This is a genomic window from Streptomyces sp. NWU339 (assembly GCF_003143855.1).
Taxonomy (GTDB): Bacteria; Actinomycetota; Actinomycetes; order Streptomycetales; family Streptomycetaceae; genus Streptomyces.
In genome coordinates, this window is record NZ_QFRK01000004.1 from 173015 (window position 1) to 288357 (window position 115343).

Annotated in this window: 107 protein-coding genes, 2 pseudogenes and 1 riboswitch (2 of these 110 running past the window's edge); of the genes and pseudogenes, 31 read left to right on the top strand and 78 right to left on the bottom strand. The window is 70.2% G+C overall.

All coding sequences use genetic code 11. From position 1 onward, the window contains the following. Positions 1-248, bottom strand: partial view of a polyprenyl synthetase family protein gene (locus DIZ27_RS07240; RefSeq protein WP_109377468.1) — the start only. Its footprint begins 763 nt before the window's first position; the window shows 248 of its 1011 coding nt (coding positions 1-248); the start codon lies at positions 246-248; its stop codon lies beyond the left edge, outside the window. A 641-nt stretch (positions 249-889) separates the two neighbouring features. After that, positions 890-1053: riboswitch (cyclic di-AMP (ydaO/yuaA leader) on the top strand. A 12-nt stretch (positions 1054-1065) separates the two neighbouring features. Between DIZ27_RS07240 and DIZ27_RS07245 the strand changes: the two genes are divergently transcribed. After that, positions 1066-1557: a transglycosylase SLT domain-containing protein gene (locus DIZ27_RS07245; RefSeq protein ID WP_109377639.1), complete on the top strand. Its 492-nt coding sequence runs from the start codon at positions 1066-1068 to the stop codon at positions 1555-1557. 38 nt (positions 1558-1595) lie between these two features. On the opposite strand, the gene DIZ27_RS07250 is transcribed toward DIZ27_RS07245, so the two are convergent. Further along, positions 1596-2471: an HAD family hydrolase gene (locus tag DIZ27_RS07250; protein ID WP_109377469.1), complete on the bottom strand. Its 876-nt coding sequence runs from the start codon at positions 2469-2471 to the stop codon at positions 1596-1598. 299 nt (positions 2472-2770) lie between these two features. Here DIZ27_RS07250 and DIZ27_RS07255 point away from each other — a divergent pair, with 299 nt between their 5' ends. Genes DIZ27_RS07255 through DIZ27_RS07265 form a run of 3 tightly spaced genes read left to right on the top strand, consistent with a single transcriptional unit; the run spans position 2771 to position 6079 of the window. Further along, a complete protein-coding gene (locus tag DIZ27_RS07255; RefSeq protein WP_258308279.1) occupies positions 2771-3844 on the top strand; it encodes a GNAT family N-acetyltransferase in 1074 nt (357 codons plus the stop codon). Positions 3845-3893: 49 nt separating this feature from the next. Next, complete coding sequence (locus DIZ27_RS07260; protein ID WP_181383416.1) at positions 3894-5270, top strand: glycosyltransferase; 1377 nt, start codon at positions 3894-3896, stop codon at positions 5268-5270. Beyond that, positions 5267-6079: a polysaccharide deacetylase family protein gene (locus DIZ27_RS07265; protein WP_258308281.1), complete on the top strand. Its 813-nt coding sequence runs from the start codon at positions 5267-5269 to the stop codon at positions 6077-6079. Before DIZ27_RS07260 ends, DIZ27_RS07265 begins: the two co-directional genes overlap by 4 nt. A gap of 49 nt (positions 6080-6128) precedes the next feature. On the opposite strand, the gene DIZ27_RS07270 is transcribed toward DIZ27_RS07265, so the two are convergent. From DIZ27_RS07270 to DIZ27_RS07290, 5 genes are all read right to left on the bottom strand, one after another. Further along, complete coding sequence (locus DIZ27_RS07270; protein ID WP_258308282.1) at positions 6129-7322, bottom strand: glycoside hydrolase family 26 protein; 1194 nt, start codon at positions 7320-7322, stop codon at positions 6129-6131. Next, complete coding sequence (locus tag DIZ27_RS07275; protein WP_109377471.1) at positions 7319-7744, bottom strand: hypothetical protein; 426 nt, start codon at positions 7742-7744, stop codon at positions 7319-7321. Before DIZ27_RS07275 ends, DIZ27_RS07270 begins: the two co-directional genes overlap by 4 nt. After that, positions 7741-9612, bottom strand: coding sequence for a glycosyltransferase (locus DIZ27_RS07280; RefSeq protein WP_109377472.1), 1872 nt, complete (start codon positions 9610-9612; stop codon positions 7741-7743). Before DIZ27_RS07280 ends, DIZ27_RS07275 begins: the two co-directional genes overlap by 4 nt. 223 nt (positions 9613-9835) lie before the next feature. Then, positions 9836-12340 (bottom strand): lipopolysaccharide biosynthesis protein, encoded by a 2505-nt coding sequence (locus tag DIZ27_RS07285; protein WP_109377473.1) that lies wholly within the window; start codon positions 12338-12340, stop codon positions 9836-9838. After that, complete coding sequence (locus tag DIZ27_RS07290; protein WP_109377474.1) at positions 12333-13652, bottom strand: DegT/DnrJ/EryC1/StrS family aminotransferase; 1320 nt, start codon at positions 13650-13652, stop codon at positions 12333-12335. Before DIZ27_RS07290 ends, DIZ27_RS07285 begins: the two co-directional genes overlap by 8 nt. A 283-nt stretch (positions 13653-13935) precedes the next feature. Between DIZ27_RS07290 and fahA the strand changes: the two genes are divergently transcribed. Next, positions 13936-15150, top strand: coding sequence for a fumarylacetoacetase (gene fahA, locus DIZ27_RS07295; RefSeq protein ID WP_109377475.1), 1215 nt, complete (start codon positions 13936-13938; stop codon positions 15148-15150). A gap of 219 nt (positions 15151-15369) precedes the next feature. After that, positions 15370-16308 (top strand): M56 family metallopeptidase, encoded by a 939-nt coding sequence (locus DIZ27_RS07300; RefSeq protein WP_109377476.1) that lies wholly within the window; start codon positions 15370-15372, stop codon positions 16306-16308. A gap of 29 nt (positions 16309-16337) precedes the next feature. On the opposite strand, the gene recQ is transcribed toward DIZ27_RS07300, so the two are convergent. The 15 genes from recQ to DIZ27_RS07375 all read right to left on the bottom strand — a co-directional run bounded on the left by recQ (position 16338) and on the right by DIZ27_RS07375 (position 34787). After that, the gene (gene recQ, locus DIZ27_RS07305) at positions 16338-18314 is read right to left on the bottom strand and encodes a DNA helicase RecQ (protein WP_109377477.1); all 1977 of its coding nucleotides are present in this window, start codon (positions 18312-18314) and stop codon (positions 16338-16340) included. A 279-nt stretch (positions 18315-18593) separates the two neighbouring features. Then, positions 18594-20243, bottom strand: a complete 1650-nt coding sequence (gene nuoN / locus DIZ27_RS07310; RefSeq protein WP_109377478.1) for an NADH-quinone oxidoreductase subunit NuoN — start codon at positions 20241-20243, stop codon at positions 18594-18596. Next, a complete protein-coding gene (locus tag DIZ27_RS07315; RefSeq protein ID WP_109377479.1) occupies positions 20240-21811 on the bottom strand; it encodes an NADH-quinone oxidoreductase subunit M in 1572 nt (523 codons plus the stop codon). Before DIZ27_RS07315 ends, nuoN begins: the two co-directional genes overlap by 4 nt. A 5-nt stretch (positions 21812-21816) precedes the next feature. Beyond that, positions 21817-23790 (bottom strand): NADH-quinone oxidoreductase subunit L, encoded by a 1974-nt coding sequence (gene nuoL, locus DIZ27_RS07320; protein WP_109377480.1) that lies wholly within the window; start codon positions 23788-23790, stop codon positions 21817-21819. Between the two features lie 14 nt (positions 23791-23804). After that, positions 23805-24104, bottom strand: a complete 300-nt coding sequence (gene nuoK / locus DIZ27_RS07325; protein ID WP_003974374.1) for an NADH-quinone oxidoreductase subunit NuoK — start codon at positions 24102-24104, stop codon at positions 23805-23807. Continuing rightward, positions 24101-24979 carry an NADH-quinone oxidoreductase subunit J gene (locus tag DIZ27_RS07330; RefSeq protein ID WP_109377481.1) on the bottom strand — a complete coding sequence of 293 codons (879 nt, stop codon included), beginning with the start codon at positions 24977-24979 and terminating at the stop codon, positions 24101-24103. The genes nuoK and DIZ27_RS07330 overlap by 4 nt, the downstream gene beginning before the upstream one ends. After that, entirely contained in the window at positions 24976-25626 is a 651-nt protein-coding gene (gene nuoI / locus DIZ27_RS07335) for an NADH-quinone oxidoreductase subunit NuoI (RefSeq protein ID WP_109377482.1), read from the bottom strand. Before nuoI ends, DIZ27_RS07330 begins: the two co-directional genes overlap by 4 nt. After that, positions 25619-26992, bottom strand: a complete 1374-nt coding sequence (gene nuoH, locus DIZ27_RS07340) for an NADH-quinone oxidoreductase subunit NuoH (protein WP_109377483.1) — start codon at positions 26990-26992, stop codon at positions 25619-25621. The genes nuoI and nuoH overlap by 8 nt, the downstream gene beginning before the upstream one ends. Beyond that, on the bottom strand, positions 26989-29514 hold the full coding sequence (locus tag DIZ27_RS07345) for an NADH-quinone oxidoreductase subunit G (RefSeq protein ID WP_109377484.1): 2526 nt from the start codon (positions 29512-29514) through the stop codon (positions 26989-26991). Before DIZ27_RS07345 ends, nuoH begins: the two co-directional genes overlap by 4 nt. Next, positions 29511-30863: an NADH-quinone oxidoreductase subunit NuoF gene (gene nuoF, locus DIZ27_RS07350; RefSeq protein WP_181383417.1), complete on the bottom strand. Its 1353-nt coding sequence runs from the start codon at positions 30861-30863 to the stop codon at positions 29511-29513. Before nuoF ends, DIZ27_RS07345 begins: the two co-directional genes overlap by 4 nt. Continuing rightward, complete coding sequence (nuoE, locus tag DIZ27_RS07355) at positions 30860-31720, bottom strand: NADH-quinone oxidoreductase subunit NuoE (RefSeq protein WP_109377486.1); 861 nt, start codon at positions 31718-31720, stop codon at positions 30860-30862. The genes nuoF and nuoE overlap by 4 nt, the downstream gene beginning before the upstream one ends. Then, positions 31717-33111, bottom strand: coding sequence for an NADH-quinone oxidoreductase subunit D (locus tag DIZ27_RS07360; RefSeq protein ID WP_109377487.1), 1395 nt, complete (start codon positions 33109-33111; stop codon positions 31717-31719). The genes nuoE and DIZ27_RS07360 overlap by 4 nt, the downstream gene beginning before the upstream one ends. Then, positions 33108-33863, bottom strand: coding sequence for an NADH-quinone oxidoreductase subunit C (locus DIZ27_RS07365; RefSeq protein ID WP_109377488.1), 756 nt, complete (start codon positions 33861-33863; stop codon positions 33108-33110). The genes DIZ27_RS07360 and DIZ27_RS07365 overlap by 4 nt, the downstream gene beginning before the upstream one ends. Continuing rightward, positions 33860-34414, bottom strand: coding sequence for an NADH-quinone oxidoreductase subunit B family protein (locus tag DIZ27_RS07370; protein WP_109377489.1), 555 nt, complete (start codon positions 34412-34414; stop codon positions 33860-33862). Before DIZ27_RS07370 ends, DIZ27_RS07365 begins: the two co-directional genes overlap by 4 nt. 13 nt (positions 34415-34427) lie before the next feature. Then, a complete protein-coding gene (locus tag DIZ27_RS07375; protein WP_055570452.1) occupies positions 34428-34787 on the bottom strand; it encodes an NADH-quinone oxidoreductase subunit A in 360 nt (119 codons plus the stop codon). Between the two features lie 784 nt (positions 34788-35571). Here DIZ27_RS07375 and DIZ27_RS07380 point away from each other — a divergent pair. Next, complete coding sequence (locus tag DIZ27_RS07380; protein WP_109377490.1) at positions 35572-36423, top strand: C40 family peptidase; 852 nt, start codon at positions 35572-35574, stop codon at positions 36421-36423. 315 nt (positions 36424-36738) lie between these two features. Here the strand turns inward: DIZ27_RS07380 and DIZ27_RS07385 are convergent, their stop codons facing one another. After that, on the bottom strand, positions 36739-38022 hold the full coding sequence (locus DIZ27_RS07385; protein WP_109377491.1) for a geranylgeranyl reductase family protein: 1284 nt from the start codon (positions 38020-38022) through the stop codon (positions 36739-36741). Positions 38023-38121: 99 nt separating this feature from the next. On the opposite strand from DIZ27_RS07385, the gene DIZ27_RS07390 reads away from it, so the two are divergent. Beyond that, on the top strand, positions 38122-38628 hold the full coding sequence (locus DIZ27_RS07390; protein WP_109377492.1) for a GNAT family N-acetyltransferase: 507 nt from the start codon (positions 38122-38124) through the stop codon (positions 38626-38628). Positions 38629-38836: 208 nt separating this feature from the next. Beyond that, on the top strand, positions 38837-39133 hold the full coding sequence (locus DIZ27_RS07395; protein ID WP_375231940.1) for a PASTA domain protein: 297 nt from the start codon (positions 38837-38839) through the stop codon (positions 39131-39133). Here the strand turns inward: DIZ27_RS07395 and DIZ27_RS07400 are convergent. The 5 genes from DIZ27_RS07400 to DIZ27_RS07420 form a co-directional block, all read right to left on the bottom strand. Then, positions 39120-39815: a demethylmenaquinone methyltransferase gene (locus DIZ27_RS07400; RefSeq protein WP_109377493.1), complete on the bottom strand. Its 696-nt coding sequence runs from the start codon at positions 39813-39815 to the stop codon at positions 39120-39122. The two genes, DIZ27_RS07395 and DIZ27_RS07400, sit on opposite strands and share 14 nt — an antisense overlap. 127 nt (positions 39816-39942) lie before the next feature. Continuing rightward, complete coding sequence (locus DIZ27_RS07405) at positions 39943-40542, bottom strand: hypothetical protein (RefSeq protein WP_109377494.1); 600 nt, start codon at positions 40540-40542, stop codon at positions 39943-39945. 7 nt (positions 40543-40549) lie between these two features. After that, entirely contained in the window at positions 40550-41749 is a 1200-nt protein-coding gene (gene mqnC, locus DIZ27_RS07410) for a cyclic dehypoxanthinyl futalosine synthase (protein WP_109377495.1), read from the bottom strand. A gap of 97 nt (positions 41750-41846) precedes the next feature. Continuing rightward, on the bottom strand, positions 41847-42575 hold the full coding sequence (locus DIZ27_RS07415; protein ID WP_109377496.1) for an A24 family peptidase: 729 nt from the start codon (positions 42573-42575) through the stop codon (positions 41847-41849). A 63-nt stretch (positions 42576-42638) separates the two neighbouring features. Beyond that, entirely contained in the window at positions 42639-45626 is a 2988-nt protein-coding gene (locus tag DIZ27_RS07420; protein WP_109377497.1) for a BTAD domain-containing putative transcriptional regulator, read from the bottom strand. A gap of 263 nt (positions 45627-45889) precedes the next feature. Between DIZ27_RS07420 and DIZ27_RS07425 the strand changes: the two genes are divergently transcribed. Further along, on the top strand, positions 45890-46540 hold the full coding sequence (locus DIZ27_RS07425; RefSeq protein WP_109377498.1) for a hypothetical protein: 651 nt from the start codon (positions 45890-45892) through the stop codon (positions 46538-46540). Positions 46541-46570: 30 nt separating this feature from the next. On the opposite strand, the pseudogene DIZ27_RS07430 reads toward DIZ27_RS07425, so the two are convergent. Next, positions 46571-47470: pseudogene (locus DIZ27_RS07430) on the bottom strand (IS3 family transposase); the annotation flags it as partial. Between the two features lie 14 nt (positions 47471-47484). Next, complete coding sequence (locus tag DIZ27_RS07435) at positions 47485-47790, bottom strand: transposase (protein ID WP_109377500.1); 306 nt, start codon at positions 47788-47790, stop codon at positions 47485-47487. Positions 47791-47793: 3 nt separating this feature from the next. On the opposite strand from DIZ27_RS07435, the gene DIZ27_RS07440 reads away from it, so the two are divergent. The 5 genes from DIZ27_RS07440 (at position 47794) to DIZ27_RS07460 (ending at position 51640) form a co-directional block, all read left to right on the top strand. Next, positions 47794-48048 carry a DUF397 domain-containing protein gene (locus DIZ27_RS07440; protein ID WP_109377644.1) on the top strand — a complete coding sequence of 85 codons (255 nt, stop codon included), beginning with the start codon at positions 47794-47796 and terminating at the stop codon, positions 48046-48048. Positions 48049-48142: 94 nt separating this feature from the next. After that, positions 48143-49732 (top strand): putative adhesin, encoded by a 1590-nt coding sequence (locus DIZ27_RS46895; protein ID WP_258308283.1) that lies wholly within the window; start codon positions 48143-48145, stop codon positions 49730-49732. Positions 49733-49745: 13 nt separating this feature from the next. After that, the gene (locus tag DIZ27_RS07450) at positions 49746-50162 is read left to right on the top strand and encodes a DUF4279 domain-containing protein (protein WP_109377501.1); all 417 of its coding nucleotides are present in this window, start codon (positions 49746-49748) and stop codon (positions 50160-50162) included. A 662-nt stretch (positions 50163-50824) separates the two neighbouring features. After that, entirely contained in the window at positions 50825-51283 is a 459-nt protein-coding gene (locus tag DIZ27_RS46905; protein WP_258308296.1) for a hypothetical protein, read from the top strand. 27 nt (positions 51284-51310) lie between these two features. Further along, a complete protein-coding gene (locus DIZ27_RS07460; protein ID WP_109377503.1) occupies positions 51311-51640 on the top strand; it encodes a hypothetical protein in 330 nt (109 codons plus the stop codon). 101 nt (positions 51641-51741) lie between these two features. On the opposite strand, the gene DIZ27_RS07465 is transcribed toward DIZ27_RS07460, so the two are convergent. The 15 genes from DIZ27_RS07465 to DIZ27_RS07535 form a co-directional block, all read right to left on the bottom strand. Further along, entirely contained in the window at positions 51742-51981 is a 240-nt protein-coding gene (locus DIZ27_RS07465) for a hypothetical protein (protein ID WP_109377504.1), read from the bottom strand. Positions 51982-52337: 356 nt separating this feature from the next. After that, entirely contained in the window at positions 52338-52928 is a 591-nt protein-coding gene (locus tag DIZ27_RS07470; RefSeq protein WP_181383420.1) for a hypothetical protein, read from the bottom strand. Positions 52929-52936: 8 nt separating this feature from the next. Beyond that, positions 52937-53569 (bottom strand): hypothetical protein, encoded by a 633-nt coding sequence (locus tag DIZ27_RS07475; protein ID WP_109377506.1) that lies wholly within the window; start codon positions 53567-53569, stop codon positions 52937-52939. Further along, positions 53566-54924, bottom strand: a complete 1359-nt coding sequence (locus DIZ27_RS07480) for a hypothetical protein (protein ID WP_258308284.1) — start codon at positions 54922-54924, stop codon at positions 53566-53568. The genes DIZ27_RS07475 and DIZ27_RS07480 overlap by 4 nt, the downstream gene beginning before the upstream one ends. Next, complete coding sequence (locus DIZ27_RS07485) at positions 54921-56348, bottom strand: putative T7SS-secreted protein (RefSeq protein ID WP_109377507.1); 1428 nt, start codon at positions 56346-56348, stop codon at positions 54921-54923. Before DIZ27_RS07485 ends, DIZ27_RS07480 begins: the two co-directional genes overlap by 4 nt. Further along, positions 56345-56662, bottom strand: coding sequence for a hypothetical protein (locus DIZ27_RS07490; protein ID WP_109377508.1), 318 nt, complete (start codon positions 56660-56662; stop codon positions 56345-56347). Before DIZ27_RS07490 ends, DIZ27_RS07485 begins: the two co-directional genes overlap by 4 nt. 78 nt (positions 56663-56740) lie before the next feature. Further along, on the bottom strand, positions 56741-57202 hold the full coding sequence (locus tag DIZ27_RS07495) for a pilus assembly protein TadG-related protein (protein ID WP_109377509.1): 462 nt from the start codon (positions 57200-57202) through the stop codon (positions 56741-56743). Continuing rightward, a complete protein-coding gene (locus DIZ27_RS07500) occupies positions 57199-57627 on the bottom strand; it encodes a TadE/TadG family type IV pilus assembly protein (RefSeq protein ID WP_109377510.1) in 429 nt (142 codons plus the stop codon). Before DIZ27_RS07500 ends, DIZ27_RS07495 begins: the two co-directional genes overlap by 4 nt. Next, positions 57628-58077 carry a TadE family protein gene (locus tag DIZ27_RS07505; protein ID WP_109377511.1) on the bottom strand — a complete coding sequence of 150 codons (450 nt, stop codon included), beginning with the start codon at positions 58075-58077 and terminating at the stop codon, positions 57628-57630. 52 nt (positions 58078-58129) lie between these two features. Then, a complete protein-coding gene (locus DIZ27_RS07510) occupies positions 58130-58381 on the bottom strand; it encodes a hypothetical protein (RefSeq protein WP_109377512.1) in 252 nt (83 codons plus the stop codon). A 139-nt stretch (positions 58382-58520) separates the two neighbouring features. Beyond that, positions 58521-59429, bottom strand: coding sequence for a type II secretion system F family protein (locus DIZ27_RS07515; RefSeq protein ID WP_109377646.1), 909 nt, complete (start codon positions 59427-59429; stop codon positions 58521-58523). 14 nt (positions 59430-59443) lie between these two features. Continuing rightward, a complete protein-coding gene (locus DIZ27_RS07520; protein WP_109377647.1) occupies positions 59444-60403 on the bottom strand; it encodes a type II secretion system F family protein in 960 nt (319 codons plus the stop codon). A gap of 79 nt (positions 60404-60482) precedes the next feature. After that, positions 60483-61790: a CpaF family protein gene (locus tag DIZ27_RS07525; protein WP_109377513.1), complete on the bottom strand. Its 1308-nt coding sequence runs from the start codon at positions 61788-61790 to the stop codon at positions 60483-60485. Further along, positions 61787-62740, bottom strand: coding sequence for a hypothetical protein (locus DIZ27_RS07530; protein ID WP_258308285.1), 954 nt, complete (start codon positions 62738-62740; stop codon positions 61787-61789). Before DIZ27_RS07530 ends, DIZ27_RS07525 begins: the two co-directional genes overlap by 4 nt. Before the next feature lie 17 nt (positions 62741-62757). Next, positions 62758-63489 (bottom strand): hypothetical protein, encoded by a 732-nt coding sequence (locus DIZ27_RS07535; protein WP_109377514.1) that lies wholly within the window; start codon positions 63487-63489, stop codon positions 62758-62760. A gap of 500 nt (positions 63490-63989) precedes the next feature. On the opposite strand from DIZ27_RS07535, the gene DIZ27_RS07540 reads away from it, so the two are divergent. From DIZ27_RS07540 to DIZ27_RS07560, 5 genes are all read left to right on the top strand, one after another. Next, positions 63990-64733, top strand: coding sequence for a hypothetical protein (locus DIZ27_RS07540; RefSeq protein WP_258308286.1), 744 nt, complete (start codon positions 63990-63992; stop codon positions 64731-64733). 192 nt (positions 64734-64925) lie between these two features. Beyond that, a complete protein-coding gene (locus DIZ27_RS07545) occupies positions 64926-65597 on the top strand; it encodes a hypothetical protein (protein ID WP_109377515.1) in 672 nt (223 codons plus the stop codon). Then, positions 65594-66673, top strand: a complete 1080-nt coding sequence (locus DIZ27_RS07550; protein ID WP_109377516.1) for a hypothetical protein — start codon at positions 65594-65596, stop codon at positions 66671-66673. The genes DIZ27_RS07545 and DIZ27_RS07550 overlap by 4 nt, the downstream gene beginning before the upstream one ends. Before the next feature lie 292 nt (positions 66674-66965). Next, positions 66966-67274: a hypothetical protein gene (locus DIZ27_RS07555; protein WP_258308287.1), complete on the top strand. Its 309-nt coding sequence runs from the start codon at positions 66966-66968 to the stop codon at positions 67272-67274. Continuing rightward, entirely contained in the window at positions 67267-68040 is a 774-nt protein-coding gene (locus DIZ27_RS07560; protein ID WP_109377518.1) for a hypothetical protein, read from the top strand. The genes DIZ27_RS07555 and DIZ27_RS07560 overlap by 8 nt, the downstream gene beginning before the upstream one ends. Positions 68041-68304: 264 nt before the next feature. On the opposite strand, the gene DIZ27_RS46910 is transcribed toward DIZ27_RS07560, so the two are convergent. The 8 genes from DIZ27_RS46910 to DIZ27_RS07600 all read right to left on the bottom strand — a co-directional run bounded on the left by DIZ27_RS46910 (position 68305) and on the right by DIZ27_RS07600 (position 74145). Further along, entirely contained in the window at positions 68305-68886 is a 582-nt protein-coding gene (locus DIZ27_RS46910) for a DUF3592 domain-containing protein (RefSeq protein WP_258308288.1), read from the bottom strand. Positions 68887-69299: 413 nt separating this feature from the next. Continuing rightward, positions 69300-70205 carry a hypothetical protein gene (locus DIZ27_RS07570; protein ID WP_181383439.1) on the bottom strand — a complete coding sequence of 302 codons (906 nt, stop codon included), beginning with the start codon at positions 70203-70205 and terminating at the stop codon, positions 69300-69302. A gap of 105 nt (positions 70206-70310) precedes the next feature. Then, entirely contained in the window at positions 70311-70889 is a 579-nt protein-coding gene (locus tag DIZ27_RS07575) for a hypothetical protein (protein ID WP_109377519.1), read from the bottom strand. Beyond that, positions 70886-71584, bottom strand: coding sequence for a hypothetical protein (locus tag DIZ27_RS07580; RefSeq protein WP_109377520.1), 699 nt, complete (start codon positions 71582-71584; stop codon positions 70886-70888). The genes DIZ27_RS07575 and DIZ27_RS07580 overlap by 4 nt, the downstream gene beginning before the upstream one ends. Then, positions 71581-72153, bottom strand: coding sequence for a hypothetical protein (locus tag DIZ27_RS07585; protein WP_109377521.1), 573 nt, complete (start codon positions 72151-72153; stop codon positions 71581-71583). Before DIZ27_RS07585 ends, DIZ27_RS07580 begins: the two co-directional genes overlap by 4 nt. A 12-nt stretch (positions 72154-72165) precedes the next feature. Further along, positions 72166-73422, bottom strand: a complete 1257-nt coding sequence (locus DIZ27_RS07590; protein WP_109377522.1) for a putative T7SS-secreted protein — start codon at positions 73420-73422, stop codon at positions 72166-72168. Positions 73423-73424: 2 nt separating this feature from the next. Continuing rightward, positions 73425-73736 carry a hypothetical protein gene (locus DIZ27_RS07595; RefSeq protein WP_109377523.1) on the bottom strand — a complete coding sequence of 104 codons (312 nt, stop codon included), beginning with the start codon at positions 73734-73736 and terminating at the stop codon, positions 73425-73427. 100 nt (positions 73737-73836) lie between these two features. Beyond that, positions 73837-74145: a WXG100 family type VII secretion target gene (locus DIZ27_RS07600; RefSeq protein WP_109377524.1), complete on the bottom strand. Its 309-nt coding sequence runs from the start codon at positions 74143-74145 to the stop codon at positions 73837-73839. A 262-nt stretch (positions 74146-74407) separates the two neighbouring features. Between DIZ27_RS07600 and DIZ27_RS07605 the strand changes: the two genes are divergently transcribed. Next, a complete protein-coding gene (locus DIZ27_RS07605; RefSeq protein WP_109377525.1) occupies positions 74408-79072 on the top strand; it encodes an FtsK/SpoIIIE domain-containing protein in 4665 nt (1554 codons plus the stop codon). A gap of 63 nt (positions 79073-79135) precedes the next feature. Here DIZ27_RS07605 and DIZ27_RS07610 read toward each other — a convergent pair whose 3' ends face one another. The 3 genes from DIZ27_RS07610 to DIZ27_RS07620 all read right to left on the bottom strand — a co-directional run bounded on the left by DIZ27_RS07610 (position 79136) and on the right by DIZ27_RS07620 (position 84270). Further along, positions 79136-81448, bottom strand: coding sequence for a serine/threonine-protein kinase (locus DIZ27_RS07610; protein ID WP_109377526.1), 2313 nt, complete (start codon positions 81446-81448; stop codon positions 79136-79138). Positions 81449-81576: 128 nt separating this feature from the next. Then, positions 81577-83331: a serine/threonine-protein kinase gene (locus tag DIZ27_RS07615; RefSeq protein WP_109377650.1), complete on the bottom strand. Its 1755-nt coding sequence runs from the start codon at positions 83329-83331 to the stop codon at positions 81577-81579. Between the two features lie 90 nt (positions 83332-83421). After that, positions 83422-84270 carry a menaquinone biosynthetic enzyme MqnA/MqnD family protein gene (locus DIZ27_RS07620; RefSeq protein WP_109377527.1) on the bottom strand — a complete coding sequence of 283 codons (849 nt, stop codon included), beginning with the start codon at positions 84268-84270 and terminating at the stop codon, positions 83422-83424. 422 nt (positions 84271-84692) lie between these two features. Here DIZ27_RS07620 and DIZ27_RS07625 point away from each other — a divergent pair, with 422 nt between their 5' ends. Then, entirely contained in the window at positions 84693-84896 is a 204-nt protein-coding gene (locus DIZ27_RS07625; protein ID WP_003992177.1) for a cold-shock protein, read from the top strand. Positions 84897-85038: 142 nt separating this feature from the next. Next, positions 85039-85683: a class I SAM-dependent methyltransferase gene (locus DIZ27_RS07630; RefSeq protein WP_258308289.1), complete on the top strand. Its 645-nt coding sequence runs from the start codon at positions 85039-85041 to the stop codon at positions 85681-85683. A 30-nt stretch (positions 85684-85713) separates the two neighbouring features. On the opposite strand, the gene DIZ27_RS07635 is transcribed toward DIZ27_RS07630, so the two are convergent. Next, positions 85714-87693 (bottom strand): long-chain fatty acid--CoA ligase, encoded by a 1980-nt coding sequence (locus tag DIZ27_RS07635; RefSeq protein WP_109377529.1) that lies wholly within the window; start codon positions 87691-87693, stop codon positions 85714-85716. A gap of 362 nt (positions 87694-88055) precedes the next feature. On the opposite strand from DIZ27_RS07635, the gene DIZ27_RS07640 reads away from it, so the two are divergent. Continuing rightward, entirely contained in the window at positions 88056-88913 is an 858-nt protein-coding gene (locus tag DIZ27_RS07640; RefSeq protein ID WP_109377530.1) for a MaoC family dehydratase, read from the top strand. Here DIZ27_RS07640 and DIZ27_RS07645 read toward each other — a convergent pair. The 8 genes from DIZ27_RS07645 to DIZ27_RS07675 all read right to left on the bottom strand — a co-directional run bounded on the left by DIZ27_RS07645 (position 88883) and on the right by DIZ27_RS07675 (position 95111). Beyond that, complete coding sequence (locus DIZ27_RS07645; RefSeq protein WP_258308290.1) at positions 88883-89734, bottom strand: TetR/AcrR family transcriptional regulator; 852 nt, start codon at positions 89732-89734, stop codon at positions 88883-88885. The genes DIZ27_RS07640 and DIZ27_RS07645 overlap by 31 nt on opposite strands. 117 nt (positions 89735-89851) lie before the next feature. Further along, complete coding sequence (locus tag DIZ27_RS07650) at positions 89852-91174, bottom strand: dicarboxylate/amino acid:cation symporter (RefSeq protein ID WP_109377531.1); 1323 nt, start codon at positions 91172-91174, stop codon at positions 89852-89854. Positions 91175-91312: 138 nt separating this feature from the next. Beyond that, positions 91313-91414, bottom strand: a complete 102-nt coding sequence (locus tag DIZ27_RS48700; protein WP_375231937.1) for a putative leader peptide — start codon at positions 91412-91414, stop codon at positions 91313-91315. 171 nt (positions 91415-91585) lie between these two features. Further along, entirely contained in the window at positions 91586-91948 is a 363-nt protein-coding gene (locus tag DIZ27_RS07655; protein WP_109377532.1) for a DUF4229 domain-containing protein, read from the bottom strand. A 93-nt stretch (positions 91949-92041) separates the two neighbouring features. Next, on the bottom strand, positions 92042-92566 hold the full coding sequence (locus DIZ27_RS07660) for a GNAT family N-acetyltransferase (protein WP_109377533.1): 525 nt from the start codon (positions 92564-92566) through the stop codon (positions 92042-92044). 15 nt (positions 92567-92581) lie between these two features. Beyond that, entirely contained in the window at positions 92582-93745 is a 1164-nt protein-coding gene (mqnE, locus tag DIZ27_RS07665) for an aminofutalosine synthase MqnE (protein ID WP_109377534.1), read from the bottom strand. A gap of 58 nt (positions 93746-93803) precedes the next feature. Further along, on the bottom strand, positions 93804-94262 hold the full coding sequence (locus tag DIZ27_RS07670) for an Lrp/AsnC family transcriptional regulator (protein WP_109377535.1): 459 nt from the start codon (positions 94260-94262) through the stop codon (positions 93804-93806). A gap of 162 nt (positions 94263-94424) precedes the next feature. After that, entirely contained in the window at positions 94425-95111 is a 687-nt protein-coding gene (locus DIZ27_RS07675; RefSeq protein ID WP_181383422.1) for a UbiX family flavin prenyltransferase, read from the bottom strand. Between the two features lie 90 nt (positions 95112-95201). Between DIZ27_RS07675 and DIZ27_RS07680 the strand changes: the two genes are divergently transcribed. Next, the gene (locus DIZ27_RS07680; protein WP_109377537.1) at positions 95202-95807 is read left to right on the top strand and encodes a rhomboid family intramembrane serine protease; all 606 of its coding nucleotides are present in this window, start codon (positions 95202-95204) and stop codon (positions 95805-95807) included. Positions 95808-96003: 196 nt separating this feature from the next. Here the strand turns inward: DIZ27_RS07680 and mqnP are convergent, their stop codons facing one another. Together mqnP and DIZ27_RS07690 are read right to left on the bottom strand one after the other, a co-directional pair. Beyond that, entirely contained in the window at positions 96004-96909 is a 906-nt protein-coding gene (mqnP, locus tag DIZ27_RS07685; RefSeq protein ID WP_109377538.1) for a menaquinone biosynthesis prenyltransferase MqnP, read from the bottom strand. Further along, positions 96906-98357: a menaquinone biosynthesis decarboxylase gene (locus DIZ27_RS07690; protein ID WP_109377539.1), complete on the bottom strand. Its 1452-nt coding sequence runs from the start codon at positions 98355-98357 to the stop codon at positions 96906-96908. The genes mqnP and DIZ27_RS07690 overlap by 4 nt, the downstream gene beginning before the upstream one ends. A gap of 87 nt (positions 98358-98444) precedes the next feature. Between DIZ27_RS07690 and DIZ27_RS07695 the strand changes: the two genes are divergently transcribed. After that, complete coding sequence (locus DIZ27_RS07695) at positions 98445-98804, top strand: PLD nuclease N-terminal domain-containing protein (RefSeq protein WP_109377540.1); 360 nt, start codon at positions 98445-98447, stop codon at positions 98802-98804. Positions 98805-98966: 162 nt separating this feature from the next. Further along, a complete protein-coding gene (locus DIZ27_RS07700; protein WP_109377541.1) occupies positions 98967-100373 on the top strand; it encodes a condensation domain-containing protein in 1407 nt (468 codons plus the stop codon). Positions 100374-100431: 58 nt separating this feature from the next. Here the strand turns inward: DIZ27_RS07700 and DIZ27_RS07705 are convergent, their stop codons facing one another. After that, positions 100432-101199: a CDP-alcohol phosphatidyltransferase family protein gene (locus DIZ27_RS07705; protein ID WP_109377542.1), complete on the bottom strand. Its 768-nt coding sequence runs from the start codon at positions 101197-101199 to the stop codon at positions 100432-100434. Between the two features lie 1038 nt (positions 101200-102237). On the opposite strand from DIZ27_RS07705, the gene DIZ27_RS07710 reads away from it, so the two are divergent. The 4 genes from DIZ27_RS07710 to DIZ27_RS07725 all read left to right on the top strand — a co-directional run bounded on the left by DIZ27_RS07710 (position 102238) and on the right by DIZ27_RS07725 (position 107350). After that, positions 102238-103359 (top strand): hypothetical protein, encoded by a 1122-nt coding sequence (locus tag DIZ27_RS07710; RefSeq protein WP_181383423.1) that lies wholly within the window; start codon positions 102238-102240, stop codon positions 103357-103359. A gap of 256 nt (positions 103360-103615) precedes the next feature. After that, the gene (locus tag DIZ27_RS07715; RefSeq protein WP_109377543.1) at positions 103616-104791 is read left to right on the top strand and encodes a glutathione-independent formaldehyde dehydrogenase; all 1176 of its coding nucleotides are present in this window, start codon (positions 103616-103618) and stop codon (positions 104789-104791) included. A gap of 448 nt (positions 104792-105239) precedes the next feature. Beyond that, entirely contained in the window at positions 105240-106178 is a 939-nt protein-coding gene (locus DIZ27_RS07720; protein WP_109377544.1) for an SRPBCC family protein, read from the top strand. Continuing rightward, complete coding sequence (locus DIZ27_RS07725) at positions 106175-107350, top strand: zinc-dependent alcohol dehydrogenase (RefSeq protein WP_109377545.1); 1176 nt, start codon at positions 106175-106177, stop codon at positions 107348-107350. Before DIZ27_RS07720 ends, DIZ27_RS07725 begins: the two co-directional genes overlap by 4 nt. A gap of 95 nt (positions 107351-107445) precedes the next feature. On the opposite strand, the gene DIZ27_RS07730 is transcribed toward DIZ27_RS07725, so the two are convergent. From DIZ27_RS07730 to DIZ27_RS07775, 10 genes and pseudogenes are all read right to left on the bottom strand, one after another. After that, on the bottom strand, positions 107446-109200 hold the full coding sequence (locus tag DIZ27_RS07730) for a cyclic nucleotide-binding domain-containing thioredoxin-disulfide reductase (RefSeq protein WP_109377546.1): 1755 nt from the start codon (positions 109198-109200) through the stop codon (positions 107446-107448). Next, the gene (locus DIZ27_RS07735; RefSeq protein WP_109377547.1) at positions 109200-109463 is read right to left on the bottom strand and encodes a UBP-type zinc finger domain-containing protein; all 264 of its coding nucleotides are present in this window, start codon (positions 109461-109463) and stop codon (positions 109200-109202) included. Before DIZ27_RS07735 ends, DIZ27_RS07730 begins: the two co-directional genes overlap by 1 nt. Before the next feature lie 29 nt (positions 109464-109492). Further along, positions 109493-109600 (bottom strand): annotated as a pseudogene (locus DIZ27_RS07740) (thiol reductase thioredoxin); the annotation flags it as partial. A gap of 138 nt (positions 109601-109738) precedes the next feature. Further along, on the bottom strand, positions 109739-109969 hold the full coding sequence (locus DIZ27_RS07745; protein WP_109377548.1) for a DUF2267 domain-containing protein: 231 nt from the start codon (positions 109967-109969) through the stop codon (positions 109739-109741). Between the two features lie 130 nt (positions 109970-110099). After that, positions 110100-110309, bottom strand: a complete 210-nt coding sequence (locus DIZ27_RS07750; protein ID WP_146228913.1) for a hypothetical protein — start codon at positions 110307-110309, stop codon at positions 110100-110102. A gap of 5 nt (positions 110310-110314) precedes the next feature. Next, positions 110315-110773, bottom strand: a complete 459-nt coding sequence (gene trxA / locus DIZ27_RS07755) for a thioredoxin (RefSeq protein WP_109377550.1) — start codon at positions 110771-110773, stop codon at positions 110315-110317. Continuing rightward, entirely contained in the window at positions 110770-113409 is a 2640-nt protein-coding gene (gene clpB / locus DIZ27_RS07760) for an ATP-dependent chaperone ClpB (RefSeq protein WP_109377551.1), read from the bottom strand. The genes trxA and clpB overlap by 4 nt, the downstream gene beginning before the upstream one ends. Further along, entirely contained in the window at positions 113400-113807 is a 408-nt protein-coding gene (locus DIZ27_RS07765; protein WP_109377552.1) for a chaperone modulator CbpM, read from the bottom strand. Before DIZ27_RS07765 ends, clpB begins: the two co-directional genes overlap by 10 nt. Beyond that, positions 113804-114757, bottom strand: coding sequence for a DnaJ C-terminal domain-containing protein (locus tag DIZ27_RS07770; RefSeq protein WP_109377553.1), 954 nt, complete (start codon positions 114755-114757; stop codon positions 113804-113806). The genes DIZ27_RS07765 and DIZ27_RS07770 overlap by 4 nt, the downstream gene beginning before the upstream one ends. 6 nt (positions 114758-114763) lie before the next feature. Further along, positions 114764-115343, bottom strand: the 3' portion of a protein-coding gene (locus DIZ27_RS07775) for a nucleotide exchange factor GrpE (protein WP_109377554.1). The gene runs 32 nt beyond the window's last position; 580 of the gene's 612 nt are visible here — the last part of the coding sequence; the start codon falls outside the window, past its right edge; its stop codon occupies positions 114764-114766.

The following is a 115343-nucleotide window of genomic DNA, read 5'->3' on the forward strand; positions in this document are numbered from 1 at the left end:
ACGACCACGGCGGACGGTACGACGCCGGGCGCGTAGGGGTCGCCGAACTGGGCGGCGAGCATCACGAGCAGCGGCCGGAACCGCTTGCCGCCGGCCCGCACCAGGTGCTGAGCGGCCTCCGTGATGAAGGGGACCTCACTCTTGGTGGCCTCGAGCAGCCCTTCCTCGACAGCCGTCATCCCGGCCCGGACATCGGCTTCCAGAGCCTGGTCCCGCACGCTCAGCCCGAATGGCCCGACGACGGTCACGAGGGGTCTCCTGTCTGCTGGTGTCCACTGGCGCTCAGACGTCTTGCACCGTTTACCGATAGGTCGCTGGTTGTCGATAGGTCGCTGACATCACTCGAGTCAGCGTATCCGGTCATGTTTCGATCACCGCCAGCACCCACATTCCCCAAACTCACCCAAGCACGCGCGGACGGCACCTCACGGCACCCTCCGATATCGGATCACCATCAGATCGTTTCCGATCAGTTGACAGCAATGGACATTTGCCAACTTTCCGGACGCATCCCGTCCGCGCGCCGGGCGTGCGCCGAGCCACATCTCGGCGCTCGATCCATCCTGCCCGCCCCGCTGCCCGATTTGCCGCAATTGTCAAACGGATTCCCGTTGGCGGCAAATGCGCCCGCACGATGCGGCCAGTGAGGTCGGTCACGCGCATCCCGGCACGTCCACGACTCCCTGCGCGGGCGCTTTCCCTTCCACTTCCCTTCCACCGAACGCGAGTTGACCGTTGGCACTCGCAAAGGATCAAGTACCCCAAATAGCCCAAGACAAGATCAAACAGCGCCATACGTGACGCTCGCACTTGTTCCCGACATGTGCTCTCGCATACGTTCCCGGCCTGTCGGGCGGACGCCGAATCCTGCCGCCGCCCGCGCCACCCGTCGATCAACTCACTCACGCACGGCAGGAGCGGGGGACCCAGGTAAGTCGCCGGACCGGTTCGCACCGGGACGGCTCGGGGTGAAGCCATGCCCTCAGGGGCGCGGCCGGGCACTCTCCCGCCCGAACCCGACAGCTCACCTCGTAGGCGTAGGAGAGGAACGCACACATGCCCGCCATGCCCGCATCCGGTCAGCGCCGCTTCGGCCGCACCCGCCTCGTCCGCTCCCTCGCCGTCGCCGGCGTGGCCGCGATCGCCCTTCCGGTGTTCGGCGCCACCAGCGCCTCCGCCGCTCCCGCCACCCCCGTGTCGTCCGCCCCGGCCGCCGCCGGCACCGAGACGGCGTACCCGGACAACCTCGACGGCTGGATCCGCGAGTCGCTGTCGATCATGGCGCAGCACGGCATTCCCGGCAGCTACGACTCCATCCACCGCAACATCATGCGCGAGTCCTCCGGCAACCCGCAGGCCATCAACCTGTGGGACTCCAACGCCGTCGCCGGCACCCCGTCGAAGGGCCTGCTGCAGGTCATCGACCCGACCTTCCAGGCGTACCACGTGCCCGGCACGGCCTTCGACCCGTTCGACCCGGTCGCGAACATCGCGGCGGCCTGCAACTACGCGGCGGACCGCTACGGCTCGATCGACAACGTCTTCGGCGCCTACTGAGACGTCCGGGCGCACCGGGGCACACCCGGCCCACGGGGTCACCCGTCGGGGCGGAGGCCGGGACGGCACGTGTCAGGACGCGTGCCGTCCCGCCCCGCCCCGTCCGTTCCGCCGAACAACCGCTCGAGGACGACGGCCACGCCGTCGTCCTCGTTCGTCGTGGTGATCTCGTCGGCCACCGCCTTCAGCTCGGGATGCGCGTTGGCCATGGCGACACCGTGGGCCGCCCAGCGGAACATCGGGACGTCGTTGGGCATGTCGCCGAAGGCGACGGTCCGTTCCCGGCTCAGCCCCAGGTGCTCGGCGGCCAGCGCCAGCCCCGTCGCCTTGGTGACACCGCACGGCTGGAGCTCCACGGTGCCCGGCCCCGACATGGTGACCGTGGCCAGCGAACCGACCACCGAACGCGCCGTCGCCGCCAACTCGTCGTCACTCAGGAAGGGGTGACGCAACAGCACCTTGGTGATCGGCAGGACCCACAGATCGTCCCGTCGCCCGATCCGCACGGCGGGCAGCGTCGGGTGCGGCATCCGATAGCCCGGCTCGATCAGGGTGAGTCCGTCGATCCCGTCCTGGTCGACCGCGGCGTACACCTCCCCCACCTCGGCCTCGATCTTGCCGAGCGCGGTCTCCGCCAGTTCCCGGTCCAGCGTGACGGAGTGGAGCAGCCGGTTCGCGCCGGCGTCGTACACCTGCGCGCCCTGTCCGCACACCGCGAGCCCCGTGCTCCCCAGCCGCTCCAGGAGCGGCCGCACTCCGGGCGCCGGACGGCCCGTCACCACGAGATGCCGGGCACCGGCCCGCGTCGCCAGTGCCAGTGCGGCGAGAGACCGGTCGGAGAGAGAGTCGTCGCCGCGCAGCAGCGTCCCGTCCAGGTCGGTGGCGATGAGTGAACAATCGGTGGGTGCGGCCATGATCAGAGAATACGGACACCACGCCCACCCGACTCACCCTCGTCCGGAACGTCTCCGTCCGCACTCCCGCACCCCTTATCCTTCGCGCCACACCGCCGGGCCGTCGCCGCGCGACCGCTCCACCACGACCGCGCGCCCGGCCGCTTCCGTCATCACCGGGTACGAACCTGTTAAAGGCCTCTGCACCACTTGGCAACAACATGGTCCGCTACCTACCGTCCTGGTGGTCCCGGGCGGTACCTTCCAAGAGTCCAGGGGGGACTTGATCGGGGGGTCAGGTGAGCAGTGGACGCACACGTGTGCTGAGGCTCGAGGAGCTCGGCGAGGGGGAGCGGGAACGCTGGCGTGAGCTGCGCGCCGCGACGGACGCACCACGCAGCCCTTTCATGGAACCGGAGTTCGCCACCGCCGTGTCCCGGGTGCGGCCGCAGGCCCGGGTGGCGGTCCTGTACGAGGGGACGTCCGCCGAACCGGCCGGCTTCCTGCCTTACGAGCGGGGCGCGTTGGGGCAGGGCCGGGCGATCGGGCTCGGGGTGTCGGACTGCCAGGGCGCCGTCCTGCGTCCGGGCCTCGCCCCGGAGACCGGTGAACTGCTGCGCGCCTGCTCGGTGTCGAGCTTCGCCTTCGACAACCTGGAGGCGAACCAGGCCCTGTTCGTCCCGCACGCGGCTGAGGAGCACGCCACCTATGTCATCGACGTGGAGAAGGGCTACGAGACCTACGAGTCCGTACTGCGCACCCAGTCGCCGAAGTTCCTGAAGACCACACTGGCCAAGGAGCGCAGGCTCGGCCGTCAGGCGGCCGGACCGGTGCGGTTCGTCTTCGACGAACGCGAACCGGCCGCGCTGCGCGCTCTCATCGAGTGGAAGTCGGCCCAGTACCGCAGGACCGGTCGGCGCGACCGGTTCGCGCAGGAGTGGATCACGCGGCTCGTGGGCCGCCTGGCCGAGACCCGGGCACCGGAGTGCACGGGCACGCTGTCCGTCCTGTACGCCGGGGACCGCCCCGTCGCCGCGCACTTCGGCCTGCGCTCGGCCTCGGTCCTGGCCTGCTGGTTCCCGGCGTACGACGTGGAGTTCGCGAAGTACTCGCCGGGGCTCGTGCTGCATCTGCGCATGGCCGAGGCGGCGGCCGGCGAGGGCATCGGCCTGCTCGACATGGGGCGCGGCCCGGCCGAGTACAAGGACTCGCTGAAGACGGGCGAACTCGCCGTCTACGAAGGAGAGGCGATGCGTCCGGGCCTGGGCGCCGCGCTGCACCTGCTGCGCCGCGAGCCCGTACGCCGTGCGCACGGCTTCGTCCGCGCCCACCCGCGCCTCGCGTCGCTGGCGTCGCGGGCGCTGAAGGGGGCGGGGCGGCTGCGCCGGTCATGAGGGGCCGTTCGTGAGGACAGTTCGCGAGGACCGTTCATGAGGACCGTTCATGAGAAGGGGAGGGCTCGTGGCCCGCACGGCACGTACGCAGCAGGAGATACGGCGGTTCCTGGACATCGGAGCGGTTCAGGTCGCCGAACTGGACCTGAACGGTGAGGAGACCGCCCTCAGACCCGGTCCGGGCAGCCCACCGGTGACGCACGGAGAGGTGTTCGTACTGGTCAGGCAGGCAGGCCGACCGGTGGGCACGCTGCTGGGGCGGGTGCCGGAGGGGGCCGATCCGGCAACGGTCCTGGCGGCGCTCGCACGGCGGGCGCACGAGCAGGAACCGGCGGAGGGGCGAGGACAGGGGCAGGGCGCGGAGAGGTCCGTGGCCGCCGGACCGCCGCCGCCCCGCGCCTCGGTCGTCGTGGCCACCCGGGAGCGGGCCGGACAGCTTGCCCGCGCGCTCGACTCGATCCTCGCGCAGGACCATCCGGGCTTCGAGGTCGTCGTCGTCGACAACGCGCCCGTGTCGGACGAGACGCGTGACCTGGTGGAGCGGAAGTACGGGGAGCGCGTGCGGTACGTGTGCGAGCCGGTCCCCGGGCTCGCGACCGCGCACAACACCGGGCTCGCCGCCGCCCGCGGCGAGGTGATCGCGTTCACCGACGACGACGTCGTCGCCGACCCCCGCTGGCTCACCGAGCTGACCGCGCCCTTCGCCTCCGACCCCGGGCTCGGCTGTGCCACCGGCCTGATCCTGCCCGCCCGGCTCCGCACCCCGGCCCAGGTCCTGCTGGAGAGCCACGGCGGTTTCGCGAAGGGGTTCACCCCGACGACGTACGACCCGAAGGACCCGCCCCGCGACGAGCCGCTGTTCCCCTTCACTGCGGGCCGGTTCGGCTCCGGCGCGAACATGGCGTTCCGTGCGGAGGTGCTGCGCGGGGTCGGCGGCTTCGACCCGGCCACCGGGGCCGGAACGCCCGCCTGGGGCGGCGACGACCTCTACGGGTTCGTCCGGGTCCTCGCCCAGGGACACAGGCTTCACTACACGCCCGGCGCGCTGGTGTGGCACCACCACCGGGAGACCTGGGCCGACCTGGAGACCCAGGCGTTCGGCTACGGCGCCGGACTCACCGCCTACCTCACCGCGATCCTGGTCAACCGGCCCGCGCTGCTGACGGCGTTCCTCGCCCGGGTGCCCCGCGGTCTGTCCCACGCCCGCGGGCTGACCGCCGTACGGGACACCGGCGGCGGGGGCGACGGCGGTGACGCCGGTGTCCCCGGTGACCGGGGGGCCGCGCCGGGCGACCACGACGCCCGCACGCATCCATGGCCACGTCGCCTCTCGCGCCTGCAGCGCAAGGGGATGCTGTACGGCCCGGTCGGTTATCTGCGGGCCCGGCGGGCGGCAGGGAGCCGGACGGGGAGGGGGACGAGATGACGGCGTCGTCGCGGGGTCCGGCGGCCATCCCCGTGTTCCTCTACCACGCCGTGATGGACGATCCGCCCGGCTGGATCGCCGAGTTCACCGTCACGCCCCGGGAGTTCGCGGCCCATCTGGACGCCGTCGTGGACAGCGGCCGCACGCCCGTCACCATCAGCGCTCTCGCCGACCATCTGGCCGGGCGCGCGCCGCTGCCGCCCCGGCCGGTGCTCCTCACCTTCGACGACGGTTTCGCGGACCTGCCCGGCCCCACCGCGGAGGCACTGGCCGAACGCGCCCTGCCCGCCACCGCGTACCTCACCACCGGCGCCATCACCCCGGGCGGCCGCAGCCTGCTCCCGCCGGCGCCGATGATGACCCTGGACCGGGTGGCGGCGCTGGAACGTTCCGGCATGGAGATCGGCAGCCACACGGTCAGCCACGCCCAGCTGGACACACTGACCGCCGGGCAGCTGCGCGCCGAACTGGTCGACTCCAAGGCCGCGCTGGAGGACACCCTCGGCCGTCCCGTCCCCCACCTCGCCTACCCGCACGGCTACAACAGCCCTCGGGTGAGGGCCATGGCGTCCCGCGTCGGCTACGAGACGGCGACCGCGGTACGGCACGCACTCAGCTCGGACCGCGACGAGCGCTACCGCATCGCCCGCCTCATCGTCCGCCGCGGCCACACCGTCGCCGACGTCGCCACCTGGCTGGCGGGCGGCGGCGCCCGGGTCGCCCCCTACCGCGACGGCCCGAAGACGATCGGCTGGCGCTGGTACCGGCACGCCCGAGCGGCCCTGCGCGGACCGGAGTTCGCGGGCTGAACGGACCGGGCGGTCGCTCCGGCCGTGTCGGGGCGACCGCCCGGTCACGTCACTTCGTCGGCTGGTTCAGGTACGGGTCGGACACCACCTCGCGCAGGCTTTCCCACGCCGCCTCGTTGGCCACGGCCAGATCGCAGTGCGGTCCGGGATCACGGTGGTTCCACTGGAGCGCGGCCTTGACCCCGTCCAGCCCCTTCAGTACGGGCGGTACCCGCGCATACCACTCGGCCTGCCGCTCCGACCGCGAGTCGTCGGCCGCCGAGCCGAACTCGGAGAGCATCAGCGGTTTGTCGGCGGAGATGTTCTCGCGTATCCAGTCGTGCGTGGCCGTCTGGGTCTGTTCGAAGGTCAGCCACTTCGTCTTGTGGCAGCGGTAGTAGTTGTACTGGTTGTAGCCGATCCAGTCGACGTACTCGTCCCCCGGGTACATCCCCTTGAACAGGTCACCGTGACTCAGGTACCCGGTGATGATCCAGGTCCACACCACGTTGTCCACGCCCAGCTCCCGGAACCGGTCGTGGATGTGCCGGTACGCCTTCACGTACTGGGCCGGTGTGCCGTTGTCCGGGGTGCGCGTGTCCATCTCCAGGTCGAAGGAGAGGAAGACCTTCTTCCCGGTGCGCTGCCCGTAGTCCTTGACGCGCCGGGCCTGGACGTCGATCACGGTCGCGTCCAGGTCACCGTCGGCTATCTCCTGCCACGTCGGCTGCTGTTCCTTCGTGCCGCCCCACCACTTGCTCTCCCAGGACAGCAGCAGCATGCGGTCCTTGCCGACCCGTTGCTCCTCCGGGCTCAGCAACTGCCCCTCCCTGCGGGTGCCTTCGGGCAGGGACATGTCGTGGTACGTGTACACGATGTCGAGCTTGCGGCCCACTCGTTGCTCGTAGGCCTCCACCCTGTTCTCCAGGTCGGCCCGTTCGTGCGGCACGAACGCCCCGAACCAGGCGCCGCACGGCGGTTCGAGCAGCTCCGTGGGCCGGCACTCCTCGCCCATTCCGGAGGGTTCCGAGCCGGACGGCCCGGAGGCGTCGCGCAGCGCGAGTACGGCGACCAGCACCGCGCAGACGACCACGGCGGAGGTGATCAACGGCCGTCGGCGGTTCGCGGCCGGCCTGGTTCCGGGTGTGCGGTGCCGACCGGTGCCGGGGCCGGGCCCCGGGTGCGCGGTGGTGTTCGTGCCGGTGGAGCGCCGGGCGCGGCGCAGAGCGGCGGCGATACGGTGAAAGGGACGGGCGAACCTCACAGGACGGAACCCTTCCGTGTCCTCGGCGGGGAGGCACGCAGCCGCGGGAAGAACGCGGCGAGCGTGGTCAGCAGCGTCAGGGCCAACAGCACCCGCTGCGCGCTGAAGGCATGGGTGGCGATCAGCGCCGTCGCGACGATCATCACCGCGCCGATACTGACGAACACGACCAGCATCAGTCGTTCCAGCAGGTCGGAGTGGCGGGCGAAGTCGGGGTCGCGCCGCTCGACGGGCCCCCGCGCCGCGCGCGTGCGCAGGGCGGGACCGCAGAGGCCGACCAGGGCGGCGCCGGGCCCCGCCGCCAGGAAGACGACGACGGCCGCACCCCGCAGCGGCGATCCGCCGGGGAGGGCGAGCGCGGCCAGCGCCAGCCAGCCGCCGAACGGCGGGAGCATCCTGATCACGAAGTCCTGCGGTGTCATCGCTCCGCCCCCTCTGCTCCGGCTTCCCCTGCTCCGGCCTCCCCCTGTCTCAGCTCGTAGACCACTCCCGCACCGGTCTCCGCCACCAGCCGGAACCGCGGCGACCCGGCGACGGACTCCCGGACGCGGTCCAGCTGGGCCCCGGTGAGCTGCCCGTTCATTTCGGAGTTGGCCAACTGGCTCCGGGTGAACAGGAAGTAGGCTCGAGCGGGGCGCTCCACCCCGGCCATGTCGGTGGCGAGGGTGCGGGCCGGGTCCCGCACGATCTCGTCGACGTGCCTCCGGTCGTCCTCGAGGAACCAGTAGTGGTCGACCCTCCCGTACGAGGCGTAGGCGAGCGGGTAGTTGCGGTTGGCGGCGACGACCAGCGAGCCCTCGGGCGCCTCGTCGAAGAGCTGCCGCACCAGGGCCACCTCCTGCGGCGGGAAGTAGCTGATCCTGTCCTTGCCCGAGTAGCTCGGGACGAACGCCAGGGTCCCGGCGAGCAGCACCAGCAGCGGGCCCCAGACCCGGACGCCGAAGCCGGTACGGAAGCCGAAGCCGTGGCGCGCACGGGCTTCGCCCTTCCGGCGGGCCTCGGCCTCCGCCTCCGCCGCCGCCTCGGTGGCGGCGAGGGTACGCACCTTGGGCAGCAGTGCGGCGGCACCGAAGAAGGCGACGCCGGGCAGCATGAACATCAGCACCCGGAAGATCATCTCGCTGCCGTAGCTGCTCGCCACGAACATCGGCAGCGGCGCCGCCGTGATCACCAGCAACGGCATCGCGCGGTACCGCAGCACGGGCTGCCGCCACACTCCGGCCGCCGCCAGCAGCAGGACCGAACCCGACAGCAGCCGGGCCGCCCACGAGGTCGCCACCGCCCCGGTGCCGGTCGGGGTGGTGCCGTACCCCGTCTCGACGTTGCCGCCGACGTCGCCCACCGCGCGGATCATGTCCGGCAGCGCGGCGGACAGGAAGGGCAGCGCGGCCGTCAGACACCAGGCCAGGAAGATGACGACCGTGGTGGCCACCGGAACCCAGTCCCGGTGGCGGCGCAGCAGCCACAGCGCGAGCAGTGACACGACCAGCATGCCGGGTGTGAGCTGGTGCGAGATGACGATCGCCGTCACCAGCAGGGTGACGAGGGCGGTCCAGACGGCCTGCCCGCGCCGCCCGCCGCCCGCGCCGGAACGGCCGTACCTGCGCAGCACCACGGCCAGCACGCCGAGATGCAGCGCGAAGGCGACGGACTGGGGGGAGAAGTAGTCCTGGCCCACCCAGTTGGCGACGTAGAAGAGCCAGACCGCGGTCCAGATCAGCCGCCGGTCCTCGGTGAAGGTGCGGTAGACCAGCAGCAGCGGGAGCAGCAGCATCAGGCTGGACGCCAGCGGCCACCACGCCATGTACATCGCCGCCGAGTCCACGCCCAGCAGACGCACCAACGCCGCCTGCGCGGCGAAGAAGCCAGGCCACTGGTCGTAGACCGCCATGTCACCGACCTGGTCGGCGTTCTGGAGCCCGCCGGCCGTCAGCAGGTGGTCGACGACGCCGTCGTGCTTCCACGCCCAGGCGTACAGCGGGGTCGGGTAGAGCACGGCCTGGGTGGCCCGCTCCATCACCAGCAGACCGAGCACGTACGCAGCCGGCCAGCCGCCGGACCGCCGCCGGTCGCGGGCCGTGAACCAGAAACCGGCGGTGAGCACGGCGAGGCCGGCCCAGAAGCTCGGGTGGAGCGCGGTGACCAGGCCGTAGTCGTCGAGGTGCGACACGTCGGTGTGCCGGACCGCGTACAGCCACAGCGCCAGTGCCGTCACCAGCGGTACCGCGGGCCGGAGCGCGAGGACACGGGGCACGGACCAGAGGGGCGGCAGGTCGGAAAGATCCGTCACGGGCTCATGGGCGGGGGTCGACGACTCCGAGGAAGGATCGGTCCGCGCATCGGTCCGTGACTCGGTCCGCGCATGCGGTTCGGCGGGGGCGACCGACGCCGGCGTGCTCTCGGGCGCGGGCTCGGACGCGGATCTCTCGCGTGGAGTGGCTGGCGGACGCACGGTGGTTCCCCCCTGGCGGTTCGGCTCCGGAACGTGTCGGTCGTTTCGGTCGGTCGTCGGTTCAGCCGTTCGGTCGTCCACGGTCGGGCGGCCGCGTCGCCGGCACGGCACGGCGCAGCGGCGGAAGGTGGAGGAGCGGCAGCAGGAGAAGCAGCGCGGCGAGCAGGGGCGGGGCCACCGGTGCGAGCGCGTCCCGCCACGCCCAGCCGGCCACGGCGACGAGATACAGCGCCCCCCAGCGTCCCGGCCAGGACGGCCTGCTGCCCGCGCGCGCCGACAGCAGCCACAGCGGGACGAGACACAGCAACTGGCAGACCGGCGGTGTCCAGCGCAGCAGTGGCTCGGGGCCGGCGAGTCCCATCGCGTCCGCGAGAAATGTGGCCGTCTGCGCGTACAACGCCCCGTCCAACGGCCTCGGTGGCCGGCCGAGGGTGACAGGTGCGGCGTACAGGGCGAGCAGGGCGGAACCCAGCGCGGCGCCGGGGAGCCAGGGGTCGGGTCGCGTGCACAGCGTCACCGAGGCGACGAAGACCAGAAGCAGCACTCCCCCGGCGGCGAGCGCCGAAAGCGGCAGCCCTTCCAGCAACAGGCGCCCCGTCAGTTCTCCCGGTTCCTCCCGCCCGGATCCGCCGAACCAGGGCAGCGAGCGCACCGACACCCAGAAGACGACGGTGGCGAGTCCGAGCAGCACCCAGAGGATGTCACGCAGGCGCCGCTCGGTCTCGTCCCCGGTCGACGGCGACGGGACCACACGGTGGGCACCGGGCCGGACGGGGTGAGCGTCCTCCACGCCGTCCCACGACGCGCCCCGTGCGGACCCCTCCCTCTGCTCCTCCGGCTCCTCGTGTTCCTCCGGCTCCTCGTGCTTCTTCTGCTCCTCGTGCTTCTTCGACTCATGCGGTCCATGCCGCTCAGGCGGTCCGTCGTCCCGGCCCGGTGCGTCCCGTGGAGTGGGCGCCTCCCCGCCCCCCTCCCCCGCCCCGGGACCGGTGTCCTCCTCCGCGTCCGCAGGGCGGGACCGCACGATGAACGCCAGCGTGTCCGCCTGGAGCGCCTCCCGTTCGTAACCGGGGCGGCCGATGAACAACGTGACGGTGTCGTCGCCGCCCTGCCCGGAATCCTCCCTGTCCTCGTAGGCGGCCCGGCGGGCCCAACCCGTGCCGTACCCGGCGGTGGCGTTCAGCTTCGCCCAGCGGGTGCCGTAGGCGGACCCGGCAGGGGCCCGGTCCGGCCCGTCCTGCCCCAGGGACCCGCCGCGCGTGCCGCGCAGCGCCGACCGCAGTCCGAAGACCGAGACGACGGCGATCAACGTCATGCTGATCAGCACCGCCCACCCGGCCCCCGCGATCCCCGCGGGGCTGAACAGCACGGCCGCGCTGCCCAGGACCAGCACGCACATGGCCCCTTGGAGGGCGGCGAGCACACCGGTGCGTCCCTGCACCCGCAGCACCCCGATGTACAGCTCCACCACCACCCGGGGCAGCGCCCCGAGCGCGAGCAGCCGCAGCACGGCCGAGCCGTGCTCGGCGTAGTCCGCGCTGAACGGGGTGAGGATCTGCGGCGCGAAGACCACGAGCACCAGCACCACCGGCACCAGCAGCAACGCCATCCGGCGCAGTGCCCCCCGGACGCCGTCCGCGAGTTGCCGTGGGTCGTGCGAGGCGTGGGCGGTGAGCGACGAGGCCATGTTGATGGCCATGAACTCCATGGTGCCGCCGACGGTGTACGCCACGTAGAAGTAGCCGTTGTCGGCGGCGCTGAAGCGCACCGCGACCATCACCGGCAGCAGGTTGATCATCGCCAGGCTGAACAGGGCGCCGAGCGAGTCTCCGGCCAGGAAACGGCCCATGTCCCGGACCTTGGGCGGTTCCCGGTCAAGCTCGGCGGCGGCCTGGCGCGGAATGAGACGGCGGAAGATCAGCCAGCCGAGCGGCAGTGTGGAGAACGCGATCGCGACGGCCCAGGACACGAAGATGCCCAGCACCGGCAGCGCGCTCGCGAAGACGGCCAGCAGGACCAGCTTCCCGGTGGAGAAGACGGCGTTCCCGACGGGCACCCACTCCGTCTTCCGCAGGCCCGTGAGCACCCCGTCCTGCAGTGTGAGCAGCGCCCACGCCACGCACGCCGCGACGAACAGCGCGCCCGCCAGCGGTGTGCCGAGGGGTTCGTACGACGCGCCCCACAGATCCAGCGTGAGCAGGAAGACGCCCGCGGCCAGGGCGACGACCAGCGAACTCGCCCCGTACACACCCCACACCAGGCGCCCGGTCTCGCGGCCGGCACGCGGCACGAAGCGGACCACGGCGCCGATCATCGTGGTCGCGGTGATGCTGGCGAGCAGCCGCATCGCGGCGATGGCGGCGGAGCCCTCGCCGACCGCTTCCTCGGAGTAGTAGCGCGCGGCCACGAGCCAGAAGCCCAGTCCGAGGACCGCGGACACGCCGGTGCTGAGCATCAGGAAGTAGGCGTTCTTGAACAGCGAGTCGGAGCCGGGTTCGTGGTCGGCGGGTTCGGGGCCGACGCCGCTGCGCACCACGGCGGGCTCGTGCACCTGGATCTCAGTCACGGGGCGGCCCCAGCCCTCTCGCCGTGTTCCCCGACCGTACCGCCCCGCGCCGCTCCGGCCCCTCCGGTGCCGCTGGTGCCTCCGGTGACTCCGGTTCGGCCCGTGCCTCGGGCGGCTCGGCCGGCCGTGCCCCGGACCGTTCCAGCACCTCGACGACCTCCCGTGCCCGCAGCGGGTCCACCGGCAGCGCGTGCCGCGCGAACCAGCGAGCGCCCCCGGGCGCGGGCGACGGGTCCGTGAACTCCGCTCCCGCGTAGTCGTCCAGGGGTGGATCGTAGAGGTAGCCGACGACGATGCCGCGCCGTGCCAGCGCCTCGATCGCGGCGTCCCGGTCCGCCACGAGCAGCGGCACCCGGAACAGCGGCTGCGCCGCACCGCCCGGACGCGGCCGGGCCCACCGCGTCGACAGCAGCAGTTCCGTACCCGCGCGGGAGGCAGCCAGTACGTCGTCCAGCCGCCCGAGCCCGCGCCGGACCCGGCGCAGGCGCACGGGGCCGGGCTCCAGCCGGTAGTCGTGCATGTCGACCCTGACCCAGGGATCGTGCGCGGCCAGATCCGGGGCGGAGCGCACCGCGTCGGCCAGCGCGTCCGGACGCAGTGGCATGCGGATCCCCTCACGCTCCGTCAGCCCCAGCAGCCCCATCGCGGCCCAGGCCGCCCGGCGCAGCCCGAGCCCCCGCACGGCGGCCTCGGCGTACGGCCGTACCGCATAGGTGAGTTCGGACGCCATCCGGCGTGGGGCGAGCAGTTCGGCGCAGGCCTCCCGCACCGCTGCGCTCCGGCCCGGGTCGGCCAGCGAGAGGATGCCCCCCGTCTGGGCGCCGACATGCTTGGAAAGGCTGAAAACAGACGCATCGCCCCAGGCGCCGACCGGCCGCCCGCCGACCTCGCTGCCGATGGCGTGCGCCCCGTCCTCGAACAACGGGATGCCCAACGCGTCGCAGCGGGACCGCAGTTCCGGTGCCGGGTCCGGGTTGCCGTACAGGTTCGTGGTCAGTACGGCGGACAGCGAGCCCCACACCTCGTCGGGCACGGCACCGGTGTCGATGGACGCGTCGAGCGGGTTCAACGGCGCCTGCACCGGGCGCAGCCCCGCCGCGAGCACCACGAAGAAGATGACGTCGTCGTTGACCGGCGACATCAACACCCTGCCGCCGGGCGGGCACCAGTGGCGCAACGCCACGAACAGCCCGAACCTGCACGACGGCACGTACACGCATTCCCGGCCGAGCCGGCCGCGCATGACCTCTTCCAGCCTCTTCGACTGCGAGCCAGAGCGCGCCGAGCCCGGACCGGCCTCCCCTATGGCCATCCGTCCCCCTGATGTGCCATCGGAACGCCCCCTCCCCGAGGCCTTCCGGCACCCGCCCAGAGTCACCCCGTTCGCACCGCTCCGTCAAGATTGCGTCGCGTCCTGTGGATAACTTCCGGTACGCAAGGGGAAGCGGCACATGGACCCGCCTCCCGCTGCCCGTCACCCCGGACCCGCCCCTTTTCCTCTGCCCAAGACGACCGCGGCACCCGTAACGTGTGGCACGACCACGGACACGTGAAGCACCAGAGCACCTGCGCACACGAGAGCGAGGCAGCACCCGATGCCCCCCTTCGATGTCCCCGAGGGCGATCCCTTCGGCCCGCACAACCTGCCGTACGGCGTGTTCTCTCCCCCCGGCTCGACGGAGCAGAGGGTGGGCGTCCGGCTCGGCGACCACGTCCTCGACGCCGGCGCGGCAGCCCACGCCCTGGGCTCCCCGTACGCCTCCCTGCTCGCCCGCCCGACGCTCAACCCGCTGCTGGCGGCGGGCCGGACGGCCTGGTCCGACGTGCGGCGGGCGCTCACGGCCTGGGTGACCGTCCCGGCGCACCGGGAGACCGTCGGGCCGCTGTTCCATCCGCTGTCCTCGGTGACCCTGCACCTCCCCTTCGACGTCGCGGACTACGTCGACTTCTACGCCTCCGAGAACCACGCACGGAACGTCGGCCGGATCTTCCGCCCCGACGCGGCCGACTCCCTCACCCCGAACTGGAAGCACCTGCCGATCGGCTACCACGGCCGCTCCGGCACGGTGCTGGTCTCCGGCACGGACGTCGTACGGCCCTCGGGGCAGCGCAAGGCACCGATCGACCCGGCCCCGGTCTTCGGCCCGTCGGTCCGGCTGGACATCGAGGCCGAGGTCGGCTTCGTGGTCGGGACGCCGTCCGAGCGGGGCCGGCCGGTGCCGCTCGGCGACTTCCGTGACCACGTCTTCGGCCTCTGCCTCCTCAACGACTGGTCCGCACGCGACGTCCAGGCCTGGGAGTACGTCCCCCTCGGCCCGTTCCTCGGCAAGTCCTTCGCCACCTCGGTGTCGGCCTGGATCACCCCCCTGGACGCCCTGGAAGAGGCCCGGGTGGCGCCACCGGAGCGCACGCACGAGCTGCTGCCGTACCTGGACGACACGGACGAGGAACCCGGCGGTTACGACCTGCGGATCTCCGTGGCCGTCAACGGCCACGTCGTCTCCGAGCCCCCCTTCTCCACCATGTACTGGACAGCCGCCCAGCAGCTCGCCCACATGACCGTGAACGGCGCCTCCCTGCGCACCGGCGACCTCTACGGCTCCGGCACGGTGAGCGGCCCCGCCGAGCGGGAACGCGGGTCTCTGCTGGAACTGACCTGGAACGGGCGGGATGCCCTCGAACTCCCCGACGGAAAGCGGACGTTCCTGGAGGACGGCGACGTGGTGACCCTGTCGGCCTGGGCCCCGGGACCGGACGGTGTCCGCGTCGGCCTCGGCGAGGTCACGGGGCGGGTGACGCCCGCGGGCTGATCCCCGCGGCCGGGCCGGGTCAATCCCACCAATCCCGTCCATCCCGTCCATCCCGGGGTCGCCGCCCGCAGGGCGTCCTTCCGCGCGCCCTCCGATCTCCGTCGCCCCCTGCCCCACACCGCCCTTCACCGTCATACTTGGCGTCGGGCGGTGTGCGGCTCCCGCATGTCCCGCACGATCCGAAGTCCCCCTCTGCCGACAGGATCCGGAGCCCTTGGCATGACCCTCTGCCTGCTCCTGCTGAGCGTTGTCGCCGTGACGGCCGCCGGGCCCGTCCCTCGCGCGCTGACCCGGGCCGACTGGCCGGAGCGGGAACCGGTGGTCGCCCTGTGGGTCTGGCAGTGTCTCGTCGCCACGGTCCTGCTGTGCTGCGTGACCGCCCTCACCCTGGGCGCCGCGGCCGTCTTCGGCACCGTACGCGCCCAGCTCTTCGCGCCGGCCCCGCCCGCGGTGACCGCGGCGTACGACCTGTCCGCCGCCCCGCCGTGGACGGCCGTCCTCACCCTGCTGCTGGCCTGCGGCGCCGCCTGGACCACGGCCATGCTCGTACGGGAACTGGTCGACGCCCGCCGACGCCGCGCCCAGGCCCGCGCACATCTGCTGGAACGCGCCCCCGATCTGCCCGCCGGTCTCCCCGCCGCCCGCGGCCCCCTGCTGGTGCTGGAGGACGAGTACCCCGACGCCTGGTGGATGCCGGGCAGTCCGCCCCAGCTGATCGTCACCACCGGTGCCCTGCGCCGCCTCACCGACCACCAGATCGACGCCGTCCTCGCCCACGAACGCGGCCACGCCCGCGCCCACCACGACTGGCTGCTGCACCTCTCCACCGCTCTGGCCACCGGCTTCCCCCGCGTCCCGCTGTTCACCCACTTCTGCGACCAGACCCACCGCCTGGTCGAACTGGCCGCCGACGACACCGCCTCCCGCCGCTGCGGCCACCTGACCACGGCACTGGCGCTGATCGAGCTCAACCAGCACCGTGGCGTCCTGTCCTGCGCCTCCAGCCACCGCCTGCTCGGCGAGCGCGTCGACCGCCTGCTGAAGCCCCCGCCCCGCCTCGGCCGCCGTGACCGCGCCCTGACGACGACAGCGGCGGCCCTGGTCCCCCTCCTCCCCCTGCTGATCACCTTCGCCCCGGGCCTCACCGCCCTGCCCTGAGCGTGTTGTCCGGAAAGGCCGGCGGCGGACTACATCCAGTCGTCCGGCTCCGGTTCGGCGTCCATCTCGGGCCAGTCGTCCGACGCGGAACCGGTGGCGTCCGCAGCCACGTCCTGCGACCCGGCACGGGCCTCGGTCCCCGGCCGCCCGCCCAGCTCCCCCAGCACCTTCAGCACACCCTCCCCGTACGTCGCGAGCTTCTTCTCGCCCACCCCGCTGATCCCGCCGAGCTCGGCCACCGAACCGGGCCAGACCGTGGCGATCTCCCTGAGCGTGGCGTCGTGGAAGATGACGTACGCGGGGACACCCTGCTCGCGGGCCTGCTCGGCACGCCAGGCGCGCAGCGCCTCGAAGGCCGGCACGAGCTCCTCGGGCAGCTCGGCCGCGGCGGCCTTGGCCTTGCCCCGCCCGGAACCCGACGTTCCCGACGCCTCCGACCGGGAAGTCACCGGCTTCTTCGGCTCCTTGCGCAGCGGCACCTCACGCTCGCGACGCAGCACCGCCCCACTGGCCTCGGTCAGCACCAGCGTGCCGTACTCGCCCTCGACCGCCAGCAGCCCCTGGGCCAGCAACTGCCGGACCACGCCCCGCCACTCGCCCTCACTGAGATCCTCACCGATCCCGAACACGGACAGCTGGTCGTGGTCGAACTGGATGACCTTGGCGGTGCGCTTCCCCAGCAGGATGTCGACGATCTGCACCGTGCCGAACTTCTGCCCGCGCTCCCGCTGCAGCCGGACCACCGTCGACAGCACCTTCTGGGCCGCGACGGTGCCGTCCCAGGTCTCCGGCGGGGTGAGGCAGGTGTCGCAGTTGCCGCAGCCGGCCGGGGCGGCGTCGTCCTGGCCGAAGTAGGCCAGGAGCCGGGCACGCCGGCACCCGGCCGTCTCGCACAGTGCGAGCATCGCGTCCAGATGCTGGGCGGCCCGCCGCCGGAAGGCCTCGTCCCCCTCGCCGGACTGGATCAGCTTGCGCTGCTGCACGACGTCGCCCAGGCCGTACGCCATCCAGGCCGTGGACGGCAGCCCGTCGCGGCCGGCGCGGCCCGTCTCCTGGTAGTAGCCCTCGACGGACTTGGGCAGGTCGAGATGGGCGACGAACCGGACGTCCGGCTTGTCGATGCCCATCCCGAAGGCGATGGTCGCCACCACGACCAGGCCGTCCTCCCGAAGGAAACGGGCCTGGTGCGCGGCGCGCGTCCCCGCGTCCAGCCCCGCGTGGTAGGGCACCGCCTCGATGCCGTTGCGGCTGAGGAACTCGGCCGTCTTCTCGACGGAGTTGCGGGAGAGGCAGTAGACGATGCCCGCGTCCCCGGCGTGCTCCTCGCGCAGGAAGCCCAGCAACTGCTTCTTGGGGTCGGCCTTCGGCACGATCCGGTACTGGATGTTGGGCCGGTCGAAGCTCGCCACGAAGTGCCGGGCGTCCGGCATGGCCAGCCGCTCGGTGATCTCCCGGTGCGTGGCGTGCGTGGCCGTCGCGGTGAGCGCGATCCGGGGCACGTCCGGCCAGCGCTCCCCGAGCAGTGACAGCGTGAGGTAGTCCGGCCGGAAGTCGTGCCCCCACTGGGACACGCAGTGCGCCTCGTCGATCGCGAAGACGGAGATCTTCCCCCGCGAGAGCAGCTCCAGCGAACTGTCCAGCCGCAGCCGCTCCGGCGCGAGGTACAGCAGATCCAGCTCGCCCGCCAGGAACTCGGCCTCCACCACACGACGCTCGTCGAAGTCCTGCGTGGAGTTCATGAACCCGGCGCGCACGCCGAGCGCCCGCAGCGCGTCCACCTGGTCCTGCATCAACGCGATCAGCGGGGAGACGACGACCCCCGTACCCGGTCTGACCAGGGCCGGGATCTGGTAGCACAGGGACTTGCCGCCACCGGTCGGCATGAGGACCACGGCGTCCCCGCCCGCGATCACATGCTCGATCACCGCTTCCTGCTCACCGCGGAAGGCCTCGAACCCGAACACCCGCTGCAGCGTGGCCCGCGCCTCGCTCTCCATCACAGCCATCCCACCACTACCGCTCGTCACCGTGCCCCCGTAAGCCGTCCCTCGGCCACTGCATTCGCTGCGTCCACTGCGTCCGCTGCACCCACGATAGGTGCCCGCACCGACAGCCCCGGAGTTTTCCACAGGTCCACCGAACCCCGGCCGCCGCTCCCGCACGGGCGCCGCAGCCGGAGAACCATGACCAGGCGGTCCGCACCCGGGTCCGCCGCCGGGGCTCGGCGTGCACGCGAAGAGGCCCGGTTCCCCAGAGAGAACCGGGCCTCTTCGTACCGCCGTGCGTCAGCGCACGAACACTCCCGCGTCGCCCGCCAGCTCCAGGAAGTACTGCGGTGCCACACCGAGCACCACCGTGACCACCACGCCCAGTCCGATCGCCGTCATCGTCAACGGCGACGGCACCGCGACGGTCGGGCCCTCGGGCCGCGGGTCGCTGAAGAACATCAGGACGATCACCCGGATGTAGAAGAACGCCGCGATCGCCGACGCGATCACACCGACCACGACCAGCGGCACCGCGCCGCCCTCCGCCGCCGCCTTGAACACGGCGAACTTCCCGGCGAAGCCGGAGGTCAGCGGAATGCCCGCGAAGGCGAGCAGGAACACCGCGAACACCGCCGCCACCAGGGGCGAACGGCGGCCGAGCCCAGCCCACTTGGACAGGTGCGTCGCCTCACCTCCGGCGTCCCGCACCAGCGTCACCACCGCGAACGCGCCGATCGTCACGAACGAGTACGCCGCCAGGTAGAAGAGGACGGACGAGATGCCGGCCGGCGTGGCCGCGATGACGCCCGCGAGGACGAAGCCCGCGTGCGAGATCGCCGAGTACGCCAGCAGCCGCTTGATGTCGGTCTGGGTGATCGCGAAGATCGCGCCGCCCAGCATGGTGACGATGGCCACGGCCCACATGACCGGCCGCCAGTCCCAGCGCAGGCCGGGGAGCAGGACGTACAGCACCCGCAGCAGGGCGCCGAACGCCGCCACCTTGGTCGCCGCCGCCATCAGGCCCGTCACCGGGGTGGGCGCGCCCTGGTACACGTCCGGCGTCCACATGTGGAAGGGGACGGCACCGACCTTGAACAGCAGGCCCATGATCAGCAGACCCGCGCCCACCAGCAGCAGCGCGTCGTTGCCCATGGTGTTGACGAGGGCCGGGTCGACCTCCGGGATCGTGCCCTCGACGACCTGCGCGATCCTCGCGTACGACATCGAGCCCGCGTAGCCGTACAGCAGCGCGATGCCGAAGAGGAGGAACGCGGAGGCGAACGAGCCGAGCAGGAAGTACTTGACCGCGGCCTCCTGCGAGATCAGCCGCTTGCGGCGGGCCAGCGCGCAGAGCAGGTACAGCGGGAGGGAGAGGACCTCCAGGGCCACGAAGAGCGTCACCAGGTCGTTGGCCGCCGGAAAGACCAGCATGCCGGCGACGGCGAAGAGCAGCAGCGGGAACACCTCGGTGGTGGTGAACCCGGCCCTGACCGCCTTCTTCTCGTTCTCGCTGCCCGGCACGGCCGCGGCCTGCGCGGCGAACGAGTCGACGCGGTTGCCCTGCACCTCCGGGTCGAGCCTGCGCTCGGCGAAGGTGAACAGGCCGACCAGGGCCGTCAGCAGGATCGTGCCCTGCAGGAACAGGGCAGGGCCGTCGACGGCGATCGCGCCCATTGCCGCGATGCCCGCCCTGGTCGTGCCGTACCCGGCGGCCGCGAGCGCCACCACCGCGGCGAACGCGGCGACGACCGCGGCCGTCGCGACGAACATCTGTGCGTGGTAACGGAACCTGCGCGGTACGAAGCCCTCGACCAGGATCCCGACGACCGCCGCACCGACGATGATCAGGACGGGGGCGAGCTGGGCGTACTCGATCTTCGGCGCGTCGATCCTCGAGATCGGGTCGGCCGCAGTTGTCCACAGGCTGTGGACGGCTGATGCGCTCACTTGGCCGCCTCCACCTCGGGCTGGGGGTCCTTCTTCTGTACGTCGGACATGGTCTGCTTCACCGCCGGGTTCACGATGTCCGTGACGGGCTTCGGGTAGACGCCCAGGAAGACCAGCAGCACGATCAGCGGCGCGGCCACGGCGATCTCACGCACCCGCAGGTCGGGCATCTTGGCAAGCTCGGGCCTGAGGGGGCCCGTCATCGTCCGCTGGTAGAGGACGAGGGTGTAGAGCGCGGCGAGCACGATGCCGAAGGTGGCGATGACGCCGATCACCGGGTAGCGCGTGAACGTGCCGACCAGGACCAGGAACTCGCTGACGAACGGCGCCAGTCCCGGCAGCGACAGCGTCGCCAGACCGCCGATCAGGAACGTGCCGGCGAGGACCGGCGCGACCTTCTGCACCCCGCCGTAGTCGGCGATGAGCCGGGAGCCGCGCCGCGAGATCAGGAACCCGGCCACCAGCAGCAGGACGGCGGTCGAGATCCCGTGGTTGACCATGTAGAGCGTCGCCCCGGACTGGCCCTGGCTGGTCATCGCGAAGATGCCCATGATGATGAAGCCGAAGTGCGAGATCGACGCGTACGCGATCAGCCGCTTGATGTCGCGCTGGCCCACCGCGAGCAGCGCCCCGTAGATGATGCTGATGACGGCCAGCACCATGATCACGGGCGTCGCCCACTTGCTCGCCTCCGGGAACAGCTGGAGGCAGAAGCGCAGCATCGCGAAGGTGCCCACCTTGTCCACGACGGCCGTGATGAGCACGGCGACCGGAGCGGTGGACTCCTGCATGGCGTTGGGCAGCCAGGTGTGCAGCGGCCACATCGGCGCCTTCACCGCGAAGGCGAAGAAGAACCCGAGGAACAGCCAGCGCTCGGTGCTCGCCGCCATCTGGAGCGAACCGTTGGCCCGCGCCTCGGCGATCTCCGTGAGGGAGAAGTTCCCGGCGACCACGTACAGCCCGATCACCGCGGCCAGCATGACCAGACCGCCGGCCAGGTTGTAGAGCAGGAACTTCACCGCCGCGTACGAACGCTGCGTCGTGGCCGCCTGCTCGCCGTGCTGGTGGGCCCGGTCCCCGAAGCCGCCGATCAGGAAGTACAGCGGGATCAGCATGGCTTCGAAGAAGATGTAGAAGAGGAAGACGTCGGTGGCCTCGAAGGAGAGGATCACCATCGCCTCGACGGCCAGGATCAGGGCGAAGAAGCCCTGCGTCGGCCGCCACCGTTTGCTGCCGGTCTCCAGGGGGTCGGCGTCGTGCCAGCCCGCGAGGATGATGAACGGGATCAGCAGGGCGGTCAGCGCGATCAGCGCGACCCCGATGCCGTCCACCCCGAGCTCGTAGCGGACGCCGAACTCCGCGATCCAGGCGTGCGATTCGGTGAGCTGGTAGCGGTCGCCGCCCGGGTCGAAGCGCACCAGGACGACGATCGCCAGCATCAGGGTGGCGATCGAGACCAGCAGGGCCAGCCATTTGGCGGCGGTGCGTTTCGCGGCCGGTACGGCGGCCGTGGCGATCGCCCCGACGGCCGGGAGCGCCGCCGTCGCTGTCAGCAGAGGAAAGGACATCGGTATCAGACCGCCCTCATCAGCAGGGTCGCGGCGACCAGGAGTGCCGCGCCGCCGAACATCGAGACCGCATACGACCGCGCGAAGCCGTTCTGCAGCTTGCGCATCCGTCCGGACAGACCGCCGAACGAGGCCGCCGTCCCGTTGACGACCCCGTCGACCAGGGTGTGGTCGACGTACACCAGGGAGCGCGTGAGGTGCTCGCCGCCACGTACCAGGACCACATGGTTGAAGTCGTCCTGGAGCAGGTCGCGCCGGGCGGCCCGGGTGAGCAGCGAACCGCGCGGGGCGACGGCCGGGACCGGGCGGCGCCCGTACTGGCCCCAGGCGATCGCCACGCCGACGACCATCACGGTCACCGTGGCGATCGTGACCGTCAGGGCGCTGATCGGCGCATGGCCGTGGTCGTACCCGGTGACGGGCTTCAGCCAGTTCAGGAACCGGTCCCCGATGCCGAAGAACGCACCCGCGAACACCGACCCGAAGGCGAGCACGATCATCGGGATGGTCATGATCTTCGGCGACTCGTGCGGGTCAGGCGGGGTGTACTCGCCGCGGGTCTCGGCGGCGGGCTCCACGTCGGGTGCGGCCGGGGACGGCGTCGGGGCGTTGCGCCAGCGCTCCTCGCCGAAGAACGTCATCAGCATCACGCGCGTCATGTAGTACGCGGTGATGGCGGCGCCCAGCAGGGCCGCGCCGCCGAGGATCCAGCCCTCGGTGCCGCCCTTGGCGAAGGCCGCCTCGATGATCATGTCCTTGGAGAAGAAGCCGGACAGGCCCGGGAAGCCGATGATCGCGAGGTACCCGAGGCCGAAGGTGATGAAGGTGACCGGCATGTACGTGCGCAGTCCGCCGTAGCGGCGCATGTCGACCTCGTCGTTCATGCCGTGCATGACCGAACCGGCGCCGAGGAACAGGCCGGCCTTGAAGAAGCCGTGCGTCACCAGGTGCATGATCGCGAAGACGTAGCCGATGGGACCGAGGCCCGCCGCGAGCACCATGTAGCCGATCTGCGACATCGTCGAACCGGCCAGCGCCTTCTTGATGTCGTCCTTCGCGCAACCGACGATCGCACCGAACAGCAGCGTGACCGCGCCGACGATGGTGACGACCAGCTGCGCGTCGGGGGCGCCGTTGAAGATGGCCCCGGAGCGGACGATCAGGTACACGCCCGCCGTGACCATGGTCGCGGCGTGGATCAGGGCCGAGACCGGGGTCGGGCCCTCCATCGCGTCCCCGAGCCAGGACTGCAGCGGCACCTGGGCGGACTTGCCGCAGGCCGCGAGCAGCAGCATGAGGGCGATCACAGTGAGCTTGCCCTCGCCGGCGGCACCGGCGAGCCCGGCCTCCCCGTGGCTGCCGAGCACCGGTCCGAAGGCGAAGGTGCCGAACCACAGGAACATCAGCATGATCCCGATCGACAGACCCATGTCGCCGACACGGTTGACCAGGAAGGCCTTCTTCGCCGCGGTCGCGGCGCTGGGCTTGTGCTGCCAGAAACCGATCAGCAGGTAGGAGGCGAGACCGACGCCCTCCCAGCCCAGGTACAGCAGCAGGTAGTTGTCGGCGAGGACGAGGATCAGCATCGCCGCGAGGAACAGGTTCAGATAGCCGAAGAAGCGGCGGCGCCGCTCGTCGTGCTCCATGTACCCGATCGAGTACAGGTGGATGAGCGAGCCGACGCCGGTGATCAGCAGGACGAACGTCATCGACAGCTGGTCGAGCTGGAAGGCGACGTCCGCCTGGAAGCCCTCCACCGGGATCCAGCTGAACAGGTGCTGCGTCAGGGTGCGGTCGCCGGCGGCACTGCCCAGCATGTCGGTGAAGAGGACGAGGCCGATCACGAAGGACGCGGCGGCGAGCGCCGTGCCGATCCAGTGGCCGACGGCGTCCAGCCGGCGGCCGCCGCACAGCAGGACCACCGCTCCGAGCAGGGGCGCCGCCACCAGCAGCGCGATCAGGTTCTCTGTGTTAGTCACGGTCTACCGACCCCTCACAGCTTCATCAGGCTGGCGTCGTCGACCGAGGCCGAGTGGCGGGAACGGAACAGGGACACGATGATCGCCAGCCCGACCACGACCTCCGCCGCGGCGACGACCATCGTGAAGAAGGCGATGATCTGGCCGTCGAGGTTGCCGTGCATACGGGAGAAGGCGACGAACGCGAGGTTGCAGGCGTTGAGCATGAGCTCGATGCACATGAAGACGACGATCGCGTTGCGCCGGATGAGCACACCGGTGGCGCCGATCGTGAACAGCAGGGCAGCGAGGTACAGGTAGTTGACCGGGTTCACTTCGATGCCTCCTCGGCCCGCTCGTACGCCGACTTGAACGTCGGCTCGACCGCCGCGCGCTCAAGGCGCTCCTCCGCGCGCTGTTCCAGCGCCCGCAGGTCGTTGAGCGCCTCCCGCGACACGTCCCGGATCTGACCCCGTTCGCGCAGCGTCTTGTTGACGGTGAGGTCGGACGGTGTGCCGTCGGGCAGCAGGCCCGCGATGTCCACCGCGTTGTGCCGGGCGTACACGCCCGGGGCCGGCAGCGGCGGGAGGTGCTTGCCCTCGCGGACGCGCTGTTCGGAGAGCTCCCGCTGGGTCCGGGCCCGCTCGGTGCGCTCGCGGTGGGTGAGCACCATGGCACCGACGACGGCCGTGATGAGCAGGGCGCCGGTGATCTCGAAGGCGAACACGTACCGGGTGAAGAGGAGAGCGGCGAGGCCCGGGACGTTGCCGTTCGCGTTCGCCTGGCCGAGGCCGTTGAACTCGGTGAGCGCGGCGTTGCCGATGCCGCCGACCAGCAGGATGCCGAAGCCGAGCCCGCACAGCAGGGCGAGCCAGCGCTGGCCCTTGATGGTCTCCTTCAGGGAGTCCGCCGCGGTGACGCCGACCAGCATCACCACGAACAGGAACAGCATCATGATCGCGCCGGTGTAGACGATGATCTGGACGATGCCCAGGAAGTAGGCGCCGTTGGCGAGGTAGAACACCGCCAGGACGATCATGGTTCCGGCCAGACAGAGCGCGCTGTGCACGGCCCGCCGCATCAGGATGGTGCACAGCGCGCCGATCACGGCGACCGTGCCGAGGATCCAGAACTGGACGGCCTCTCCGGTGGAGGTGGAGTAGGCGGCGAGATACTCGATGGACGCGGTGGACGCGGTGTACGCAGTCATCCCCGGATCACCTTCTCAGAGGCCGGTTCGTCCTCGCCGAAGGTCGAGTCCGCCTCCTGCACGACCTCGCCCTCGGAGTGGGCTACCTGCCGCTCCGTGCCGGGCGCGGCCTCGGTCACCAGGCCCCGGTAGTAGTCCTGTTCGTCGGTGCCCGGGTACATGGCGTGCGGGCTGTCGACCATGCCCTCCTCCAGACCGGCGAGCAGCTGCTCCTTGGTGTAGATGAGGTTGGCGCGGCTGGAGTCGGCCAGTTCGAACTCGTTGGTCATCGTGAGCGCGCGCGTGGGGCACGCCTCGATGCACAGACCGCACAGGATGCAGCGGGCGTAGTTGATCTGGTAGACGCGGCCGTACCGCTCGCCGGGGGAGTAGCGCTCCTCGTCGGTGTTGTCCGCGCCCTCGACGTAGATCGCGTCGGCGGGACAGGCCCAGGCGCACAGTTCACAGCCGACGCACTTCTCCAGACCGTCCGGATGGCGGTTGAGCTGGTGCCTGCCGTGGAAGCGCGGGGCCGTGGTCTTCGGCTGCTCGGGGTACTGCTCGGTCAGCCGCTTCTTGAACATGGCCTTGAAGGTCACGCCGAAGCCGGCCACCGGGTTCAGGAAACCGGGCTTCGTCTGCCCGGCCTCCTTGGATTCCTCAGCCATCGGACGCCTCCTTTCCATCCAGAGATCCGTCACTGTGGGTATCGGGTCCGCCACTGCCGACGAGCTTCCGCTCCTGGCGCGAGGGCCGTCGCGGCACCGGCGGAAGCTCCTGTCCGGGCAGCGGCGGTACGGGGAATCCGCCCGCCATCGGATCGAAGGCGGCCGGGGCCTCGCCGGGTTCCTCGGCCTCCTCGCTCTTCTTGCTCTTCGCCCGGAACATGTCGACGACGAAGGACAGCACCAGCAGGGTGAGGACGGCCGCGGCTACGTAGAGGGCGATGTCGGTGAACCCGTAGTTCTCGTTCCGCAGGGCCCGCACCGTGGCGACGAGCATCAGCCACACCAGGGAGACCGGGATCAGGACCTTCCAGCCGAGCTTCATCAGCTGGTCGTAGCGGACCCGCGGGAGCGTGCCGCGCAGCCAGACGAACATGAACAGCAGCAGCTGGACCTTGACGATGAACCAGAGCATCGGCCACCAGCCGTGGTTCGCGCCCTCCCAGAAGGTGCTGATCGGCCACGGAGCGCGCCAGCCGCCCAGGAAGAGGGTGGTGGCGACGGCCGAGACGGTCACCATGTTGATGTACTCGGCGAGCATGAACATCGCGAACTTGATCGACGAGTACTCGGTGTTGAAGCCGCCGACCAGGTCGCCCTCGGACTCCGGCATGTCGAAGGGGGCGCGGTTGACCTCGCCGACCATCGTGACGATGTAGATGAGGAAGGAGACCGGCAGCAGCAGGATGTACCAGCGGTCGGCCTGCTGCTCGACGATCGCCGACGTCGACATCGAGCCCGAGTAGAGGAACACGGAGGCGAACGCGGCGCCCATGGCGATCTCGTAGGAGATCATCTGCGCGCAGGAGCGCAGACCGCCCAGCAGCGGGTAGGTGGATCCGGAGCTCCAGCCCGCCAGGACGATGCCGTAGATGCCGATCGAGGCGACCGCGAGGATGTAGAGCAGGGCGATCGGCAGGTCGGTGAGCTGCATCGTGGTCCGCTGACCGAAGATCGAGATCTCGTTGCCGGACGGCCCGAAGGGGATCACCGCGATCGCCATGAAGGCCGGAACGGCCGCGACGATCGGCGCGAGGACGTACACCGCCTTGTCCGCGCGTTTGACGACGACGTCTTCCTTGAGCATCAGCTTCACGCCGTCGGCGAGCGACTGGAGCATGCCCCAGGGGCCGTTCCGGTTGGGGCCGATGCGCCGCTGCATCCAGGCGACGATCTTGCGTTCCATCACGATGGCGATCAGCACCGTCACCATGAGGAAGGCGAAGCAGAACACCGCCTTGAGGGCGATCAGCCACCAGGGGTCGCGGCCGAACATCGAGAGGTCTTCAGTGGCGAAGTACAGGCTCATGCCTCCACCTCCTCGGGGGCTTCGCCGGCGAGTGCCGCCGGGCCGATACGGACGAGGGAGCCGGGCAGTGCCCCGGTGTCGGAGGCGACACCGCCGCCCGCGGAGTTCAGCGGGAGCCACACCACGCGGTCGGGCATCTCGGTGACGCTCAGGGGAAGTTCGACCGTTCCGGCGGTGCCGGTCACCGCGATCAGGCCGCCGTCCTCGACGCCGACCTCGACGGCCGTGGCGGCCGACACCCGCGCGTGCGCGGCGTGCCGGGTGCCGGCGAGCGCCTCGTCGCCCTGCTGCAGGAGCCCCTGGTCCAGCAGCAGCCGGTGTCCGGCCAGCACCGCCTCCCCGGCGGCCGGCCGGGGCAGCGCGCCCGCGGTCCGCAGCGGTTCGGTGGCCCGCGGGCCGTCCCAGGTGCCGAGCCGCTCGATTTCCGCGCGTACCGTGCGCAGATCCGGCAGGCCCAGGTGCACGTCCATGGCGTCGGCCAGCATCTGCAGCACGCGCGCGTCGGTCGGCGGGAGGGGGCGGGTCATCTGGTCGGGCTTGAGCGCCGCCTCGAAGGGCCGGACCCTGCCTTCCCAGTTGAGGAAGGCACCGGCCTTCTCGACGACGGCCGCCACCGGCAGCACCACGTCGGCGAGTTCGGTGACCTCGCCGGGCCGCAGCTCCAGGGAGACCACGAACCCGGCCTCGGCGAGTGCCGCACGCGCGCGTGCGGGGTCGGGCAGGTCGGCGACCTCCACGCCCGCGACCAGCAGTGCCTGCAGCTCGCCGGTCGCCGCGGCCTCGACGATCTCGCCGGTGTCGCGGCCGTAGCGGTGCGGGAGAGCGGCGACGCCCCAGACGGCGGCGACCTCCTCCCGCGCGCGCGGGTCGGTCGCCGGGCGCCCGCCCGGCAGCAGCGACGGCAGCGCGCCCACCTCGACGGCGCCCCGCTCCCCGGCCCGGCGCGGGATCCACACCAGCCGGGCGCCGGTCGCGGTGGCGATCCGTACGGCGGCGGTGAGACCGCCCTCGACGGCGGCGAGCCGCTCACCGACGACGATCACCGCGCCCTCGGTCCGCAGCGCTTCGGCCGCCCTGGCCCCGTCGCCCTCCAGGCCGACGCCGCTCGCGAGCGCGTCCAGCCATTCGGTCTCGGTGCCGGGGGCCGCCGGCAGCAGCGTGCCGCCGGCCTTCTCCAGGCCGCGCGTGGCGTACGTGGCCAGGGCGAAGGTCCGCTGCCCGTGGGTACGCCACGCCTTGCGCAGCCGCAGGAAGACGCCGGGCGCCTCCTCCTCCGACTCGAACCCGACCAGCAGGACGGCGGGCGCCTTCTCCAGCGAGGAGTACGTGACACCGCCCCCGGAGTGCGGGCCGACCGCGCCCCCGAGGTCGTGTCCGCGACCCGCGACCCGCGCGGCGAGGAAGTCGGCCTCCTCCGCGCTGTGCACGCGCGCACGGAAGTCGATGTCGTTGGTGTCGAGCGCCACGCGTGTGAACTTGCTGTACGCGTAGGCGTCCTCGACGGTGAGCCGGCCGCCGGTCAGGACTCCGGTGCGGCCGCGGGAGGCCAGCAGCCCCTGGGCCGCGATCTGGAGTGCCTCGGGCCAGGAGGCGGGCTCCAGCTCACCCTCGGCGTTGCGCACGAGCGGGGTCTGCAACCGGTCCCGCTGCTGCGCGTACCGGAACCCGAAGCGCCCCTTGTCGCACATCCACTCCTCGTTGACCTCGGGGTCGTCGGCGGCCAGCCGCCGCATGACCTTGCCGCGCCGGTGGTCGGTGCGGGTGGCGCAGCCGCCGGAGCAGTGCTCGCACACCGACGGCGAGGAGACCAGGTCGAAGGGGCGGGAGCGGAACCGGTAGGCCGCCGAGGTGAGAGCGCCGACCGGGCAGATCTGGATGGTGTTGCCGGAGAAGTACGACTCGAAGGGATCGCCCTCGCCGGTGCCGATCTGCTGGAGCGCGCCCCGCTCGACCATCTCGATCATCGGGTCGCCGGCGATCTGGTTGGAGAACCGGGTGCAGCGGGCGCACAGCACGCACCGCTCACGGTCGAGCAGCACCTGGGTGGAGATCGGGACGGGCTTCTCATAGGTCCGCTTCTTTCCTTCGAAGCGGGACTCGGGGTTGCCGTGCGACATCGCCTGGTTCTGCAGCGGGCACTCGCCGCCCTTGTCGCAGACCGGGCAGTCCAGCGGGTGGTTGATGAGCAGCAGCTCCATCACCCCGTGCTGGGCCTTCTCCGCGACGGGCGAGGTCAGCTGGGTCTTCACCACCATCCCGTCGGTGCAGGTGATGGTGCAGGAGGCCATGGGCTTGCGCTGGCCCTCGACCTCGACGATGCACTGGCGGCAGGCGCCGGCCGGGTCGAGGAGGGGGTGGTCGCAGAACCGGGGGATCTCGATGCCGAGCTGTTCGGCGGCCCGGATGACCAGGGTGCCCTTGGGCACGCTGATCTCGACGCCGTCGATCGTCAGCGTCACGAGGTCCTCGGGCGGGACCGCCGCCTCTCCCCCACCGGAGGGAGAGCTGGTGGTCACAGTCATGCGTGCACCTCCGTACGGTCGGCCCAGGCCGTCGACTTGGCCGGGTCGAACGGGCAGCCACGGCCCGTGATGTGCTGCTCGTACTCCTCGCGGAAGTACTTCAGCGAAGAGAAGATCGGCGAGGCGGCGCCGTCGCCGAGGGCGCAGAACGCCTTGCCGTTGATGTTGTCGGCGATGTCGTTCAGCTTGTCGAGGTCGGACATCCGGCCCTTGCCGGCCTCGATGTCGCGCATCAGCTGCACGAGCCAGTACGTCCCTTCGCGGCACGGCGTGCACTTGCCGCAGGACTCGTGGGCGTAGAACTCGGTCCAGCGGGTGACGGCCCGTACGACGCAGGTCGTCTCGTCGAAGCACTGGAGCGCCTTCGTGCCGAGCATGGAACCGGCGGCGCCCACCCCTTCGTAGTCCAGGGGGACGTCGAGGTGCTCCTCGGTGAGCAACGGCGTCGAGGAGCCGCCCGGCGTCCAGAACTTCAGGCGGTGCCCCGGCCGCATGCCGCCGCTCATGTCGAGCAGCTGGCGCAGCGTGATGCCCATCGGCGCCTCGTACTGCCCGGGGCGTGCGACGTGGCCGCTGAGGGAGTAGAGAGTGAAGCCGGGTGACTTCTCGCTGCCCATCGAGCGGAACCATTCCTTGCCCCGGTTCATGATGGCGGGAACCGAGGCGATCGACTCGACGTTGTTCACCACAGTGGGGCACGCGTAGAGGCCCGCGACGGCGGGGAAGGGAGGACGGAGCCGCGGTTGGCCACGGCGGCCTTCGAGCGAGTCGAGCAGTGCGGTCTCCTCACCGCAGATGTACGCGCCGGCGCCCGCGTGCACGGTGAGTTCGAGGTCGAGTCCGCTGCCCAGGATGTTCTCGCCGAGCAGGCCCGCCGCGTAGGCCTCGCGCACGGCCTCGTGCAACCGCCGCAGCACGGGGACGACTTCACCACGCAGATAGATGAAGGCATGGGACGACCTGATGGCGTAGCAGGCGATGACGATGCCCTCGATGAGGCTGTGCGGGTTCGCGAAGAGGAGCGGAATGTCCTTGCACGTCCCGGGCTCCGACTCGTCGGCGTTGACCACCAGATAGTGGGGCTTGCCGTCTCCCTGGGGAATGAACTGCCATTTCATTCCCGTCGGGAAGCCGGCGCCGCCGCGCCCGCGCAGACCGGACTCCTTGACGTACGCGATGACGTCGTCCGGTGACATGGCGAGGGCCTTGCGGAGCCCCTCGTACCCCTCGTGCCTCTTGTAGACGTCCAGGGTCCAGGACTCGTCCTCGTCCCAGAAGGCCGACAGCACGGGTGCGAGCAGCTTCTCCGGACCGATGTCCTTGAGTTCGGCGGGTGCCAAGGTCATCACTCCCCCTCCTCTGCGACGGGTCCGGCCGGATGCTCCGGATCGGAGGCCGATGTGTCCTGCGGCGCGTCGTGCGAGCTGAGGTGCTCCGTCGGCGACGGCTCGTGCGGCGGGGTGTCCGTGGGCGCCTCTCCGCGCGGGTGCACCACGCGCGCGGGGGCGGCCTCCCCCTTGGCCAGCTTCAGGCCGGTCAGGGAAGCGGGTCCCGCGCTGCCCGTGGCCTCGACGGCGCCCTCCCGCTCGTCGGGGAAACCGGCCAGGATCCGGGCGGTCTCCTTGAACGTGCACAGCGGCGCCCCGCGCGTGGGCGAGACCGGGCGGCCGGCCCGCAGGTCGTCGACCAGGCGCTTGGCGCTCTGGGGGTCCTGGTTGTCGAAGAACTCCCAGTTGACCATCACGACGGGTGCGAAGTCGCAGGCCGCGTTGCACTCGATGTGTTCGAGGGTGACCTTGCCGTCCTCGGTGGTCTCGCCGTTGCCTACGCCGAGGTGCTCCTGGAGCTCCTCGAAGATGGCGTCGCCGCCCATGACGGCGCACAGGGTGTTGGTGCACACCCCGACCTGGTAGTCACCGCTCGGCCGGCGCCGGTACATGCTGTAGAAGGTGGCGACGGCGGTGACCTCGGCCGTGGTCAGGCCGAGCACGTCCGCGCAGAACTGCATTCCGGTGCGCGTGACATGGCCTTCCTCCGACTGCACGAGGTGCAGCAGCGGCAGGAGGGCGGACCGGGAGTCCGGGTAGCGGGCGATGACCTCGCGCGCGTCGGTCTCCAGCCGGGCCCGGACCTCGTCCGGGTAGGCGGGAGCGGGCAGTTGGGGCATGCCCAGGCTGACGCCCCGCTCCGAAGATGAGGTGGTCACCGGTCGACGCCTCCCATCACGGGGTCGAGGGATGCCACGGCGACGATGACGTCGGCGACCTGGCCGCCCTCGCACATCGCCGCCATGGACTGCAGGTTGGTGAAGGACGGGTCGCGGAAGTGGACCCGGTAGGGACGGGTGCCGCCGTCGGAGACGACATGCACCCCGAGCTCGCCCTTGGGCGACTCGACCGCCGTGTACGTCTGTCCCGGCGGCACGCGGAAACCCTCAGTGACCAGCTTGAAGTGGTGGATCAGGGCCTCCATGGAGGTGCCCATGATCTGCTTGATGTGGTCGAGGGAGTTGCCCAGTCCGTCCGGCCCCATGGCGAGCTGGGCGGGCCAGGCGATCTTCTTGTCGGCGACCATGACCGGCCCGGGCTGGAGCCGGTCCAGGCACTGCTCGACGATGCGCAGCGACTGGCGCATCTCCTCCAGCCGGATCAGGAAGCGGCCGTAGGAGTCGCAGGTGTCCGCGGTGGGGACCTCGAAGTCGTACGTCTCGTACCCGCAGTACGGCTGCGCCTTGCGCAGGTCGTGCGGCAGGCCGGTGGAGCGCAGGACGGGACCGGTGGCCCCGAGGGCCATGCAGCCGGCCAGGTCCAGGTAACCGACGTCCTGCATACGGGCCTTGAAGATCGGGTTCCCGGTGGCGAGCGCGTCGTACTCCGGGAGGTTCTTCCGCAGCGTCTTCACGAGCTCGCGGATCTGGTCCACCGCTCCGGGAGGCAGGTCCTGGGCGAGTCCGCCGGGGCGGATGTACGCGTGGTTCATCCTGAGGCCCGTGATGAGCTCGAAGGCGTCGAGAATGAGTTCACGATCACGGAATCCGTAGATCATGATGGTGGTGGCGCCGAGCTCCATGCCTCCGGTCGCGATGCACACCAGGTGGGAGGAGAGCCGGTTCAGCTCCATCAGGAGCACGCGGATGACCGAGGCGCGGTCGGGGATCTGGTCCTCGATGCCGAGGAGCTTCTCGACGCCGAGGCAGTACGCCGCCTCGTTGAAGAACGGCGTCAGGTAGTCCATGCGCGTCACGAACGTGGTGCCCTGGGTCCAGGTCCGGTACTCGAGGTTCTTCTCGATGCCGGTGTGGAGGTAGCCGATGCCGCAGCGGGCCTCGGAGACGGTCTCGCCGTCGATCTCCAGGATCAGCCTGAGCACGCCGTGCGTGGACGGGTGCTGCGGGCCCATGTTGACGATGATGCGCTCGTCGTCACTGCGGCTCGCCGTCTGGACGACCTCGTCCCAGTCGCCGCCGGTGACGGTGTAGACGGTGCCTTCCGTGGTCTCGCGCGCGGAGGCGGCGGAGGCCGCGGATGCCGTCGAAGAGGTGGTCCCGGAGGGACTCGATGAGGAGTGGTGGCCGGGCGACGGGTTGGGAGTGCTCATGAGTACGACCTCCGCTGGTCCGGAGCCGGGATCTGGGCGCCCTTGTACTCGACGGGGATGCCGCCGAGGGGATAGTCCTTGCGCTGCGGGTGGCCCTGCCAGTCGTCCGGCATCAGGATCCGCGTCAGGGCCGGGTGGCCGTCGAAGACGATGCCGAAGAAGTCGTACGTCTCGCGCTCGTGCCAGTCGTTCGTCGGATAGACGGAGACCAGCGACGGGATGTGCGGGTCGTCGTCGGGGGCGCTGACTTCCAGGCGGATCAACCGGTTGTGGGTGATCGAGCGCAGGTGGTACACGGCGTGCAGTTCGCGGCCCTTGTCGTTCGGATAGTGGGTGCCGCTGACACCGGTGCACAGTTCGAAGCGCAGCGCGGGGTCGTCCCGCAGGGTCCTCGCGACCCGGACCAGGTGCTCGCGTTCGATGTGGAAGGTGAGTTCGCCGCGGTCGACGACCGTCTTCTCGATGGCGTTCTGGGGAAGCAGGTCCTGCTCCTCCAGCGCGCCCTCCAGTTCGTCGGCGACCTCGTCGAACCAGCCTCCGTAGGGGCGGTTCGACGGTCCCGGGAGCCGGACCGAGCGGACCAGACCGCCGTAACCGGAGGTGTCGCCGCCGTTGGCGGCGCCGAACATGCCGCGCTGGACGCGGATCTCCTCACCGCCCTCGCCGCGCCTGCCGGGAAGGTTCTCCGCCGAGAGGTCCTTCTCCGGGTTCACACCGCCGCCGTCACCCGCGGCGTTCTTCGCGTCACTCATCGCAGCAGCCCCTTCATCTCGATGGTGGGCAGTGCCTTGAGCGCCGCCTCCTCCGCCTCACGGGCCGCTTCCTCCGCGTTCACACCGAGCTTGGAGTTCTGGATCTTCTGATGGAGCTTGAGGATGGCGTCCATCAGCATCTCGGGCCGGGGCGGGCAGCCGGGGAGATAGATGTCGACCGGGACGACGTGGTCGACGCCCTGGACGATCGCGTAGTTGTTGAACATGCCGCCCGAGGAGGCGCAGACCCCCATGGAGATCACCCACTTGGGGTTCGGCATCTGGTCGTAGACCTGTCGCAGCACCGGCGCCATCTTCTGGCTGACCCGGCCGGCCACGATCATCAGGTCCGCCTGCCGCGGCGAGCCGCGGAAGACCTCCATGCCGAAACGCGCCAGGTCGTAGCGGCCGGCGCCGGTGGTCATCATCTCGATGGCACAGCAGGCGAGTCCGAACGTGGCGGGGAACATGGACGACTTGCGCACCCAGCCCGCGGCCTGCTCGACGGTGGTCAGCAGGAATCCGCTCGGCAGCTTTTCTTCGAGTCCCATGGTCAAAGGCCCTTCAGTCCCATTCCAGGCCGCCCCGCCGCCATACGTACGCGTATGCGACGAAGACGGTGAGCACGAAGAGCAGCATCTCCACGAGCCCGAAAATCCCCAGCGCGTCGAAGCTGACGGCCCAGGGATAAAGGAAGACGATCTCGATGTCGAAGACGATGAAGAGCATCGCCGTCAGGTAGTACTTGATGGGGAAGCGCCCGCCGCCGGCCGGCGTGGGGGTCGGCTCGATACCGCACTCGTAGGCCTCGAGCCTGGCGCGGTTGTACCGCTTCGGACCGATCAGCGTGGCCATGACCACGGAGAAGATCGCAAAGCCTGCCCCGAGGGCTCCCAGTACGAGGATGGGCGCATACGCGTTCACCGCTCCTCGCTCCTCTCAGTCGGCACTGACTGCTGGCGAGTCGAGCTCACTTCCGCCCCACGCGTCCCCCGAACCACGCCCGCCCCGGCGGAGATCGAGAACATGTGAAGCGGGTCACAAGCCCAACCGCTCCGCATCCTATGCCCGCAGGTCTGTGATCTGCGACACGGGGTATTGCCAAAGCTTTGTGATCTCCACCACCTGACGAACGATCATGAAGCCGGATGAGCGGTGATCTTCACACGCGAAGCGTCCGCGCGGTCACCAGAAGTGACAATTTGCCACGTCAGTGCAGGTCAGAGGGGTCGTCTCAATATCAAGAAGGTTCCCCTGCATGCAAATTGGCGCTGGACCCGTTCCCTTGTTAGAGGAGGCGTTCACACATCAGGGGGATGCGAGGCGCGATGTGGACGCGTGCACGCGTTCACGAAGTCCCGGCGCCGCGATCCGGCTGCGACCCGGCCGTGATCCACCCGCGATCCGCTCGCGATCTCACCGCAACCCGGCCGCAACCGGCCACGGCGCGCATTCCGGACGCGTCGGGACGGGTGACCGTTCCGTGACCTCCGCCACACCCCGCGAGGTGACGAGGGAAGGGGGCTTGGCCAATCGTTCCAAGCGGTGGTAGGTGCCGGGGCAATTCGGACGTAAAGATGAAAGACCGTGATCACGGGCCCATTACGGCCCGCCCGCAATGTCCGTTACGGCGTCAATAAAGAGCGACACACCCGGGATTCTCGGCTGCCGTTGAACAACTGTGGCGCAGCACACGTTTCTTGTGGATATGAAGGAGCCCCTGGTACCGGTTGTTCCCATGTCCCACACCGCTCACATACGCAGCCACCGGAAACCCCGCCGCACCGCGCCGTCCACGATGGCGATGCGGGCCGGAGTCGCCAGTGGTGTTCTCAGCACTCTGGCAGTGGCCGGGGCGTCGGCGGCGAACGCCGCCGAGCCGGTGACGCAGACCCTCGAGCTGCCCACCCTGACGGCCGACCTGTCCACCCAGGTCGCCCAGTCCGCGCAGGCCACCCAGCAGGCCGCCGCGAACTACCAACTGCAGGCCGAGCGGGACGCCGCCGCGGCCGAGGCCGCCAAGGAGGCGAAGGCCGACCTCGCCGAGGCCAAGAAGAAGGCCGAGGCGAAGAAGAAGGCCGCCGAGGAGGCCCGCAAGGCCGCCGCCGAGCGCGCCACGCGCGACGCGGAGCGCGCCGTCCTCACCGCCGACGCGGGCGCCACGAGCGCGGCGGCCACCGCGGTCACCGCCTCCGCGCCGACCGGCGGCAGCGTCGCGACCGTCATCGCCTTCCTCAAGGCGCAGGTGGGCGACGCCTACGTCATGGGCGCCACGGGCCCCAACGCCTGGGACTGCTCCAGCCTGGTGCAGGCCGCGTTCAAGCAGGTCGGCGTCGACCTCCCGCGCGTCTCGCAGGACCAGTCGACCGTCGGCACCGACGTCTCGCTGTCCAACCTCCAGGTCGGCGACATCCTGTACTGGGGCGGCAAGGGTTCCGCTTACCACACGGGCGTCTACATCGGTAACGGCCAGTACCTGGACGCCGCCAACCCGTCCAAGGGCGTCGTCATCCAGGATCTCTCCGGCTACCCCGCCTCGGGTGCCGTGCGCGTGCTCTGAGCCGCGCCGCTACGGACGGATCGGGCCCGAACGGACCCGGTTCGCACGGGTGGGAGGGCCGCTGCCACTCGGTGGCAGCGGCCCTCCCGTTCGCGCGCTCCCCACTCACCCGGACACCCGACCAAGATATCCCGCATGCCCGAATCATCACCCGTGCGGCGTGCGTTGACGGGGTGACACCGCATCGACCGAGCGCCCTGCGGCGCCGTGGCGGCCCCTCACGGCGCCCCGGACACGCCTCGGCGGCCGAGAGTCCGCCCATCCGACCCCGGCCGCCCACAGCGCCCCTCACGGCTCCCGCACGCGCGGGACGCCTCACGCCTTCGGCGCCACCTTGCTCAGACCGTTGATGATCCGGTCCATCGCGTCGCCGCCCGTCGGGTCCGTCAGGTTGGCGAGCAGCTTCAGGGTGAACTTCATCAGCATCGGGTGCGTCAGCCCGCGCTGGGCCGCGATCTGCATGATCTTCGGATTGCCGATGAGCTTCACGAACGCGCGGCCGAGCGTGTAATAGCCGCCGTAGGTGTCCTTCAGGACGCGCGGGTAGCGCTGGAGGGCGATCTCCCGCTGGGCCGGCGTCGTCCGGGCGTGCGCCTGGACGATGACCTCGGCGGCGATCTGCGCGGACTCCATGGCGTAGGCGATGCCCTCGCCGTTGAAGGGGTTCACCAGGCCGCCCGCGTCACCGACGAGCAGCAGCCCGCGCGTGTAGTGCGGCTGGCGGTTGAAGGCCATCGGGAGCGCGGCGCCGCGGATCGGGCCGGTCATGTTGTCCGGGGTGTAGCCCCAGTCCTCGGGCATCGAGGCGCACCAGGCCTTCAGGATCTCGCGCCAGTCCAGTTCCTTGAAGGAGGCCGAGGTGTTGAGCACCCCCAGGCCGACGTTGCTCGTCCCGTCGCCCATGCCGAAGATCCAGCCGTAGCCGGGCAGCAGCCGGTCCTGCGGGCCTCGGCGGTCCCACAGTTCCAGCCAGGACTCCAGGTAGTCGTCGTCGTGGCGGGGCGAGGTGAAGTACGTACGGACCGCGACACCCATCGGGCGGTCCTCGCGTCGGTGCAGCCCCATCGCCAGGGACAGCCGGGTGGAGTTGCCGTCGGCGGCCACCACCAGCGGGGCGTGGAAGGTGACTTCCCGCTTCTCCTCGCCGAGCTTGGCCTTCACGCCGGTGATGCGGCCGGTGCGGTCGTCGATGATCGGCGCGCCCACGTTGCAGCGCTCGTACAGTCGCGCGCCGGCCTTCTGGGCCTGCCGGGCGAGCTGCTCGTCGAAGTCGTCGCGCTTGCGGACCAGACCGTAGTCGGGGAAGGAGGCGAGTTCCGGCCAGTCGAGCTGGAGGCGGACACCGCCGCCGATGATGCGCAGGCCCTTGTTGCGCAGCCAGCCCGCCTCCTCGGAGATGTCGATGCCCATCGCGACGAGCTGCTTCGTGGCGCGCGGGGTGAGGCCGTCGCCGCAGACCTTCTCCCGCGGAAACGCGGTCTTCTCCAGCAGGAGCACGTCGAGACCGGACCTGGCCAGGTGGTACGCGGTGGTGGAGCCGGCTGGCCCCGCGCCCACGACGATCACGTCGGCGGTGTTGTCGGAGAGGGGCTCGGTCACGGCGGGATCTCCCCCAAGTTCGATATCTGCGTGCCGACAGGCACTGGACACGGGCAGTCTATGCAGCAGAATTGATCACCCGGCTGAAGGGCTGCCTCCGTGAACCGAGCTCTGCCCGCTGTACGGCTCCGTGTACCCACCCACGAGGACGCCTTCGCCTGGCACCGGATCTTCGCCGATCCGGACGTCATGGAGTTCCACGGCGGCGAGGCCGCGGAGCTGTCGGTCTACGAGGAACTCACCGCCCGCCAGCGGCGGCACGACGCCGAGCGCGGGTTCTGCCTGTGGACCATGGTCGACGAGACGGACCGCGTCCTCGGCTTCACGGGCGCCCAGCCCTGGGAGCAGGACTGGGGCCCGACGGACGAGATCGAGATCGGCTGGCGCCTCGGCCGGGAGCACTGGGGCAGGGGGTACGCGACCGCAGCCGCCCGGCAGACCCTGGAGCGGGTGCGCGCCACGGGCGTCTCGGACGTGGTCGCCATGGTCGACGCCCGCAACACCCGCTCGGCGGCGGTCACCCGGCGGCTCGGCATGCGTCTCGCCGGGACGTTCACCACCCCGGTCTCGCGCCGGGAGGGGCACTGCTACCGCCTGGCCCTCTGAAACCGGAGGCCCGGAGGAAACCGGAAGCGTGAACCGCCATTTCGACCACCCGCCGTGACTGATTGTCACAGATAGCCACGCGTTGCTTCCTGCCGGCGCGTGGCCGGGTCTACCCTGCCGGTACCGCTGGGGGGTGACGTCCGTGCGTGTGACACCCAGGACATCCGACAGGACACCGGAAGTGCGCGTTCCGCGCCTGGTCGGCCTGATGGCCGTGGACGCGCGCGAGTCCGCCCGTGCACGCGGCCTGTACCTCGACGCGCCGGACCGGCCGGACTTCCGCCGCACCGTCGTCGACCACGTCGTACGCCAGTATCCGCAGCCGGGCGTCGAGGTGCCCAGGGGTTCCCTGGTCCATGTGTGGTTCGACTTCGGCGAGGGGGACGGCGGAGGAGGGGTGCGCGAGCCGCGCGCACCCGTACCGCCCGGCGGCGGCCTCCGGCGCGAACTGGAGGAACCCCGTGAACCGGCCGCCCCCCGCGCGGCCGCCCTCAGCCGGCCTTGAAGCCCCGGTGCAGCGCGACCACACCGCCCGTGAGGTTGCGCCACGCCACCTTCGTCCAGCCGGCGCCCTGCAGCCGCTCGGCCAGGGCGGGCTGGTCGGGCCAGGCCCGGATGGACTCGGCGAGGTAGACGTACGCGTCGGGGTTCGACGACACCGACCGCGCGACCGGCGGCAGCGCGCGCATCAGGTACTCGGTGTAGACGGTGCGGAACGGCGCCCACGTGGGGTGCGAGAACTCGCAGATGACGATCCGTCCGCCGGGCCGGGTCACCCGGTGCATCTCGCGCAGCGCGGCGTCCGTCTCCTGGACGTTGCGCAGCCCGAAGGAGATGGTGACGGCGTCGAAGACGTCGTCCTTGAACGGCAGCCGGGTCGCGTCGCCGGCGGTGTAGGGCAGCCAGTTCCGGCGCTGCTTGCCGACCCGGAGCATGCCGAGGGAGAAGTCGCAGGGGACGACGTAGGCGCCGGTCCGCGCGAAGGGCTCCGAGGACGTGCCCGTGCCGGCCGCCAGGTCCAGGACCTTCTGCGCGGGACGCGCGTCGACCGCCTTCGCCACCTCCTTGCGCCAGATCCGGTCCTGGCCGAGCGACAGCACGTCATTCGTCAGGTCGTACCGTTCCGCCACGTCGTCGAACATCGAGGCGACTTCGTGCGGCTGCTTGTCCAGGGATGCGCGGATCACGGTCGTTCGGCCTCACTTGTCCGGGTACGGGGCTGTCTCAGGAGCGGTGTGTGTGTCATTGTCTCAGTCGGTCCCCTCTGTCTCGCTGCCTCGGTGCCTCGGTGGGTCCCCGGCCCCGGTCGGCCCGTCAGCGACGCCGGTGCACCAGTCGGCCGCCGACGACGGTGGCCACGCAGGTCGACGCCCCGTGACGGACCAGCTCGGCCCGGTCCGTCACGTCGAACACCGCGAACCGGGCAGGGCCGCCCGGAACCGGCCTCGGCAGCAGGACGAGCGGCACCGGCGAGAAGGACGGCGGCCCCGGCAGGCGCGCCGGGCGAGCGCCCACCACGAGTCCGGCCCGGCGAACGGCGTCCAGGACCGGTCGGCTGCGCAGCTCGCCCGCGACGGCGACCGTTCCGTGCGCCAGCAGCCGCTGCACCCCGCGGCGCGCACTGGCGCCGCGCCGTGACTCGTCGGCGCGGAAGATCTCCTGCGCCCGCTCCCCGGTGATCGGCTCGGTGCCGAACTCGTCGGCCTCGCGCGGGTCCGGGTGGTAGGTGCCTTCGAGCAGCTCGGGCCCGTAGGGGTTGAGCAACCCGGGAGTGAGGATGCCGGGCCACCGCCGCACCCGCGCCTGCGGACGGGCGGCGGCCAGCTCCTCGTACGGGCCGACGGCGGCGACGGTCGCGCCGTCGAGCAGGACGGCCAGTTCGGGCGTGGCCTCGGCGACGTGGATCGTGAGCACGGTCGCGTCAGTTCGCGGGGAGCAGCTTCAGCTCCGGGTGGGCCGTGCCGCCCTCGATCGCCGTGGACGAGATGTGCGAGACGACGCGCTCGTCGACCGGGTCGTCGGCCGGGTCGTCGTGCACCACGAGGTGCTCGTACGTCGTGCTCCGCTGCGCGGGGACCCTGCCCGCCTTGCGGATCAGGTCGATGATCTCCAGACGGTTGGAGCGGTGCTTGGCGCCGGCGGAGGAGACGACGTTCTCCTCCAGCATGATCGAGCCGAGGTCGTCCGCCCCGTAGTGCATCGAGAGCTGGCCGACCTCCTTGCCCGTGGTCAGCCAGGAGCCCTGGATGTGGGCGACGTTGTCGAAGAACAGCCGAGCGATGGCGATCATCCGCAGGTACTCGAAGATCGTGGCCTGGGTGCGGCCCTTCAGGTGGTTGTTCTCGGGCTGGTAGGTGTACGGGATGAAGGCGCGGAAGCCGCCCGTGCGGTCCTGAACGTCCCGGATCATGCGCAGGTGCTCGATGCGCTCGGCGTTGGTCTCGCCGGTGCCCATCAGCATGGTGGACGTCGACTCGACGCCCAGCCCGTGCGCGATCTCCATGATCTCCAGCCAGCGTTCGCCGGACTCCTTCAGCGGCGCGATGGCCTTGCGCGGCCGCTCGGGCAGCAGTTCGGCGCCCGCCCCGGCGAAGGAGTCGAGCCCGGCCGCGTGGATGCGCGTGATGGCCTCCTCGACCGACACCTTCGAGATCCGGGCCATGTGCTCGACCTCGCTCGCCCCCAGGCTGTGGATGACGAGCTGCGGGAACTCCTTCTTGATGGCGGCGAAGTGCTTCTCGTAGTACTCGACGCCGTAGTCCGGGTGGTGGCCGCCCTGGAACATGATCTGCGTACCGCCGAGTTCGACGGTCTCGGCGCAGCGCCGCAGGATGTCGTCGAGGTCGCGGGTCCAGCCCTTGGCGGTGTCCTTGGGCGCGGCGTAGAAGGCGCAGAACCTGCACGCCGTGACGCACACGTTCGTGTAGTTGATGTTGCGCTCGATGATGTACGTCGCGATGTGCTCGGTCCCGGCGTACCGGCGGCGGCGTACGGCGTCGGCGGCGGCGCCCAGCGCGTGCAGCGGGGCGTCGCGGTAGAGGTCGAGCGCCTCTTCGGGGGTGATCCGCCCGCCTGCGGCAGCACGGTCGAGGATGGGCTGAAGGTCGGCCTTCTCGGTCACCGGGCGTCCCTTTCGTAAGGTTCGTAAGGTTCGTAAGGTTCGCAAGGGTTGCAGACGGGCTGGACCAGCCTACGCCAGCGGTCCACGGCGCCCGACGTCAGGCCGTGTACGCGCCGATCAGCAGCCCGGCGAACGCGCCGGCGATCAGGAACGGCCCGAACGGTATGGCCGTCTTGCGCCCCGCCCGCCGCGCGACGACGAGGGCGCCGCCGTACAGCGCCCCGAACAGGAACCCGGCGAAGGTGCCGAGCAGCACGGTGGGCCAGCCGTACCAGCCGAGGACGGCCCCCGCGCCGAGGGCGAGCTTCACGTCGCCGAAACCCATGCCGCCCGGGTTGACGAGGAACAGGACGAAGTAGCCGGCGCCGAGCGCGAGGGCGCCCAGCAGGGCGGTCGTCCACTCGCCCGCGTGCTCGGGAACGAGGGTGACCAGGCCGAGCAGGGCGAGGGCGGCTCCGGCGAACGGGAGGGTGAGCGGGTCGGGCAGCCGCTGGACCCGGAGGTCGACGACCGCCAGCAGCACGCCGACCGGCGCGAGCAGCAGCCAGACGCCCACCTCGGGCCGCGTGCCGGTGGCGGCGGCGAGGGCGGCGCAGACAAGGGCGGTGACGGCGACGGGGGCGGTGCTCGAGCCGTACGGGGGCACCGTCGCACACCGCCCGCACCGGGCCGCTCCGAGCCAGCCCGCCAGGGGGTGTTCCGCGGGGCAGACCGCCCGCCACTCCTCCCCCGCCGGTACGGAGAACCGGTAGGCCGCCCGCGGCAGCAGCGCACCCGCCGCCGCACCCCACAGCGCGGCGGCCGCGACCAGCAGACCGGTCGTCACCCCGTACTCATCCCCGCCGCGCTCGTCCCCGCCCTGCTCATCGCCCTGCTCACCCCTCTGCGCTCATCCCGCCGCCGCGACCGCGCCGCGCCAGGTCGGCAGCAGCTCGTCGAGCAACGCCTCGGTGCGCGGCGGCAGCCCGCGGGCGCCGCTGCGGCCCATGAGGTCGGCGGCGAGGGCGGTGAGCCGTTCCGGGTCGCCGAGGGCGTGAGTGGCGCGCAGCAGCTCGTTCCACAGCCGCTCGTCGACCGGGGCGGTACGCAGCGCCGCGTCCAGCGCCTCGATGGCCTTCTCCGCGCGGTCCTTCTCCATGTGGAACTCGGAGAGGGCGAGCCCGGTGTCCGCGACCAGCAGCGGGAGCTGGGCGTCGACGATCTCGTGGGTGAGCCAGCGGTAGCGGCCCTCGGGCCGGTCGGCGAGCAGCGGTCCGCGCACCAGCACCAGCGCGTCGGTGAGCAGCCGCCCGCGGACGGCCCGGCTGTCGACGCCCTTGCCCTGGGTCGCCTCGTGGTACAGCGACCGCAGCACGTCCAGGTCGGAGACGACGGACTTGCCGAGGGTGAGCCGCCCGGTGGGGTCCGTGCCGAGGCGGGGCGTGCCGTCGGGGTCGGTGCCGAGCCAGGCGCGCAGCCGCTCGATGAGCGCCTCGCGCACGTCGTCGGTGACCCCGCGCGGCCACAGCGCGGAGGACAGCACGCGCGGGTGCACGCCTTCGCGGTGCAGGAGCAGCAGGGCGAGCGCCTCGTGGAGCAGGGCGCTGCGCTCTCCGTCCGGGGTGTCGAGCCCGATGATCTCGTACGGTCCGACGAGGCGCGCGTAGACGGCCGGCCGGCCCTGTTCGCTGATGTCGACCAGGAACGGCGGGGTGTGGACCGGGCCGTCGGGCCCGCGGTCCGGGTCGGCCTCCACGAACAGTTCGACGACCGCGCGCTGTTGGGCGGCGGGCAGGAGCTGTGCGTCGAGTTCGAGGCCGAGGAGCGGCGCGAGCAGCTTGCCCTCCGCGGTGATCTCCATCTCCCAGGCAGCGCCCGGCAGATCGCCGCTCCCGGCGCCGACGAGGTAACCGATGCCGAGGCGGCTCGCGTCGGCGGCGAGTTCGGCGAGCTTGACGGCGTCGTCGGCGGACGGCTCGGCGGCGAGCAGGACGAGCTGCGGGGCCCAACGGGTGTGCTGGGCCGGTCCGGTGCGCCCGGTGAGGACGGAGTCGTGACCGGCGGCACCCAGCGCGCCGCGCCGCTGCCGGGTCTCGGCCTCCATGGTCTCGATGAGCGCCTCGACGTCGTCGAGGTGGCGGAGCCGGTTGGGGGCGAGCGGGGTCAGGTCCTCACCGAACCCGACGAGGGTGACGGTCATCCGGTCCGACCATCCGTTGGTGGCCAGTTCGGCGGCGACGGAGGCGAACACGGCGGCCCGGTCGGCCTCGCGGCCGCTCAGCGAGACGATGCCGGGGACGGACTCCAGGTTGAGCAGCAGCCGCGAGTCGTCCATGGTGCCGAGGCTGACCAGGCCGGGGTACGGGGCGGCGGTGTCACTGTCCTCGTACTGCCCGGCGTCGTCCTTGGCCAGCATCCAGAACGTCTGGTCCTGCCCGAGCTGCCAGGGCGCCGGCGGCTTGCCGGCCGGCTGGGCGAGCTGGAGGTGCAGGTCGCCGTCGCTGAGCCAGGCCGCGTAGACCGTCGGCAGCGCGCGGGACTCGGCGGCGAGGGACGCGGCGAGCCCGCGCAGCGACCGGTCGAGCAGCCGTACGCCCTCGGGGTCGGCGCCGACGAGCAGCGCGTCCTGGGCGTCCTGGGCGTCCCCCTCCGGCGTGGGCGGCTCCATTCCGCGCCGTCCGCCGATCCCTCCGAACGCCGACTGCCAGAGCGCCTGCCGGCGCCGGTGCCCGAGGGCACCGAGGAGACCGGCGGCGAGGAGCGGCGCGGTGAGCAGGGCTTCGGGCAGGCCGAAGGCGGAGGTGTCCTGCGCGGAGGCGGCGTGCTCCTGCTGGTGACCGGCGTCGTCCCGCGCGGGCGCCGGTGCGGGCTCGGGCGTCGGTGCGGGTGCGGGCCGCTGTTCGGGCAGGGACACCTGCGCGGCACCACTGCCGCCCCCGCCCTGGGCGGTGTCCCCCGTCTTGGCGTAGTCGTGGATCTGCTGCCGCACCTCCGGCGAGACCTCGGGTGCGTCGTCCGGCATCTCGACGAGGTCGCCGCCGCGCGCGTCGCCGGGCATCTCCATGATCCAGCCGGGCCGGATGAGGCTGGCCTCGGACAGCTTCGAACCGTCCGGCTGCACGCGGTCCTTGTTGAGCTCGAAGATCTCCTTGTACCGGCGCCCGTCCCCGAGGTGCCGCTCGGAGATCTCCCAGAGGGAGTCGTGGTGGCGTCCCTCGGGCGGCTGGATCCGGTAGAACTTCGTGTCACCCTGCTTGGCCGTACCGCCACCGCTGGCCTCGGCGTGCGCGGCGGCGTGGGACGCCTGCTCGGCGAGGGCGGCGGCGGTCCCGGCGGCCTGCTCCTGCTGCTGGGCGAACAGCCCCGGCGTCTGCTGGGCGGCGGCAGCGGTGGGCTGCTGATTGCCCTCCATGCCCTGCCCCACCTGCGAGAGTCCCGGCGTGAAACTCGCCGCGGCGGCACCCACGAGCAGCAGTGCGGCGACGAGTTGCCGCGCGAGCAGCTGGCTGGGCCCGGCCCCGGGCACCCGCCCCGGCACCCCGACTCCGGACAGCGCGGCCTTCATCTCGACGAGCACACAGGCGGTGAACTGGGCCCAGGCAAGCCAGACGAAGAACACCAGGATGCTCTGGAAGGTGGAGACGGAGACATCCCGCCTGAGCCAATCCATGGGCTCGAAGGTCTTCGGGAACGGCCAGCCCGCCGTCATGGCGAGCGCGAGCGGCACCCCGACGACCAGCACGAGCAACGCCACAAAGGCGAGGAACGCCTTGACGAAGTCCCCGAACGTCCGCTGCCTGATCCGCACGGGCTGCGGCGTCCGGTTCCGCGGGGCGGCGGACCCTCCGCTGCGGTTTCCCGTCGAGCTGGACGAGCTTGAACTGCGGCGTCGTGGCATGGCGGGTGTCCCGGGTCGTGTGGTGTGGGAGGAGTCGGAGTGACGGCCTGAAGCAGAACGAGCTGAGTCGAGCCGATGAGGAAGGAACTGAGCCTACAGAGATCCTATTGACTCGCACCGTCCCCGTCGAAGGGCACCTTCGCCCTCACCACGGCACACTCCCCACATTCCCCACACAACCCGCCAGCTCCCCTCAAGTCCCCTCGCCCTGCCCCTGATAGCTTCGCTCCCGTTGCACACAGCCGAACCAGGGGGAGACGTCCGTGGCCCGCCGCGCACTGACCACGACCGCCGCAGCACTCACCACGGCAGCGACCCTGCTGCTCACGGCCTGCGGCGGAGAATCCGACTCCCCCTCGGACGACATCAAGGGCGCGGACACGGCGGGCAGTTCGTCGGCACCCGCATCCGCATCGCCCGATGCGAACCGGCCGGACGTGAGCGTCCCCAAGGACCTGAACCTCGTCTTCGATTTCGAGAAGCCGTCGGACGCGGACGAGGCTGCGGCGCTCAAGGATGCCGCCAATTACATCCGGGCACTGAATCACGGCATCAGCCGGCAGGATCCGGAGGACCCCGCGTACCAGTTCTACTCGGGAGCCGGTGCGGCACGGTATGCGAAGTCGCAGATCCAGGAGTACGTCGATGGCGGGTGGACCGTCACCGGCACGGATAGGTACTACCGGCCCGAAACCAACCCGGTCAGCGAGACGAAGGCGGCCAAGACCATCCTGGTCACCTTCTGCGAGGACCAGTCCAAGGCGTACGGCAAGGAAGTGAAGTCCGGGAAGGTCCACCGCACCGAGGAAAGCCTGGCCAGCTACCAGAAGTTCAGCATCTTGATGGCATCACAGCAGGACTCCCCTGTGTGGCGCGCGCAGCAGATCACCGTGGCGGGGGAGGCGAAGGAATGAAGTTCCCCCTTGATCGTGGACAGCGGGTGTTTACGCTGCGGGGGCGAGGTCTTGGGTCACCAGAGCTCTGGTTTCGAGCGGGGTGACGTAGCCGTACTCGGGGTGCTTGCGCAGGCGGGTGCGGTTGTACTCGACCTCGATGAAGCAGAAGATGTCGGCGCGGGCGGCCTCGTGGGACTCCCAGACGGTGGTCCCGATCTCCGCTTTCAGCAGGCCGAAAAAGCTTTCGGCCGCGGCGTTATCGTAACAGGAGCCCGTTCTTCCCATGCTCTGTCTCAGCTTCAACTCCCTTATGAGCTTGCGGTATTCACCGGACGTATATTCACTGCCGCGATCGGAGTGCGCGATGCAGCCCTCTTTCAGCGCGCCGCGGCCGGCAGCCATCTTCAGCGCGTCGACCACGAGCTCGGCCCGGTGGTGGGCGGCCATCGCGTACCCGACCACCTCGCGCGTGGCCAGGTCGATGACCGTGGCCAGGTACCACCAGCCGGCGAGCGTGGGCAGGTAGGTGATGTCGGAGACCAGCTTCGTGCCGGTCTCGGCGGCGGTGAAGTCCCGCCCGACGAGGTCCGGTGACGGTGCGGCCTTGGTGTCCGCTTTCGTCAGGCTGCGACGCTTGCGGCGGGTAATCCCGCGGATGTCGCGCTCCCGCATGATCCGCTCGACCTTCTTTCGGTTGATCCGTCGCCCCTTGCGCCGCAGTGTGGCCGTCACACGCGGGGCGCCGTAGGCACCCCGGGAACACGTGTGGATCTTCCGGATCTCGTCGGCCAGCTCGTCCTCCTCCGCCTGCCTCGCCTCGGCCGCAGGCTTCGCCGCGAGATAGGCGTAGTACGCCGAGCGCGTGACCTTCAGCACCCGGCACAAGAACGCGACCGGCCAGCCGCCGGGGTTGGCCTCGGACGCCTTCTCCGCATCGATGAACGCGYAGCGCGCGGCTACGTCTACTTCGTCTTGTGGTTCGCGAAGAAGGCGGTCGCTTTTCCCAGCACCTCGATCGTCTGCTCCTGCTCGCGCACCTTTCGGCGCAGCCGGACCAGCTCCTCGCGCTCGGCCGTGGTCAGCGCGCCGGCCGGGCCCTCACCCCGGTCGATCGCGGCCTGCTTCACCCAGCCCCGCAGGCCCTCGGCGCTGACCCCGAGCTCCCGGGCCACCTCCGTCACCGTCCGCCCGGAGGAACGGACCAACTCGACGGCATCCTTCTTGAACTCGGCCGTGTACCGCTTGCGCGTGTTGCTCTTCTTACTCACTACCTGGACTGCTTCCTCCGGGACCCATACGTCCCAGTATCAAGCTGTCCCGACCGCGGGGGGAACTTCACGTGGCGAAGGTCATCGTTCTCCGGCGGCGCCGATGGCAACAACTGCGTAGAGATAGCGAGCCTTCCCACCCGCATCGCCATACGCGACTCCAAACGCACCGCTCACGGCACCCTCTCCTTCACCGCTGCCGCCTTCGCCGACTTCGTCGCATCCCTCAGGACCCCGGACACACCCGCCCGCCGCTGACAAGCCGGTTGAGCCGATCACCCCTCGAACAGCTCCTGGTAGGTTCAAAAACGTTTTCTGGTAAGCACGTTGCGGGAGTTACGGGGGTACACGCGTGTCGATCAGGCCGACGGACTGGCACGTACTCGACCTGAAGAAGGACCCGACACCGGGAGACCCGCAGCGGATCCGCAAACTGGCCGGTGTGCTGCACGACTTCGCCGATGACGTCGGCGAGGCGTTGCGCGACCTCAAGGGGATCGCCAAGGAGGACGAGATCCTCTCCTGGGCGGGCAAGACGGCGGACGTGTTCGCCGAGGAGTTCGCGGACGCGCCCAAGAGGCTGCGGAAGCTCAGGAAGTCGTACGACCTGGCGGGCGACGCGCTGGCCACCTTCTGGCCCGACCTCCAGGACGCCCAGGAGAAGGCCGACAAGGCATTGCGGGACGGCCGCAAGGCGCGCGACGAACTCACCACCGCGCAGACGGCGTTGTCCGGCGCCGACGACTGGGTCCGTACGGCGACCGAGAAGGTGGACTCCTACGACCCCGCCAAGAGCGGGGGCAAGGACGTCCCCAAGCCCGACGAGGCCGACGTCCGCCGCGCCACCCGCGACGCCCAGCACGCGAAGGCCCGCCAGGCAGCGGCCGAGCGGAACGTCGAGAGTGCGCAGAGCGCCCTCGACGCGGCCAAGAAGCTCGCCGACCAGGCGAAGGGCCTGCGCGAGGAGGCCGCCCGCCGGACGGTGACCAAGCTCAGGGAAGCCTCCGACGCCGGAATCCCCAACCGCCGCTGGTGGGAGGAGATCGGCGACTGGGTCACCGACAACTGGGACGAGATCGTCACCGTCTGCAAGTGGGTCGTGGCCATCCTCGGCATCATCGTGATGATCGTCGGCGGCCCGCTGGGCTGGCTGGTCTTCGCGGCGGCCCTCGTCGTACTCGCCGACACGTTACGAAAAGTCATCAAGGGCGAGGCCGGCTGGGGCGACCTGGTGTGGGCAGCCCTGGACTGCATACCCGCCACCAAGGGCCTCACCAGTCTCGCCAAGCTCGGCATGCTGTGGAAGGCAGGCGGCCTGAAGGCACTGGGCGCCGGTTTCATGGGCGGCATCGGCGGCGGCCTGAAGAACCTCGCCGGTGGCATTCGCGGCTTCGGAGCAGCCACCCGGAACGTCTTCCGAGGTTTCGACGGATCATGGCTGGGCAGAGCCGCGTCCCGAGGGTCCGGGGGTTCCCTTCCCTCGATCGACCAGATCAAGCAAGCCCTCATTCAGCTGAACCCGCAGCTCTCGAAAAAGACCTACACCTCAGAGCAAGGGCACTATTACGCGACTCGGGTGTTCCAGGGCGGGAGAACCGATGAGACCGTACTGGCCGGTCACGGATACCTGGAAGAAGGAGCAGGCACCATAAGGATTCCGGAAGGCACGTCCATGTCGTTCTACGTGGAGCACGGCGACCGACTTGGCGGTCTGGACGGCCTCACAGTGGAGGCCGGAGTCTATCCGGGAGAAGCATTGCAAGTGGCTCGGTCCGGAGACGTCGTTCCGAATTACACTCTAGCCGCGCCGACGTCCGGGATGGGGGGCGGTTTCAGCGTATTCGAGAACTCGGTCACGGTAGCCGAACGGACAAAGCTGGACGAGCTGCTCAAGCCCGGCATGGGAAACGTACACTGGGCCGCATGCCGTGAAATCTTCTGAAGGAGCCGAACGAATGCAGTGGGACCACGCGGAAGGGGACTGGGTAGAAACTGGCGTGCAGTTGGTCATCCGCAAGGCCGACCTGGACCCCGTCCTTCTCTCGGAAACCATGCAGGTTTCCCCGACCTCGTCGAGCGTCCCGGACGCCGATACCCGGCGGGCCGGCCTGCCTCAAGAAGGCGTCTGGTCGCTGGCTGTGCACAAAAGGCTGCCGGGAGGGGTGAACGAGCAGTTCCAGCAACTGCTCGAACAAATCGAACCCCGCTCCTCCGGAATTGATCACCTGATCGCGCAGGGGTATGAGGTATCGCTCAGCATCACTGGTTTCGTCGGCAACGGCAGCACATTCTCGCTGGCCCCGGACGTGGTCTCACGACTGGCCGCCCTGAACGTTCCCCTCATCGTTTCGCCCAGCACAAGTGATCGATAGCGAGCATGATGACAATCTCAACCCACTCGTGGGACAGTCCTACAGCGACTCTCCTCATCACAGGAGAGAACCTGACTCCAGGAGAGGTCACACGCGCGCTCGGCATTTCACCGTCGCTGTCCCGCGAGCCAACAGCGGACTCACGCTTCCGGCCCGGTGAGGGAATCTGGGCGATCCAGGTCACGGCCGGACCGCCTCAGGGTCTCGAAGGGGCCCTGGACGAGTTGGCGGACCTGATCTCCGGTGTCCTGGAAGGCATCCGGGAACTCGAGGAGTCCGGGCTCACCGTGCAGGTCGACCTGAGTGGCCAAGTGGACGGGCGCACTCGTATCCCCGTTTCACCACGTGCTCTGTCCCGAGTGGCCACTCTGGGTCTTCCGCTCTCCTTCACCACCGGCGCGGTGCCTTCCGAACGTTCCGAAGACCTTTGGGACTGGTTGCCCGCAGCCGACGGGTCCCACCGCGCGCCCCGGAAGGACGAGGAGGAAGGCGAAGGCAGCGCCGCGGACCCGGCGCCCGTCGGGGTGTCGCTGGCGGTCCCCGACTCGTGGTGGGAGTTCGACATCCGCCCGGAAGGCCGTGAGGCCACCATCCGTGCGCTCGTCGACGAGCGGCTCCGGGAACTGCCCGACCTCGCCCCGCACCGCACCGACCTGACCACCATGCTCCGCAAGATGGCGAAGGACGCACACGACTCCGGTGCGGTCTACCTGGGGTGCATGGCCGAGAACTTCGACGGCGTCCCGCTCTCCGCCACCGTCACCGTGTCCGTCCTCGGCGCCAAGAACGAGCAGGGCGTGGCCCTGTCCACCGATCCCCGGACCATCGCCGAGAGCCTGGGCACGATCACCGCTCGCCGCGAGGGCGACGCCTGGCGCAAGGTCACGACCGTCGACATCCCCGACGTGGGCACGGCCGCGCGGACGTACGGGGTGGAGGACGTGCCCGTCGCGCGGGGCGACAGCCGTACCCTGCGGATGGTGCTGACCCAGACCTACATTCCCGTGCCGGGAACCACCGAGCAGGTCGTGCTCGTCTCCGGGGCCAGCCCGGTGCTGGACCTCGCCGAGGCGTTCCACGACATCTTCGACGCCGTGACCAGTACCTTCCGCTTCGTCTGAGCCGATCCGAAGAGAGGACTCCGGGCCATGGGCAAGAGCGACCTCGCGCTCCCGCTGAGCGAGATGGAGGACTACGGGCGGCGGCTGCGGTCGCTCAAGACGCGACTGAACCACACCAAGAAGCTCTTCGACTCCTACAAGGACGACATCGGCGACGGCAGCGTCAATGACGCCCTCTCCGATTTCGAGTCGAACTGGGAGGACGGCCGAGAGGACATCACCCAGCAGCTCGACGCGCTCGCCAGTATGTCCGACGCCGTCGTCCGTGAGTTCAAGAAACTCGACGACGAACTCGCCAAGCAGGTCAAGGACAAAATGAAGGTCAAGGACGAGCGGGGCGGAAAGGGAGATGAATAGCCCCCTTTCACCGCACCTTCGGCGCCTTCGACGCACCGCCCCGCGGATGCGCCGTGGACCCCGGCTCCAGGATGGAACCGGGGCCCACGGGGCGTGTTCTGTCAGTACTGGGTGACGGCGAGGCCGCCGACCGCCGAGAGGCCCTCGGGGGAGACGGAGGCGCCCAGGCCCGCGGTGACGCCGATGTTGCCGGCCTCGGCGTGGACACCGAGGCCGCCCGCCCCGGCGTGGACACCGAGACCGGGGTTGGCCGCGGGGCCGACGCCCGCCTGGCCGCCGGAGACGGAGTCCAGATCGGCGTCGGAGATTTCGGCGGTCGCGACCTGGGGGACGAGGTTCATGGCGCGCGTTTCCCTTCGTATCAACAATGAGCGGCGGCGGATTTCGCCGGATTCCCGAATTCGGGATTACCTGCCGGCGAACCGCACGACCTGATCAAAGCACGCGAGGAATGAAGTGACCAGCGGCACACGGACCGTATTCCCCGGCCCATCGTCATGGAATCCACGAGTGTGGCCAAGCAGTCGACTGAACCTCTCACTTCCTTCACTCGTACTCGTCCGTAAGCGGCCCGTCGGCGCCCTCCGAAGGGAATGCGAGGCGACTTTCCCGGCATCCGTGCCCGCCGTACGACTCCTCGGTGAACGGTGTGCAGATCCTCGGGATGTTCCAGAACCGGGCCGTCCCGGGACGCGCGTCAGAGCGACAGCGTCCGCGCGATGCCGTCCACGATGGCCTCCAGGGGCTCGTCCAGGACCGGTTCCGTCCAGGACACCAGGAGGGTGACGGCCGCGTCCGTCGTCTCCGGTCGGACGCCGTAGAAGAGGGTGCGGACCACGGGACGCGGTCCGAGGAGGCGTTTCCTGTCGTCGACCATGTTCTGGCGGATGCGCACGGCGTCGCCGAGGGGCAGCCGCATCCCGCGGACGTCCGGTTCGCCGAAGTCCCGCGCCGACATGGACTCGGTGAGCAGGGAGAGGGTCACCTCGGGGTGGGTGTCGTCCGGACGGACGGCGTCGAGCTCCAGGACGGCCGCCACCGAAGGGTGCCCGCTGACGTACCAGCCGAAGGCGCCGAGGGGATCGCGGGTACGGCAGTCGGCCGCCGTGCGTTTGAGGTCGCGGGCCAGCAGGCGGGCGTTGCCCTTCTCCCCGTCGCGCTCGTACCGTTCGACGAGGTCCTTCGCCTGGTACTTGGCCCAGTAGTCCAGGTCCAGCGTGCCGGACAGGGGGAACGGGACCCAGTCCTCCGAGCACTCCAGGCCGAGGGTCGACAGGTCGTCGGTCATCTCCGTGGTCACTCCGTCCAGGTCAGCGAGCCGGCGATCGCGTCGAAGAGGCCGGCCATCGCGTCGGCGATCGGCTCCAGGGGCGTGGAGAAGGTGAGCAGCAGGAACTCCGTCGTGCCGGGGACGGGCACGTGGTACTCCACCGAGACGGAAGCACGGCCCCCGTCCCCGTCCTTCCCCTTCTCCCCCGCCGAAAGCGTCGTTCTGCGGACCCGTACGGCAGTGCCCGCCGCCAGTTCCTCGACGCTGACCTCCGTCGTCGCGGCCGGGTCGGCGTCCTCGGCGAACGCCCGCGCCAGCGCCTGGGGCGGCAGCGGCTCGGCGTGGCGGAGCGGTGCAAGGCTCACCAGCAACGAGGCGGGGATCGTGAAGGGCCCCACCTCCTGGAGGCTGAGGTACAGCTCGATGCCGCCGCCGCGGTGCGCCTTGGCGGCACGGCGGCGCATGTCGGCGCGCAGCTCCTCCTTGAGGTGCGGCGCGTTGTCGATGCCGTGGAACTGCCGCTCCACCAGCGCGTCGATCGACCCGTCCCGCTGCTCCGGGTCCAGCAGGATCCGGAACCAGCCCTCCGGCAGCAGCAGGTGGTAGTCGGCGGGCGGGGCGGTCCCCTCAGCGGGGGCGGTCCCCTCGGTGGCTGTCATCGGGTGCCTGTGCCTTCTCTGGACGTCTGTTCCGGAACCGGCCGGTCGAGCAGGAGCCGGCCGCGCAGCTGGTGGATCGCGTACGGCACGGCCTGCAGGACGAGGCCGAGCGCCCCCATGAGCACCGCGGCGGCCGCCGGCCTGGGGGCGGGGTCCGCGATCCGCAGGCCCTGGACCACGGAGAAGAAGGAGCCGAAGGCCATGACGGCGGTGGACGACACCCCGGCGACGGTCCCGGGGAACCGCGCCATGCGACGGGCCGCCCTGCCGGACTCGGGCAACAGCCCCGTGCCCAGCACCGGGCCCTTGGGCCAGGCTCCCTTACCGCTCAGGCGGCGTTCGGACACCGCCGGTCCGTCGGCCCGGTGCAGCCGCGACCACCCGTCGACACCGTCCTCGCCACCGAACCACAGGTCCCACGGGAACACCGCCCGCAGCTGCTCCCCGGGGCCCCGGAGCTCCACACCGACCGGTTTCCCCACGCGGTCCACGACCCGGACCAGCGACGTCACCGCGTGCGGGCCGGACAGCGCGAACCAGTACTCCTGGCCGCCCAGGTCGCGCAGGACGAGGTCCCGGTCCTGTACCCGGACCTCGGTGTCCCGGCGGAACCTGACCGTTGCCCCGGTCCCCCGCGCGGGGCCGGGCCGGACGCGTTCACGGACGACGGGGTCGTGACGCTCCGTCCGCAGCCGGGTCCAGGCCCGCAGCGCCAGCCGTGCCACGGGCGCGGCGAAGGCGGTCGCGGCGAGCAGCAGGACGACCCAGGGGACCGTGGTGTCCGAGAAGACGACCACCGTGAACACGGCGAACCAGACGCTCCCGGCGGCGGCTCGCACGCCCCAGTACCAGGACGGGAAGGGGCGGCCCGGGCCGAGGGAGGCGCCCGTGCCCTTCGAGGCCACCAGGGGATCGTTCCTGTCCCGTACCACGTGCAGCGGCACCCCCGCGGCCCGCAGCAGCCCGGCCACCCCCGTCCGGGCCAGCAACTGCTCGCCCTGCACCGACCGTCGGGGCAGTACGGGCGCCTCGGGCAGCCAGTCCTCGACGTCGAAGCGGCCGATCAGCGCCCCGTTCCCGTCCTGCAGTTGCACCTCTCCCCAGGAGCCAGGGAGGTCGGGCCCCACGCGCTTCCTGTCCCCGCCCGCCGCGTCGATGCCCGCTGCGTCGATGCCCGCTGCGTCGATGAACACAGCACGGGCGATTCCGGCGCTCCCGCCGACCGGAAAGCGGCGGGTACGGCCGCGGGTGCGCAGGACGAGAGCGCCGTCCTGCGCGAACAGCCGGGAGACGTGGCACCGTTCCAGGCCGGGGCCGCGCGAGGCGGCCGGTCTGAGGGCGGGTTCGGGAATCACCGGGTGGCCCCGTCGTAGAGGGAGGTGACGGTGCCGTAGGCGCCCTCCGCGCCGGCGGTGACGCCGGTGAGGGTGGCGCCCGCCCAGACGTTGGTCTGGCCGGTGAAGTTGTTCAGCGCGCCGCTGACCACGGGCACTTCCCGCGCGGCCGGCGAGAGGCCGTCGAGGCCGGCGGCCGTCCTGGCGAGATCGGGGTCCAGCGTGCCCGCCGAGCGGGGCGCGGCCATGTTCTTGATCCCGTCGCGCCAACCCTGCTTGGAGAACGCGTTTCCGAGCGACTTCACGCCGTCGACCGTATCCCGGTAGATCGCGGACGGGCTGAAGCCCTCCTTGAGGTTGCCCCAGTCGGGCAGCTTCCCCTTGGGCATGTCCGCCATCGCCCGGGCCGCGTCCTTGCCCCGAGGGCTCCCCGGAGCCCCGCGGTTGGCGAGCTTCCAAGCCTTGTTCGTCTTCGTGCCGGACGCCACGGCGTTCTTGTAGAGGTTGCTCCGGGCGAGCGCCTTGCTTCCGGCGGCCACTCCCTTCGCACCCGCCACCGCCGCCCGTCCGAGCCCGAAGGTGGCGACGCCCACGGCGTCCAGGAACACCGACTTCCAGCTTCCCTCACCGCCCAGCGCCAGCACGAGGTCGGTGGCCAGGGCGACGACACTGGCCACCAGGGCCACGGCGTTGGCCACCACGGCGATGACCTGTCCGATGACCGGGATCCATCCCAGGGCCAGGGCGGCCACCCCCGCCCACAGGGCGATCCGTCCCGCCCACTTGGAGATCTCCTTGAGCCAGCCGGCGTTCTCGTGGACCCAGTTCTTGAACTTGTCCTTCCAGTTGTCCTTCAGCCCGTCGTTCTCGATGACGTGGTGGATCGCGTCGGCGGCCCGCTGGGCGGCACGGTCGCGGATGCCCTTGGCGGTCTCCAGCGCCTCCTTCGCCGCCGACAGGGCCGAGGACGCCGCCTCCTGCTGCCGGGTGTGCTTCTTCCGGTCCGGATCGTCCTTCGGGGTGTCGTCGGGCAGTCCGTCCAGCGACCGCTTCGCGGACCCCAGGTCCTCGTCGGCCGTCTCGGCGTCCCGCAGCGCCTTGTCGGCCATCTGCTGGGCGCGATGCAGTTCCGAGGCGAACTCGTTGCTGCACACCCCGTCCCGCACCTGGGTGCCGAGCGCGTCGGCGGCCTCGTCGTAGCGTTCGAAGGCCTTGCGGAGCTTGTCACCGGCGCCCTCGGCCGCGCCGCGGAACTCGGTGGCCGCCTTGCCCTTCCAGTTCTCCACGGACGCCAGCGCCTTGATCTCGCGGGCCTCCTTGTCGATGGCCTCGGCGGTCTTGCGCAGCTGCCGTCCGAGCCGCGCGACCGTGTCCGGGTCCCCGGGGACCGGGTCGGAGGCCTCGTCGAGCACGGCCCAGCGGTGGCCTGCGGGGCGGGTCGTCACTTCCCTGCCTCCTTCGGCTGCCGCTCGTCGGTGCGTCTGAGGGCCTCGGCGAGTTCGTGGTCGAGCGTCTCGTACGACTCCGCGGCGCCCTTGGTGATCCCGTGCAGCCTCTCCAACTCCTCGGTGAGCTGCCTGCGACGGATCTTCCAGTTGCTGCTGAACTTGTCGAAGGCGTCCAGGATCTTCTGCGAGCCCAGGTCGTCGACGGCGTATCCGTCGGCCGGGTTCGCGCGTTCCGCGAAGGTGTCGCGGATGCGCTTCAACGCGCGGGCGCTCTCCTTGATCCGCTCTATGTCCGCTTCCTGATCTCCCACGGTGCTCCTCCTTCGGCCTTCGACCCCTCAAGTCCTTCAGTCCCCGGCCCCCGGCCCCGCGGTCCCTCGGCCGTCGCCTCAGCCGACCGCGTTCTCCGCCACCGCCTGGCCGCGGACCACCACGTCGCCGCCGTAGAACATCCCCGTGAACACCGGGGAGTAGGTGAGCTGGACCTCGACCTCCACCGCGTCGGCGTTCGCCGCCACGCAGTGGGTCCCCGCGATGTCCGCGCCGGACATGTCCATCTCGCGGGCGAAGGCCTTCACCCGGACGTCGCAGTTCTCGTGGTTGATGGGCGCGGGCCCGCCCTCGTTGTCGTAGAGGGCCTCGCGGTCGATGTCCTGGGCGGCGTAACGGGCGGCCTGTTCCGCGATGTCGGCCGCGCGCTCGCGCTTGGAGATGGACAGGCCGCCGTCGATGACGAAGGCCGAGAGGGAGAGGAAGACCAGCGCGAAGACGATGACCGCGCCGGCGCCGGAGCCGCGGTCGTCGAACCGCGCACCGCGATCCGTCAGCCACGTGCGTACGTGTGCCCTCACGCCGTCCTCCGGTACGGGTCCAGTGGTGAACTGAAGCTCGCGGACAGGGTCGTCGGGATGTTCAGGCCCAGCATGGCCAGGCCGCGCACCTCGCAGCTCACCTCGACCGTGAAGAGGGTGTCCGGTTCGAAGCCCTGACTGGTCTGTGCGACGGTCACCGGGCCCGAGCAGATGTCCGCGAGGTTCGCCTCGGCCGCCTTGCGCGCCTCGGACATCGCCCGCACATGGTCCTTCTGGATGGAGCCCGCGCGCGCCGCGTCCCGGGCCGCGCCGTCCAACGCGCCTCGTCCGCTCACCAGTTGACCGAACGCCACCAGCACCAGGATGAACAGGATCATCACCGGGGCGAGGATCACCACCTCGACGGTGGACAGGCCCCGGTCGTCCACGGACTCCCGGCGCTTCGGCCGAAGGGGGGAGCCCATCTAGTTCTCCCCCTCTTCCACGAAGCGTTCCACCGGCCCCGCCGACTGGGCGTGCACCGTCAGGTCCAGCCCCGGGAACACCGTCGGGATGCGCGCCGTGATCTCCACGCCCACCGTGTCCTGCTCCGGCTGGAGCATCCTCACGTCCGGCGAGAGCACCAACTGCGGGCCCAGTTGCCGGATGTAGCTGTCCACCACGTCCTGGGCCTCGCCCCGCCAGCCGCCCGGCTGGTCGTGCGCCGTCGCCCGTGCCTTGCGCGCACCGGCCTGGGCCGCCGCCTGGGCGACGTGGTCGGCGAAGAAGTACAGCGCGAACTGCACCGTCGCGAAGATCATGAAGAACAGGACGGGCGTGAGCAGGACGAACTCGATCGCGGTCATGCCGGAATCGCCGCGGGCGGAGGCGGCCTCCACCCGTCGGCGTACCCAGCGACGTACGCGCACCGGCATTCCCCGTTCCCGTCCTGTTCCAGCCCTGTCCCCGACCTCGGCGTCCGTACGCTCAGCAGGTGCTGCCCGCGTCCGCGCCCTTGATGCAGTCGCCGACCTTGTTGGCGCCCTCGCTCAGCGCGGCGTTGATGATGGCGGCCACCACTCCGACGATCGCCACGACGACCGCCGAGATGATGACCCACTCCACGGCGGAGGCGCCGCGGTCCAGTTCGCCGGAGCGGGCGCGCTCCACGCGGGCCCGCATGAAGGTGACCAGGAAGTCGACGGCGGGAATGCCGGTGTGGAAGGTACGTCCGTTCATGACGCGTTGTCCTCTCGAATTCGGTTCACAGATGCTCTGACGTACGGTTCACGGATTTCGGTTCGCGGTCTCGCGGTGCGCACTTCGTTCCTCGTGCTCCTCACGCCTCTCGCGCCGCGCGATTCACGGTTCACGGTCCTCACACCTGGAACACCCGCATCGCCGCCGGGAAGATCAGGAACACGAGGAACCCCGCGCACAGCAGCAGTTGTGCCACGAGCATCGACTGGGACTTCTCGCCCGCGCTGCCCTCGATCTCGGCGAGTTCGCGGTGCCGCATGGTCTCGGCGCGGGAGGCGAGGGACTCGCGTACCTTGGCGCCGTCGTCCGCGACCAGGGCCAGCGACGCCGACAGGTCCTTCAGCTCCTCCACGCCCAGCTCCTCACCGAGCTGCCCCAGCGCCTGCCACTGGCTGAGACCGGTGATACGGGCGTCGGCGAGCGCGTTGCGGATGCGCTGCGTCGCCCAGCCGTCGGACACCTCGGCCGCCGCCATCAGGGCCTCGGGGAGGCCTCGCCCGCCGGCCAGGCTCATCGAGACCAGGTCCAGATAGGCGCCGATGACCCGGCGCAGGTCGCGCCGCTTCTCGGCGGCGTCCCGGCGTACCTCGAGGTCGGGCAGGAAGAAGAAGACGACCGCGCAGAGCAGGGCCAGCCAGACCGGGACGATCGGGCTGCGGCTGAAGCCGAGGGTCCAGACGACCGCGAAGAGGAACGGGCCGAAGAACAGTCCGCCCGCCGCCAACAGCACCTTCGTCGCCAGGAACTTCTCCCAGCTGCGTTCCAGCACCGCCAGGTCGGCCCGCAGCGAACGCTGCTCCCAGCCCTGCTGGAGATAGAACTCGGCGATACGCGAGCCCACTTCGGCGCGCAGCGACCCGAAGCGGCCGGTGTCCTTCGCCGCACGCGCCGACTCGTACGCCGCGCCCCGCGCCCGCATCGCGTCGATCCGGGCGACCTGGGCGACCGCGCTGCGCTTGGTGGGCATCAGGGCCCGGACCAGGACGTAGACGCCCAGTCCGAGGACCGCGCCGACGACCACCGGCATCGTCAGTTCGTCGTTCACCGTCGTACCCCCTCTTCCTGCTGGTACGACCCGTGCTGCTGCGACGGGCCGGTGCCGGACGTCCGGGGACGGACGAACCGGACCGACGCCTCGTCGCGCACCAGGAACCGTTCGGGTGTCTCGATGGTGGACAGCTTGCGCAGCCACCAGAAGCCGAGCGCGAACAGCCCGCAGACGCAGGCGAGTACGAGCTGTCCGACCGCCGTGCCGTACGGCTCGACGAACTCACGGTTGAAGATGGCCAGTCCGAGGACGAACGCGATCGTCACCGCGACCACGATCTGCACCGACCGCCGGGTGGAGGCCCGTTGGGCCATCACCCGCTGCCGCATGTCGACCTCCTCGCGCGCCGACTTGGCCAGCGCGCCCAGCACCTGGCGCAGACCCGGGCCGCGCAGCCGGGCGTTGAGGATGAGCGCGGCGACGATGATGTCGGCGGAGGCGTCGTCGATCTCGTCGGCGAGATGCTGAAGCGCCTCGGGCAACGGGGTACGGGAGCGCAACCGGTCGACGAGCGCGTCGAGATGAGGGCGCAGGACGGGAGCGGCGGCCCGCGCCGACGCCGGGATGGCCTGCTCCAGGCCCACCGCGCCGGCGATGGTGTCGCGCAGCGACTCCGTCCAGGAAGCCAGGGCCTCCACCCGCCGCATGGCGGCCCGTTCCTCCGCGGCCCCGCCGAAGAGCCGGTCCCAGAAGAAGACGAGGACGGCGGCGGCGGCGCCGGCGACGGCCCAACGGGTCAGCAGCAGCACGGCGAGTCCGACGATCGCGGCGAGCGATCCGCGCTGACCGGCGAACCGGATCAGCTCGGCGGCGCGCTCACTCGTCCGCTGCTTCTCGTGCTCGGGTTTGGCGGGCAGTCCGCGCACGGCGACGACGAGGAGGGCGAGTCCACCGCCGACGGCGACACCGCACGCGAGCGCGTACAGGACCGTGGTGGAGAACAGGCCGCCCATCGAGCCGAGCGAACCGAGCGCGACGGGGTCGAGGGGGCCGACGGTGTCGACGAGATCGGTGGTCGTACGGGTCACCGGGTCACCCCCACGTTCCGCTGGGCCGGTAGCCGTGGGCCATCAGTTCCTCCAGGCAGGCGATGGGGGCGTGGGCCGCGACCCGGCCGTCGGGCGTCCGGGCGAACACCTCGCTGGACAGGACGCGTCCGTCGACGCCGTTGACCTCGCGGACTGAGGTGACCATGCGCTGGAGACGGCCGCCGTTCTGGAAATCGTTGCGCCGTTCGATGAAGACGACGAAGTTCACGGCGCCCGCGATCAGCATCTGGCTGGCCTCGATGGGCAGTCGTTCCGACGCCTGCAGGGCGTAGGTGGAGATACGGTTGAAGACCTCGCTGGAGCTGTTGGCGTGGATCGTGGACAGCGAACCGTCGTTGCCCTGCGACATCGCGTTCAGCATGGTCACGATCTCGTCGCCGAGCACCTCACCGACGATGACCCGCGAGGGGTTCATACGCAACGAGCGTCGTACCAGTTCTGCCATGGAAATGGCGCCCTGTCCCTCGGAGTTGGGCAGCCTCTCCTCGAACGCCACTACGTTGGGGTGCAGTTCGGGGAAGGAGTCGAGGCCGAGTTCCAGGGCACGCTCGACGGTGATGAGCCGTTCGTGCGGCGGGATCTCGTTGGCGAGGGCGCGCAGCAGCGTCGTCTTGCCGGCGTTCGTGGCCCCCGCGATCATGACGTTCTTGCGGGCGCGCACCGCGCAGGCCAGGAAGTGCCCCAACTCCGGTGTGAGCGTCGCGTTTCCGACCATGTCGGAGATGAACACCTTGCCCATGCGGGCCCGGCGGATGGACAGCGCCGGCCGCCTGGTCACATCCATGACGGCGGACAGCCGTGAACCGTCCGGCAGTCGCAGGTCGAGCTGCGGGTTCGCGGAGTCGAAGGGCCGGGAGGAGAGACCCGAGTACGCACCGAGCACCTGGATGAGCTCGATGAGCTCCTCGTCGGTCTCGGCGACGGGCTCACCCCGCACCTCGCGCCCGTCCGCGTAGCCCACGAACACCTGGTCGTAGCCGTTGATGTCGATGTTCTCGACCTCGGGGTCGTCGAGCAGTGGCTGGAGCCGTCCGACGCCGAACAGCGCGGCGTGCACGGCGGCCGCGTACTGCTCCTCGGTCTCGGCGTCCAGTGGAGTACGGCCCGCGTTGATCTCGGAGCGGGCGTGCTCCTCCAGTATCTGCGCTATGACGGCCCGCGCGAACTGCCGCTCGTCCTCGGTGGACATCGGCGTGACGCCGTTGACCTGGTCCAGGCGCCGCTGTTCGGCGATGCGGTCACCGGCGTCCTGACGGAACCGCTTGACCAGTTGATGGTCGACAGCGGTCATCGCCCGGCTCCGGCCCGGCCGTCGCCCTGCGGGCTGCCCTGCTGACCGGGCCGGTGCTGCTGGGCCGACGGCGCGTACTGCCCCTGCTGCTGGGGCTGGTGCTGCTGCTGGGGTTGCTGATGCTGCTGGGGCTGTGCGGCGTGGGCAGACGCGGTCCAGGCTGCCCCGTACTGCTGGTACAGGTCGGCGGTCACCTTGCGGGCGGTGCGGATCAGCAGCGACTTGTCGAGCCGGCCCCGCCTGCGGCCCGCCAGCTGCTCGGCGCCGGACGCGTCGTCGGCGAGGGTGCCGACCACGCGGGCGCCGGTCTGGGCGTGCACGAGCATGTCGTTGACCTGGGACGCGAGCTTGGCCGCGTCGCCGGTGTCGGCGATCAGGACGACCCCGACCATCGGGCCGCCCGGCCCGGCGACCCGCGAGCCGCCGTGCAGCTTGCCGGCCAGGGCCGCGGCACGGTCCCGGACCCGGGCGAGCGCCTCCGGTTCGGTGCGCGAGACGAGCAGGACGAGGGAGGCGTGCGGGAACAACTCGACCGCCGGTGTGTCGCCACTGATCCGCCCGCAGTCGGCGATGACGTCGGCGGCGGCGTGCGGGGAGTCGGCGAGGGAGGCGAAGGCATGCCCGAGGGTCGGCCACAGTCCGGCGAGGCCGGCGGCCTGCTCCGAGTTGCCGAGCCCGACGAGCACTTCGAGTCCGCCGCTCAACGGCTGGACGTGGTCCCACAGTTGGTCGGGCACCAGTCCGCGCCGCGCGGTGGCCGCGATGGACAGCATGCCGGTGTTGGGATTGAGCGGTCCGCCGTGCGCGGCGGCACTGCGGTAGACGAGGTCACCGCCCGCCGGGTCGGTCTCGGCGAGCAGCACACGCCGCGGCCAGACCGCCGCGAGGGCGACGGCCGCGGTGGTGACGCCGGGAGAACCCTTGTCGGCGGCGAGGGCGATCAGGGCCATGAGTGGGGTGCCGCCTTCTAATTGCCAGGAACGAGGACGAGAGCCACCTCGCCGTTGGAGGCGGCCTGAGCCAGCGCCGCCGCCTGGGCGCTGTCAACGATCAGTGTCACGGGCAGGTTGGTACTGCTGACGATGCCGCTGTCGCCCTCCTGCTTGGGTACGGAGTCCACGCGAGCCTGCTCGACGATCACGGAATTGCTGTTGCCCCCTGCAGAGCCGCCGTCCTCATCGGTGTCACTCCCGGAACTCGACCCCCTGCCGCCGACGCGGTACGCGGCAACGGTGTCACCGGTCTCGATGCCGGCCGGGTACTGCCCTTCCTTGAGAGACAGTCCGACGACGGACTTCCCGTCCGGAACCTTGGCCTCGTCACCGAACATCTCACCGACGGCGACGACATTGGCCGGGATGTTGCTGACGGCCTTGAGCTTCTTCAGCGCGGCCAGTTGGGTCCACTCGATGTAGTGGATCTCGGGATCCTCGACGACGAGCACGGACGTCACATTGCTGTCCGTGACAGCCTGCCCCGCCGGAATCTCCTTGGTGACCTTCACGACCTCGATCCGGTCCCCGACCTGGAGCACCAGCATCGTGGCACCGAGTGCGCCCACCAGGATCAGCAGCACCGCGAGCGCGGCCAACGCCGGCTTGCGCTCGCGAGGCGCCGTGGGAAGCCGGTCGCCGACCGACGGCTGAGCCGGAGCCGCGGAACGCCCCGCGCCCGCCCCCGTACGCTCCTGGATCTTCACGCAACCGCTCCCCGTACACCCAAGATGATGATCGCCAAGTACCCCGAGAACTCGGACACTTCACCCACGCCCACTCGACCGCAGACATGCGGGACGCGTCGGGCTTACCGGCCCGACCCGGGCCAATAACCAGCACAGAGGTGAGTGTCAAGCCATGGCACCGTACCAGTCACACATGACCCCCTCAAGGCACACCCAACGTCACGAACACCACAGGGAACGCCGTTGTCCGTCTGCAACCGCAGCGTCAATTGCAAAGCGGAGCACCCCTGTTGAAAGATGCACGAACGAGCAGGCCACCGCATGTGCGAGAGCGAACCGACGAGGCGCCCAGGCACCCACCGCAGCCACCCGATCCCACACGCCCCACCCATGAGGCCCACACGATTCACTCACGAGGCCCCGTACCGGCCGTGCCATGATCTCCGGTCCGATCGATCAACTCGGTGGCCGGCGCGCCACCTGCCCCCACGAACTGCGCAAGCCCAAGGAGCCCTCCGATGAAGCGCATGAAGCGCACAGCGCCCCTGGCCGCCGCCTCCGCAGCCGCCCTGGCACTGACCTCCGTACTGACGGCCTGCTCCAGCCCCGAACCCGACGCCACGGTTGCCGAACCGGAGAGTTCACCGTCCGCATCCCGGGCGAAGGAACTCACACCCGACCAGCAGCTCGCCAAGCTCATGGTCGCCGAGGCGGACGTCTCCGGATACAACGTGGAGCCACCCTCCGACGACTTCGTCTTCGCCAAGTCCCAGGACGACGTCACAGTGGACAAGCCGGCCTGCGCCCCACTGGCGTACGCATTGAACCAACTCCCCCTGGGCGAACCGAAGGCCGACCTGACACGGGTACTGTCGAACATGGGAAGCGAACCCAACGACGCGCACACCTACATCACGCTCACCACCTACGCGTCCGGCGGTGCGAAGACGGCGCTGGCCGACCTGGGGAAGGCGGTGGACGCTTGCGGCTCCGGTTTCACCGCGAAGGCGGACGGCACGAGCGCGTACGACTCGGTCACGGCAGAGGAGCCGACGGAGGAGGCGGGCGACGAGACCCTGGCCTTCGCGTCGAAGATGACCTTCCGCGGCGCGACCCACACCCTGCACACCCAGGCCGTACGCAACGGCGACGTCCTCGCCGTCTTCTTCTCCGTCAACGGCCTCGCCATCGCCAACAGCCGTCCGAGTGACGCAAAGCTGGAACCAACGGTGGTGAAGGCCCAGAACGCGAAGCTGAACTGAGCCGAGACCGTCTGCGGGCAGCCATCCGTGCAGTCTCCCGCCACCGCCCACGACGGAGACACAGCACGTCACACGGGTCTGCCAGGCCCTCAATTGGCCAGGAATTTCGCGAAGTTCGCTGTGGCGAAACCGGGAAGCTCACCGATAGCGTCGTTGCCCGTGACCACACATCTGTCCCACGGGGGAGCCACTGTGAAGCGCCGCACACTGTCCGCCGCTGCCGCTTTCGCCGCAACCGCAGCCCTACTGCTGACCGCATGCGGGAGCGGGGACGACAACGGCAAGACCGCTGACAAGATCGCCGGGGCCGACCAGGGCACAGAGACGCCGACCAAGTCGGCGGAGCCCTCGGGAGCCCCGGCAGAGGACAAGCCAGACGGCGTGGACGTGTCGCTTCCCAAGGACATGAACCTGGTCTTCGACTGGGAGAAGCCGAAGAACGAGAACGAGGCGGCCGCCATGTCCGACACGGCCAACTTCTTCCGTGCCATCTACCGGGGCGTCGACAAGCGCACGCCCAAGGATGCGTCCGTGGTCGCCTATGCCACCGGCGAGGGGCTGAACTACGCGAAAACGCAGATCAACGCCTGGATCGAAGGCGGCTGGACCGCCACCGGCACACTGCGCCACTACGACGTCACCACTCGGTCCGCCGCAAACGGCACATCGGTGGAGGTGGCGTTCTGCGCGGATTCAGGCAAGTTCTACGGCAAGGAAATCAAAACTGAGAAGGTCCTCGAGACCGAACCCAGCATTCAGGACTTCGACTACTACAAGATCATCATGGTCAAGCACCCCACAGGCTCTGGCCTGTGGCAGGCGTCCAAGGTGTTTGTCGAAACAAAGGCGGCGAAGTGCCAGTGAAGAGGTCACTTCGCACATTCATCGGCACCGCGGCACTTACGCTGGCCCTCGGCGCCCTCATCCTCACTGAACCCGCCTACGCGGCGAAACCGGTGGGTTCCGACAAGGGAGCCAGCACAGAGCAGACGGGCGGAAGCAACGACACCGGCATCTACGCCACCGCACGCATCCAGTACTCCGGCTCCGTTGCCAAGAACGGCAGCACCGGCAACGTGACGTCCTCCGACGTCAACTGGACGCCACCACCCTGCTGGTACGCCCCCTACCTCGGTGCCAAGGACTTCAAGAAGAAGATGTCCAAGGACATCGAGAGCCAGATGAACGCGCCCGGCATGGGCGGCCACGCAGGCGCGGCGCTCGGCGAGTTGCAGCGCCATTACGAGGACGAGTACGGCTGGACCGACACCCCCGGCTACAAGGACTACAACGTCGACAGGGACGGCGAGGGGATGTTCTGGGCCGCCGTCGAGAATCCCAACGAACCCGACCTGCTCAAGCGGAGCTCCTGCAACGACCTCCCCTTCTGGGTCGACAACGGCGAGGCCCCTCCGCCCCGATACGAGGAGGCCATCACCCCGGAGATACTCGCCGCCCTCGCCTACCAGCACATGCAGCTTCCCGACACCGAGGTCAGCCTCGCCCCCGAGGAGACCACCAAGGTGAACCTGCCGACCTGGGCCTGGCTCGACAGAACCGTCTTCGACGAGGTCCAGGCCACCGCGGCCCTCAACGTCCCCGGCTTCGCCCTCCAGGCCACGACGACCGCCAAGCCGGTGTCCCTCACACTGAAGCCGGGCACCGAGGACGCCGAGACCTACCCGGCCTCCGGCGAGTGCACCATCAACGCCGACGACTCCATCGGTGAGCCCTACGCCAAGGGCAAGGCCGACCAGACTCCGCCCTGCGGCATCACGTACCTCCGCTCCTCCGGCGACGGGACCTACGCCCTCCAGGCCACCATCACCTGGGAGATCGCCTGGACCGGCACCGGCGGCACCGGCGGCGACCTACCCGACGGGACCTTCGGTAACGAACAGGCGGTCACCGTCCAGGAGATCCAGTCCATCAACCGCTGAAGGAACGCAAGAGCACGCCCGCGGTCGCAGGGGACCAGCCCGTGATCGGCAGTTGGGAGATCCAGCCCGTCTTCGAGAGGTGCATACCGTCCTCGTACGTGTCAGCAGCGGCGCCGTGCAGCTACGGCAAGGTCATCCCCGGTACCTCCCTCTGGGGAACCTCCGGTCATACGCTGTCACCGGGACGCAGGAGCAGTTCACCAAGCACTTCCAGGGGGCCCCGAAACATCCGATGCCTCGTGATGTCCATGATGCCGGGCAGGTGAGTGGAGTGACGTCTGATCGTCCACAGGTGAAGTGTCTGTTCGAGTTCGACGGTCGCTGGGTGTTGCACCACCACGTCCCCTACACCGTCGAACACGACGGCAGCGTCCACCGCATCATGACGACGATCTTCGCCGAGCCGTCGGTGCACGGCCGGATCCAGATCAACCGCGACGGGCAGCTCGTCGCCGAGTACGACGAGCTGGTGCCCGGGAGCGTGGTGGAGATCACCGGAGACGCGTGGCGGATGGCGGAGGTCGAATACCGGACCCGCGTCGTCCTGGAACGTGTCCCCGAGGCCACGAAGGAGGCAGCCGGTGCACAGGCCGGTGAGTAGGTACCACATCGCAGGATCCGCACTGGCCCTGCTCACACTGGCCGGTTGCGGATCCTCGTCCGGCGGGGGCGGCGACAAGCCGACGACGGCCCCCGCGAGCACACAGGCGGCGGCCAAGGACAAGGGCCCGGTGTGTGTCGGCGAGACGCCGCAGGACGGACTGCACGTCCTGCGTGGTGGCGGCTTCCAGCTGCCGGGCGGCGGGGGCGTGCAGTACGCCGAGGCCCGGGCCGACGGCACGACACGCAAGGCGATCCTGCGTGAGGGTGCCCAGTACCAGTCCGGCCAGCACCAGTGGACCGTCGAGCCCGGGGCACAGGTGACCGTCTCCGGCCACGTCTACGCCGTCCGCCAGATCTGCTCCTACCGCGTCGTACTCGAACCGCAGGCCGCCGAGGACAGGGCCGCGCTCGCCGCGGCACCCAAGACCATGGAGTCGGCGGGCGGTTCCGCGGACGCTCCCCTGTGCTTCACGATCAACCCCGGCGTCCTGGCTGCCGCCGCGGCCGGTTTCCCGGCCAAGGGCAAGGAGTTGTCCCTCGTCGGCAACGGCGGAGTACAGCGCTTCCCCACGGGCCTGTCCCTCACCGTCTCGTACCTCGACACCGAAGCCGGCACAGCCGGCCTCGCGGCGAACTGCGCGGCGATCCCGGTCGCGTCGTACGAGGACGTACGCGTCGGTGATCCGGTGCAGTTCGCGGGGGTTATGTTCAAGGTGTCGGCTCTGACGGAGGAAGCGGTGAGAATCACCCGCTCGAGTGCATGACCCCGCCCGGGGCCGGCCAGGGGAGGCTCGCCGTCGAAGCGACCTGTTCCCCCCTGGCCCCCGCTCGCGCACAGCATCACCTGCGCGCAGGAACTGGCGTACGTACGGGTCGACTGTCAGGCGCTGTTGCGGTACGAACGGGCCTCCGCCGCCGTCACCTTCTCGGACTCGTTCCGGATGGCCGCGTCGACCAGGGGAAGCAGCTCGTCGACCTGCTCGCCCAAAAGTACCCCCTACTGTTCCCCTGAGTTCGGCAGAATACAGTCAGCGCGCCGCGATCTGTTCTCTTTTTTTGAGCAAAACACGTCGCCGTATCGTGATGAAAATCGTGCCGGCCATGAAGAAAAGGAACGCCAACAGAGCGACCAGCATCGGCATCGTCATCATTGGCGGGTCCTTCACCCAAGCCGTCGTCAGCACTCGTGTGGGATCCCGAGGGTCGTAGGTCACTGAAACCACGGCTTTTTGAAACAGACCTTCAGGGCGCATTCCACCCCAGTCATAGAGCGAAGTCTCCATCTCACCCTCGGGCCCATCGAACTTGACCTTGATATTCCCCGGGCTGCCGTATTTGTTCCTCGGCGAGGCGGTGACCTCTGCCCAGACAGAGACTCCGCGAGAACGCAAGTCGCTCACCAGTGACTCCGACGGGAGCAAGAAACCGAGGAACATGCCGCCGGCCATCAGGGCCACCGCGAAAACCCCCAGAATCACTCGCCGCTTCGGCACAGTAGGCTGCCCCAACCGAAGGCGCCGAATACGCAAATCCGTCTCAAAAGCAACTTGCTCAGCAGACTTCGGTGGCGGCGTCCAGTCCGCCCGTGACCTTTTTTTCTTCTTTCCCATGAAATCCGATCCCTGCGAATGTCAGAACCCTAGCCATCGACCGACCTTCTTGGCCGTTCCGGATTGCCGTGTCGACCAGGCACAGCCGCCCCTCCCGTTCATGAAATACCCGCAAGTTACGAGACAGCCGATACAGCCCGCACTCTTACCTTCAGCAATTTACGGCGCCTTACCAAAAGAGCGATCGTTCCACTTGGCAGGAGGAGAGTGAACACCAACGCGATAAGCACGGGAAACGTAATGAAATGCGGACTGTCGACCCACTCCATCGTCAGTACTCGAGTCGGTTCCTGAGGGTCGTAGATCACTGGAACCATGGCCCCTTGCAGCAGACCTTCAGGAAGCTTTCCGCCTCAATCACCGAGCACGGTTTCGGCCTCGCCCTTGGGCCCGCTGAATCGAATCGGAGCGGCTCAGTCGTGCGGAACCTCCTCGATCACATGCTCCTTGAAACACCACGAGCCCCGGTTGCTCACCGCTTCCGCCCGTAGCCCCGCCTCCCAGGCGATCCGGGCTGCGCGGCCCTGTGACAGGTCGGGGTATTCCTCGGGCTCCACCTTGATGTAGCCACGACGGTCCGCCGGGTAGGTGCGCAGCGCCTCTCGCAACTTCTCCTCCTGCTCCGCCTGCGCGGAGTGGTTACGAGTGACGGCCTTGTAGCCCTTCTGCATCCGCCCCGGGCCCCGTTTCCGGGCATCCCGGCCCCTAGCGGTGTCCGAGCCCCGCCAGGTCATCCAACCGACGGAGCCGAGTGCCGTGAGGGCGAACGCCGCTGAGCCGAGCGCCTCACCGGTGGCATCCGCCTGGCCGGGTGTCTGCGGGCGGAGCTCCCCCTTGGGATCCTCGATCACCGTGACCACCTGGCCGACGTCATATCGATCAGTTGTCGCTTTCATCTCGGGACCCGGAACTGCGGTGCCGTCCTGCCGTTCCAACGCGTACTTGTAGTCACGCGCCTTACGTCCCTCAGCAGCGTCCCGCCACTCCCTGACGACGATGGCCGTGACCTCCTCACCTCGCTGCTGCAGCGTGAGATCCTCGCGCGCCATGTCTGCGACATACACGGACATCAGGGATGTGGCCAAGATGAACAGCGTCGCGTAGGTGCTGGACTCCCTGGCTCCCAGCTTCCGGATCAGCACGATGAGCAGCACTCCATGGGCGATCCACAGGGGAGCGAGCAGGCCAGGTCCGTAGCCCTCGACCAAAGCGAGCATTCCCGCGATCACGGCGAGGACGTAACACCCGATACCTGCCGCCAGGGCGACGGGATACCGCGCTCGCCTGATCCGCGCCTCATCCTCCGCGCTCTCACTCATGACTGCTTCTCCAGCACTCTTATCTGCGTCCACCGGAAAGGGCGCCGACGGCACCTTCGGCGCCGATCAGGCTATGACGGTCCAGGAGATCCAGGCCGTCAACCGCTAGCCGTAGCTGTTCGTCGTGTCCCACACCCACCGCAGAGAACGGGCGATGGCGTCGCACAAGTCGCCCATGGGGCCCTGCGTGCCGCTCAGCGGCACCGAGAAGGCCAGGTGGAGGTAGCCGACATCGCCAGGCATCCGGACGTGGAAATCCAGGGTCGTCTCGGTGCGGGCGTGGACCGTCCGGCCTGCGGAAAGGTCGATTACGTCAACGTCGGCCCCTGGAGCCTTGCGGTGGGCCAGCTTCTCGGCGAGTTCCTCAGGCGTCGGAGCCGAGCCTCGGGGCATCGGTGGCCACGAGATGAGCAGGGAAGCCGGTAGGGCCGAACCCTCGGCCGATTCCGAGCGGAGGAAGAACTCCAGGGCACCGCGGGCGAGGCCGCTCTCGGCAGTGTTGCGCAGGTCGACCCAAACGCTGCGTGCGACCTCCGCGGGCGAGCTGCTGCCGGTGAATTCCTTGTCCACGAAGGTCTTCAACTGGCCGCGCCAGCGCTCTCGCGTGAGATCGACACGGAACCAGTCGCGGGGGACGAGGAGACGGTAGTCCGAAGGTGGGACTTCGGGCACGGCGGCGGTCATCCTCCTGCTGCGGAGGTGATGAGCGGCGAGCCGTCAATGTGGAACAGGCGAATGCTGCTGACGATGTTGCCGAACATCGTCGAGAACATGTCCCAGCCGGACATCGTCGGCGTCGACATCTCCATCATGAGCGTGGTGCCATGGGGCAGGGGGACGTAGACGCGTATGTACGACGTCGGGAACGCGAAACCCTCTCCCGACTCCGTGAGTTCGCCGATGACCTTGTCGTCCCGCGTACCGATGTACGAAACGGCCGATCCGCACGGGAGCTCGATCCGGGACACCTCACCGTCGTCCAGACGGCGGAGACTCGCACTGATCGCCTTCACCGTGTCCCGTGTTCCCGTGGTGTCCGGGCTGTCGAGGAGGGCGACGAACACCGTCGCGGTGCACGGGGTTTCGTCGATCGCTGTCACACAGATGCCGGCATACTCGGCTCCGGCGGCCAGCAGTTCGTCGACACCCAGCGCACACGTGACCGCGAGCGCCGTCTGCGCCTCTTCGCCGGCCCCCGGGAGCGCCTTCTCCACCAGTTCGCCCAGCAGCCGTACGGCCTCGTCGTCGTCCGCGGCGTGGATCGGAATATCGTGGAAGACCTCCGGCATCACCCAGCGCACATGGATGTCGTCCGCGTGCAGTGCGGTCGGGGCGGGCTGGGTGGGTATCAGCTCGCCGAGTTCGGGCCGGGTCGTCACGACGACTGTTCCTTCTCGGGCACGGGACGGTCGGGCGCTTCTGGGAAGAACTTCCGCGAGGTGGCGTACATGCCGTAGTAGGGGTACGCGCGAGGGATGTCGGCGCCGCCCCTGCGGGCAATTCCGGCGATCTTGCGGTAGAGCCGGGCCCGGCAGCGCACGTTCCGTATGACGGGGTCGAGCAGAGTGGGGCGTCGCACGAGGTAGATGCCGAGGATCAGCGCTCCGACGATCAGCGCGTCCGCGACGATGAAGGCGATCTGGAACTGGCGTGTCTTCTGGGATGCGACCATGTCCCAGAAGAGCCAGCCGCCCACACCGAAGATGAACAGCGGGATGACGAACAGGCAGCCGAGGAGGCCGGCCTTCGCCGTGTCCTCCCGCCGTTGGAACAGCATCCAGTGCACGGCACCGTCGTCGAGGAAGTCGAAGCGGACCTCCCGCCCGTAGGCCTCCGCCGCCGTCTTGGCCTCGGGCACGGCAGCGATGACGGATGAGGGGACCATGTTGTGGACGGTTCCCTGATCGTCGACGAACTCTCCGAACTTCAGGGCGTGGTAATCACTCACGGGTCGTCCTCCTTACGCAGCAGGCGCCAGAGCCGTGTGGAACGGCTTCGACGACGGCTTCGGACTCGGCTGCGGCGATGGCGACGGCGTGGGCGCCGGGACCACGACGGGCGGCTTGACCCGGCCGGGTGAGTCGCCGACCTCATCGAACTTGTTCTTGATCCTTACGACGCTCTGCACCCCGAGGTTGACCAGGGACGCACCCTTGATGTAGCGCGTGACGAGTTCCGGATCGAAACCGTTCGCCGGCAGCTTCACCTTGGTGATGCCCTTGCTGCTCAGGTATTTGGAAGCCCAGACGACACCCTTGTTGAAGTTCTTCACGGCGAAGCCGTTGGTGAAGCCGGCCCAGACGGCCCTCTGCGCGGTGAGCAGGCGCGCCCCCTTCGCCGCCGCGGTGAGGCCCTTCAGTGCGCCGAGGCCCGGGATGATGCCCAGTACGTCCAAGCCGATCTTCAGCAGATCGAGCTTCCCTCCCCGTGCGAAGACGTCGTAGAGCCGTCCCGTCAGGGCCGTGGCGCTGAGGAGAGCGGCGAGGCCCACGAGGACGACGGCTGCTATTCCGCCGGTCAGGACCACGGCCGCCACCAGGGCCGCGACCGCCAGCACCGTCGCGGCGGCGGAGAACCAGTCCGCGTGATCCGCGATCCAGTTCATGATCCCACCCGGGTCGCGGACACCGTCGTGGTGGATCACGTTCTTGATCTTCTTGGCGGCGCGGTCCGCCGCGTCGTCGCGGATCTCCTTCGCCCGCTCGATCTTGTGGCGTGCCTGCGCCATGAGGAGCGCGGCGTCGTCGCGTTTCTTTCCCTGCTTGGTGCGCTCCGTGCTGTCCTTGGCGTCGGACGGCACCGTGCCCTTCAGCGGTTCCAGCACCTTGAGCGCGGCCTTGTGGTCCACTTCGGCAGCGCGGAACTCCTCCAGCCCCTTGTCCGCCATGCGCTGGGCCCTGTGCAGTTCGCTGGCATACTCCGGCGACTCTCCGTCGCCCTCCTTGACCTTGGTGCCGATCGCGATCGCGGCCTCGTCGTAACGGTCGTACGCCTTCTTCAGGCGTCCGGCCGTATCGCCCGCGATCTCGTGAAAAGCACGGCCGGCGTCACTGTCCCAGCCGTCCACCGATGCCAACGCCTTGATGTTGCGGGCCTGCTTGTCGATCTCGTCGGCCATGCCACGCAACCTCTTGCCGAGATGTGCCACCTCATGAGGATCACCGGGCACCGGATCGGAGTCGTACATCGGTGACCAGTCCTTCGGACGGGCTGTCACTGCTACTTCTCCTTCTTCCCGCTCTTCTTGGCGTCCCGGAGCGCGTTCGCAAGCTCGTGATCGATGTCCTCATACGCCTTGGCCGCGTTCGCGGTGTACTTGGCGAGGTTCTCGATGTCCTCCATGAGCTTCTTGCGATTCTTCTTCCATGTCTGGGAGAAGTCGTCGAAGATGTCCCGCAGTTTGCCGCTGCCCAACGCATCGCCGTACTCGTCGGCTGGGTTGCCGTTGTCCTTGAACTCCCGGTGCATACGATGGAGCGAGTCCGAACAGTCCTTGATCAGGTCAAGGTCGTACCGCGTTCTGTCTGCCACCCGTTCAGACTCTCTTCCTCATGGGGTCACCCTGTTCGGGCGCGGCCGGCCACGGTAAATGCTGCGCCGTGCCCGAACAACGTGGTGGCCGCCGACGTCACTAGCCCTTGGCGCTCTTCGCCAGCTGCTCGTCCAGGTCCTCGTAGGCCTGCTTGGCCTTCTTCAGGAACTCGGCCATGCCCTCCAGGCCCTCCATGGCCTTCTTCGCGCCCTTGGTGAAGTCCTTGAAGGACTCCTCGAAGGCGCTGGAGCCCTTCTGGGTGGTGTAACCGTTCTCCACGAGCGCCTTGATGCGGTCGTCGATGGTGTCGAGCTCGCCGTGCAGCCGGTTCATGTCCTTCAGAAGCTTGCCCGCTTCCTTGTCCATCTCGGCATAAGTGATGTCTGCGTCCTTGCCCTTGCCGGCCATGACGCTCCCTCCCGTTTCCGTTCGCCGCGGGGCCCTCCCCCGTGGCTCCTCGGGATCGTCGAGCCCTCGGCGCCGACCATCCGCGTGAGCAAAGATCCTACGGGTGGTGCTGTTGAGATCCCAGGGGTGTTGTGCACGCGGTGCGTGAAGGGGCGTGAACTCGTGCACATTCGTTGCCCTGGTGGAAGCCGGGGCAACTAAGGTCATTCCCATCTGGGTTCAACGTTCCGGGGAAGGCCTCGGTCCAACGAGGAGGACGTACGTGCGCCTGAGTCTGACCGTCGTCGACCCTGTCGGTGGGGCCACCGCCGACGTGGTGCTCGACGCCGATCCGGAGTCGTCGGTCGGCGACATCACCCAGGAGTTGGCGCAGCACGTCGGACTGGGCGGTAGTGCACGGGTCATCCCGATCGGGGGCCATCAGGGCAGTGGTGGGGCACCGCACGCCTTCGTCGACGGCTACGCGCTGGATCCAGCCGCGACCGTCGTCGAGTCGCCGCTGCGCGAGGGTGCCGTCGTCAGTCTGCACGATCCGGCCGGCTGCGTTTTCGGGGAACCGACCGGAGTGGTGGAGTTCCGCGTGGCCGGTGGTCCCGCAGCGGGCTCGGTGCACCGGCTGGGGGTCGGTCGGTACGACATCGGCAGCGGCCCGGCCGCGCACCTGCACATCGATGACCCCGAACTCGGGGCGCGAGCCGCGACGTTGTCGATCGCCATGGACGGCACCTGCAAGGTCACCGTGCACGCGGAGAGCGAGCGCGCGCCCGACAAGAAGAGCGACGACAAGAAGAGCGATGGCAAGAAGAGCGATGGCAAGAAGAGCGGCGACAAGGAGGGCGGGGACAAGAAGGGCGGGGACGACGCATCCGCTGCCCGGCTCGACGGTGAGCCCCTCGAAGGTGACGACTGGCCCCTGGGTTCTCAACTGGCCATAGGGAACAGCCTGTTCGACCTCGTCGGGTACCTCCCGCCGGACGCCGCCCTGAAGTGGTCCGAGGACGGCGCGGGCCTCGACTACAACCGTCCCCCTCGACTGCGCCCCGCCGAGCGTCAGACCCGGTTCCGACTGCCTTCACCGCCCGGTGACTTCGAAGCGCGTCCACTGCCCTGGCTGATGGCGCTCTTCCCGCTGGTCGGTGCCGTGGTCGCGGTCATGATCTTCGGGCGCTGGTACTACCTCATCATGGCCGTACTGAGCCCGATCATGCTCTTCGGTAACTACTTCATGGACAAGAAGCATGGCCGCAAGTCGCACGCCAAGCAACTGAAGGAGTACAAGGAGCACAAGAAGCGGATCGAGAAGGACGCCGAGGAAGCTCTGGTCACCGAACGGTCGGACCGGCGCCATGCCATTCCCGATCCGGCCGCCGTGCTGTCCTTCGGCACCGGTCCCCGGACCCGGCTGTGGGAGCGGCGCCGTACCGACGCCGACCATCTGTTGCTGCGTATGGGAACCGGCCGGGTCCGCTCCGAGGTCGTGCTCGACGATCCGGAGCAGGACGATCACAAGCGCGAGGTCACCTGGCAGATCGAGGACGCGCCGGTGGCCCTGCCGCTCAAGGATCTCGGGGTCATCGGCATCGCGGGTCCGGGCGAGTCCGCGCAGGCACTCGGACGGTGGGCCGTGGCGCAGACCGCCGTGCTGCACAGCCCCATGGACGTGCAGTTCTACATTCTGACCGAGCAAGGGGCGCACACACGCTGGGACTGGACGCGCTGGCTCCCGCACTCGCGTCCATCGGGCGGCCAGGACATCAACGTCCTGATCGGTACGGACTCCGAGACGGTGGGTTCCCGGGTCGGTGAGCTGACGCAGCTGCTCGACGCGCGACAGAAGGCGTTGAAGGAGGGCGGCCGCCGTGACGGCCCGGCGTTCTCCGACCCCGACATCGTGGTCGTCTGGGACGGGTCCCGTCGGCTGCGTTCACTGCCCGGCGTCGTCCGGCTGCTGCGCGAAGGGCCGGCCGTCGCCATGTACGCGATCTGTCTGGACGCCGAGGAACGCTTCCTGCCCGGCGAGTGCCAGGGCGTCGTCGTCGCCGAGCCGCGGCGGACCGAAAGCACCGCGGACACCGACGGCACCGCCCTGACCAGGGGGGCGCAGCCCGCCGTCGGCGGGTTCCCCTCGTTCCATGCCTGGCACCAGAGCGCCCCGCAACCCCGGGAGAGCGCGCCCGAGGACCTCGAACTGCGGCTTCGGGTGGAGCAGAGCGGTGCCCGTCGGCTGACCGATGTCCGGCCCGACTTCGTCTCCCCCGGCTGGTGCGCGCGGCTGGCCCGTTCGATGTCCCCCATCCGCGACATCAGCGGCGAGACGGAGGACTCCGCGCTGCCCGCAGCGAGCCGCCTGCTCGACGTGCTGCAACTCGAGCCCCCGACGAGCGACGCGATCACCGCCCGCTGGCGCATGGGCGGCCAGTCCACCATGGCCGTGATCGGCGAGTCCTACGACGGCCCGTTCGGCATCGACATGCGCAAGGACGGCCCGCACGGTCTGATCGCCGGTACGACGGGTTCGGGCAAGTCGGAGCTGCTCCAGACCATCGTGGCGGCGCTCGCGGTGGCGAACACCCCGGAGAACATGACCTTCGTTCTCGTCGATTACAAGGGCGGCTCCGCCTTCAAGGACTGTGTGAAGCTGCCGCACACCGTCGGCATGGTCACCGACCTGGACGCCCACCTCGTCGAGCGGGCCCTGGAGTCGCTGGGCGCCGAGCTGAAGCGGCGCGAGCACATCCTGGCCGACGCCGATGCCAAGGACATCGAGGACTACCAGGACCTCGTGCGACGGGACCCCTCGCACGCGCCCGTGCCCCGACTTCTCATCGTCATCGACGAGTTCGCTTCGATGGTGCGGGACCTGCCCGACTTCGTGACCGGACTCGTGAACATCGCGCAGCGAGGGCGTTCCCTCGGTATTCATCTGCTGCTCGCGACGCAGCGGCCCAGCGGTGTCGTCTCCCCCGAGATCCGCGCCAACACGAACCTCCGGATCGCACTGCGCGTGACGGATGCCGGCGAGTCCTCGGACGTCATCGACGCACCGGACGCCGGACACATCTCCAAGAGCACACCCGGCCGGGCGTACGTACGGCTGGGCCACGCCTCCCTCATCCCGTTCCAGTCCGGACGGGTGGGAGGGCGACGTCCCGGCGCGGCGGATCCGCAGGCTCTGGCTCCCTGGTCCTCCCCGCTGGCCTGGGAGGACCTGGGACGACAGACATTGCGCAAGCCCAAGACGGAAGCCCGCGAGGACGACGAGATCACCGACCTCAAGGTGCTCGTGGACGCCGTACGGGACGCCAACCGGGTACTCGACATTCCGGCTCAGCACTCCCCGTGGCTGCCCGCCCTGGAGGAGAGCCTGCAACTGGACGAGATCCCCACGGTACGCCCCCGAGGGGCTCTGCCCGCGGCCCCGTACGGCGTGGAGGACCTGCCCGGCGAGCAGGCGCGCCGCCCGGTGGCCGTCGACTTCGCCACCTTCGGGCATCTGCTGGTCGGCGGCGCACCCCGTACCGGCCGCTCCCAGCTGCTGCGGACCATCGCCGGTTCCCTGGCCCGTACTCTCTCGTGTGCCGACGTCCATATGTACGGCATCGACTGCGGCAACGGTGCCCTCAACGCGTTGACCCGGCTGCCGCACTGCGGCGCGGTCGTCGGCCGTAACCAACTCGAACGGGTCATCCGGTTGTTCACCCGCCTGAGCACGGAACTCACCCGTCGTCAGGATCTGTTCGCAGAGAGCGGCTTCGCCGACATCGGGGAGCAGCGCGCTGCCGTCCCTGAGGACGAGCGGCTGCCGCACATCGTGCTGCTGCTGGACCGCTGGGAGGGCTGGCTGCCCACACTGGGCGACTACAACCACGGCGACCTGACCGACCAACTGATGACCATGATGCGTGAGGGCGCGAGCGTCGGTCTCCATGTCGTGATCACCGGCGACCGGCAGGTCCTGGCGGGACGCATCTCCTCACTCACCGAGGACAAGTACGGCCTGCGCCTCGCGGACCGCGGCGACTTCTCCATGCTGGACATCAACTCCCGTAAAGTGCCCGAGGAGATTCCCCCGGGCCGCGCCTTCCGCAACGAGACGGCCACGGAGACCCAGTTCGCTCTGCTCTCCGAGGACACCACCGGCCAAGGACAGGCAGCGGCCCTGGTCGCTATCGGCGAGGCCGCCACCGCCCGCGACAGCGACGTCCCCCGTGCCCGGCGTCCGTTCCGGGTCGACGTCCTGCCGAGCCGGATCTCCTTCGCGGACGCCTGGGCCATGCGGGACACCGAGACGAACGCATCGCGGCTGTGGGCTCTGGTGGGTGTCGGCGGTGACGAACTCACCGCGTTCGGCCCCGACCTCGGCCAGGGCGTCCCGGCGTTCGTGATCGGCGGCCCCGCCAAGTCGGGGCGCAGCACGGTGCTGATGAACTTCGCCCGGTCGTATCTCGCACAGGGAACCCGTCTCGTCGTCGCCGCGCCACGCCAGTCGCCGCTGCGGGAGCTCGACGGACGGGAAGGTGTACTGAAGGTCTTCACCGGCCGCGACATCGACGAGGACGAACTGGACGAGACCCTCGAATCGGCCAAGCCCGAGGACCCGATCGTCGTCCTCGTCGACGACGCCGAGGTGCTGGACGACTGCGACGCCGAGGACGTCTTCAAGCGGATCGTGGAGCGCGGCGGTGAGAAAGGGCTGGCCGTCGTCATCGCCGGTGACGAGGAGGAGATCTGCGACGGCTTCTCCGGCTGGCAGGTCGACGCGAAGAAGGCGCGCCGCGGCATCCTGTTGTCGCCGCAGGACTCGTCCGCCGGCGATCTGATCGGTATCCGTACGACACGGAGCATGGTCGGTGGCCAGATCTCACCGGGCAAGGGGATGCTGCACCTGGGCGACGGGGAGCACCAGACGGTCACGACTCCCATGTGACGTGCGGGCCCCGGATACGTCAGTCGACGGATCCGGGGCCCGCACGTGCCGCGCCGCGAGGTGTCACACGGCGGGCAGGGCGTAGACCTCGGGCCCGTGTGTCGCCAGCAGACGGTTGCCGGAGAGTTCGATCTGCCAGGGCTCGCCGTGTTCCTTGTTGTCGTTGTAGACCCAGCGGGCCTTGCCCGACGTGGCGTCCAGGGCGAAGACACCGCCGCCCAGCGGGCCGGAGGCTCCGTACAGAGTGGTGCCGGCCTTCAGGAACGTCTGCGGCGCATGGTCGGCTCCCGGGTCCTCGCAGAGCCAGGTCCGCTTGCCGGTCTTCGCGTTCACGGCCCAGACACCGCCGTCGAAGTCTCCGGCATACAGCGTTCCGTCGATGACGGCCGGGTTGTTGAACCCTCGTCGGCCGGAAGGTGAGAGCGTCCAGACCTTGGCACCCGAGTCCGCCTCCATGGCGTTCAGTTGCTCACCCGGCAGGAAGACGAGGCCGCCCGCGACCACGGGTTGCCAGCTCCAGTCCTCGCCGATCTTCTCGGTCCACAGCTGCTCTCCGGTGGCGGTGTCCCGGGCGGTGACGTTGTGGTTGGAGTCGGCGTAGACCAGGTACGTGCCGGAGGCGGTGCCCTGGACGTCGTATTCCTCGGTGCCCCAGTCCCGGTGCTGGATCCACCCTGCCTTGCCGGTCTCGTGACTGATGGCGGCGACGGCTGTGCGGTAGTCGGTGGCGCTCTTGGAGTCACTGAAGTCCGTGGCCGTGACGTACACGTTCTTGTCGTCGACGGCGATCGTGTTCTGCACGGACAGTTGCTTGCCGAGGCGGCTGCGCCAGACCTCGTCGCCCGTCGTCACGTCACGCGCTACGAGTACGCCTTCGTAGTCGCCGTCGGCCAGGAACACTTTGCCGTCGTGGAAGAGGAGTTGGGCACCGGGACGGCAGACACCCGGCTTGGACCAGCGGGGCGTGCCCTTCTTCACGTCGTAGGCGACGAGTGGGTCACCGCTGACCAGGAGCAGCCCGTCGTGTGTGAGGAGCGGGACGCCGGTGCTGGTGCTGTCGGCCGCGGCCGACTCGTGCCACAGCGGCTGAGGTGCCACCCCGGCGGGTGGGGTCGTGAAGTTCTCGTCCACCGGATCGGCCGAACCGCCCTTGCCCGGACTGTCCGTTGCCTCGTCGGAGGCGTCGTCACCGGACGTGAGTACCCATGCGGCACCGGAACCGGCCACCGCAACAGCCGCGGCGCCACCGAGCGCCATACCCAGCACCCAGCGCCGGGAGCGGACAGAAGCGGGTGCCCCGTTCTCACCGAGCTGGACCGTGCCGGGAAGGGGTGCGCCGTACGCGGGTGCCGGTGTACCACCGGGCGGGGTTCCGTACCCGGTCGTCCCGGTCGACGGCGCCCCGTCCAGCATGGTCGGCGCCGGGCCGAAGGCGGCCGCGGTCTGAGCCTGGGCCTGCGGGGCGGTCGGGGGCGCCTCGGGAGCCTCCAGGTCCAGTATCCCCGCGGCGTGGGTCGCGATCGTCGACGCGACCGCCGAGGGCAGCCAGTCCCGCAGGGCCGCGTCGATGCCCTGCTCGGCCAGTGCCGCCACGATCTCCGAAGGTGCCGGTCGCTGCTCCGGATCCTTCATCAGGCAGGCGCGCACCAAACCGAGCAAGGACTGCGGCACGCCGGTGAGGTCCGCCTCTCCGTGCACGACCTGGTACAAGAGAGCGGCATGCGAGGCCGCGCCGTCACCGAAGGCACTCCGCCCGATCGCCGCGAACGCGAGTACCGCTCCCAGTGAGAAGACATCGGCCGCCGTTCCGATGTCCTTGCCCATCGCCTGCTCCGGCGACATGTAGCCGGGTGATCCGACGACAACCCCCGTCTGAGTCATGCGGCTTCCGTCCACCGCGCGCGCGATGCCGAAGTCGATGACACGCGGCCCGTCCGCGGCCAGCAACACGTTCGAGGGCTTGAGGTCACGGTGTATGAGGCCCGCCCTGTGGATGTCCTGGAGCGCGGCGGCGAGCCCGGCGGCCAGCGCGCGGACCGTGCGTTCCGGCAACGCTCCGTGGGTCGCGACCACGTCCGTCAGATCGGTACCGAGGACGTACGACGTGGCCAGCCACGGCAGTGGCGCGTCAGGGTCGGCGTCGACGACGGGGGCGGTGAACCGACCGGAGACCGCCTTCGCGATCTCGACCTCGTGCCGGAAACGGGCGCGGAAGTCACCGTCCGCCGCGAGATCGGGCCGGACCACCTTCACCGCGACGGTACGGCCGCCGGGCGACCTGGCGAGGTAGACGCGGCCCATGCCGCCCGCGCCGAGCCTTCGCAGCAGACGGTAGCTGCCCAACTCCTGTGGATCGTCCGGCTGCAGTGTCTCCATGGCGGGCCTTCCCCGTCGTGCCGCGTTGACGAGCACCGGGCTCGTGCGACTGTGTTCGCTACCGCAGACACAGTAAGTGACAGCTGTGGCCAGGGGAGTTACGGGTTACAGGTTACGGACAGCCCGGGCTACCCGATCTTCGACAGCCGTGCCTCCGGGCTGCCCGAGTCCTTGCTGTCGGACTCGTAGACGAGGTCGTCGCCGGTCGGGGTGAGGTGGACCGTGTGGCGGGCCTGGTTGCAGACGTCGCGGTTGGACTTCGCGCCGACGGAGGTCGCGACGAGCCGCTTCTTCGTGACCTGCTTCAGGGTGAGAACGTCGTCGCAGACGCCGCCGAAGATGTCGGTGTGCCGGAGTGTGGCCACCTGCTCGCCGACCTCCGCCTGCTCGACCGTCACCCGGAAGGTGCCCAGGGGAATGGCGATGCCCTCCCGCGAGTTGGCCTGGCCCTCCCAGGTGCCCAGGTAGGCGGTGGGGACCACGGCGGCCGGCGCCTCCGGCTGGGCGCCGCGGTCGGAACCGGCGGAGTCGCCCGGCAGCAGGTCGAGCACGAACACCGATCCGACGGTCACCGCGGCCAGCGCCCCCGCCACGGCCAGGGCCACCGTGCAGCTCATCCGGCGCCCCCGGCCGCCCTGCCCCTTGTCGGAGGTGGCGGCGACGGAGACCGAGAGCCGGCCGGGGCGGTGTCCGCCGTCGGGCCGGGTCGGCGGGTGCGTGGCGCGGGGGCCGGGTACGGCAGCGGAGGTGAGCGGGTGGGCGGGGGCGACCGATGTGTCCGACGCCGCCGTGGGCACCGGCCGTTCCGGCATCACCGGCGGCGGGCCGAACGCCCCGGAACCTGACGCACCTGACGCACCCGAGGTGCCGGGCGCCCGGCTCCCCGCCGGTCCGGTGCCGTCCACCGACGGGCTGCTGAAGTCCACGGGGCCGGACTCCGGGCCGGCCGTCGCCGCGTCGTTCCGTCCCGCCTCCAGGTGCAGCAACCGCACCGCCGACCGGCTCACCTGCTCGACCAGCGCCCCCGGCAGCCACCCGCCCGCCACCAGTCGAGCGGCGCCGCCCTCAGGGGCCAGCCGCCGGGCCACCTCCGCCGGGGTCGGACGGGCACCGGGGTCCTTGTCCAGGCAGGCCGCCACCAGTTCCCGCACCTGGTCGCCCGGGCCGTCCCGTCCGCCCAGGTCGCCCAGTTCCGGAGGCTCGTGGACGACCTTGTAGAGCAGCGCCGCCGAGGAGTCGCCGCGGAACGGCGGCTCACCCGTCGCCGCGTACGCCAGCACGGCTCCCAGCGAGAAGACGTCCGCCGCGCCCGTGACGCCCTTGCCCAGCACCTGCTCGGGCGCCATGTAACCGGGCGAACCGATGGACACGCCGCTCGAGGTGAGGGAGGCCGTACCGTCCATCGCCCGGGTGATGCCGAAGTCGATCAACAGCGGGCCGTCCAGGGTGAGGAGGACGTTCGACGGCTTCACGTCCCTGTGCACCAGGCCCAGTTCGTGCACCGCCGCCAGCGCCTCGCCCAGGCCCGCGCCCAACGCCCGTACGGTGTGGGCGGGCAGGGGACCGCCGTGCGTGACCGCCGCCGTGAGGGGCGGGCCCGCAGCGTAGGCGGTGGCGACCCACGGCACCCGGGCGTCGGGGTCGGCGTCCAGGACGGGGGCCGTCCAGGCGCCGCCCACCCGGCGCGCGGCCTCGACCTCGCGCCGGAACCTGGCGCGGAACTCCTCGTCCAGCGCGAAGTGCGGGTGCACGATCTTGACCGCGACCGTACGGCCGCCGGCGCTGCGGCCCAGGTAGACCCGGCCCATGCCGCCCGCGCCGAGCCTGCCGAGCAGCCGGTACGGCCCCACGGCCGCGGGCTCGTCGACATCGAGCGGCCGCATGGAGTCCACCCCGTCCACCCTGGCCACCCCTCCCCCGTGCCACCCGTGCTCAGGCGCCTGTCAGCAGGGTAACGGGCCGTCGCCGCGCTCTCACGGCTGCAGCAGGTCGACCTTCACGTCCGCCGCGAAGCCCGTCGTCGGCCCCACCCGGCGGGCGAACTCGGTGACCGCCGCCAGCTGCGGGGACCCGAAGCTGAAGTCGAGGGTGGTGAAGTACTGGGCCAGGGTCTTCTCGTCGAAGGCCTCCCAGCGGGCCGCCTGCTCGGCGACCTTGCCGACCTCCTCCAGGGAGAGGTTGCGGGAGGCGAGGAAGGCCTCGTGCACCTGGCGGGTAATGGCCGGCTCGCGCTCCAGGTAGTCGCGGCGCGCCGCCCAGACGGCGAACACGAACGGCAGCCCCGTCCACTCCTTCCACAGCGCGCCCAGGTCGTGCACGTCGAGCCCGTAACGGGGCCCCTCGACCATGTTCGCGCGCAGTGCCGCGTCGCCGATGAGGACGGCCGCGTCGGCCTCCTGCATCATCAGACTGAGGTCGGGCGGGCACGTGTAGTAGTCGGGCTTCACGCCGTACCGCTCGGCGAGCAGGAGCTGGGCGAGGCGTACGGAGGTGCGCGAGGTCGAGCCGAGAGCGACCCGGGCGCCGTCCAGCCGCTCCAGCGGGACCTGCGAGACGATCACGCACGACATCACCGGGCCGTCGCAGCCGACGGCGATGTCGGGGAAGGCGACCAGCTGGTCGGCGTGTTTGAGGAACTCGACCAGGGTGATCGGCCCGATGTCGAGATCTCCCTGTACGAGCTTCTCGCTGAGCTTCTCGGGGGTGTCCTTCGACAGCTCGAAGTCGAGGAGAGTGCCCGTTCTCGCGAGCCCCCAGTAGAGGGGCATGCAGTTCAGGAACTGAATGTGTCCGACGCGCGGCCGGGTGCGAGGATTGTCCACATCGCGAGGCTAGCCCTCACGCCGTGGAGTGGGCGCTCCGGGCCCCCGACATCGACTCCGCACCCGTCGGGCATATGCCGGTACCGGTCCGGCATATACCTGACATCGATCCGCCATCACCTCGACATCCGCCCGACAACCGTTCGACAACTACCCGACAGCCGTCCGGCATCCGCCCCCACACACGGGACGGCAGTGACGTTGAAACATTCGGGTGACGTGATCTTGACCTCTATTGCGCGCGGGCGGTCGCGTGCTAGGCTCGTCCGCAAGTTGCAGTTTGGTTTCCCTTGCAGTACAGAGCCTGCGGAGCATGTGACCGCGGGCTCTCGTCGTTCTCAGACGGATGCGATTGTGCGGAATTGGTCTTCACACTTGCTGGGTTCTGGAGCAGGGCAACCCTTTGGGCCCAAGGAGGGCTTATGGCTACCGGAACCGTGAAGTGGTTCAACGCCGAAAAGGGCTTTGGTTTCATCGCCCAGGAAGGCGGCGGCCCCGACGTCTTCGTCCACTACTCCGCGATCAACGCGAGCGGCTTCCGCTCCCTCGAGGAGAACCAGCAGGTGTCCTTCGACGTCACTCAGGGTCCCAAGGGCCCGCAGGCGGAGAACGTCACCCCGGTCTGATCCTCGCCGATCCGGGAACGACTAGCAGTACCCAAGGAGCCCCGCGCCGTCAGGCGAAAGGGGCTCCTGCCTTTTCCCCGGCTCCCCGCGTCAGAACCACGCGCACACCCCCTGTCAGTGGCGGCGGCTAGCCTCCCTGCCCGTGACCGATGCCACCCGCGCCTTCTACGACGCCATCGCCGAGGACTACGCCGACCACTTCCGTGACATTTTCGCCGCACAGCCGCTGGAACTGGCACTGCTGACCGGGTTCGCCGGGCTCGTCGGGGCCGGCGGTGAGGTCGCCGACCTGGGCTGCGGTCCCGGATGGGTGACGGCCCACCTGGCCTCCTGCGGTCTGGACGCCTTCGGCCTCGACCTGTCGGAATCGATGATCGGGGTCGCCCGCCGCGAGAACCCGGGCCTGCGTTTCGAACAGGGCTCGATGCTGGAGCCGGGCCTCCCCGAGGGCAGCCTGGCCGGCGTCGTCTCCTGGTACTCCAGCGTCCACACCCCGCAGGACGACCTGCCGGCCCTGTTCGCCGGGTTCCGCCGGATCCTGGCACCCGGGGGACATCTGCTGCTCGCCTTCCAGGCCGGCGAGAACGCCCGACGCCTCGAGCGTCCGTTCGGCCACCCGGTCACCCTGGACTTCCTGCGCCGCCGCCCGGACCGGATGGCGGACCTCCTGGAGGCGGCCGGGTTCACCCTCGTCCTGCGTTCCGAACGCGCGGCGGACGAGGCCAAGGGCGAGTCGACCCCCCATGCCTTCCTGATCGCCCGCACACCGCCCGCCGACGGCTCGTGAGCCGCCTCCCCCTTCCTCCCTCCCTTCCCGCTACCCCCTGTACAACCCCTCCACCTCCTCCGCGAAGTCGCGGAGGATCGCGTCGCGCCGCAGTTTCATGGACGGGGTCAGATGGCCCCTGTCCTCCGTGAAGTCGTGGGGAAGGACGGCGAAGCGGCGGATGGATTCGGGGCGGGAGAGCATCCTGTTGGCTTCGTCGATCGCGCGTTGCAGGACCGCGCGCAGTTCCTCGTCGTCCACCAGGAGCTCGACCGGGACCGGGTGCCTGCCGTTCATCCGGCACCAGTGGGTGATGCCGTCGAGGTCCAGGGTGATCAGCGCGGAGACGTAGGGGCGGCCGTCGCCCAGGACCAGGCACTGGGAGATCAGGGGGTGGGAGCGGAGCCAGTTCTCCAACGGTGCCGGGGCGACGCTCTTGCCGCCCGCCGTGATCAGCATCTCCTTCTTGCGGCCGGTGATGATCAGGTAGCCCTCGTCGTCCAGCCGGCCGAGGTCGCCCGTCGCGAGCCAGCCGTCGGGGGCCGCGGGGACGACTCCGCCGGCCTGGGGGTCCCAGTAGCCGCGCAGTACGTGCTCGCCCGCGACGAGGATCTCGCCGTCCGCCGCGATACGGATCCGGGTGCCGGGCAGCGGCCAGCCCACCGTGCCGAGGCGGGGCTGGAGCGGCGGCATGATCGTGGACGCGCCCGTGGTCTCGGTGAGCCCGTAGCCCTCGAAGATCTCGATGCCGGCGCCGGCGTAGAACGCGGCCAGGCGGCGGCCCAGCGGGGAGCCGCCGCAGATGGCGTAGCGGACCCTGCCGCCCATGGCGTTGCGGATACGGCGGTAGACCAGCGGGTCGTAGAAGGCGCGGGCGATCTTCAGTGAGCCGCTCGGGCCCTGGCCCGCACCGGTGTGGTGGGCGTCGACCGCCTCTCCGTAGCGGCGTGCCACCGAGACCGCGCGGTCGAAGGCGGGGACTCTCCTGCCCGCCTCCGCCCTGGCGCGGGCGGTGTTGAAGATCTTCTCCAGCATGTACGGGATGGCCAGCAGGCAGGTGGGCCGGAAGCTCGCCAGGTCCTCGAGCAGTTCCTCGGTCTGCAGGCTCTGCGCGTGGCCCAGCCGCACCCGGGCCCGGACGCAGGCGACGGCGACCATGCGGCCGAAGACGTGGGACATGGGGAGGAAGAGGAGGACGGAGACCTCTTCACTGGTCCGGGCCTTGAAGACCGGGTAGAGCAGTTCGATGGCGTTGTCCACCTCGGCGAAGAAGTTGCCGTGGGTGAGGGCGCAGCCCTTGGGCCGGCCGGTGGTGCCGGAGGTGTAGATCAGGGTGGCGAGGCTGTCCGGGCCGAGGACTCCCCGGCGTACCTCCACCTCCTGGTCCGAAAGGTGCGGACCGGCCTCCGCGAGCCGTTCGACGTGGCCCTTCTCCACGACCCACAGATGCCGAAGGTCGGGGAGGTGCTCCAGTTCGGGGCCGATGGCGGCGGCCTGGGCGGCCGTTTCCGTGATCAGGGCGACGGCGCCCGAGTCGTGCAGGATCCAGCGGGTCTGGAAGACGGAGGAGGTGGGGTAGACGGGAACGGTGACCAGTCCGGCCGCCCATGCGGCGAAGTCGAGGACCGTCCACTCGTAGATCGTGCGGGCCATGACGGCGATCCGGTCGCCCGGGACCAGGCCCTCGGCGATGAGGCCCTTGGCCACGGCCATGACCTGGCCGGCGAACTCGGCGGCCGTCACGTCCGTCCAACTGCCCTCCCCTGCGCCCTTGGTCCGTCCGGTGCGGCGGCTCAGGACCACCGCGTCCGGGACCGCGTGCGCGTTGTCGAAGGGCAGGTCGGCGAGCGATCCGTGCCGTACCGGTTTCGCGAACGGCGGTACCGCCGCCTCCCGTACGACCCCGTCCAGCCGCCGCGTCTCCGGCTCGACCAGGACGGGGGCGCCGTGGGCGGCACCGGTGGCGGCGGAGGATGCGGCAGAGGGTGCGGCAGAAGAGAGGGGAACGGCGGAGGAAGGAACAGCGGACACGGGCGACTCCTCGGGCGTGCAGCGGAACTGCTTGCTGCGATGACGTACGTGCCTCGCACACCGAGGCGCTCACCGGCACTCCGGCGCTCACCGGCGCCGCCGACGCGCTTTCCGGGAACGGGAGTCACCACCGGTTCGGACAGGGGATCGTACGGCCCGCCTGTGGCGGGTTCGTGCGGGTTCGGGGGCGATCCGGGACCGGGGATGTGCGACGTCGGGGGTCACCCGACGGAAACCCGCGTTTCGCTCCGGAAGCACCGCCGTCCCCTCCCCGCGGCGCATCATTACCTCCGGTAACCTCACTCCAGAGCAAGCGAAGTGTCCGTAGCGAGTGAGCCTTCACACCCCGCCGGGAGTCGCACATGGCCGACCGCCACCCGAGCCTCACCCGCTCCCCCGCCCTCGCGCCGCTTCTGGCGCGCGGCGCCGTGCTGTCGCTCTTCAAACGGCCCCACCCCGACGCCGCGTTCCCCCGCACCCGGCTGGTACTGCCCGAACCGCGGGTGGATCCGGCGCGGTTGGCGGCGTACAAACGGATCTGCGGCTTCCCGACCGGGGAGGACGCGCTGCCGCTGACGTATCCGCATGTGCTGGGCTTTCCGGCGGCCGTGCGGCTGATGAGCGGCCGGGACTTCCCGCTGCCGCTGCCGGGACTCGTCCACACCTCGGTACGGATCACCCGGCACCGGACCGTGCCCGTCACCGGGGCGCACGAACTGAGCGTGCACGTCGAGGGGTTGGCACCGCACCGGCGCGGCACGGAGGCCGCGCTGGTCACCGAGGTACGGACCTCGGGCGGCGCCCTCGTATGGGAGTCGCGGAGCACGTATCTGGCCCGGCACCGGACGTCGGGGCGGCCCGCCCCGCACCGGGAGGAGGAACCGGGTGCGCGGCGGCCGCTGCCCGTCGTCGAGGCGTGGCACCTGCCCGGGGACGCGGGACGGCGATACGGTGCCGCGTCCGGCGACCGCAACCCGATCCATCTGCACCCGCTCACCGCACGCCTCTTCGGCTTCCCCCGCGCGGTCGCGCACGGCATGTGGACGGTCGCCCGCTGCCTCGCCGCGCACGGCCTCCCGGAGGCGGTGGTGGTGCACGCCGAGTTCAAGGCGCCGGTCCTGCTGCCGGGCGCGGTGACGTACGGGGCTCAGGACGGGCGCTTCGAACTACGCGGCCCTGGCGGCCGCCTTCACCTGACCGGAGAGGTCCGCCCGGCGTGAGCGACCGGACCGGCGTCGGCGGCACTGTCCTCCGCGCCGTCCCCGCCCTCCGCGCCGTCCGCGCCGTCGGGCGGTGACCAGCGGCGGCCCGCCATCAGGTCGCCCAGCCCTTCCCAGGAGAAGTTCATCAGGGTGGCCGACGCCTGCCGGGCCGTGACGCCGGGGGTGGCGTTGGCCCAGTCGGCGAGCGCCTCGGCGGCGCCGACCAGGGCCTCCGCGAGCCCGGAGACCTCGCCCTCGGGAAGGTCGGGGTCCATGGGGGTCCCCCCTGCTCGTGGGGGTCCCCCCTGTTCATGGGGGTCCCCTCTGTTCGAGCGAAGTCGAGAACTTGGGGGAGAAGTCGAGAACTTGGGGGAGCAGCCGAGAGCTTGGGGGGATGCTTCGCGGGCGGCGGCGAGGATCAGCTCGGTCACGAAGGCCACGACCTCCGCGCGCATCGTGGCGACCTCGGCGGCGAAGACCTCGCCGTGCGTGCGGGCCTGGAGGTGCAGCACGGCCCAGGCGTCCGGGTGCCGCGCGGTGTGGGTGAAGAACGCCGTCAGGCCCGACCAGAGTTGGCGGTCCGCGGGCAGCCCGGGACCCGCGCCCGCGCGCACCGCCTCGACGAGCGCCGTCGCCTCACGGCGGATGCACGCGGTGAACAGCTCTTCCTTGGAGTTCAGATACAGGTAGACCAACGGCTTGGACACACCCGCCAGTTCGGCGATCTCGTCCATCGACGCGGCCGTGTACCCGCGTCGGCCGAAGGTCCGCACGGCGGCGTCCAGCATCTGCTGTTCGCGGACCGCCCGCGGCATCCGCTTGCTCTTCACGGCACCCATACGGGCCAGCCTACGGGCCCGTGGTGTCCTCCTGGTCCCGCCGGGAGGACACCACGGAGGCGACGGACGCCCCGGGCGCGTCGCGACGCGCCCGCCGTGCGGGGCGTCCGGTGCCGGTCAGGCCGCTGCGACCGGCACCCGCCGGGAACCGTCGGCCGGGGTGGTGTCGACGGGCGAGGAGTGGACCGAGTCGTAGGCGTCGCGGTCGAGCAGGCCCTCGCGCGCGGAGACGACGACCGGCACCAGAGCCTGCCCGGCGACATTCGTCGCGGTGCGGATCATGTCCAGGACGGGGTCGATGGCGAGGAGCAGGCCGACGCCCTCCAGGGGCAGGCCGAGCGTGGAGAGGGTGAGGGTCAGCATGACCGTCGCGCCGGTGAGGCCGGCCGTGGCGGCGGAGCCGACCACCGAGACGAAGGCGATCAGCAGGTAGTCGCCGACGCCCAGCGGGACGTCGAAGATCTGGGCGACGAAGATCGCGGCGAGAGCGGGGTAGACCGCGGCGCAGCCGTCCATCTTCGTGGTCGCCCCGAACGGGACGGCAAAACTCGCATACTCCTTCGGCACGCCGAGGCGCTCGGTGACCTTCTGGGTGAGCGGCATGGTGCCGACGGAGGAGCGGGAGACGAAGGCCAGCTGGATCGCGGGCCAGGCGCCCTTGAAGAACTGGACCGGGTTGACCTTGGCGACGCCCGCGAGCAGCGCCGGGTAGACGCCGAACAGGACGATCAGGCAGCCGATGTAGACGTCGGCGGTGAAGGTCGCGTACTGGCCGATCAGGTCCCAGCCGTAGGTCGCGATGGCGTTTCCGATGAGGCCGAGGGTGCCGAGCGGGGCGAGGCGGATGACCCACCACAGGGCCTTCTGGAGGAGTTCGAGGACGGACTCGCTCAGGGTGAGGACCGGCTGGGCCTTCTCGCCGAGCTGGAGGGCGGCGATACCCGCGACGGCGGCCAGGAAGACGATCTGCAGGACGTTCAGCTCGGTGAACGGTGTGATCACGTCGGTCGGCACGATGCCGGTCAGGAAGTCGAGCCAGGAGCCGGTCTTCTCGGGCTTCCCACCGTCCGCGGGGGTGAGTCCGGTGCCCGCGCCGGGGTTGGTGACCAGGCCGATCACGAGGCCGATGGTCACCGCGATCAGCGAGGTGACCAGGAACCAGAGGAGGGTGCGCGAGGCCAGCCGGGCCGCGTTGTTGACCTTCCGCAGGTTGGTGATGGAGACCAGGATCGCGAAGAAGACGAGCGGCGCCACGGCCAGCTTGAGCAGACCGATGAAGATGCCGCCGGTCTTCTCCAGGGCCGTGACCAGCCAGGTGACGTCCTGGCTGCGGCCGAGCCAGCCGAGCAGGACGCCCAGGACGAGGCCGGCGAGTATCTGGGCCCAGAAGGGGGCCCTCACGGGCAGCTTGAAGGACTTCGTGTTCGTGGACACGGACATGCTCCGTTGCGGGGAGGGGGGAATGCGTGAGGACGGGACGTAGCGCCAGGGCAGAGCGGGACGCCGAGGACGTGGGAAGCGCCGCACGCGGGAGGGCCGGGCCTCCGCGGGCGTCAGGACGTCAGGGCGTCGGGAACGTCAGGGGCGACAGTTCGCGGTGGTGACCCGGCAGAGGTCCACGTGCAGGCGTGCCACGAGGGGAGCCCTACGGGGTGCGGGGAACACGGCTGCTGACTTCACCCCACGACCTTAACACCTGCCCTTTGAGACTCCCATAGCCTTGCTTTGAGAGGCGGAGATCGAAAAGCACCCGCACAACACAAAGCACCCCGGTTTCCATGGGTTTTACGGAAACCGGGGTGTCGGACGACGAGGGGTGGAGCGGCGCACGGGTGGGGGAACTCACACCGCCTACGAGGCCTGCGCCTGCCCCTGCTGGGTCTGAGCCTGGGCCTGGCTCTGAGCCTGGGCCTGGCTCTGAGCCTGGGTCTGCGTCCGGGCGGCGTCGTCGGCCACGTCCTCCTGGTTGCGGTTGGCCTCCAGGTTGGCCTTCACCCGCTCGACCCGCCGCACGATCCGCTCCGAGGCCCGGTCCCGTTCCTTGCGCAGCACGACGAGGCTGATCGGGGCCGAGAACACCAGGGCGAGCAGGATGATCCACAGGCCGTTGGAGTCGCCGAGGCCGCGCGGGGCGAGGCCGGTGTAGACGAGGCCCCAGACGACCAGGAGGCAGCCCACGAAGATCCCGAAGCGCATCAACGTGTAGCGGAGCATCTCATCCACTCTCCCGGACGAAGGGTCAGAACGTGTCCCAATGGGACATCCTCCAGTGAAGCACGCCCGCCCCCGGAACCCCCGGGCGGGGGGTCAGGCCAGCGGCAGCAGCATGACGACGTCGTCCCGCTCGTCGCCCGGGGCCACCCGGATCGCGCCGGGGATCCGACCGACCTCCTTGTAGCCGCAGGAGCCGTAGAAGCGCTCCAGGCCGAGCCCGCCGCGGCAGGTGAGCCGTATCCCCTCGATGCCGGGGAGGGTGCGGGCGGCCCGTTCCGCGGCGGCGAGCAGGTCACGGCCGTACCCCTTGCCCTGGTGGCGGGGGTGGACCATCACCGTGTACAGCCAGAGCCAGTGGGTCATCAGCCGGTGGGTGTTGAGGGTGAGGAACGCCGTCGCGGCCACCCGCCCCTCCTCGTCGTACCCGACGAGCAGCCGGGACCGCTCCTCGGCCATCGCCACGAACTGCCGCACCAGCTCCGGGCGGACATCGTCCCGCGTCACCGGCGGCACGAAGCCGACGGCACCGCCCGCGTCGGTGACGTCGACCCACAACTCCAGGATGCCGTCCCGGAGTTCCGGAGTGACCGGCGGATCCAGGGTGAAGACGAGAGGCACGGCAGGGATTCTCCCTCAGACCCGCATCGGCTGCGGCGACTCGCGGCGGGCGGGGTCGGCGGGGTCGTACTCGCGGATGATCTCGTACCGCGTGTTGCGCTCCACCGGACGGAAGCCGGCGTCACGGATCAGGTCCAGCAGGTCCTCGCGGGTGAGCTTGTCCGGCGTGCCGAAGTCGTCCGCGTCATGGGTGATCTTGTACTCGACGACGGAGCCGTCCATGTCGTCCGCGCCGTACTGGAGGGCGAGTTGGGCGGTGTTGACGCCGTGCATCACCCAGAAGACCTTGACGTGCGGGACGTTGTCGAAGAGGAGACGGGAGACGGCGAACGTCTTCAGCGCCTCGGCGCCGGTCGCCATCTGCGTCCTGGCCTGGAGGCGGTTGCGGATCTTGCCGTCCTTCATGTCCACGAAGTCGTGCTGGTAGCGCAGCGGGATGAAGACCTGGAAACCGCCGGTCTCGTCCTGGAGTTCGCGCAGCCGCAGCACGTGGTCGACGCGGTGGCGGGGCTCCTCGATGTGGCCGTAGAGCATGGTGCAGGGCGTCTTCAGCCCCTTCTCGTGCGCCAGCCGGTGGATCCGCGACCAGTCCTCCCAGTGGGTGCGGTGGTCGACGATGTGCCGGCGGACCTCCCAGTCGAAGATCTCCGCGCCGCCGCCGGTGAGGGACTCGAGCCCGGCGTCGATCAGTTCGTCGAGGATCTCGGAGGCGGACAGCCCGGAGATGGTCTCGAAGTGGTGGATCTCGGTGGCGGTGAACGCCTTCAGGGACACGTCCGGCAGGGCGGCCTTCAACTCGCGCAGGGAACGCGGGTAGTAGCGCCACGGCAGGTTCGGGTGGAGCCCGTTGACGATGTGCAGCTCGGTGAGGTTCTCCGCCTCCATCTCCTTCGCGAGCTTCACCGCCTCCTCGATGCGCATCGTGTACGCGTCCTTCTCCCCCGGCTTGCGCTGGAAGGAGCAGTACGCGCAGGAGGCGGTGCACACGTTGGTCATGTTGAGGTGGCGGTTGACGTTGAAGTGGACGACGTCGCCGTTCTTCCGCGTCCGCACCTCGTGCGCCAGCCCGCCCAGCCAGGCCAGGTCGTCCGACTCGTACAGCGCGATGCCGTCCTCGCGGGACAGCCGCTCACCGGAGCGGACCTTCTCCTCCAGCTCGCGCTTGAGCCCGACGTCCATGCCGATACCCCTTTCCTGGGTTTCCCTGAGACAGACTCCGCCAACCGTAACGCCCCGGCTACCGAACCTCTTCGGGCAGCTCACCGACGCGGTTCTCCCACTTCGTGGAGAGCACGATGGTGGTACGGGTCCGGGAGACGCCCTTGGTGCCGGACAGCCGGCGGATGGTCCGCTCCAGCCCGTCCACGTCGGCCGCCCGCACCTTGAGCATGTAGGAGTCCTCGCCGGCGATGAACCAGCAGTCCTCGATCTCCCTCAGGTCCTTCAGCCGCTGCGCCACGTCCTCGTGGTCGGCGGCGTCGGAGAGCGAGATGCCGATCAGGGCCGTCACCCCGAGACCGAGCGAGGCGGCGTCCACGGTGGCGCGGTAACCGGTGATGACGCCGGCCGCCTCCAGCCGGTTGATGCGGTCGGTGACGCTGGGGCCCGACAGTCCGACGAGGCGCCCCAGCTCGGCGTAGGAGGCCCGGCCGTTCTCTCTCAGGGCCTGGATGAGCTGCCTGTCCACCGCGTCCATGCGATCGAAGCCTTCCGCTGAAGAGTCTGGAGTTTGCTGAGAGGTGGTTCGGGTGGTGGTGCTGCTGGTGCTACTGCTGGTGCTCTTGGTGTTGCTGCGGATGCTGGTGCCGCGACGGGCTCCACGGACTCGAAGGGCTCTGGGGCCCCGGCCTCCTCGGGCTCACTCGGTGCGGGTGGACCCGCCGCCGAGTTCGCCCTTCCACCGGCGGTAGAGCCGGTGCTCGACGCCCGCCGCGTCGAGCACGCGTCCGGCGACGAAGTCCACCAGGTCCTGGATGTGCGTCGCGCCCGCGTAGAAGCCCGGCGAGGCGGGCACCACGGCCGCGCCCGCGTCGTCGAGGGTGACCAGGTGCCGCAGGGTCTGGCCGTTCAGCGGGGTCTCCCGGACGGCCACGACCAGCTTGCGCCCCTCCTTCAGGGTCACGCTCGCCGACCGCTGCAACAGGTCCTTGGACAGCCCGAGCGCCACCCCGGCCACACAGGCCGTGGAGGCGGGCACGATCAGCATGCCCTTGCTCGGATACGAGCCGGAGGAGGGGCCCGCCGCGAGGTCACCGGCGGCCCAGTGCCGTACGCCGTCGAGGTCCACGGCAAAGGTGCCGGGCTTGCCGTCCGCCCCCCGGGACAGCCATTCCCGCAGGTCGTCGCGCCAGTGGGCGTCCCTGAAGGAGATGCCGGTCTCGTCCAGCAGGGTGAGCCGCGAGGCACGGCTGACGACGAGGTCGACGCTCTCTCCCGCCTGGAGGAGCGCACGGAGCACGGCAGCCGCATACGGCGTGCCGGAAGCGCCGGACACCCCCAGGATCCAAGGCGTCCGGGTCGTCTCTCCTGGCTTGAGATGGTTCACGGCACCGAGCCTATCCGGCATGGTGGGGTGGGAACCGGGCAAGGGGGCCGGTCCGTTCCCCAGGCGGACGATTCAGACGGAGGGGGCGCCATGTCCAACACCGGTTCACCGTGGTCGGGACGCGAGCGGGCGAAGACGGCGGCCGTGGTGATGGTGGCCTGGGTGGCGCTGCTGTGGCTGCTGGAAGTGGCCGACACGGTCTCCGGCCACGCCCTGGACGACTTCGGCGTCGTACCGCGCACGACCTCGGAGCTGGCCGACGTCGTCCCCTCCGCCTTCATCCACTTCGGCTTCGCCCATGTCGCGGCGAACAGCGTGCCGCTGCTGGTGCTCGGCTTCCTCGCCGCCCTCGGCGGCCTGCGCCGGTTCGCCGCCGTGTGCGCGCTGGTCATCGTCGCCGACGGGCTGGGTGTGTGGCTCATAGCCCCGGCGCACACCAACACGGCGGGCGCCTCCGGCCTGATCTTCGGCCTCTTCGGCTTCCTGCTGTGCAGTGGCTTCGTGGAGCGCCGGCCGATGGGCGTCGTCGTCGGGGTGCTGGTCGGCGCGGTCTGGGGCGGCTCGATCCTCGCGGGCATCGCCCCCGGCCAGACCGGCGTCAGCTGGCAGGGCCACCTCATCGGCCTGCTGGCCGGCGTGGCCGCGGCCTTCCTGTTCCGCCGCAGACCCGAACGCCGGGACGCGCTCACCGTGTGAGGCCGGGGCCCGGTGTGCGCGCCCTGCCCGGGCCGACGGCTCCGGACGGTCGTCCCCGCATGCGCGGGGAGCAGGTGAGCGTGAACGGGTTCATGGGCATGGCGCTCGGAACATCCCCGGAGCGGGGAGCACAAGGAGACCCTACGCCCCGCTCGTTCTCCCGCAGTCAAAAATCGAGCACGACCACCTGAAAGGGCTACAAGGTGAGTCCCCGCACCAGGAGGTCGATCAGTGCGCAGACGAAGAGGCTGATGCCGATGAAGCCGTTCGTCGAGAAGAACGCCCGGTTCAGGCGGGTCAGGTCGGTCGGGCGGACGATGGTGTGTTCGTAGACGAAGGCGCCCGCGACGATCAGGAGGCCGAGCCAGAAGAAGGCTCCGGCGTCGGTGAGGACCGCGTACCAGACGAACAGGGCCGTCGTCACGGCGTGGCAGGCGCGGGCGCCCCAGATGGCGGCCGGGATGCCGAAGCGGGCCGGGACCGACTTCACGCCGACCTCGCGGTCGGTGTCGACGTCCTGGCAGGCGTAGATCAGGTCGAAGCCGCCGATCCAGATGCCGACCGCGAGGCCGAGGACGACCGCCTCCCAGGACCAGGCGCCGGTGATCGCCAGCCAGCCGCCGACCGGCCCCATGGCCTGGGCGAGGCCCAGTATGGCCTGCGGGAAGTTGGTGAACCGCTTGCCGTACGGATAGACCACCATCGGGATCACCGCGATCGGCGCGAGGGCCAGGCAGAGCGGGTTGAGCAGGGCCGCCGCGACCAGGAACACCACGAGGGCGATCAGCGCGCCGGTCCACGCGTGCCTCACCGACACCGCGCCGGTGACCAGCTCGCGGTGCGCGGTGCGCGGGTTACGGGCGTCGATCTCGCGGTCGATGATCCGGTTGGCGGCCATCGCGAAGGTGCGCAGGCCGACCATGGCGATCGTGACCAGGAGCAGTCGGCCCCAATGGATGTTCCCGTCCCACTCGTACATCGCGGTGAGGGCCGCGATGTAGGCGAAGGGGAGGGCGAAGACCGAGTGCTCGATCATCACCAGGCGCAGGAACGCCCTGGTGCGCCCCGGCTGTCGCGGGAGCGCGGCGGAGGCCGACGTCACAGTCCGTACTCCTTCCAGCGGCGGTCGACCAGCGCCGCCGTGGCCGGGTCGGACTCGACCATGTCGGGCCAGCCGCCGTCGCGCGTGTACCCCTCCTCGGGCCACTTCTTCGTCGCGTCGATGCCCGCCTTGCCGCCCCAGAACTGCTGGTAGGAGGCGTGGTCGAGATGGTCCACGGGGCCCTCGACCACGCTGAGGTCGCGGGCGTAGTCGGTGTTGCCGAGCGCGCGCCAGGCGACCTCGTGCAGGTCGTGCACGTCGCAGTCGGAGTCGACGACCACGATCAGCTTGGTCAGCGACATCATGTGGGCGCCCCAGACCGCGTGCATCACCTTCTGGGCGTGCTTGGGGTACTTCTTGTCGATCGAGAGGATCGCGCAGTTGTGGAAGCCGCCGGCCTCGGGGAGGTGGTAGTCCACGATGTCCGGGATGATGATCTTGAGGAGGGGGAGGAAGAAGCGCTCGGTGGCGCGGCCCAGCGGGCCGTCCTCCGTCGGCGGCCGGCCGACCACGATCGACTGGAGCAGCGGGCGCTTGCGCATCGTGACGCAGTCGATCTTCAGGGCGGGGAACGGTTCCTGCGGCGTGTAGAAGCCGGTGTGGTCGCCGAACGGGCCCTCGGGGAGCATCTCCCCCGGCTCCAGCCAGCCCTCGATGACGACCTCGGCCTGTGCCGGGACCTGGAGCGGGACCGTCTTGCAGTCGACCATCTCGATCCGCCTGCCCTGCACGAACCCGGCGAACAGGTACTCGTCGATGTCGCCGGGGAGCGGCGCCGTGGAGGCGTACGTCACGGCGGGCGGGCAGCCGAAGGCGATGGCGACCGGGAGCCGCTCACCGCGTCGGGCCGCCACCTGGTAGTGGTTGCGGCTGTCCTTGTGGATCTGCCAGTGCATGCCGATGGTGCGCTTGTCGTGGCGCTGGAGCCGGTAAAGACCGAGGTTGCGGACGCCCGTCTCGGGGTCCTTGGTGTGGGTGAGGCCCAGGTTGAAGAAGGAGCCGCCGTCCTTGGGCCAGGTGAACAGCGCGGGGAGCCGGTCGAGGTCCACGTCGTCGCCGTGCAGGACGACCTCGTGCACCGGGGCGTCCTTCACCTTCTTCGGCGGTACGTGGGTCATCGCGCCGAGCTTGCCGAACGCCTCCCGCACACCGATGAAGCCCTGGGGCAGCTCGGGCTTGAGCAGACCGCCGATCTTCTCGCTGATCTCGCCGTACGACTTCAGTCCGAGCGCCTTCAGCAGCCGGCGGTCGGTGCCGTACACGTTCATGGCGAGGGGCATGCTCGAGCCGCGCACGTTCTCGAAGAGCAGTGCGGGACCGCCGGCCTTCTGCACCCGGTCGACGATCTCACCGACCTCGAGATGCGGGTCGACCTCTGCCTTGACGCGCTTGAGGTCGCCCTCGCGCTCCAGGGCCCTGAGCAGGGAGCGAAGATCGTCGTAAGCCATGGGGTCAAGTATCCCCGAACGGTTACCCTGGGCCTGTACCTGGGGGCTGTGCCGACGTCCCCGACGACCCCTTCTCTGGAGAGGCCCATGCTCCGGGTGCTGATGTTCCTCGTCCCCCTCGCGTTGAGCGTCTACGCGTTCATCGACTGCATCAGCACGAAGGACGAGGACATTCGTCACATGCCCAAACCGCTGTGGGCGATCCTCGTGCTGCTGTTCCCGCTCGTCGGCTCCATCTCCTGGATCATCGCCGGCAAGAAGCGGCATCCGATGGGCGCGGGCGGCCAGGCCGGTTCCGCCTGGAGCCGGGGCGGCGGCCGACAGCAGTGGGTCGCCCCGGACGACAACCCCGAGTTCCTCAAGTCGCTGAACGAGGAGAAGGACCGGGACCCGGACGACAGCCGGGGCGACAGGGACGGCGACAAGGGCAAGGGCACGGACGGCTAGGGCACGGACGGCCAGGGCCTGGCCGACGGCATCGGGCGCTCCTAGCACCGTCGTTCGGGAAACCATCCGTTTCGCCGAAAAGCGTCGACACGCCGCGTATCAGCTCGTGGAAACGGCATTCCCCTGATCGGGTCTGTCCCATCTGCGAACGGAGACGCCCCCGTGCGAATGACCGACATCCACCGGTGCGGAATCCGGCCGGGACGGCTCGTCGAGTGGACACTCGGTCCAAGGACCCTGGACATCGCCGCCGTGCTGCCGGAGGACGCCCGCCCACCGGCGTACATCCAGGAGTCCCACATCAGGACGGCCCGGTCCGTCCGTGACGACGGCCTGTTCGTGCCGACCTGGATCGGCGCGGCCTTCGACATCCCGGGTCCGGTCGACCTCGACGTGCTGCAGGAGGCCCTGCGCGGCTGGACGCTGCGGCACGAGACGTTGCGCAGCGGCTTCCGCTGGACCGGTGACGCGGGCGCCCCGCTGCGCCGGTTCACGCTCGACGCGGAGGCGGTGTCGCTGCGCCGCGAGGACGTCGGCGACTTCCCCGACGCGACGGAACTGGCCCGCCACCTCCAGGACCGCTTCGACGCGACGGCGGACGCGCTGCGCTGGCCCAACCTCATCTACACGGCGGTCGTCCGCGACGACGGCACCAGCGTGTACATGGCCTTCGACCACAGCAACGTCGACGCCTACTCCATCTACCGCATCCCCGCCGAGGTCCACGAGTTGTACGCGGCCGGCCTCACGGGCCGGGCCGTGGAGCACCCCCCGGTCGGCAGCTACGTCGACTTCTGCGAGGCCGAGCGGGCGGAGGCGGACCGGATCGACGGCACCCACGACATCGTCGGCCGCTGGCGGGAGTTCATCCAGCGGTGCGACGGGCGGCTGCCCTCCTTCCCCGTCGACCTGGGTCTGACGCCCGGGGGCGGGCTGCCCGAGCAGAAGCTCATGCGGGAGCCGCTCGTGGGCGCGGCCGACGCCGCCGGGTTCGAGGCGTACTGCCGTCCCCAGGGCGGCAGCCTGGTCGGCGTCCTGGCCGCCACCGCGCTCATCGTCCACGAGATCGGTGGGGAGCCCGTCTACCGCACGGTCGTGCCGTTCCACACCCGGACCAGGTCCCGGTGGTCGCGGTCCGTGGGCTGGTACGTCGGTGGCGCGCCGATCGAGATCCCCGTGGAGCGGGCCACCGACTTCCCGAGCGCGCTGCGCACCGTGCGCGAGGCGCTGCACGCCAACCGGCGGCTGTCCCGCATGCCCATCGACCGGGTGCTGCGCCTGCTCGGCACGGACTTCCGCCCCACGTCCCCCGACCTGTACTCGATCGTCTCGTACGCGGACTCCCGCGACATCCCCGGTTCCGACCGCTGGACCGACCTGAACGCGTACGGGCTGCTCAGGGTGTCGTACGGCGACCAGGTGTGCGCGTGGGTCACCCGGCTCCGGGAGGGCCTGTGGTTCGCGAGCCGCTACCCGGACACCGAGATGGCGCACAAGAACCTGCGGCTGTACGTGGAGCGGCTGCGGGACGTCGTCACGAGTGCCGCCCGGGAGCGGGGCCCTGCCTGAGCCCCGCCCTCCCCGGACGGCCCGGGCCCCGACGAGCCCGAGTACGTCCCGGAGTACGTCAGCGCAGGCGCGACGAGGACAGGATCGACAGCAGGTGGGCCGGGACCATCAGCCAGGTGATCACGGCCAGCGCGCCCAGCGCCCAGCGGGTCGGCTCGATGCCGCCGGTCACCGCGTCGGCGACCGCCGCGACCAGCAGGACCAGGGAGGCCTCGATGCCGTTGGTCACCCGGTGGATCTTGAAGGCGGCGGCGACGCGGCGCACGGTGGCCACGCCCTGTGAGCGCGGGCGGGTCGACTCGTCGTCGGCGACGGCCAGTCCGCGCCGGGCGCGGGCGACGTCCACCAGGTCGGTGGAGGCCTTGAGCAGGACGACCCCGAGGGCGGTGGCGATGCCCACCGACAGCCAGCCGCCGAAGCCGGACTCGGCGGCCCGGTAGCCGGCACCCGCCAGCAGTGCCGCGTCGGCGAGATACGCGCCGAGCCGGTCGACGTAGATGCCGGTCGCGCTGTTCTGGCCCTTCCAGCGGGCGACCTCGCCGTCCACGCAGTCGAAGAGCAGGAACAGTTGCATGAGGACCACGGCGAGGACCGCACCGGTCAGGCCGGGGATCATCAGCGCGGCGCCGGCGGCGACCCCGCACACGACCATGGTCCAGGTCAGCTGGTCCGGGGTGACCGGGGTGCGCACCAGCTGGCGGGTCGCGCGCAGGGACATCTTGCGCATGTAGAGGCGGCCCGCCCAGTGTTCGCCGTTGCGGCTCGCCAGCTTGGCCTGCGGCTGGCAGACCCCCCGCAGCTCCTCCAACGCCGGAGCAGCACCCATGACGTTCCTCCCACCCGGGCCCGACTGCCGCTCACGCGGCGATGATCGAGCCAGCAGGCTACGCCTCCGTGCTCTCCTGGACGCGGGAGGGAGCGTCAAGGCGCTCGTCCGGCGTGACCCGGCCTCACAAGCCGGGGCATATCGCCCCCTTCGCCGGACCCGCGCACCCTCGGCTGTGCCCTCGGTGCGCCCCGGCACCCGGCGGGCCCCTTCCGGACATGCGGAGGGCGGGGGTCCGAAAACCCCGCCCGACGACCAAGGAACCCCGGCTCAGGGCCAGACCAGGCAGTACGCCTGGTGCCCCGCCTCGTGCAGCCGGTGCGAGAAGTCCTGCCACTCGTGCAGCGAATGGGAGGGGCGGGGCGCTGACCTGGGGTCTTATGGGGGAATGTGCGTTGACCTGGGAAAAATTTTCTACGTAGTTCTCACCGGTCAACGCCGTTTTCCAGGCTCATGTGCCCTGGATGTGCCCTGGAGCGGCCGAGCCGCACCTACTGCGTGGCCGAGGTCGCCTGCGCTGTCGAAGCGCCCTATCTGCGACACCCGCTTCAGGGAGTTTCCCCAGGTGAGGGTCGTGACCTGGGGTAACGTCGGCGGTGGGGCGCGTGGGCTGCGAAAAGGTGCTCCCAAGTTCTCACGTGTGCACGAGCTTTCTCGACCTCGTGTGTGCTGAACACGTTCGAGCTGGGCGGCTGGGCCGTTTCGTTTGGATCAGCCGGTCGTTGGTTTGGGTGTGCCGTTGTCTGACGTGCAGTGGGCACGGACCGATCCGTCCTTCCGGGTTGGACACCGAACGGGCGGCCGGTGGCGCGGCGTGTGGTGCGGGCCGGGGTGGTGCCGGAGCGGGTGTTCGCGGTGACGCACGCGGTCGTGACCTTGGTGGTGAGAGCAGGCCCTGTACTGGGAGGACGAGGAGATCTGGCCGTACCGCCTGCACCTGCCGGCGGGGGCCAGCGTGTCACGTGGCGCCGACGCCACCCCGGGGGCATCCTGTGGGCACTTGCGATCGCGGGGGCAGCCGACGAGAAGGGTCCGGTCATGCGGGTGTCGTCGCAGGGCGTTACGGTCGTGGCTCTCCTGGCGGATCCGGACGCGCCGACGGAGATCGCGCAGCGCATGGCCCGGACACTTCCTGATCGGCTCTCCGACAAGTCGAGCCAGGGGCGACGGTTCGAGGTCGAGGTGGTCAGTGAGCCCTTCACCTCGGGGACGGAGGACCCGCCCACCTTGATGCGCCGGATGATGGACCGCGGAGGTGCGGAGAACTGGGACATCGTCGTGGCCCTCACCGACCTTCCGCTGCACTCACACGGGCGCAAGCTCGTTGTGGATCTGAGTCACGAACACGGCCTGGCGCTGCTCTCCCTCCCTTCGCTGGGGGGCCTGCGTCTGCAGACGAGGGCCCGGCGGGCGGTGGAAGAAGCCGTGCTCAGCTTGGCGGGTCCGCGAGCCACTGGGGCTGAAGGACCTCCGCAGAGTCAGCCGCTTCTGGGGCCCTTTGCCGGTCGTCTTGCGCCTATCCATCCGGGCCCGGTCGGTGAACAGGAGACCGCCGATCTGCGGTACGTCGTCAGCGGGCCGCGCGGTTACCTCAGGATGCTCGTCGGTATGGTCCGCGCCAACCGGCCGTGGCGGTTGGTGCCGGGTCTGTCGAAAGCCCTGGCGGCCGCACTCGCCACGGGGGCCGTCGCCACCGTGAACTCCACCACTTGGAGCCTGGCCGAGGCCCTGAGCACGCCGCGCCTCGTGATCGCCATGGTCGGGTCGGTCGGGCTCATGATCGGCTGGCTGATCGTGGACGCGCAGCTGTGGGATCGCTCGACAGAGGTTTCACGGGAGGCGAGGCTGAGGGCGCGGCTCTACAACGCCTCGACGGTCGTGACCGTGGGTATCGGGGTGCTCGTCTGCTACGTGGGTTTGATGGTCATCAACTTGGTGTGGGCGCTGTTCATCCTCAACGACCGAGTGTTCGCTTCCATGACACGGACCCCGCTGCACGCTACGGAGTACTGGACGTTGTCCTGGTTCGTCGCTTCGGTCGCCACGGTGGGCGGCGCGCTCGGATCAGGCTTGGAGAGCGACGAAGCGATCCGGGCAGCCGCCTACTCCAAGCGCGAACAGGAACGTCGCCGCGTGCTGCAGGACGACCACGGTGACTAGTTCGTTTTCATCAGCTGATCGATCGGTGCGTGGTCGTTTCGCGTCGGGGGCCGACGGGGACCCGGACGTTACGCCGCCGAAGCTCCGCCTGGCGGGCCGGCGGCGGCACCACCGTTCCACCTGATCCGGGTGAACGGCCCGCAGAGGCGTGCCGGAGCCGCGGACCCCGTCGCACCAACTTCCGAGAGGCAGGCTCTTTGCGCCGTCTCTATCACCGCCGTGCCGCGGTCATGCCGCGACACCGAGGGAAGTCATCATGAAAGCAGCGGTATATGAAGGACCGCGAACGGTCACGGTGAAGGACGTACCGGACGCGAAGATCGAACACCCCTGCGACATCATCGTCAAGATCACCGCCACCAACATCTGCGGTTCGGACCTGCACATGTACGAGGGCCGCACCTCGTTCGAGTCCGGCCGCACCCTGGGACACGAGAACATGGGCCAGGTCGTGGAGGTCGGCTCGGCCGTCCGCAAGGTCCAGGTCGGCGAGTATGTGGTCCTGCCCTTCAACATCGCCTGCGGCTTCTGCAAGCAGTGCGAGCGGGGTCTGACCAACTACTGCCTGACCATGCAGCCGGAACCGGCCCTCGCCGGAGCCGCCTACGGATTCGCCGACATGGGCTCCTACCAGGGCGGCCAGGCGGAGCTGCTGCGCGTGCCCTACGGCGACTTCAACGCGCTGCGTCTGGGCGAGGACGCCGCCGACCGGCAGACCGACTACGTGATGCTCGCCGACATCTTCCCCACTGGGTATCACGCCACCGAGATGGCCGGCGTCAAACCGGGCGACCAGACGATCGTCTTCGGGGCCGGTCCCGTCGGGCTGATGGCGACCTACTCGGCCCTCCTCAAGGGCGCCGGCCGCGTCTGGGTGGCCGACCACCAGCCCGACCGGCTGCGCAAGGCGGAGGAGATCGGGGCCATCCCGATCAACACCGCCGAGCAGAAGCCGGCGGAGGTCGTCAAGGAGGCCACCCTCGGTCTGGGCGCCGACAACGGCTGTGAATGCGTCGGCTACCAGGCGCACGACCCCGAGGGACACGAGGACGCCAGCCTCACGCTCAACGGCCTGATCGACTCGGTCAGGTTCACGGGCGACATCGGCGTGGTGGGCGTGTTTCTGCCCCAGGACCCCGGCGGCGCGGAGGCCCAGGGGGAACTGGAGGCGCAGGGCAAGGTCCCGATCGACTTCGGCATGATGTGGTTCAAGGGCCAGCGCATGGGCACCGGGCAGGCGCCGGTGAAGAAGTACAACCGGGCGCTGCGGGACCTGATCGCCGGCGAGAAGGCGAAGCCGAGCTTCGTCGTCTCCCACGAGCTCAGCCTGGACGAGGCCCCCACCGCCTACGAGCACTTCGACGCCCGTGACGAGGGCTGGACCAAGGTGGTCCTGCATCCCGACGGACACGGGAACGGCCACAAGCGGTGAGGGACCCGAGGGCCGCCGTCCGCCTTGCTCCCCCGGACCGGTCCGGCCGGCGGGCGGCGATCGGCCCTGGCTTCGGCCGGGGTTGGACGGGCAGTTGTCGCCTGAGCCCCGGTCGGACCTGAACCAGCGGCGATCGGCCGCGTCCGGCCCGGTAGGACGGATGGCGGACCCCCGCCCGCCCAGCTTGACGGGCGCGTACTCGACAGGCCGGGTCTGAACCCGCTCCTGAAGTCAAAGCCATGGATTCGCCGGTGATAACACCCGTCAAGCCCCTGGCGCGCGTCACGTCCACGCCGCGACCGGACGGCTGCGCCGGTTCGGGTGACGGGAGTTGAGGATTGAATGCGGGCCAAGCGGAAACTCCGGAATTGTCTGCTATGCGCGCTTCGCCTTCTCGCTCGAGTGACCCGACGCCTTCCGTTCACCTCACCGCACGTGGGGAGCACCCATGAAGACAGACACCCGCTCCACCTCCCGCCTCCGGCACGATCCGCTCGTACGTGGCCTCGGCTGGGCCAGCGCGCTCCTGGGTGTGCCCCAGGTCGCCGCCCCGGCGGGCTTCGCCCGGGCCCTGGGCGTGGACGACACCTCCCGGCACCGCTCGGCCACGACCGCCGTCGGTGTGCGCGAGCTGGCGGCGGCGACCGGGCTGCTGGGGCGGCCCCATCCCGCCTGGCTCTGGGGCCGCGTCGGCGGCGACCTCATGGATCTGACGATGCTGGCCCGGGCCCTGAGGAACCACAACGGTCGCGGCCTCGGCCGCACCGTTGCCGCGACCGCCGCGGTCACCGCCATCACGGCCACGGACGTCTACGCGGCCGTGACCCGCACCCGTAGGAGCACCCCCATGGAACTGACCGCGGCCACCACCGTCACCCAACCTCCGGACGAGGCCTACGCCCTCTGGAGCGACCTGGAGCGACTGCCGGACTTCATGGCGCACCTGGACGAGGTGCGCGTCACCGGCCCGCGCACCACCCACTGGCGGGCCGGCGCGCCGTTCGGCAAGGCGGTCGAATGGGACGCCGAGACCACTCAGGACGTCCCCGGCCAGCTGATCGCCTGGCGGTCGGTGGACGGTGCCGACATCGGCAACTCCGGCGAGGTCCGCTTCGTGCCTGCCCCCGGCGACCGGGGCACGGAGATCCGGGTGACCCTGCGCTACGACCTGCCCGGCGGGGCGCTGGGCGAGGCCGCGGCGCGCTACTTCGGCGAGGAACCGCACCAGCAGCTGGACGACGACCTGCGCCGCTTCAAGCAGATCGCGGAGACCGGTGAGGTCGTCCGCTCCGAAGGCGCACCCGGCGGCAAGCGGGCCCGCGGGGAGTTCCCGCAGCACCCGGCCCGACCGCTGACCGAGGACGAACTGAAGGAGGCCCTGGCATGAAGGCGAACTGTTGGACGGGACGCAACTCGGTCGAGGTGCAGGACGTCCCCGAACCGTCGATCCTGAACAGCCGCGACGCCATCGTGAAGATCACCTCGACGGCGATCTGCGGCTCCGACCTCCACCTGGTCGACGGCTACGTCCCCACCATGGAAAAGGGCGACATTCTGGGCCACGAGTTCATGGGAGAGGTCGTCGAGGTCGGCCCCGGCATCAGCGATGACAAACTGCGCGTCGGCGACCGGGTCGTCGTGCCCTTCCCGATCGCCTGCGGCGCCTGCGGGGCGTGCCGCGCGGAGCTGTACTCGTGCTGCGAGAACAGCAACCCCAACGCCGGCATCTCGGAGAAGCTCTTCGGCCACCCCACCGCCGGCATCTACGGCTACTCCCACCTCACCGGCGGCTTCGCCGGCGGCCAGGCCGAGTACGCCCGCGTGGTGCTCGCCGACGCCAACGCCCTCAAAATCGAGTCGGACCTCAGCGACGAGCAGGTGCTGTTCCTGTCCGACATCCTGCCGACCGGGTACATGGGCGCCGAGATGTGCGACATCCAGGAAGGTGACGTCGTCGCCGTCTGGGGCGCCGGGCCGGTCGGCCAGTTCGCCATGGACAGCGCCCGGGTCCTGGGCGCGGAGAAGGTCATCGCGATCGACAAGGAGAACTACCGGCTCGACATGGCCGCCGCCCAGGGCTACACCACCATCGACTTCGAGGACGTGGACGTACGGTCGGCGCTGCTGAAACTCACCGGCGGCCGGGGCCCCGACAAGTGCATCGACGCGGTCGGGCTGGAGGCCACACACGGTGCCTCCCACGTCCACCTCTACGACCGGGCCAAGCAGGCGGTCCGCTCCGAGACCGACCGGCCGCACGCGCTGCGCCAGGCCATCCTGTCCTGCCGGAGCGGCGGCGTGGTGTCGGTCATCGGCGTCTACGGCGGGCTGATCGACAAGTTCCCGGCGGGTGCCTGGATGAACAGGTCCCTGACCCTGCGCACCGGGCAGTGCCATGTGCAGAAGTACATGAAGCCGCTGCTGGGTCTGATCGAGCAGGGCAAGATCGACCCCACCAGGGTCATCACCCACCGGCTGCCCCTGAGCGAGGCAGTGACCGGCTACGACCTGTTCAAGAACAAGAAGGACCGCTGCGAGAAGGTCGTCCTCACGCCGTGAGGGCCGCGCGGAACCGTCAGCGGTGCGCTGGGCGCCGGCTGGGAGGACGACCGTGTGGTGGGTCGGGCCGCCTCCGGGGTCCGTCAGGGGGAGGGTCAGCGCCAGGACACGGACCGGCCCGCCACCGGCCGACGCCCCTCGGGGCCAGCGGTGCGAACCAGGTTGCCCGTCTGCTCCCGGTGCTCGTGCACGAGGCGGATCGCCATGGCACCCTCACCGGCCGCCGAGGCCACCCGTTTGACCGAGCCGCTTCTGACGTCGCCGGCGGCGAAGACCCCGGGAAGGGTGGTCTCCAGCAGCAAAGGACCACGGCCGAGCGAGGCCCACCGGGTCGCGTCGGCCGCCGCCTGGGCGTCGGCGCCGGTGAGGACGAAGCCCTTCTCGTCCAGGGCCAGCACGCCCCTGAGCCATTCCGTGCGCGGCCGGGCCCCGATGAACACGAACAGCGCCGCGGCCCGCAGCTCACGGCGCTCACTGCTTGCGTTGTCCTCCACGATCAGCGACTCCAGCTTCTCCTCCCCGGAGACGCCCCGGACTTCGGTGTGGAGCAGTACCTCGATCTTCGGGTGCCGTTCCACCTGGTCCACCAGGTAGCGTGACATGTCCGCGTTGAGGTCACCGCCCCGGACGAGGAGGTGGACCCTGGACGCGTGGTTCGCGAGGAACAGCGCCGCCTGCCCGGCGGAGTTCCCGCCGCCGACCACGGCGACCGGGTCCGCCTGGCAGAGACTGGCCTCGTGGACCGTCGCCGCGTAGTAGACGCTGATACCCTCCAGGCGGTCGATGCCGGGCACCTCGAGCCTGCGGTACCACACGCCCGAGGCGAGCACCACGGAGCCCGCCCGGGCCCGGGACCCGTCTGTGAAGGTGACTACGTACTCGTCGTCCTGCGGGGTGAGCCCGCTGACCTGGGCCGGCACCATGAGGCGGGCGCCGAACTTGTGGGCCTGGAGCACCGCGCGTTCGATGAGCTCGCCCCCGGAGATGCCCGACGGGAAGCCAAGGTAGTTCTCGATTCGAGACGAGGTACCGGCCTGGCCTCCGGTGGCCACGGCGTCGACGGTGACCGTGGTGAGGCCGTCGGAGGCACCGTACACGGCGGCGGCGAGTCCCGCGGGGCCCGCACCGATCACCATGACGTCGTACCGCCCGGCCTCCGGCGAGGGGGCGGGCAGCCCGATGAGCCGGGCGAGTTCGGCGTTGCTCGGATTGCGCAGCACCCGCTCGCCCTTCCAGAGGACTACCGGAGTCTCCTCGGGACGGATGGCGAACCGACGCAGCAGCGCCTCCGCCTCCTTGTCCTTCTCCAGATCCACCCAGCGGTGGGGCAGCCGGTTGCGGGCGGCGAACTCACGCAGCCGCAGCGTGTCCGGTGAATAACACGACCCCAGGATCCGGAAGCCGGCGCCGAGGCCGATGAGCAGATACCTGCGGCCCAGGTAAGCGCGGAGGATCAGGTCGCCGAGGACGGGGTCGCGGCCGACCAGGGCGCGTTGCCGCTCCACCGGTACGGCCAGGATCTCGCCCGCCCCGCGCGCCACGGCGGTGTCGAACGCCGCCTGGCCCTCCAGCAGCCCGAGTTCACCCAGGAACCTGCCGGGTCCGTGCACCGCCACCGTGCGCTCGTCGGGCCCGCCGTGGTCGTGGAGGATCTCGACGGTCCCGCTGAGGATCGCGAGGAACTCCCGGAACGGCTCGCCCTCCTGGTACAGCACCTCGCCCTCGGCGGTCCTGCGGCGCTCACCGTGCGCGGTCAGGTGCTGGAGCTGCTCCGGTGTCAGGCGCGGGAACGCCCCGTACCGGTCCGGTGTCTCGCGGACCGCACCATGCTTGTGCTCGGCCGTGTTCATCAGACCAGGACCTCGTGGACGTAGCACCAGCGCCAGTCCTCTCCCGGCTGGAAGGACTGCACGACGGGGTGACCGGCGCTGCCCGCGTGCCGCCTGGCGTGCTTGAGGGGCGAGGAGTCGCAGCAGCCGACGTGCCCGCAGGTGAGGCAGAGCCGCAGGTGCACCCACGGGGAATGCTCCATGAGGCACTCCTCGCAGCCCTCCGGGGTACGCGGCGTCACTGGGCGCACCATTGCCAGGTGCGGGTCGGGAATCGTGGCCATGAGGGTTCTCCTTCCGTGAATGGGACTGCTCAGCCGCGGCCCGCGATGGTCTCCTCCGCTCCCGTGTCGAACAGGACCAGGGTCGGCACGGCCGTGACCTGGAACCGCTGCGCGAGCGCCGGCGACCGGTCGATGTCGACCTTGAGCGCGTCGGCGAGCTGGTGTTCGGGGCACCGAGTTCAGCTCGGTCTTGGCCTTTTCCGCAGCCTCGGACTTTTCTTGCGCACCGTGGCGCACCCTCGTTCCTGGTCGGCGGTTCGGGTGCCGCCGAGCGGCTACGGCAGTACGAAGGCCGGCGAGTTCGGCAGACCGGATCTGAGGTGGTCCCACTCGCCTTCGCTGACGTGGCGTTCCAGAGCCTCCAGCACGGTGTGCACGACTCGTTCGATGCCGCCGTCGACCGCGTAGGGAAAGTCCTCCCGGGCGCGCTGGAGGAATTCCTCGCCGCTCAGCTTCACTGGTGTCTCGGACGGCTTCCATCCGTCGCAGTAGACGCCGCGGATCAGGGTCGGAAGCTGCCGCCCCGAAGTGCGCGGCCCCGTCGACGGACGTGGGTTCGCGGCAGTACCGCCTTCTTCGCCCGGCGCGGCGGACTGGCCGGGCGAAGGTGCCTGTTTCCGTGGAGGCGGTCATGGTTCACACCTCGATCGCCGAGCCGACGGCGGTATGGCCGAGGTGTTCGTGGACGTGATGGACGGCCATCGCTCCCTCGCCGACCGCGGAGGCGACCCGCTTCGCGGAGCCGCGGCGGACGTCGCCCGCCGCGAAGACCCCGGGCAGTCCGGTCCCGAGGGACGTGCAGTTCCGTACTGCGGTTTCGTAGGGCTTCCGCGGTGGCCGGTCCATCGTGTTCACCCTCCTGCAGTGGTTTGCCGGCTCGCCATCGCCTGCTCGACCCACGAGCGCAGGACGTGCGCGGGTGCCGCCCCGGCCTGCCGGGCGACCGTCTCGCCCTGGTCCAGGACGAGCAGGGTCGGCACCGCCTGCACCTCGAACCGCCGGCTGAGCCGCGGGTTCTTGTCGACGTCGACCTTGACGAGCTTGATCCGTCCGGCGAGGTCGCGGGCGACCTGTTCGAGGGCGGGGCTGACCATGCGGCAGGGGCCGCACCAGGTGGCCCAGAGGTCGACGACGACGGGCTGGGCGGCGTTGTCGGCGACCTCTGCGAAGTCGTCGTCGCCCGCGTCGACGATCCAGGGCAGGGACTGCTTGCAGTGGCCGCATTGGGGGCGGCCCTCGGCGGCCACGGGAATCCGGTTGCCGCGCCCGCACTTCGGGCAGGTCACCGTCGTCGTCCGGGTGGTGTTCACGCCGCCCTCGCTTCCCGGGCCCCCTCCTGCTGGTCGTAGGTGACCACCAGCTCTCCGTGCTCGGCGTCGACGCGGACCGTCGCGCCGTCCTGGACGTCGCCGCGCAGCAGCGCGCGCCCGACCAGTGTCTCGACCTCGTGGGAGATGTAGCGCCGCAGCGGACGGGCCCCGTACACCGGGTCGTAGCCCTGGTGGGCGATCAACTCGCGTGCTGCATCGGTGAGTTCGACGGTGATGCGGCGTTCGGCGACCCGCTGCCGCAGCTCGTCGAACTGCAGCTCCACGATCCGCTCGATCTGGCGCTCACCGAGCGGTTTGAACAGCACGATGTCGTCGACGCGGTTGAGGAACTCCGGGCGGAAGTGCCCGCGCAGCTCGCCCATCACCAGGGCGCGGGCGTCCGGCTTGATCTCACCCTCGGCGGTGGCGCCGTCGAGGAGGTGCTCGGAGCCGATGTTGGACGTCATGATGATCACGGTGTTGCGGAAGTCGACGGTGTGGCCCTGAGCATCGGTGATGCGGCCGTCGTCGAGGATCTGCAGCAGGGTGTTGAAGACATCGGTGTGCGCCTTCTCGATCTCGTCGAACAGCACAACCGAGTACGGCTTGCGGCGTACGGCCTCGGTGAGCTGGCCGCCTTCCTCGTAGCCGACGTATCCGGGCGGTGCGCCCATGAGCCGGCTGACGGTGTGCCGCTCCTGGTACTCACTCATGTCGAGGCGGACCATGTTCTCCTCGGAGTCGAACAGGGCCCGGGCGAGGGTCTTGGCCAGCTCGGTCTTCCCGACGCCGGTGGGGCCGAGGAAGATGAACGAGCCGATGGGGCGGCGAGGGTCGCGGATGCCGGAGCGGGCGCGGATGATGGCGTCGGCGACGAGCTTGACGGCCTCGTCCTGGCCGATGACGCGCTCGCGCAGGATCTCGTCGAGGCGCAGCAGTTTCTCGCGTTCGCCCTCCTGGAGGCGGGCGACCGGGATGCCGGTCCAGGCGGCGACGATCTCGGCGATCTCCTCCTCGGTGACGACCTCGCGCAGCAGCCGGTTTTCCCCTTGTTTGGCGGCCAGTTGGTCCTCCTCTGCGGCGAGTCGGCGCTCCAGGTCCTGGAGGCGGCCGTAGCGGAGTTCGGCGGCGCGGTTGAGGTCGTAGGCGCGTTCGGCCTCCTCCGCCTCGTGGCGGACCTGCTCCAGTTCCTGGCGCAGTTCCTGCACGCGGCGGATCGCCTGCCGTTCGGCCTCCCACTGGGCGCGTTTGGCGTCGGCCTCGCCGCGCAGGTCGGCCAGTTCCCTGCGCAGTTCCTCCAGGCGGGTTTTACTGGCGGGATCGGTCTCCTTGGACAGGGCCGCCTCCTCGATCTCCAGGCGGGTGACGCGGCGGGTGATCTCGTCGAGTTCGGCGGGCATGGAGTCGATCTCGGTACGCAGCCGGGCGCACGCCTCGTCGACGAGGTCGATGGCCTTGTCGGGCAGGAACCGGTCGGTGATGTAGCGGTGGCTGAGGGTGGCCGCGGAGACCAGCGCGGTGTCCTGGATCTTCACGCCGTGGAAGACCTCCAGGCGTTCGCGCAGTCCGCGCAGGATGGAGATGGTGTCCTCCACGCTCGGCTCGTCGACCAGCACCTGCTGGAAGCGGCGTTCGAGGGCGGCGTCCTTCTCGATGCGCTTGCGGTACTCGTCGAGGGTGGTGGCGCCGATCATGTGCAGTTCGCCGCGGGCGAGCATCGGCTTGAGCATGTTGCCCGCGTCCATGGCCCCTTCGGCGGCGCCCGCGCCGACGACGGTGTGCAGTTCGTCGACGAAGAGCAGGATGCGCCCCTGGGCGGCCTTGACCTCGCTGAGCACGGCCTTGAGGCGTTCCTCGAACTCACCGCGGTACTTGGCGCCGGCGACCAGGGAGCCCATGTCGAGGGCGAACACAGTCTTGTCGCGCAGTCCTTCGGGCACGTCGCCGCGGACGATGCGCTGGGCGAGGCCCTCGACGATGGCGGTCTTGCCGACGCCGGGGTCGCCGATGAGGACCGGGTTGTTCTTGGACTTGCGGCTGAGGATCTGGGTGACGCGGCGGATCTCGGCATCCCGGCCGATGACCGGGTCGAGCCTGCCGTCCCTGGCCTCGGCGACGAGATCGCGGCCGTACTTCTCCAGAGCCTCGTAGGCCACTTCGGGGTTGGCCGAGGTGACGCGCTGGTTGCCGCGGACCTGGGTGAGCGCGCTCAGGAACGAGTCCCGGGTGATGCCGGCCTCCTTGAGCAGCCGCCCGGCGGCGGTTGAAGAGCCCTCCTCAGCCAGGGCGAGCAGGAGGTGCTCCACGGACACGTACTCGTCCTTGAGGCGTTTGGCCTCCCGTTCGGCGGCATCGAGCAGGCGGGCGAGGCGCTGAGTGACGAAGACCTGGCCGGGTGCCGCGCCGGGGCCGGTGACCTTCGGGCGGCGGGAGAGTTCCTCGCGCACGGCCGCGCGCAGCTCCTTCGGCTCGGTGCCGGCCTCTTGCAGCAACCGCGGGATCAGACCGTCCTCCTGATCGAGAAGTGCGAGCAGCAGGTGTTCCCCGTCGACCTCGGTCTGTCCCATGCGGACGGCCGCGGTCTGGGCCTCCTGGAGGGCTTCCTGGGACTTCTGGGTGAGACGGTTCATGTCCATGGTGGTGTTTCACTCCTCGTGCCGCGGACGCGCAGGGCGGCTTCGAGCAGGCTGATGCGGTCGAGCAGGTCGAGCACCAGGCCGATGGATGCGTAGTTGAGGCAGAGTCCGGAGCGCAGCCGCTGGATGCGGGCGAGGACTGCCGGCGCCGTGGGGTCGAACACCAGGTGCCCCGCGGCGTCGCGTTCGGCGTCGACCAGGCCGAGGGCGACGAACCGGCGGATCAGATCGGGGTGGAGGCCCGAGCGACGGGCCACGGCGTCCAGGGAGAGCCTGGGGGCGGGCACGAGCGCGTACCGGACAGCCGTCGAGGCGGTGACGTCGGCGCCCGTCCGTACCGGACGGGCGCCCACGCCGTCCCGGCCGATGCCTGCCGCTCCCGCGGGTCGGTCGTTCATCGCGTCCTCCTGGGGTCGAACGAGGAGGTGGCGGCGAGCTCCTCGAACAGTTCGCGCTCCCGGTCGCCGAGGGCGGGCGGCACCATGACACGGAGTTCGGCGTACAGGTCGCCGTTCGCGCCGCGCGGGTTCGGCATGCCCTCGCCGCGCAGCCGCAGCCGCCGGCCGCTGGACGAGCCCGCGGGCACCGTGACCTTGGCCGTGCCACCGCCGGGGGTGGGCACCGGTACGGTCGCACCCAGGGCCGCCTCCCAGGGGGCGACCGGGACCTGGACGTACACGTCGCGGCCGTCCAGCCGGAACCGGGGGTGGGGCTGGATACGCACCCGCAGGTACAGGTCCCCCGCGGGGGCGTCACCATTGCCCCGGCCGCCCTCCCCCGCCAGCCGAATGCGCTGCCCGTCGGTGACGCCCGGCGGCACGACGACCTCGTATCGCCGCGGCTGCCCGGTGGGACCGGCGAGCGTGACGGTGCGACGGCCGCCTCGGTACGCCTCCTCGACGGTGAGCGGCAGTTCGGCCTCCTGGTCCGCTCCGGGGACGCCGCCTTGGGCGGCGCCGGCTCCGAACATGGAGCCGAGCAGGTCCTCGATGTCGGCACCCTCCGCTGCGAAGTCGTCGCCGAAGCCGGTGGTGTACCGGACACGGGGGCCGCCCGCGCCCGCGGTCCTCCGAGCGCGGAAGCCGCCGCCCGCTCCGGCCGCGACCCGTTCGTCGAAGTCCTCGGGGATCTTGCGGAAGTCCTCGCCGAAGCGGTCGTAACGGGCCCGGGTCTTCGGGTCCGACAAGACGCTGTATGCCTCGTTGAGGTCCTTGAAGCGTTCCTCCGCCCCCGGGTCCTTGTTGACGTCGGGGTGGTAATTGCGGGCGAGCTTGCGATATGCCTGCTGGATCTCGTCCTGGCTCGCGGTCCGCGACACGCCCAGCACCTCGTAGAAGTCCCGTGCCATGACCGGTCACTCCCGCTTCGCGACAGTCACGGCGGCGGGCCTGAGCTGCCGTTCGCCGTCCCCGTAGCCCGGGCGCAGCACCTCGACGACGGTTCCCGGTGGAGCGTCGGGGTCCTGGACGACGCCGACCACCTCGTGCCGGGCCGGGTCGAAGGCGACGCCGGTCTCCGCGTGCCGCGGGTAGCCGAGCAGTTCGAGGACGTTCACCGCCTGGTCGTGGACCGTCCGGATGCCCTCCACGATCGCGCCGGGGTCGGCTCCGGCATGGGTCAGGGCGAGCTCGAGGTTGTCCAGGACGGGCAGGAAGGCGGCGGCCGTACGGGAACGCTCGACCGTCCGCTCCCGCTCCAGTTCCCTGGCGTGGCGCTTGCGGAGGTTGTCGAGGTCGGCGAGCGCGCGCCGCCAGCGGTCCTCCAGTTCCTGGATCGCGGTCGTGTACTCGTCCTCGGCAGGTGCGGGGCCGGCGGCGTCGGGTCCCGGTTCGTCGGGCGCCGCTTCCGGCCGGGGCGGCGGGCCCGGTTGCGGCAAATCCCCGCGAGGAGGGCGTACGGCGCCTTCCGGGACCGGTTCGACCGGATCCGACGCG

Bases quoted from the DNA above. Each gene is read 5' to 3' on its own strand.
- DIZ27_RS07575 (WP_109377519.1), bottom strand. From the start codon at position 70,889: ATGACCGCCGCCGTGCCCGAAGTCCCACCTTCGGACTACCGTCTCCTC.
- nuoH (WP_109377483.1), bottom strand. From the start codon at position 26,992: ATGAGCCTGTACTTCGCCACTGAAGACCTCTCGATGTTCGGCCGCGAC.
- DIZ27_RS07625 (WP_003992177.1), top strand. From the start codon at position 84,693: ATGGCTACCGGAACCGTGAAGTGGTTCAACGCCGAAAAGGGCTTTGGT.
- DIZ27_RS07645 (WP_258308290.1), bottom strand. From the start codon at position 89,734: ATGGGTGCCGTGAAGAGCAAGCGGATGCCGCGGGCGGTCCGCGAACAG.
- fahA (WP_109377475.1), top strand. From the start codon at position 13,936: ATGCCCCCCTTCGATGTCCCCGAGGGCGATCCCTTCGGCCCGCACAAC.
- DIZ27_RS07330 (WP_109377481.1), bottom strand. From the start codon at position 24,979: ATGACTGCGTACACCGCGTCCACCGCGTCCATCGAGTATCTCGCCGCC.
- clpB (WP_109377551.1), bottom strand. From the start codon at position 113,409: ATGGACATGAACCGTCTCACCCAGAAGTCCCAGGAAGCCCTCCAGGAG.
- DIZ27_RS07770 (WP_109377553.1), bottom strand. From the start codon at position 114,757: ATGGCACGGGACTTCTACGAGGTGCTGGGCGTGTCGCGGACCGCGAGC.
- DIZ27_RS07750 (WP_146228913.1), bottom strand. From the start codon at position 110,309: ATGGACCGGCCACCGCGGAAGCCCTACGAAACCGCAGTACGGAACTGC.
- DIZ27_RS07245 (WP_109377639.1), top strand. From the start codon at position 1,066: ATGCCCGCATCCGGTCAGCGCCGCTTCGGCCGCACCCGCCTCGTCCGC.
- DIZ27_RS07650 (WP_109377531.1), bottom strand. From the start codon at position 91,174: ATGTCCGTGTCCACGAACACGAAGTCCTTCAAGCTGCCCGTGAGGGCC.
- DIZ27_RS07370 (WP_109377489.1), bottom strand. From the start codon at position 34,414: ATGGGACTCGAAGAAAAGCTGCCGAGCGGATTCCTGCTGACCACCGTC.
- DIZ27_RS07460 (WP_109377503.1), top strand. From the start codon at position 51,311: ATGGGCAAGAGCGACCTCGCGCTCCCGCTGAGCGAGATGGAGGACTAC.
- DIZ27_RS07360 (WP_109377487.1), bottom strand. From the start codon at position 33,111: ATGAGCACTCCCAACCCGTCGCCCGGCCACCACTCCTCATCGAGTCCC.
- DIZ27_RS07530 (WP_258308285.1), bottom strand. From the start codon at position 62,740: ATGGCCCTGATCGCCCTCGCCGCCGACAAGGGTTCTCCCGGCGTCACC.
- DIZ27_RS07610 (WP_109377526.1), bottom strand. From the start codon at position 81,448: ATGGAGACACTGCAGCCGGACGATCCACAGGAGTTGGGCAGCTACCGT.
- mqnE (WP_109377534.1), bottom strand. From the start codon at position 93,745: ATGGACGTCGGGCTCAAGCGCGAGCTGGAGGAGAAGGTCCGCTCCGGT.
- DIZ27_RS07380 (WP_109377490.1), top strand. From the start codon at position 35,572: ATGAAGGAGCCCCTGGTACCGGTTGTTCCCATGTCCCACACCGCTCAC.
- DIZ27_RS07695 (WP_109377540.1), top strand. From the start codon at position 98,445: ATGCTCCGGGTGCTGATGTTCCTCGTCCCCCTCGCGTTGAGCGTCTAC.
- DIZ27_RS07250 (WP_109377469.1), bottom strand. From the start codon at position 2,471: ATGGCCGCACCCACCGATTGTTCACTCATCGCCACCGACCTGGACGGG.
- DIZ27_RS07540 (WP_258308286.1), top strand. From the start codon at position 63,990: ATGAAGCGCATGAAGCGCACAGCGCCCCTGGCCGCCGCCTCCGCAGCC.
- DIZ27_RS07570 (WP_181383439.1), bottom strand. From the start codon at position 70,205: ATGAGTGAGAGCGCGGAGGATGAGGCGCGGATCAGGCGAGCGCGGTAT.
- DIZ27_RS07505 (WP_109377511.1), bottom strand. From the start codon at position 58,077: ATGCCGGTGCGCGTACGTCGCTGGGTACGCCGACGGGTGGAGGCCGCC.
- DIZ27_RS07640 (WP_109377530.1), top strand. From the start codon at position 88,056: ATGGCCGACCGCCACCCGAGCCTCACCCGCTCCCCCGCCCTCGCGCCG.
- nuoI (WP_109377482.1), bottom strand. From the start codon at position 25,626: ATGGCTGAGGAATCCAAGGAGGCCGGGCAGACGAAGCCCGGTTTCCTG.
- DIZ27_RS46910 (WP_258308288.1), bottom strand. From the start codon at position 68,886: ATGGGAAAGAAGAAAAAAAGGTCACGGGCGGACTGGACGCCGCCACCG.
- DIZ27_RS07510 (WP_109377512.1), bottom strand. From the start codon at position 58,381: ATGAACGGACGTACCTTCCACACCGGCATTCCCGCCGTCGACTTCCTG.
- recQ (WP_109377477.1), bottom strand. From the start codon at position 18,314: ATGGCTGTGATGGAGAGCGAGGCGCGGGCCACGCTGCAGCGGGTGTTC.
- DIZ27_RS07525 (WP_109377513.1), bottom strand. From the start codon at position 61,790: ATGACCGCTGTCGACCATCAACTGGTCAAGCGGTTCCGTCAGGACGCC.
- DIZ27_RS07260 (WP_181383416.1), top strand. From the start codon at position 3,894: ATGAGAAGGGGAGGGCTCGTGGCCCGCACGGCACGTACGCAGCAGGAG.
- DIZ27_RS07290 (WP_109377474.1), bottom strand. From the start codon at position 13,652: ATGGCCATAGGGGAGGCCGGTCCGGGCTCGGCGCGCTCTGGCTCGCAG.
- DIZ27_RS46905 (WP_258308296.1), top strand. From the start codon at position 50,825: ATGCTCCGCAAGATGGCGAAGGACGCACACGACTCCGGTGCGGTCTAC.
- DIZ27_RS07670 (WP_109377535.1), bottom strand. From the start codon at position 94,262: ATGGACGCGGTGGACAGGCAGCTCATCCAGGCCCTGAGAGAGAACGGC.
- DIZ27_RS07520 (WP_109377647.1), bottom strand. From the start codon at position 60,403: ATGGGCGGCCTGTTCTCCACCACGGTCCTGTACGCGCTCGCGTGCGGT.
- DIZ27_RS07465 (WP_109377504.1), bottom strand. From the start codon at position 51,981: ATGAACCTCGTCCCCCAGGTCGCGACCGCCGAAATCTCCGACGCCGAT.
- DIZ27_RS07725 (WP_109377545.1), top strand. From the start codon at position 106,175: ATGAAGGCGAACTGTTGGACGGGACGCAACTCGGTCGAGGTGCAGGAC.
- DIZ27_RS07345 (WP_109377484.1), bottom strand. From the start codon at position 29,514: ATGACTGTGACCACCAGCTCTCCCTCCGGTGGGGGAGAGGCGGCGGTC.
- DIZ27_RS07765 (WP_109377552.1), bottom strand. From the start codon at position 113,807: ATGAACGACCGACCCGCGGGAGCGGCAGGCATCGGCCGGGACGGCGTG.
- DIZ27_RS07450 (WP_109377501.1), top strand. From the start codon at position 49,746: ATGCAGTGGGACCACGCGGAAGGGGACTGGGTAGAAACTGGCGTGCAG.
- DIZ27_RS07735 (WP_109377547.1), bottom strand. From the start codon at position 109,463: ATGGCCACGATTCCCGACCCGCACCTGGCAATGGTGCGCCCAGTGACG.
- DIZ27_RS07500 (WP_109377510.1), bottom strand. From the start codon at position 57,627: ATGGGCTCCCCCCTTCGGCCGAAGCGCCGGGAGTCCGTGGACGACCGG.
- DIZ27_RS07710 (WP_181383423.1), top strand. From the start codon at position 102,238: ATGCGGGTGTCGTCGCAGGGCGTTACGGTCGTGGCTCTCCTGGCGGAT.
- DIZ27_RS07730 (WP_109377546.1), bottom strand. From the start codon at position 109,200: ATGAACACGGCCGAGCACAAGCATGGTGCGGTCCGCGAGACACCGGAC.
- DIZ27_RS07420 (WP_109377497.1), bottom strand. From the start codon at position 45,626: ATGCCACGACGCCGCAGTTCAAGCTCGTCCAGCTCGACGGGAAACCGC.
- DIZ27_RS07705 (WP_109377542.1), bottom strand. From the start codon at position 101,199: ATGGGTGCTGCTCCGGCGTTGGAGGAGCTGCGGGGGGTCTGCCAGCCG.
- DIZ27_RS07690 (WP_109377539.1), bottom strand. From the start codon at position 98,357: ATGGCTTACGACGATCTTCGCTCCCTGCTCAGGGCCCTGGAGCGCGAG.
- DIZ27_RS07615 (WP_109377650.1), bottom strand. From the start codon at position 83,331: ATGCGGCCGCTCGATGTCGACGAGCCCGCGGCCGTGGGGCCGTACCGG.
- DIZ27_RS07365 (WP_109377488.1), bottom strand. From the start codon at position 33,863: ATGAGTGACGCGAAGAACGCCGCGGGTGACGGCGGCGGTGTGAACCCG.
- DIZ27_RS07680 (WP_109377537.1), top strand. From the start codon at position 95,202: ATGTCCAACACCGGTTCACCGTGGTCGGGACGCGAGCGGGCGAAGACG.
- DIZ27_RS07715 (WP_109377543.1), top strand. From the start codon at position 103,616: ATGAAAGCAGCGGTATATGAAGGACCGCGAACGGTCACGGTGAAGGAC.
- DIZ27_RS07300 (WP_109377476.1), top strand. From the start codon at position 15,370: ATGACCCTCTGCCTGCTCCTGCTGAGCGTTGTCGCCGTGACGGCCGCC.
- DIZ27_RS07470 (WP_181383420.1), bottom strand. From the start codon at position 52,928: ATGACCGACGACCTGTCGACCCTCGGCCTGGAGTGCTCGGAGGACTGG.
- DIZ27_RS07275 (WP_109377471.1), bottom strand. From the start codon at position 7,744: ATGACACCGCAGGACTTCGTGATCAGGATGCTCCCGCCGTTCGGCGGC.
- DIZ27_RS07515 (WP_109377646.1), bottom strand. From the start codon at position 59,429: ATGCCGGTGGTCGTCGGCGCGGTCCTCGGACTGGGCGTCTACGTCCTG.
- DIZ27_RS07395 (WP_375231940.1), top strand. From the start codon at position 38,837: ATGGCCGTGGACGCGCGCGAGTCCGCCCGTGCACGCGGCCTGTACCTC.
- DIZ27_RS07600 (WP_109377524.1), bottom strand. From the start codon at position 74,145: ATGGCCGGCAAGGGCAAGGACGCAGACATCACTTATGCCGAGATGGAC.
- DIZ27_RS07475 (WP_109377506.1), bottom strand. From the start codon at position 53,569: ATGACAGCCACCGAGGGGACCGCCCCCGCTGAGGGGACCGCCCCGCCC.
- DIZ27_RS07720 (WP_109377544.1), top strand. From the start codon at position 105,240: ATGAAGACAGACACCCGCTCCACCTCCCGCCTCCGGCACGATCCGCTC.
- DIZ27_RS07315 (WP_109377479.1), bottom strand. From the start codon at position 21,811: ATGTCCTTTCCTCTGCTGACAGCGACGGCGGCGCTCCCGGCCGTCGGG.
- DIZ27_RS07265 (WP_258308281.1), top strand. From the start codon at position 5,267: ATGACGGCGTCGTCGCGGGGTCCGGCGGCCATCCCCGTGTTCCTCTAC.
- DIZ27_RS07655 (WP_109377532.1), bottom strand. From the start codon at position 91,948: ATGCTCCGCTACACGTTGATGCGCTTCGGGATCTTCGTGGGCTGCCTC.